This is a genomic window from Dysgonomonas sp. PF1-14 (genome assembly GCF_029892965.1).
Lineage (GTDB): Bacteria > Bacteroidota > Bacteroidia > Bacteroidales > Dysgonomonadaceae > Dysgonomonas.
The window spans coordinates 1-115343 of the sequence record NZ_JARXWN010000007.1; the positions used below are offsets into that span (position 1 = coordinate 1).

Sequence of the window (115343 nt, forward strand, 5' to 3'; positions counted from 1 at the left end):
GGCAGATAGAATGCGGAGGTTGTCAGCACCCTTGGTTAATAAGTCTGTTGTGGTCATTTTGGTTATCTTGTTATATGATTTTAATTTTTATACAAAAGTAGGAAATAAGCTGGTATATTAAAACTTATATTAAATAAATATTGTCTATGTATAAGAAATACAAAGGTTTATGTTATTGTATATTTACAATAAGTGATGGGGCCTGTCGATAGCTGATATTGAATAAAATATTAATAATCAGACTTTACCCGATTCATGCTATGAGCGATATTATTCATCCTTGCTATCGAGATTTACAGCAAGTCCACCCATCGAAGTTTCTTTGTAGAGACTAGGTAAGTCGTGACCTGTTTGCTGCATGGTACGTACTACCTTATCAAAGTTGATAAGATGCTTCCCGTCAGACAACATGGCGAATGAACAGGAGTCCAGTGCTCGTGCGGCAGCAAAGGCATTACGTTCAATACAAGGTACTTGTACTAGTCCGCATACCGGATCGCAGGTTAAGCCTAGATGGTGTTCCAGTCCCATTTCGGCAGCATATTCTATTTGCTGGGGCGATCCTCCGAATAATTGGCAAGCAGCTCCGGCAGCCATTGCACAGGCAACGCCCACTTCTCCCTGACAACCGACTTCGGCACCCGATACAGAGGCGTTTTTCTTTACTATATTGCCTATCAGCCCGGCTGTGGCCAATGCTCTTACTATCTTTTGGTCGCTGAAATCGTGATTCATTTTCAGATGATAAAGTACGGATGGCAGTACCCCGCTCGATCCGCAGGTAGGAGCTGTCACAATGATATTCCCACTGGCGTTTTCCTCTGATACGGCAAGGGCATAAGAGTATATGAGGGCACGGCTGCGCATCGAACCTTTATAGCCTTTAGCCTTGATACTGTACATGGATGATTTGCGTTGCAGTCCCAATCCTCCGGGTAGCAGTCCTTCGGCATCCATGCCTCTGTGTATGGCAGCTTCCATTGTTTTCCATACGGATGCAAGGTAGTCGTATATCTCTTTTCCTTCCATGTCTTCTACATATTCCCAGAATGTTTTACCTGTTTTCAGGCACCATTCCAGTATCTGTTTCATGGTATTCATATCATATACGGTTTCCTTATCTATTTTCTGTGTACCGTCCGACAGGTCTCCGCCGCCTATACTGTAAACAGTCCATTCCTTCACAAGATGTCCGTTTACCAATGCTTCGTATTGCATTCCGTTAGTATGGAAGGGAAGCACGATTTCAGGCTTCCATACGATTTCGGTCGGAGTAGGAGCTAGGGTATTTATGATAGCGATATCTGTCATGTGTCCTTTGCCTGTTGCGGCAAGGCTTCCGAACAGTGTTACCCTGAAGGCTGTCGATTCAGGATTTTCGTCTTTAAACTTCTGCGCTGCTTTCTGAGGCGCCATAGTATGGCTGCTAGAAGGGCCATGCCCGATTTTGTACAAATTGCGAATAGATTCCATTATACTTTGCGTTTTTTTACGAATATAACATTCTTTTATCAATAGGGTTTAGTATTAGATATGAATACAAAATTAGTAATATTAAATATTGTTAAACATGTTGAATTGTTAATTAAGAATTTTTGGACTTTATATTCTTTTTTGTGGCAATAAAGAAGTGTAAATAATTTAGAATTTTACTTTGTTCTAGATGCAAAGCGGGATGTTTTGATAGATAAGCAGTTGATAATCTGACTAAATGTTTTTCATGTATTGTGTAAACAGCTTCAAACGCTTACAGGAAAAGGGAAAATAAATATTTGAGTGCTATAAAAATAAATATATTGTACTCACTAAAATATATGTTGTACAACAGGTTTTTTTTAGTTGAGAGCTAAAAAGAGATAGTTATTTTTACGTTGTTTTTTGTGGAAACAATCTTCACTTGACCTAATAAGACCATGAATTGGATATGTTAACCCCATATCCCGGAGGAAGTCAGGGGGTAATTGAGTGCATGAAATTTAATTACTCCCTGAGTCCTTGAACAGAACTGAAGAAAGTGCAGATAAGATAAAGAATTGAATAATACATAAAATAAAGAACAATCTAACTAAGTAAAAATTTATTATGAGTAGTACAACGAAAAAAAGTTTACCGATCGTACCCATTGTGACAATGATTCTTTTGTTTGGGATGATCTCATTTGTGACGAATCTTGCCGCACCGATTGGAGTAATTTGGAAAAATCAGCCCGCATTAGGAGGTTCTAACTTCTTGGGAATGCTAGGTAATATGATGAATTTCCTTGCATATCTCTTTATGGGAATACCAGCCGGTAAACTGTTAACCAATATAGGTTATAAGAAAACAGCTTTGGTGGCTATCGCAGTCGGATTCTTAGGTGTTTTTATACAGTTCTTGTCAGGAATTGTAGGTGTCGGAGCCGAATTATTTAGCTTGCCACTTAATTTCTATGTTTATCTGTTGGGTGCATTCGTTGCAGGTTTTTCTGTATGTATGCTAAATACAGTTGTTAACCCGATGCTTAACCTTTTAGGTGGCGGTGGTAACAAAGGAAATCAGCTAATTCAAACCGGAGGTACATTTAACTCTTTGGCCGGAACTTTGACTCCAATGTTTGTTGGTGCTTTGATCGGTCAGGTAACAGCAGGTACTGCTATTACGGATGTAAATCCTGTATTATTCATTGCAATGGGAGTATTTGCTTTTGCATTTATAGCATTACTTTTTGTGAAGATTGAAGACCCGGATGCAGACAAAACACAGGGAGCTGTTGTATTTGAGCATTCTCCTTGGGCTTTCCGTCATTTTGTATTAGGTGCCATTGGTATTTTTGTATATGTAGGTATTGAAATAGGGATACCGGGAACACTTAACTTCTTCTTGTCTGATGTGACAGATAAAGGTGCAGGCCTTGATGCTGCGAGTGCAGCTTCTATTGGAGGTTTCGTAGCCGGAACTTATTGGTTCCTCATGCTTATCGGTCGTTTTATCGGTGCTTCTATCGGTGCTAAGGTTTCCAGTAAAGCTATGCTAACAGGTGCATCAGGTCTGGGTATCGTATTGGTTTTAGCTGCAATGTTTTTACCTAAGACCGTAATGACAGCCATGCCTGTATTTACAGGTTCGTCTTTTGCTATGACTCAGGTTCCTTTAAGCGCTTTATTGTTAGTGTTGTGTGGTTTCTGTACATCTATTATGTGGGGTGGTATTTTCAACCTTGCAGTAGAAGGTCTTGGTAAATATACAGCAAGAGCATCCGGCATCTTTATGATGATGGTAGTAGGTGGTGGAGTTCTTCCGCTTATCCAAAATAAGGTAGCAGATATGTCAACATATATGACAAGTTACTGGGTAGTAATTTTGGGTCTTGCATTCCTGCTATATTATGCACTGATCGGAAGTAAGAATGTAAATAAAGATATTCCTGTAAAATAAGCGGATATCTGATCTGAAAATAAAAAAAGGACTCGGGCCATATTCGGTTTGAGTCCTTTTTCTATCTATAGTTTTAACACATTTGAGAATGTTACTTTATTAAACTATCTTTTCCCTAAATTGTTCATACCTTTGTGTTTTATTTATCCGTATTTTCATGCAAAAAGATATAGACTTACGCATTACGCCCGAACAGGCGTCTGATATAGAAAAAGTTAAGCGTATTTTTTCCACCCAGTCGGGCATCCCCTTTAACGAAATCAATTCGGTACGTATTCTTCGTCGTTCCATAGATGCTCGCCAACGCAATATATATGTGAATCTGCGTGTACGCGGATATGTAGGAGAGGAGGAAAACGATCCTGCGTTTATCAGTACATACTATCCGAATGTAAAAGATTGTCCGCAGGCAATAGTAGTGGGAGCAGGTCCTGCCGGACTTTTCGCCGCCTTGAGATTAATTGAATTGGGTGTTCGCCCCATAGTAGTAGAAAGGGGTAAGAATGTGCGTGACCGGAAACGGGATACCGCCCTTATGAATCGTGAACATGTAGTAAATCCCGAATCGAATTACTGTTTCGGAGAGGGGGGGGCAGGAGCTTATTCTGATGGAAAACTATATACACGTAGCAAGAAACGCGGAAATGTGGATAAGATACTTAATGTCTTTTGCCAGCATGGAGCAGATACATCTATACTTGTCGATGCGCATCCACATATAGGAACAGACAGACTACCCGGTATTATAGAAAAAATGCGTGTACAGATCATCCTTTCGGGAGGAGAAGTTCATTTTGAAACGCGGATGGATAAGTTGATAATAGAACGGGATGAAGTAGTGGGGATTGAAACCAATACAGGCAAAACCTTTTTGGGTGCGGTGATTCTGGCAACAGGGCATTCGGCACGCGATGTGTATTATATGCTTCACGAGCAGCAGATAAAGATAGAAGCCAAAGGCCTGGCAGTGGGTTTTCGCGTAGAGCATCCATCACACCTGATAGACCAGATACAATATCATTGCGAAGAAGGACGTGGCAAATATCTCCCTGCTGCTGAATACAGCTATGTGGTACAGGCCGGAGGACGTGGTGTTTATTCGTTTTGTATGTGTCCGGGTGGTACAATAGTGCCATCGGCAAGCGGGCCAAAGCAGGTGGTTGTAAATGGTATGTCGCCATCGAATCGTGGCTCACGCTGGTCGAATTCGGGGGTTGTAGTTGAGATTCATCCCGAAGACTTTCCCGAATATGCTAAATACGGAGATCTGGCTTTGCTTAAATTTGTAGAAGATATAGAAGAACAAGCATGGATACAAGGCGGAAAAACTCAGGTAGCACCTGCACAGCGTCTCTACGACTTTGTGAACGGAAAGAAGAGTAACTCACTGCCCGATACATCATATACTCCCGGTGTAGTTTCGTCCCCGATGCACGAATGGATGCCTAAGTTTGTAGCTGTCCGTTTACAGGAGGCATTCCGAAAGGTGGGGCAGAGCTATAAAGGGTATCTGACCAACGATGCTATACTGCTCGCAGTAGAGAGCCGCACATCTTCACCTGTACGGATTGTGCGCGACAGAGAAACCATGCAGCATGCCGAAATAAAAGGACTTTATCCTTGTGGTGAAGGAGCGGGTTATGCCGGAGGTATTGTTTCTGCGGCGATGGATGGGGAGCGATGTGCTGAAGCTCTGGCATCAAAAATGAAAGGAGAGTAGATATTACCCTCCTCTGATTTATTATAAATAATACGAATCAGTAGTTGAGATTAATTGTTCTATTATTTTCTACTGCGCGCAATCACAGATTGCTTGCATTCCTTTTGCCCAAAGCCGCAAAAGGAATCAAAAAGTCTTTAGCGCCCCGCTTCATAGGACGACCCGTTAGAGGGCTTAAAGGCTAAACAAAAAAACTCGCTCATGGTTTTTACATAATACGAACCAGCAGCTAAGCTCAAACACGTTTTTGTTTTACGCCTTTCTCACCCTACGGGTACCCCGTCCATAAAGCTAATGGCGCGTGCTGACGCTCGATTGAGTGACGATTATTCTGCCTTGTCGGCGCGTGCGACTCTGTGCATTAGCTCCGCAAGCGGGCACCTGTCCGGTGCAGTCGGCGTAAAAAGGGATGGGGCGATAGCCCGTTTGTCCCTTTTAGCCGTCAAGCCGTTGACAGGTCGCAGAGGAGCGAAGCACTAGACTTTTGTTTACTTTTGGGCGATGCAAAAGTAAAAACAAGCACAGGAGTGCGCGTTAGTCATGAGCTAAATCTATTAACTCCAGACTAAGATTGAGGTTATACAAATTGAAGGTTTATTTGATATAACATCAAATACTGATTCGCATAAATATCTTTTGCTTATCCGTTCATCAACGGGCCGAATATCCAGCTTGCGATAGTCAGGTATATGATCAGTCCGGTGACATCGACAATAGTGGCTACAAACGGAGCCGACGATGTTGCAGGGTCTGCACCCAATCTGCGGAGTATAAACGGCAGCATGGAACCAATGAGCGATCCCCACAAGACAATGCCTACAAGAGCCAGCGATACGGTAGAACCTACCATGGTCCAGTGTTCACCATAGAGGCTGGGAAATATAAGATGCCATATATAAATACGGAAAAATCCGATTACACCCAGAATAATGCCCAAACTCAGTCCCGAAATTACCTCGCGGCGGAAAACGCGCCACCAGTCTTTGAGTTTCACCTCACCTGTAGCCATAGCCTGTATAACGAGGGTAGAAGCTTGTGAGCCACTGTTACCTCCACTGGAAATCATCAGTGGAAGGAATAAGGCCAAAACAATTACTTGTGCCAACTGCTCTTCGTAATGCTGCATGACGGAAGCAGTCAGCAACTCTCCCACAAACAGTACTATCAGCCATCCCGCACGTTTCCATATCAGTTTGTAAACAGGCAGATCGAGGTATGGCTCGTCCAGAGCGGCCGTACCCCCCATCCGTTGCATGTCTTCGGCATATTCTTCATCTGCCGCCCACAATATATCGTCGATGGTAACAATACCAAGTAACAACCCAGCCGAATCGATTACAGGAAGGGCTACTCTGTTGTTCATCTTAAATGTCTTTATACCTTCTTCGAGTGGGTCTTGCGCGTTCAGATAGATAAGCCGTCCGTCTATCAGTTCCGATATTTTTTTCTGTGGATCGTTAATTAATAGTTCCCTTATCCTGAGGTCGTCTATCAATGCTCCTTTTTCGTCGAGAATGTAAATGACGTCTATCGTTTCCGAATTTTTACCGTTGTGGCGGATATACTTTAATGCTTCCTCTACCGTATAATCTTTCGATATGGCCAGAAAGTCGGGTGTCATCATGCGCCCGATACTGTCTTCGGGGTACGAAAGCAGCATGAAGACTTCTTTGCGGTCTTCGGGAGTCAGCAGTGAAATGAGGCGGTGTTGTAATTCCTGATCCCGCAGTTCGCCCAAGAAGGACGTCCGGTCGTCGGGAGGCAGTCCGTTGACTATTTCCGCAATCTTGTTTCCTGTAAGTTTTTTTGCTATACGCTCTTGTGTGGGCGCATCCAGAATCCTGAATACATTTATTGCCCTCTTGATACTCATCGTGTCGATAAACAGTGGGGCGTAATCAGGTAGTTCGTCTATCAGATCTTCTACATCGGAGATGTTCTGATCGTCAAGGAACATACGGAGCATACTGATGTCTCCGGTCTCAAGCAGAAGCTTTGTTTCTGCTGTCAGTAGTTCGATATTCTCCTTCATCCATACGAATATTAATAAAGTGCAACAATACAAAAATAGCTTACATCTAAGCGTTTTTGGGATGAACTGGCATTCCGGTCGTAACGGAGAAAGTGATATTATCGTCAACGTCAATCGCTCCGTTTGCGAAATGCGGGGGCAAAGATACACAAAAATGAAGAATGAAGAATGAAAAACTTGAATATGAGTGAACTTTTTTATTGAAACTGTGTTATATTTGCAACATTGTTTCATTTACAGTATTGTTGCAAAATGGATGCAGAACAAATATTAAAACATCATAACCTGAAAAATACGGGTTGCCGTAAGTTTATAATCAGCGAGTTATTGAATAATGAGTCGGCTCTGTCCGAGCATGAGATTAAACAAGCCTTGCCCGATTTGTTCGATAGGGTTACTTTCTATCGTTCACTGAAAACGCTGGAGGAAAAAAGTATTATACATCGCATTATATTACACGATTCGACGGTGAAGTATGCTATCAACCGCGAAGCGTTGCTTCAGGACGATCATGCTCATTTTCATTGTTTGAAGTGTGATAGTGTAACTTGCCTTGAAACGGCTATGCCTGCTCCATCGGGGTTACCTGCCGGATTTACGGTCGATTCGGTCGATGTATTGCTAGAAGGTACATGCCCCGAATGTAAGCAGAAATAAATGAATTATTTTTCGGAAACTTTATCAGTATGATGAGCGGAAAGCGTTTGTGTACTTGGTTAGCAGTTGTTCGAATCAAAGAAAAGTAATGAAATGAAAAAGTGATGAAAAACGTTATATTGACTCCGCTTGCTCTGTCAAACGTTGTTTCGTTACCTTTTTAGTTAAAAATCGTCTCACGCAAAGACGCAAAGACGCAAAAAAAGAGAATACTAGTCTGTAGAGGCGAATGATAATTGGCTACTGTCGAACGTTGTTTCGTTACATTTTAGTTAAAATTAGAGTTGCCTCCTGCTTTAGCTGGAGGATAAAATCAGGACAATAAATGAAAGGCTTTAGCCGAATACTTTGACTAAAGTCGTTTTCCTTACGACTCCTACCCACGCCTTAAAAGGCGTGGCAACTAATATAACCAGATATCCTGTACTACAGGGTGAAAGTAACAAAGAGTAGAAACAACGCGAAAGCATTACTTTCATTACTTTTTAGTTAAAATAAATATTGAAAATTAAAATATATAAATTAAGATGTTTAAGAATAGATTGTTAGGTATTGTAATTGTTTTATTATTATTCTCCGTTGCAAAGCTATCAGCCCAGTCATCTTGCAGTTTGTCGGGTACGGTAAAAGATGCCGAGAATGGGAAAGCGATAGCAGGAGCATCCGTCTCAGTTCAAAATACAACAGTCGGAGAAATAACCGACAGTCTTGGCTTTTTTAGTTTTTGCCATCTTGAAGAAAAGGAGTATGTATTGTACATAGATTTTATAGGTTATAAAAAAGACAGTGTTAAGGTTGATCTGTCTAAAGATATAACACATGTCGATATTCGCTTAATACCTGCCGATATAGCTCTTAATGAGGTGTTTGTGGATGTTAATACCTCAAGCGTTGCAAGAACTGTAATATATCGGGGGCCGCTTCTGGATAAGCCTGTTACTTCTTTTGCTCAGACACTGAATATTGTGCCCGGAGCTACGGCTATGAGTATAGGGGCAGGAACGGCAAAGCCTGTTGTCAGAGGGCTTGGGTTCAATCGTGTAGCCGTTATCAATCGTGGTATAATACAACAAAACCAGCAATGGGGAGCCGATCATGGCATGGAAATCGGTCAGTTCGATGTATATGAAGCTACAATTCATAAAGGCCCCGATGCTTTATTATCAGGCTCATCGGCTACTACAGCTATAGAAATAGAGCCATATGGCTTCAAAGATAAAAGTAAGTATTTTGGTGGAGAAGCCGTATTGATGGGTGCGTCCAATAACGATATGCTCGGCGGTGCATTGATTGCCGAATGGCAGAAGGGAAATTGGTATGCAAGGGGTTCATATAGCTATAGGGATTATGCAGATTACAGAGTTCCTGCCGATTATTTTATTTATGAAGAAGAAAAGATGCCATTGCCGGATAAACGTGTGCCGAACACAGCAGGACGCGAACAAAGTGTATCCGGTACTTTAGGCTTTAGAAAAAATAATATTACGACATACCTGAATATCAGCAATAACTATCAGAAAAACGGATTGTTTGAGTTATCACATGATCATGACGATCACGACCATGAAGGAGAAGACGCAGATCATGACCATGATAGCGAGACTGATACATCTCATCGTAATATAGGATTGCCGTATTCTACATCGAATCATTTTGTAATAACCAATAATACAGAATGGAAAAAGGATAAAAATACAAAATTGGAGGCAAGTACGGCATTTCAGAGCAATCACCGTCGCGAGTTTGAGCATTTCCACGAGCATTACGAAGGGCAGGCTGTACCGGCTACAGATGACGATCTGGCAGTAGATTTCAGGTTAAGGACATATTCAACCAATATACGCCTTTCTTTAGGTATGCAGAATAAATGGAAAAATAATTTTAGTACCAATGTTGAATATCAACAGAACAGGATTGGCGGATTCGAATACTTTCTGCCACGTTACAATCAGGTATCGGGTGGTATTGCCTATACTTCCGGCTACGAAATTTCCGATAAATGGCTTCTGCTTGGAGGCGTCAGATACGATGCGGGGCATATGGATATAACAGGTTTCTATGATGAGGCACTGGCTTCTCATCTCAAGGAAGAAGGTTATGGAGCTCAATTGATACAGGATTATGCGCAGAGGGCCTATAATGTAAACCGTAATTTTGGTGGTGTTTCGGGGAGTGTTGGAGTCAGGTATAGGCCGATAAATGATTTAACAGTAAAGTTGAATCTGGGTAAAAGCTACCGGATGCCATCTGCAAATGAGTTGGGTGCTAATGGCTTGCATCATGCTGCATTCAGATATGAAATAGGAAATCCAGATCTTGCCTCCGAACATGGCTATACAATGAATCTGGATATCGATCTGAGTAGGGATATAACAGGTTTGGATGGGCGCTATCATCCATTGCAGGTATCTCTTTATCCCTTTGTATATTATTATTCCAATTATATTTTTCTGCAAGCAGTGGATAACTCATCTGTTCAGCTTTACGAACAACAGCCTTATAAATATTCGCAAGCGAAAGCAATATACGGAGGAGGTGAATACCAGGTAAAATGGCGTATGATAGAAAAACTGGAGCTATCGACAAATGGCAGCCTTGTTTTGAACAAGAATCTCGACGATCACGAACCTTTACCATTTACGCCTCCGTTTACAATGACCAACGGGGTAATGTTTCTGAATAATAATATAAGCCGGAAAAAAATAAGTTATTACCAAATTAGTGCTACACACCGTTTGTTCGCCGATCAGAACAGGGTAGGGGCAGGAGAGGAAAAGACAACAGGTGCGAACCTGTTCGACCTGAGTGCCGGAATAGTGTATAAAATAAATTCCAAATTATCTATAGATGTGAATATGCAGGTATTGAATATATTCGATAAGCGTTACCTGAATCATATGAGCTTGTATCGCCGGATCAATATACCGGAGCAAGGGCGTAATTTTCAGCTGTTTTTGAGAATACCGTTTAGTACATAATCAGTAATTCGTCTTTTTATCGTATTTTCGTGTCTGTAATTTATAAGTTGGAATATGAGAAAATTCTGTTTTGCAATAATATTGTTTATTTTATTACCCCTCATTTATTTTTCATCATGTGAAAAAGGCGATGATTGGTCTGAAGAACGTCCTGTAATATCGGATATCAGGTTTAATGAGAGCGATACGCTTATGTACGGGCCTTCTGCTGCAGAAAAGACAGTCATATTAATAAATGACAGCTCGGTGATGAACCGTACGATGGATACTGCGATAGTAAGCCGATGGCTATATATAACAGCTCATTTTTCAGGCAGTAACGATTTATCTTCTTTCAAAGTGGGCGGAATACTTACCTACAAGACCAAAGCAGGACTGGAGATAAAAGATACGATAATGCGTTTGGGACAAAGTATTTTTAATAAAAAAGATACATTGGTTTACAAGAACAAACTAATACAGATTCCCGATTCGCTGGATAGGACAATAGACGGAGTATCGCATAGAGGAGGACTTCAGGAAGGAGAATACAAATTATCGATTTTATGCATGGATAAAGCAGGGAAAAAGAGCGACTCTATTCTTCATTCGGTAACTATTTTACGAAGAGCTACTATATTAGCAGCTCGTCAGAAGCCTGTAGAAGAAATCCCACAGGAGTGATGGGGGAGATGTTTTTGTTTCAATTTATAGTTGTAGTATTAGTCTAGATTAACGATAATTTATACTTTTGCAGCGACATTTTTTATAAAATTAATTTATCAAAATGAAACAAAAACATTTGAACCAACAACAAGCCTATCGTTTCAAACGATTTGTACGAAAGGCTTACAGTGCATTCAACAGTATGCACAGGCTGGTAAACATCGGAGTTGTTTCGGGTTGCGCGATCGCTTTTTTACCGACAGGTACGGTCTCAGCCCAGAAAACAGCCGATAGTGAACAACAGCAGAAAGTGATGGAGAAAGAGCTCGATGAAGTGATGGTCACAGCATCGCGGGTGGAGGCTCCTATCAATCAGGTAGCGAAGCTCGTTACAGTGATCACCCGTCAGGAGATAGAGCAGGCGCCCGTCCGAAGTATTCAGGATCTGTTAGTCTACGCCGCTAACATAGACGTAATACAAAGAGGCGGACACGGCGTTCAAGCCGATATCTCCATACGAGGAGGAACATTCGACCAAAATGTGATCTTACTCAACGGAGTCAACCTATCTAATGCTCAAACAGGACACTACAGCTTCGACCTACCAGTCAACCTTTCCGATATCGAACGTATTGAAATCATTCATGGCTCTTCTGCCCTTATATACGGAGTCGGTGCATTTTCGGGAGGAATCAACATTATAACAAAGAAGGATGCGGACTATAAAGCCTATGCCAGTGTAGAAGTCGGTATGCACAAGCTTCGGGGCATGGAAGTACGTGGCGCAGCCCAAAAGGGACAGGCAACACATAGCCTTTCGGTAGGCTATAACGCTTCTGATGGCTATATCGCCAATAGTGATTATGATATCTATAATGTGCTATGGCAAACCCGATTGAAGATGCAGGGCACATCTAAGCTCGATTTGCAGCTCGGGTATAATGACAAGCAATACGGAGCTAATACCTTCTATTCAGCTAAGTTCCCCAATCAGTACGAGCGTACGAGTACATATATGGGATCGCTGAAAGGAGAGTTCGGCTCAACATTAAAGGTTATCCCGATTGTCTATTGGGACAGGCATCACGACCAGTTCGACTTGATAAAGGATACCGACAAAGGCCGCAACTATCATCGTAATGATACGTATGGCGCCAACCTTATCTTCATGTACACATCTAAGCTCGGGGTTACCAGTCTTGGTGGTGAGTTGCGAAAAGAAGACATGATGAGTACGGTGCTAGGTAAGCCAATGGCTAAGCCTCACCGTAAATATAAAGTATATGACGACCGCACAAATACCAGTGTATCGCTGGAGCATACACTCAACCTTGAGCGAGTCGTACTATCGGCAGGAGTGCTGATGAACCACAATACATTGCTCGATGGGGAATATAACTTCTATCCGTCGGTCAGTCTGAGTTACCGCCCTATGGATGGGCTTAATATCTCTACTTCATGGGGTAAATCGACCCGCCTGCCCACTTTCACCGATCTGTATTATACGACAGATACGCATGACGGCAACAGTGGCCTGAAACCGGAGAAGTCCGAATCGCTGGAACTTGGTGTTAAGTATAAGAACGCTTTTGTGAATGCTTACATCACTGGCTTCCTGCTATGGGGCAGAGATATGATAGACTGGGTGCGGGTGAACGACAAATGGGCTTCGTGGAACCTTACCGAAGTCAATACGCAAGGGGTAGAAGCAGGAGTGAAGTTCCGCTTGGGAAGTGTACTCCCGGCATTTGGTGAGCAATCATCATTATCCCTTGATTATGCCCGTATGCATCAGTCAAATGATACCAAAGACCTTGTGTCTCTATATAGCCTTAACTATCTGCGTGATAAGTTCACTGTGGCATTCAATCACCAGATATACAAAGGCCTTTCTGCCGGTTGGTACTTCCGCTATCAGAAGCGGATGGGAGTGTACGAACGGTTCGAGAATCTGGAGAGTGCGGGGTACAGCCATTATCCGGCTTTCTCTACGCTCGACCTGAAACTGAATTACCAGTATCGGGACTTATCGTTCAATCTGAATCTGAATAACCTCTACGATACCCATTACTTCGATAAGGGTAATATACCTCAGTCGGGTTTCTGGCTGATGGGTGGTATCAGTTATACTTTCAGGTAGACATATATAGAGGAAAGAATAAGGCAGGAGTTATGCCTGCCTTATTATCACCTTAGCCTTTTATGATACCTTAATTCATATCCGGTGAATAGTTCCGGATGGAATATTGCAGCAAAGTCTTTCAGTATGTAATCGGGATGAATAGCCATATCTTCGAAGTAAGCCGAATAGCTGGTATTACATCCGTATATGCTCTTTTGCTTGAATGCTTTGAAGTATGAGTATTGCTTGAACTCTTTCTCCAGACTAGCATAGGTCAGATCTTCCGGCGAATTGTACTTAATGATCCATACATCGGCCTCTCCGGCCTTATCGAGTACAGCCTCGAACGACAGGGGCAGGAATGTAGTGGAATTGTCATCAGCCCAAATGTAAGCAGCGCCTGCATCGGCAAGCATATTTGCCATATAGCTTTTTCCGCCCGGCATATTCCAGTTGTTCTGGTATTTGGTATCGGTAAATGCCGAAGGCTTAGTAGCAGCGTTTTGTACAGCCTGTTTTATCTCATTGTAATTCTTAACCGTAACGTCGAACAGTGAGTCAGCTTGCTGCTCTTTTCCTATAAACAGGGAATAGAAGCGAATCCACTCGGCACGTCCCAGCGGATCGGGCTCAGTATAATCGGGGATTTCTATTACCGGTATCTTTGTCTTATCTATGTTGCCATAGCTCATACCCGATATGGGTGATGCAAGTATGGCTTCGGGAGCCAGCATTATCAGTTTTTCGATGTCCGGTTTCGATGCGTCTCCCAAATCTGTGATAGAGCCATTTTGTATGCCTTTGACTATATCCTCGAGCTTTACGTACTGAGGTTCGAAAACACCCTTTATGATGGAAGCATTATCCAGTTCTTTCAGTGTGGCACATTGTAGTGTGTTGTAAGCTGCTACGCCTTTTACAGGAACTTTTACCACTGTTCCGGCAGGAAGATCGGCAGGGATATCTTTTTCCCTGTCAACAAGAATATACTTTTGCAACAGCTTCGTCGTATCCCAGGGATTGATAACGGCAACTTCGGTGTAACCGGTATATTTCTTCACCTTGAATCCTTTTGCATAATGCACTTGATACTCTTCTCCGGAAAGTACCCCCTCTCCGGCAGGTTTGCTATTGCCGCAGCCTGCCAGAAAGAGAGTAAGAAAGATTGAAAACAGTGTTAAATATAATTGTTTCATTATTTGGTATTTACTTTATTCCCTTCAAGAAATAAGCTCCCATCGGATAGTAGCCTCCTGTACCGAATTTTGAAATGAGCTTACCTTCGGAGGAGAAGATATACATTTCACCCATACTGTTGTTGCGGTTTATACCTATATATATGTTTCGGGTTACAGGGTCTACAGTGAGGCTGTTTACATCTGCTACTTCTGTGCCGTCAGTAATGAACGACTTGTCTTCTATTTTACCGGTATTGATGTCATAATAAGAGAAGTTAATGATGCTATTTATATAATCCAGTAGTATCAATAATATTCTATCTCCGTCTACAGCCATCAGGGTAGCTGCATTGGTAGCTATTTGCGTAACCTTATCGTTTGAGTCTATTTTGTTGAAGCTGGATGTAGTTGTTGCTGCATTAAAATCACCCCAACAGATAACATATACATTACCCTGAGCATCGCGGGTGATAACTGCCGGATTGTCATCAACAACAATGTCTTTCTTTTGTGCTGTAAAATTATTTAGGTTTAGTACAGAGACAATGTTGCTTCCCACACGGGAATTGGTTACATAGAGCTTATTGCCTACTATTGTCATCTCTTCTGTGAATGTTCCTACTTTCACCTTATCCATAGCCATAGATGTAGTGTCTATCCGTAATACGTATCCGGCTTCGGTACTAACATATACCTTACCATTGTTGGTAACTATCGATCGGGGACGCAATGGCTGCTTTGATTCATTCTCCGGAGATATAATGCCGTCTTTTACTAATTTAGCTCTACGGTTGGTGACATATATCTTGTTTGAATTGGTTACCGTTATATACATCTTGGAACCATATACTTTCATATCTTGTACAGCATCGCCCAGAGACAGTCCGTCATTCATCTTAGAGAAGATGTCAGTCGTTACCTTCTTATTATCTATATCATAATATGCCAGATTCCCATCCACAGTTTTCATCATCCCCGAATTCAAAATATATGCTCCGGTAAGGTTTACTTCGGGTTCAACCCACGGTTCATCATCATCGTCCGAACACGATATAAACGGAGCAGCTATAATGCTTAATAACAAGACTTTTAATAAATACTTTTTCATTTCTATATTATTTTTAAATGTTTATTTTAACTAAAATGTAACAACCAACGGTCACAGGAGCGAAGCGTATGTAAAAGTAATGCTTCCGCGTTGTTTCTACTCTTTGTTACTTTTCCTTGTAGTACAGGATATCTGGTTATATCAGTTGCCACGCCTTTTAAGGCGTGGGTAGGAGTCGTAAGGAAAACGACTTTAGTCAAAGTATTCGGCTAAAGCCTTTCATTTATTGTCCTGATTTTATCCTCCAGCTAAAGCAGGAGGCAACTCTAATTTTAACTAAAATGTAACGAATGTAACGAATTTCGCTTCTTTTTACTTTCATTACCTTTTTTGTTGTAAACCGTTTGCCAATCAGCATTAGCCGATATCTCTATAGATAATTATTTCCCGATCTCATCACAAATCAAAACTTCATACCTACCGAAGCCTTGAACGAACGTCCGGGCATCGGATAGTTGGCTATCACATCATATCTTTTGTTCCATATATTCAGTATATTTCCCTGTACATATATGGTATTGTTCTTTATCTCAAATTCACGAAACAGCGAAATATTGTGATCCGTATATCCGTCCACCTTATTTATCTTGTCGTTGAGCGGTAGCCTGTATCGCTTCGTTGCTGCTATTACCGAATATGAGAAGTTCACATAAGGATTGTTGAACGAAAGCGTAGCTGCACCCGAATGTTCTGGGGTATAAGGAATCTGGTCTTTATAGTTGTCGGCATCCTTATCCGTCACATCTTGCGCCTGCATAAAGCTATAGGTAACAGACAGGTTTATATCCATTCGCGAAGCAACGGCAAAATTGAGTGCAGCCCGCAAATCTATTCCTTTTATATCTACATTGCCCAGATTCATCGTAGTGGCGATAAATGTTTTCGGGATAATCACGATCTTATCATCCACCTTATTGTAATAGCCATCTGCCGAAAGGCTGATAAAATTTAACGGACTATCCTTTATTTCACCTACCCATGTCAGTCCCAGATTGAACTGTTGGGATGATTCGGGTTTCAGTATTTTTTCTACTGACGAATAATACAGTTCGGTGAAAGTAGGTACACGATAAGTATGCTTGTACGAAGCTCTCACGCGCAGATTAGTAGCTTCGAACGGACGGTATGACAATGCTACAGCCGGACTAAGTTTTTTGTATGTATTATTTTCTTTATTGTTCTTTACCTCTTCTGAAATATAGGTGCCCAACAGGCTCGAAGTAACGGTCAGATACCTGTTTTTGTATTGAAAAGCTAAAGCCGACAACGAATTATACCGTTGAGGGTAGGGTAGGTTATCACCTGTTTGCTGATATCCGCTGAATTTGTTTTTCAGTTTGTTGTAGAATAAGTCCTCTGAAAAAGAAAATGAGATATTCGGGTTCAATGAATATAGCAGTGCATTCGACAGATAAGCTTCCTGCTCGCGGTACGTATTTCTTGTCTGCATACTGGCCTGATCGTCCTCGTATCGGGTGTAAGTATAATCGTATTTTGCCTGCGATTTCAGGCTGAATTTGCTGTTGAATGATTTATTATATGTCACCTGTGTAAAGAAATTTCTGTCCCACAGGCGTTCGGCAGCATAGTCGTTACCTTTTACCACAGCACCCGGTAATCCGCGCTCCGAGTCGAAATAATATACTTTGGCTTTCAGTTGTCCCGCTTTACCGAAGTCACTGTATAGGTTCACTTCCGTACGGAATATGTCTACATCGCTGTTATTTCGCTTGCGGTCAGTCAGTATTTTATCATCTTCCTGTTTGAATGGATAATTACCATCGGCACGTTGCCAGCTACCGTTTGCCGATAGTGAAAATGTATTGCTTAGTTTATGAGCATAGTCCAGCATTGGATTAAATAGTCCGAATGATCCGCCTGTAATACGTGCGTGTCCTTTATAATTGTAATTTGTAAAGTCGGGCATTGCTGTTTCCAGATTCAGCGTTCCCGCCGAAGCAAAGGCTTTTGCCGTTTGGAATATAACATCTGATTGTCCGATGTTGAGCGACACCATCGAAATATTGTCGAGGGCATACCGCCCTATATCCACCTGTCCTGATTGTGTATTGCTTACCATTATTCCATCATAACTGATCGCTGTATGCTCGGCACCCATACCGCGTATGGCAACTGTTTTCAGTCCGCCTATTCCCCCGTAGTCTTTAAGGACTATTCCGTTGAATCGACGTACAGCATCAGACACCGATTGTATCCCCTCTTGCAGCAATTCCTCATTCGTGATTACCTGCAATGGCGAAGTCGATAATGATACTGATGGCTTGGCGTTGGCAGATATTTCCACATCCGACAGCTTTTGCGTATGTATGCTATCGTTGATCTGTGCCTGTAACGACAGGCAACCTGTAAAAAGTAAAGCGGGAAGTAATTTAGTTCTTATCACCATATCAAAGCAATTGTTTCAGTGGACATTGCTTGCGGTAAGAACAAAGAAAAGAAGTGATTCCTTTACAGAGTTTCTTAAGCCTTATTCCTCGAAAGCTGTCCGAATATATACTTTGCAGGTCTTCTGACTTACTCCATCTTTGAGCATCCTTCCCAATATTCAGTTAACAGCGAGCAGTTAACAGTTAACAAAAATGATAACTATAACTGACGACTGATTACTGTCAATCAGTGGAACTGGTTTTGCTCAAGGACTTTTTTCAGTATTTATGTTAACTGATGACTGTTAACTGTTCACTGAAAAGAGCTTACAGCAGCGGGTCTGTTCAGGACTTACACCTGATTCCCTTTTCATCCGTTCTGACTTAACGTCTTGGAACAAAGCACTGCAAAGATAGGAATAATAGTTGTGATTTTTAAGGCAAACGTATCAAAATTATTGGATTGTATTTGGATGCTTATAGGGGCGGAATATCTTCCGCCCGCAGACTTTTTCTGTTTCGGGCGGAAGATATTCCGCCCCTACAAACGGTTAAAGCAATTATGTTTATTTTCATGCGTTTGTCCTAAATTCATAATTCATAATTTATAATTCATAACTATTATTCCTATCTTTGCGTCTTATTGTTAAAGAAATACATTATATAATTGCATTATGCCACATATTTCGCAACGGGGTGTAGAGATGCCAAACTCTCCCATCAGAAAACTGGCTCCTTTGTCCGACTCAGCAAAAGCTAGGGGACTGAAAGTGTATCACCTTAATATCGGTCAGCCCGATCTGCCGACACCCGATGAAGCGCTTGATGCGATACGCAATATCGACCGCAAAATACTGGAATATAGTCCCAGCGACGGTTATCGTTCATACAGAGAGAAACTAGTCGGTTACTATGCGAAATACAATATAAATGTATCGGCCGATGATATTATCATTACCACAGGCGGATCGGAAGCCGTTCTGTTCGCTTTTCTTGCATGCCTCAATCCGGGCGATGAAATAATTGTGCCTGAGCCGGCTTATGCTAACTATATGGCGTTTGCGGTATCAGCAGGAGCCGTTATACGCCCTGTTTCGTCTACTATAGAGGAGGGGTTTGCACTGCCTCCGGTGGAGAAGTTTGAAGAACTGATCAATGAACGGACAAAAGGAATTATGATCTGTAATCCGAATAATCCGACAGGTTATTTGTATTCCCGCGCTGAAATGAACCAGATAAAACATCTGGTACAGAAATATGACTTATACCTTTTCTCTGACGAAGTATATCGTGAATTTATCTATACCAACTCGCCTTATATTTCGGCTTGCCATCTGGTAGGCATCGAAGAAAATGTAGTGCTTATCGATTCGGTTTCCAAACGATACAGTGAGTGTGGTATTCGTATCGGTGCACTGATAACAAAGAATAAAGAGCTTCGCAAAACACTGATGAAATTCTGTCAGGCACGCCTTAGTCCGCCGCTTATAGGACAGATTGCAGCAGAAGCATCACTGGATGCCAGTCCCGACTATCTGCGCGATACGTATGATGAATACGTCGAACGGCGTAAATTCCTTATCGACAGGCTCAATCGTATTCCCGGTGTATATTCACCTATCCCGATGGGAGCGTTTTATACGGTAGCACGACTTCCGGTAGACGATGCAGATGAATTTTGTGCTTGGTGCCTTTCCGATTTCGAGTACGAAGGACAGACGGTGTTTATGGCGCCTGCATCCGGTTTTTATACCACTCCCGGTTTAGGCAGGAATGAGGTGCGTATAGCCTATGTGCTCAATAAGGAAGATTTGGCTAATGCGTTGACAGTTTTGGAAAAGGCATTGGAAACATATAATTCACTAAAATAAGTGAATAAAGATATTAATATAGGGCAGAATGAATGGATTGAGTGGATTGATCCTGATCTTACAATAAAACCATTCAATATTGATATATTACTTGAGCCAACATGGGAATTTTGGAAATCAATGGAAACTGAATGTGTTGCTGAATGCTGTGGAATTGATGCTTTTTATTTTGATCTCCGGAATATACAAAAAGCATTGCTATGCGTTGACAAACTGGAATTAAAGAAACAAATAGAATGTTTGAAAGAAGAAATATCAAGAAGTCATCATTCTGTACTAATCTCTTATAAATTTAATAATCTGTTTGAAAAATCTGTTTTTATTCAATTACTTGATCATATACTGCAAAATATAAAATGAAACAAAAACTTGTATTTGCCACCAATAACGCTCACAAACTCGAAGAAGTAAGAGAAGTTGTCGGCGATAAATTCAATATACTCAGCTTGCAGGACATCGGTTGCCATGAAGATATAGCCGAAACAGGCGAAACCCTTGAAGAGAACGCCCTTATTAAAGTGAGATATGTAAAAGAAAAATACGGCTATGACTGCTTTGGTGACGATACAGGTCTCGAAGTAGAAGCTCTGAATGGCGCACCCGGCGTTTATTCGGCACGCTATGCCGGAGACGGACACGATGCTAAAGCCAATATGAAGAAATTGCTCCATGAACTAAATGGTGTCGAAAATCGCAGGGCTTGTTTCCGTTCGGTAATAGCTCTTATCTCAGATGGAAAGGAATATTTATTCGAAGGACGTATAGACGGAGACATCCTCACCGAAGAACATGGTACAGCAGGTTTCGGTTACGATCCTGTATTTCGTCCCATTGGCTATAAGTACACATTCGCTGAGCTGGGTATGGATGTAAAGAATGAGATCAGTCATCGTGCTTTGGCAGTAAAAAAGCTATGTGAGTTTTTAGATAAGATATAACTCCGAATTAAGGCTATTTCCGTTTCACTACGAATTATTTTTGTACATTTACGAGGTGAAAAAATCGAATAATAAAGTACAAAATAAGTAATATGAAAAAGATTCTGATTGTAATAGTCTTGCTCACAGCAATATTGCTGCCGAGAGAGGTTCAGGCATGGGGAACCACAGGGCACAGGGTGATAGCCCAGATAGCAGAGAAAAATATAAAATCGTCGACAAAGAGAAAAATAGATAAGCTTCTGGATAATTACCCGATGGCATATTGGGCTAATTGGGCTGACTTTATCAAATCTGATACTACGGGTCGGTGGAAGCATACACATATCTGGCATTTTGTGAATGCTCCCGGAGGATTGGACAGGCAAGGTTATATCGACTTTATCAAAAATACACCACAGCAGAATGTGTATAGCGAAATTCCTAAATTGGAAGCTATTATACAGAATAAAAATTCATCCGACGATGAGAAGCGCATAGCACTTTACTTCCTTGTTCATTTGGTAGGTGATGCACATCAGCCGATGCACATGGGACGCGAAGAAGATCTGGGTGGTAATAAAATTTCTGTTACATGGTTTCGCAATCCTACCAATATACATAGTGTGTGGGATTCCCGAATTGTAGATAACGAAAACTACAGTTATACAGAATATGCAAATATCCTCAACTCGATAAGCAAAGATAAGAAACGAGCCTTACAGGCCGGTACACTCGAAGACTGGATGTATGATACTTACATATTGGCAAACGATGTATATGCCAATATATCCAACGGTGCGGAGTTGTCTTACGCATACAGTTACCGATACAAATATGTAATGGAAGAGCAGTTACAGAAAGGAGGGCTGCGTTTGGCCGTTATTCTCGACCGCATATTTAAATAAAACCCAATAAAAAAATAGCAATAGCGTCTTTTTACAGGCGCTATTTTTAGTTTGTACAAATAGTATTAATTGATAAAGTTTCCCTTTTGATTGATACCATAAAACAATCTAAATTTTAATGATTTAAAATAGTTTGTTCATTGATTATTTTGTAATTTCGCAGCGCGAAAGCAAAGAGCCTTAAGAGAACAATAAAGAACAATATAAATCATACATTTTAAAAGAAAAACAATGGCTTTAAAATTTATGACTGCTGAAGAGGCAGCATCACTCATTAACAACAACGACAATGTCGGATTTAGCGGATTCACACACGCGGGATGTCCTAAGGTAGTTCCCGGATTTATTGCTAAACGTGCGGAAGAAGAACATGCAAAGGGAAACCCTTTCAAAATTAATGTTTTCACAGGTGCATCTACCGGTGACAAGTTGGATGGAGTTTTAACGCGGGCAAATGCTATTAATTTTCGCGCACCATACCAGACAAACAAAAGTATGCGTGAAGCTATCAACAATGGAGAAGTAAAATTTGCAGATCTACATCTATCGACACTGGCTCAGGATATACGCTACGGTTTCTATGGCCAGATGGATTATGCTATCATCGAAGCCTGCGATGTTACCGAAGATGGTGAAATCGTTCCTACATGCGGTGTTGGTATATCACCTACAGTAAGCCGTTTAGCTAAAAAAGTGATAGTAGAGCTGAATACATGGAACCCGAAAGAAATGCGCGGTATGCACGATATACCTGAGCCTCTTGATCCGCCAAAACGCGGAGATATCCCTGTTTATGCGGTTCGCGACAGAGTGGGTAAGAATTTCATTAAAATAGACCCTGAAAAAATAATTGTAGTAAAAACTCACGAAGAAAACGAAGGTAGCGGTTTCGCTCCTGTGGATGAGGTTACTGCTAAGATCGGTGCTAATGTAGCCGAATTCTTCATTAAAGAAATGGCGGAAGGCCGTATGCCTAAAACATTCCTCCCTATCCAGTCGGGAGTAGGTAATATTGCCAATGCTGTATTAGCAGCAATGGGCGATAGTAAAGAAATTCCTGATTTTGAGGTCTACACTGAGGTTATTCAGGATGCCGTTATCGGTCTGATGGAGTCGGGGCGCGTTAAGTTTGCAAGCGGATGTTCTTTGACTGTAAGTAATCCTTGTATCGAACATATATACAAAAATCTGGACTTCTTCAAGGAAAGAATAGTGCTTCGTCCGTCCGAATATTCAAATAACCCTGAAGTTGTTCGCCGTCTCGGTATTATCGCTATCAATACTGCTATTGAAGCTGATATTTACGGTAATATCAATTCAACTCATGTGATGGGAACAAAAATGATGAATGGTATTGGTGGATCGGGTGATTTCACGCGCAGTGCATATCTGTCGATATTTGTAACCCCTTCTGTAGCGAAAGACGGAAAGATAAGCTGTATAGTACCGTTAGTATCTCACGAAGATCACAGCGAACACTCTGTGAAAATTATCATATCAGAATACGGAGTGGCAGACCTTCGCGGAAAATGTCCGGAAGATCGTGCTCAGGAGATTATCAACAAATGTGCTCACCCTGATTATCGCCCGTTGTTGCAGGAATATATCAAAAATGCACCTAAAGGGCACACCCGTTTCGATATGTATAACGCTTTTGGTTTTCACGAAGCATTTGCTGAAACAGGTGATATGAAAAATGTGAAATGGAGAAAGCCGAATAAGGCATAATCATAAGATTTCTGAGAATAAATAAGATCAGCCTTTCGGTTTTCCAATCGAAAGGCTTTTCTTTGTAAATCGGATTAAGAGTTAAATCGGTTTAGTTATAACTCATAATTTATAACTTATAATTCATAATTGATTAAATGACTGTTCTCTACGAAGACAACCATATCATCATTGTCAACAAGACTGTATCGGAAATCGTGCAGGGAGACAAGACGGGCGATAAACCCCTTTCGGAAATCGTAAAAGAGTATCTGAAAGAGAAATATAACAAGCCGGGAAATGTGTTTATCGGTGTCACCCATCGTCTCGATCGTCCTACAAGCGGGATTGTGATCTTTGCCAAAACGAGTAAAGCTCTGCCCCGCCTTAACGATATGTTCAAGAATAAAGAGGTAAGCAAGACCTACTGGGCAATAGTGAAAAACGCGCCAAAACAAACCGAAGGCACATTAAAGCACTATCTGGTGAGGAACGAGAAGCAGAACAAGTCTTATGCTTACGATACGGAGAAACCGAATTCCAAACTAGCAATACTGCATTATAAGACTATAGCCCGTTCGGATAATTACAATCTGCTCGAAATAGATTTGGAGACCGGACGACATCATCAGATACGTTGCCAACTGGCAAAAATAGGTTGCCCGATAAAAGGCGACCTTAAATATGGAGCAGAGCGTTCCAATCCCGATGGGGGAATCAGCCTGCATGCGCGTAAAGTGTCGTTCATTCATCCTGTATCGAAAGAACGGGTAGAAGTAACTGCGCCTGTACCGGAAGATAATTTGTGGAAAGCATTTCAATCGACAGAAGAGCCTCACGCAAAGACGCAAAGACGCAAAGACAAAGAATAATCTTTTTTAGTCTACTTTATATTAACATTTTTGTATCATTATTTCTTTAGATTTATAAAAAAACATTTCTTTGCGTCTTTGCGTGAACTATAATAAATGTGTTATGACAGAAAATGAGATTTCAAAATACATTGTGGATGCAGCTTATTGTATACATTCAGAATTAGGACCTGGATTATTGGAGTCCGTTTATGAAGAAATCATGTATTATGAATTAACAATACAAGATATGAAAGTAGAAAGACAAAAAGAATTGCCCGTAGTATGGGATGGATTAAAAATGGATTTAGGTTTCCGTACCGATCTGATCGTTGAAGATAAAGTTATTGTAGAATTGAAATCCATTGAGAAAGTTTCTCCCGTACATTATAAGCAGTTACAAACATATTTGAAAATTACAGAAATGAAATTAGGTTTACTCATAAATTTTAATGAAAACCTGATTAAAGATGGAATAAAGAGAATTGTAAATAATTTATAATAAAGAATTCACATAGGTCAAATTATAGGTATTTATTCTTTGCGCCTTTGCGTCTTTGCGAGAAAAAATAAATGAAAAATGAAATGGCAATAATTAATCTTATATCATCTGCTTTAAACATTAAAGCATCACAAATAGAGAAAACAATAGAGCTGCTCGATTCGGGTGCAACTATCCCCTTTATCAGTCGTTACCGTAAAGAAGTGACAGGTGGATTAGATGAAGTGCAGATCGGCGCTATCAAAGAACAGAATGACAAACTTAACGAACTGGTAAAACGCAGGGAAACCATTCTGAAATCGATAGAAGAACAGGAGAAACTGACTCCCGAACTAAAGACACGTATCGAAAACTGCTGGAACAGTTCCGAACTCGAAGATATCTATCTGCCTTACAAACCGAAACGGCAGACTCGTGCCGAGATAGCCCGTAAGAAAGGATTGGAGCCACTGGCAAAATTCATTATGGCACAGCATCCGGGTGATGTAGACGGCAAGGCAGAAGCCTATGTCAAAGGGGACGTAAAAGATATAAAAGATGCCATTTCCGGAGCGTGCGACATTATTGCCGAATGGGTCAATGAAGACGAATATGCCCGTAATTCTATCCGTAATATATTTCAGAGAGAGGCTGTCATTACAGCTAAAGTAGTGAAAGGAAAAGAAGAAGAGGGCGATAAATACCGCGATTACTTTGACTTTTCCGAAAAACTGAGTAAATCTTCGTCACATCGTATTCTGGCTATACGCAGGGGCGAATCGGAAGGAATACTCAGGGTAAATATCGCACCCGATGAAGACATGGCTTTGGAACGACTCGACAAACGTTTCCTTAAAGGAGACAATGACAACATAGCTACTAACTATGTAGCGGATGCCATAGAAGATTCATACAAACGACTGTTAAAACCATCTATCGAAACGGAGTTCGCCGCTTTATCGAAAGAAAAAGCCGATGAAGAAGCCATACGTGTGTTTATCGAGAATTTACGCCAATTGTTGCTTGCTGCACCACTAGGGCAAAAGCGGGTATTGGGAATCGATCCCGGCTACCGTACAGGCTGTAAACTTGTATGCCTCGATGCTGAAGGGAACCTGTTACATAACGAGACTATCTATCCGCATCCACCACAAAATGAGACATCAAAAGCCGGAAACAAAGTTGTAAAACTTGTATCTACTTACAATATAGATGCCATAGCAATAGGTAATGGTACGGCAAGCCGCGAAACAGAACGGTTCATTACTAATCTGCGCTACGAGAAAGAAGTAAAAGTATTTGTAGTGAGCGAAAACGGAGCATCTATTTACTCAGCATCAAAAATTGCACGCGAAGAGTTTCCCGATTATGATGTGACGGTAAGAGGGGCAGTCTCTATCGGTCGCCGTCTGATGGATCCGTTGGCCGAGTTGGTAAAGATAGATCCTAAATCCATCGGGGTAGGGCAGTACCAGCACGATGTAGACCAGAATAAGTTGAAAAATTCGCTTGACCTGACAGTCGAAAGTTGTGTAAACCTTGTAGGAGTGAATGTAAATACAGCCAGTAAACACTTGTTGACTTATGTTTCGGGCTTAGGGCCTGTGTTAGCACAGAATATAGTAAATTACCGAGCCGAGCATGGTGCTTTCAAGTCGCGTAAGGAGCTGATGAAAGTGGCTCGTATGGGCGAAAAGGCATTCGAGCAAAGTGCAGGATTCCTTCGTATAGCCGATGCAGACAATCCGCTTGATAACTCGGCTGTACACCCAGAGAGTTATCATGTAGTAGAAAAGATGGCGAAAGACCTTAAATGTACGGTAAAAGACCTGATAACCAATAAAGAGTTGAAAAAGTCGCTCGATCTGCAAAAATATGTGACCGATACTGTCGGACTGCCCACATTGAACGATATTATGGAAGAGCTGGACAAACCGGGGCGCGACCCGCGTAAAGGTATCAAGATGTTTGAGTTCGATCCGAATATCCGTACCATCGAAGACTTGCGCGAAGGTATGATTCTACCCGGTATAGTAACCAATATAACCAACTTCGGTTGCTTTGTTGATGTCGGCATCAAAGAGAACGGACTGGTGCATATATCTGAACTTGCAGACCGTTTTGTCTCCGATCCTACCGAAGTAGTTTCGCTTCATCAGCATGTAGAGGTAAAAGTATTATCTGTCGATCTGGCACGCAAGAGGGTACAGTTGTCGATGAAAAAATAAGGAAAGCCGCTCTTTGGAGCGGCTTCCTCGTTAGTGTGTGTGATTGGAGATCTGATAGCAGATTAGTGTTTTCTACAGTTTATTTACTCAGTTTGAATACAATCGGTAATGTGAAGTAAACTTTTACAGGTTCTCCGTTGTTTCTGCCCGGTATCCATTTCGGCATATTCTTTATCACACGCATTGCTTCCCTGTCGCAGTTTACACTCACGCCTTTCAGCAATTGCAGGTCGCCTATCTCGCCGGTCTTGCTTACAACGAAGCGTATAGTAACTTTTCCTTCTATACCTATTTCCTGATCGGATATCGGATATTTCAGGTTGTCTTTTATATATCTGTACATTTCGGCTTCCCCACCCGGAAATTGAGGCATTTGTTCGGCAAATATGATCGGAGGGTCTTCAGTTTTGCCTGCACCACCTGTACCGTTGCCTTCTACTACTTCGCGTTCAAATATCTTGCGTTCAGCAGCAGGATCTGTAGAGCCTTCTTTAACTGTGAATGCACCTATTACAGCTTCTTTGTTTTCGAGTAATTCGGTCATGCTCGCCATCTCGTTTTCATTTGTAACCTCATTCTTATCTACTATTGTAGGAACAACGAATTTTTCCATTTTTCGGTACACTACCGGAGGCTCCGGTATTTCGGGTTGCTCTATTACCTGTTCTTCCCTGTTGTCGATCACGTCCATTACGCTATATATCTCGTTTCGGTCGATATCGTAACCTCCTGTATTTGCTGCTACTGTACTGATAATAGCCGGAAGGCTGGCAACGAATGCAACAATTATAAGTACGATACCAAATGCCCAAAGATGTCTTTTCCACGACGACTGACGCAATTCAAATGCACCATATGATTTATTTTTACCTTCGAAAATAATATCACACCATTCTGAGGAATTTAAGTTTACTGAGTTTTTCATGACTGTTAGTTTTTAATTGTTATTAATATTCGACTTCGTCAGTTATTTTCTTGCAGCAGCATAATCAAAATAAATTTTGCTTCTGCTTGCCTGCTTAACGAAAATATTCCCCTTTTTACCCTATAGATGTCAGAATGATAGAAATTCCACAAACAGGTGACATTTTATTTTTATGGATTTAAAGTAATGAATACTGTTTATTGTAGTATTTGTGTTGTAGGGGCGAAACAACGTTCGGCGGTAGCCAATTATCATTTGCCCGATGCTAGTATATATCATTTATATACCACAAATACTTCACTGGAATAAGCTTTTTATAATTTAAAATAAATGTGGTTCACTATTCCGGGCGTAAGATATTACGCCCCTACGCAGTTTGCCGAATATTTTTGTCTGTAACCTTTAGGCAGAACGATTATAGTCTAAAAGTGTAAAATAAAATAGCAGCAGGAATATTCCTGCTGCTATTTCATAGGCTATTTTTTAGATTGATGTTTTCTTGGAAGTGTGGAAATGATGCTTTTAATTGGACAACCTGCGATGTTCGTTATGCAATGCCCGTAGCTTAATAGACATTATTTCCAGTTCATCCAACAACCTGTTCATTTCTTCCACCGGAGTGTCTTTAGGAGAATCTTCAAAGCGTTTTCTCGCTAAATAAATGTCGTTGATTAGTTCTTCGTGCTGGCTCATGGCTATTTTTCTTTTATGTAAATAATAATTAAAACAGACAAAATGTGCTGTTTTGCTCAGCAAAGATAGCAATAATTGCTATGTCTACTTTACAATTTAATGATTTTTTGAATATGTTTTTCAGCATGTTTTATATTAAATAGTTTATTTATAGCTATTTAATGTGTGCTTTTGCCCTTAAATTAATCGAAAAAAAGTAGTAAGTAAAAAAAACGATACTTAAAGTGACTAATTAAATTGAATGATTTAAGTAGCGAGACTTAATGACTCGCATGATTAACAGCTATAAAGAATACACGTCAATATGACAGTTAAAATACATAATCAACCCCATCCTTATAGTATATAAATATTTATGAATATTTACAGATCAATAAAATTGTTAATGCATTACTATCTGCAAAGCAATTGCTATCAATGGCATATATATTGCTTTTTATCAACTGTAAAACAATCTGAATCATCAATTGACAAACCCGCTACGATAACAACTCTCTGGTGCGGCTAGTACCAGCCTACGGGTTAATATATCAAAAGCTAGCCATATTTAATTAAACACTATTCTGAAAAGGTTGCACGCGATGTGCAGCCTTTTTGTATTACAGGGCTACCTGCAAACAAAACAGATTTCTACACAGCAGATGTGAATTCCGTATATGTGAATAAAATCAAAAATAAATAGATATTTAGCATCTGCGAAACAACTAAATAGCAAAAACTTACTTTTAATTTACAATTTATTATAAATTTAGTTCTCAATTCATTTAAATGTATAGCCAAGATTCAGTAAATTTGGAGGTAGATTTTATCTACATCCGAAGTGTGTTTGGATAAGTTGTTTCAATTCATAGCTTTTGAGATATTTATTATCAAAAAACATGTTATGAGTTGATTTTTTATGAGGATTTGGAAAGAAATAAATTTAATAAATAATAAAAAAAATCGGAAATGCTACAAGAATTTACGCTAAGCGAAGGAAAAGCAATAATTAACTTCACACTAAAATTTTGCGATACCCGTCAGAAAATATTGGATAGTTACGGCTTCCGTCGTGTAATTGAAGTCTTCGTTCAGAAACTGAAGAAAAATGAGATTATCATTTATGAATATTATATCAAGGAATTCAAAACCGATGAAGAGTTTGAAAAAACACTGATAGAAGCATTCAAGCTACTCACTGTATTGAATCCGGACGAAGTACAGAATGTTCACAACAAATACTCGATATTCTTCAACGACAAAGACCTCTTTATCGAACTTATAGAATTATTATATAGCTTCTGGCGCAGGCTGGAACGTTATGCCATTGTACACAACAGTTCTATCGGAAATGGTTTGCAGAACGTACGTTTTATGCAAGCCAATGAGTTGTTTAACGAATTGGTGTTGTCGATCTACCGTCGTGTAGAAGAAACTGTGATAGGTTACCAGCACAGAGTATATCGCCAACTTACCGCCGGAGCCAATGCTGCTCTTACCCTTAGCGATATCAACTGGAATTGTCCGGTAGAGTACAACGGGCTTACTACGATTCCGTTCATTACCGCTGTTATGTTCAAACCGCCGTTTATTTCATACACAAAAAGAAATACACGCGATGGCATATTTCAGGAGCATACTACAAATCCGATAGAAAATATTGTACTGAGCGAAGACGACTGGTTCCTGTTCCCTGCTAAGGTAGGCAATATGCTCACATTCGTATATTTCCACAAAGACTTTATGGTACATGGCTTCGCCCTTTCCAATCTGTTCGAATTAGCGAAAGAAAGCGAGTATATCGGCAAAAAACCCGATATCATCTATATATTCGGATATCCTGACGGACATGAAGAAAAACGCACATTCTACTACAAGGACAAGGTAAACAACATCCTTATCGGATATGCAAACCATTGTGACGATATAGACTACTTCGGCTACATGAAGAAAATGTTGCTTACACTTCACAATGTTAAGCAAATGGAGTACGACCGCCTGCCTATACACGGTGCAATGGTAAACATATTGCTGAAGAACGGAAAAGAAGCCAATATCATCATCATGGGTGACAGTGGAGCCGGTAAGTCTGAGAGTCTCGAAGCCTTCCGTACGCTGAATGAAAAATATATCCGTCATATGCGTATCATCTTCGACGATATGGGGTACCTCAAAAAAGAAGAAGACGGCTCAATAAAAGGCTATGGAACAGAAATCGGTGCATTTGTCCGCATCGACGACCTCGACCCTATGTATGCCTTCCAGCAGCTCGAAAGAGGAATTTATACCAACCCTGATAAGATTAATGCACGTATAACCATTCCTGCGGCTACTTACGACGTTATCATGAAAGGCTATAAAGTAGATTATTTCCTTTATGCAAATAACTATACGGAAACAGACCAGAAGATCAAATTCTTCGACAATCTGGACGAAGCCATCACTGTATTTGAAGCCGGAGCCCGCAAAGCAAAAGGTACTACTACCGAAAAAGGCCTTGTTACATCTTATTTCGCAAATCCGTTCGGGCCTGTACAGGAACCGGAAGTAGCCGGAAGACTGATCAGAGAGTATTTCACTGATATGGAAAAGAACGGAGTAAAGATTGGCGAAGTACACACTTCGCTGGCTATAGACGGACAAAGCAAAGACGGCCCGCGTCTGGCAGCAGAAGAGCTGTTCACGCTTATCAATGAGTGACAAACTTTTTTACAGATGAACATTTAGTTGTTTTTTAACGTTCAACATAAAACACTAAATACATTTCATAAATAATAACGGAGAATGCAACCTGCCGATCGGAAGACGTGCGGGTTGCATCTATCCTGTAAAAAGAACTATCTATATATGAATAATTTGCAACAATCTTTGATGCACAACAATATCAAGCTGCTTGGCGACCTGTTGGGTAAAACCATAAGTGAAGCTAAAGGGCAGGATATGGTCGACCTCATAGAAACAATCCGCAGGCTTTCTAAAGCCTCGCACACAGGAGATATAGAGGCTCACAAACAACTTGTAGAAAAGATGAAGAACCTGAAAGACGAAGAGTTTTTGCCGGTGGCAAGGTCTTTCAATCAGTTTCTGAATCTGACAAATACGGCAGAACAGTACAACAGTGTTTCTCCTCATGCGCAAGGCGCAGAAAACCCTGTAAATTTTCCCGAAATATACAGCAAGCTGAAAGCTGCAAACCTCAGTGATAAAGTCATCATTAAAGAGATAGAAAAAATATCTATCGATCTGGTACTCACTGCACACCCTACCGAGATCAACAGACGATCGCTGATCAACAATCTGAATCAGGTAGACCATTGTCTGGGCCTATTAGATCACGATGATTTGGCCGAATATCAGAAAGTACAGATACTGCAAAGACTGAAACAGCTCATTGCTCAATACTGGTACACCGATGAAATCCGTCAGAACCGTCCTACTCCGAACGAAGAGGCAAAATGGGGCTACGATGCTATTGAGAACAGCCTGTGGCTGGCAGTTCCGGCTTATTTACGCGAACTGGATGAACAGATACGCAACACCATACCATACAGGCTGCCGATAGATGCACGTCCTATACACTTTTCGTCGTGGATGGGTGGCGATAGGGATGGCAACCCGAATGTGACATCGAAAGTAACGCACAATGTATTACTCGACAGTCGCAAAAGGGCTGTAAAACTGTTCCTTGCTGACATTGAAATACTTGTAAAGGAATTGTCGATGGCTGCATGTACCAGCGAATTCAGAAATTATATAAACGACTTCGACATACAAGAGCCTTATCGCGAATTGATGAAAAGGCTACGCGAAAAGCTCCGTAAGACACAAGTCTATCTGGATGCCCGCATAGATGGAAAAAATCCGGAACTGACCGAAGATATACTTACGCACAACGACCAGCTTTGGGAACCACTACACGAGGCTTACAAGTCGCTTGTAGCCTGCAATATGGGCATAATAGCAGACGATAAACTGCTCGATACCATGCGTAGGGTGCGTTGCTTCGGGCTCAATCTGGTGCAAATAGATATCCGTCAGGAAAGTACTATTCATACCGAAGCTATATCTGAAATCACACGCTATCTGGGGTTAGGAGACTATGAGGCCTGGTCGGAAGACGAGAAACAAGCGTTCCTTATCAAAGAATTGAATTCGAAGCGTCCGCTCGTTCCTCACAACTGGGAGCCAAGCCCTCAGACTAAAGAGGTACTGGATACATGCAGGGTAATAGCAGAAACACAAGAAGGTGCTATTCCTACCTATGTGATCTCGATGACACGTACACCGTCGGATATTCTGGCTGTATATCTGCTGCTGAAAGAGGCTGAATGTCCTTATACACTACCTGTAACGCCTTTGTTTGAAACACTGAACGACCTTAATAATTCCAATGGTATTATGCAGGAACTGTTCAATATAAGCTGGTACAAAGGTATTATAAAGAATAAACAAATGATAATGATAGGGTATTCCGACTCTGCAAAAGACGCCGGTTCCCTAGCTGCCGGATGGGCTCAGTACACTGCGCAGGAAGCTCTGATCAAGACCTGTCAGGATGCAGGAATTGCCCTTACACTGTTTCATGGTCGTGGCGGAACTGTAGGACGCGGCGGCGGCCCTGCTAAAGTAGCTTTGTTCTCACAACCTCCGGGCTCACTCAAGAGTGGGCTGCGTGTTACCGAACAAGGGGAAATGATACGCTTCAAACTCGGATTACCCGATCTGGCTATCAAAACATTATCGCTGTACACCGATGCCATACTGGAAGCAAACCTGCTGCCTCCTCCTGCACCAAAACAGGAATGGAGAGACCTCATGGATAAGTTGTCCGACGTTTCGTGTAATATCTATCAGGGAATTGTACGTCACGATCCTGATTTCATACCATATTTTTATCAGGCAACGCCGGAGGCTGAACTTGCCCGTCTGCCATTAGGCTCACGCCCGGCAAAACGCCGTCCGAATGGAGGTGTGGAGAGTCTACGCGCTATTCCTTGGATTTTCGGGTGGACTCAGAATCGTCTGATGCTCCCTGCATGGCTGGGTGCGGGACAGGCGCTACAAGAGGCTATCAACAATGATAAGATGGACGTACTGAAAGAGATGTACCAGAACTGGCCATTCTTCGGCACACGCATCAGTATGCTCGAAATGGTATTTGCCAAAGCCGATTCGCGCATGGCTCAATATTATGACGACCGTCTGGTAGATGATAAGCTGCTTCCTTTGGGCAAAAAGCTAAGAGATCAGTTGGGAAATGATATTAAAACGATATTGCAGATTTCGCAAGACGAATATCTGATGGAAGGGTTACCCGATGTGGCTGAAAATATTGCCATGCGTAATATTTATACCAATCCGTTGAACCTGTTGCAGGTAGAATTGCTGCACAGGACAAGACAGGAGGGGGAACACTCGTCGGAACTGGAACTGGCACTGATGATCACTATATCCGGCATTGCCGCAGGAATGCGTAATACAGGGTGATAAGGGAATTATAAGTTATAAATTATGAATGAAGAATTAAGAATATGAGGCTTGTAACTCATTCCTCTCTGTTCTTAATTTTTCATTATTCATTCTTAATTTTAATTTTATGCAATATAAAGTAACAGCACCTCAAACCATAAAATCTATTATACAGCTCCCTGCTTCTAAGAGCATCAGCAACAGGGCTCTTATACTGAATGCTCTCAGCTTTACATCTTTCGATATAGAAAATCTTTCCGATTGCGACGATACCAATGTCATGGTAGATGCCTTCGAGTCGGGTAACAGTATGATAGATGTAAAGGCAGCCGGTACTTCGATGCGTTTTCTGACGGCATTCCTGTCCATTACACCCGGCGAATGGATCATTACCGGAACCGAACGCATGAAGGAACGCCCCATACATATACTGGTAGATGCACTGATATCGCTCGGCGCACGTATCGAATATCTGGGAAAAGTAGGCTATCCGCCATTGAGGATAAAAGGTACTTCGATTACAGGAGGCGATATCTACTTATCGGGTGATGTCAGTTCGCAGTTCATATCGGCATTGCTGATGATAGCTCCTACCATGAGCAAAGGACTTACAATCCACCTCGAAGGTAATGTGATTTCTATACCATACATCAAACTTACTCTGGGCATGATGGCTCAGTATGGAGTAAAAACACACTGGGATGGCAATGTTATAAAGATACATCCTGAAGAGTATAAACCGACACACTATAAGGTAGAATCGGACTGGTCGGCAGCTTCATACTGGTACGAAATGGCTGCATTGGCTGATGAAGCGCATATAGAACTGAAAGGATTGTTTAAAAACAGTATGCAAGGTGATTCAAAAACAGCAGAACTGTTTGTCGATCTGGGGGTGTCTACAGAATATACTCAGGACGGTGTGATTATCACCAAAACAAACAACAGGACTAAAAAGCTGTTCCATAACTTTGTGAATGAGCCCGATCTGGCGCAGACATTTGTTGTTACCTGCTGCCTGATGAATATACCTTTCCTGTTTACAGGACTGCAAACGCTGAAAATAAAAGAAACTGACAGAATAGAAGCGCTAAAGGCTGAAATGAAAAAACTGGGTTACGTGATCAGAGATAGCGAAAACAGCATACTGGAATGGGATGGTGAAAGATGTGAACCGGAAGCCAATCCTGTCATAAAAACCTACGAAGATCATCGTATGGCTATGGCCTTTGCTCCGGCTGCCATAAAACTGAAAGATATAAACATAGCTCACCCGAAAGTAGTGACTAAGTCTTACCCGCGCTATTGGGACGACCTGAAATCTGTAGGATTCAATATAGAAGAGAAATAATTATCTTCTGAAAGATCATAAAGGGCGAATATTATTGGTTATACTGATAATATTCGCTTTTTTATAAAAATATGATAGCATTACTTCACGCTGTCAATCCAGACGATACCCGAACTGGCGAAGTATATTATCGCGGCTGCGCCAGTCTTTTTCTACTTTAACGAATATCTGGAGGAATATCTTTTTATTGAAAAAGCGTTCAATGTCTTTACGAGCCATTGTGCCCAGTTTTTTCAGGGCAGCCCCCTGATGTCCGATAATAATTCCTTTCTGTGTATCGCGTTCGACTATGATAAGCGCTCTGATATTTATAATTTTTTCTTCTTCCTTAAATTCTTCGACCACAACCTCTACTGCATAAGGTACTTCTTTCTGATAATAGAGAAGTATTTTTTCGCGGATAATTTCGGTTACGAAAAAACGGGCAGGACGGTCAGTCAAAGCATCTTTTTCAAAATAAGGAGGTGATTCGGGTATAAGGTCGATTATACGCCGCTTTACTACATCTACATTAAACTTGTTCAATGCCGAAATAGGATATATCTCTGCTTTAGGCAGCAGTTCTTTCCATTGTGCTACAAGGGTTTCCAAATCCTGCTGGTTCGTCTGGTCTATCTTGTTGATAAGCAGCAATACAGGAACATCCACACGTTGCACCTTACTCAGAAATTCTTCATTCTTGGCAGTCTTCTCTACCACATCCGTCATATAAAGCAATACATCGGCATCGCTCAGCGCCGATTCGGAGAAATTCAACATCGACTCCTGCAATTTATAATTAGGACGCAATACACCCGGTGTATCCGAATACACGATCTGATAATCTTCGGTATTTACAATACCCAATATACGGTGGCGGGTAGTCTGAGCCTTCGATGTGATGATCGATACTTTTTCGCCCACCAATAAGTTCATCAGTGTTGATTTTCCGACGTTCGGATTGCCTACAATATTTACAAATCCTGATTTATGCATTGAATGATGTTTTTGCTTTAGATGTTTATACGACAAAAGTACAAAAGATTATCAAATATAGAGTTCAAATAAAAGCATAAAGCAAAATCTGATTTATCGATAGAGTAGAAAACAGCGGTTTCACAGAAAGAACCGGATCAGAATGAACACAAAAGCTATATCAATAAAGAATAAATAGTCATATATAAGAGTAGATAAAAAAACATAAGAGGCGAAGTCACTTTTAAGTCAAGTTTGTCAGGTTTTAGTTAAAATGTAGCAGGTATAAAAATATACAATTGTGTTACCTTTGTTACCTTTTGCATTTATTGTTAACTACTAACTGTTGACCGTTTACTGCAAATGTGTTACTTTTGCCTCGCTTTCGTTTCGGCAATTGTTGATTGTCACCTTTTCCGAACGGATTAATTTAATCATTGGCACCGAAATATGATAACAGCAAAGGACATACAAAAGGAGCTGGAAACATATTCCACACCCGAAAAGAAAGAATACCTGCCTTATTTCTTCAAGACGGGAAAAGGGCAATATGGCGAAGGCGACAAATTTCTGGGAGTGGTAGTACCTGATACCCGAAAGGTTGCAAAAAAGCACAAAAGCATTTCGTTCGACGAATTAACCAAATTACTGGATAATGAGTACCATGAATGCCGCCTATGTGCTTTGCTGATATTAGTCGAACGGTTCAAGAAAGCAAAAGAGGATGAACGGAAAGATATATATGACTTTTATCTCTCGAAAACAGACCGTATCAATAATTGGGATCTGGTCGACCTCAGTGCGAAAGACATTGTCGGCGAATACCTTGTAGATAAAGAGCGTTCTGATCTTTACCGACTGGCCGAAAGTTCTCTGCTGTGGGATCAGCGTATAGCAGTCATTGCAACGTTTGCCTTTATACGGAGAAACGATCATAAAGACATACTGGCATTGTCAGAAAAGTTGCTGAATCACAAGCACGACCTGATGCACAAAGCTATTGGCTGGATGCTCAGGGAAACCGGGAAAAAGGACATGGAAGCCCTGACCGGATTTCTCGACAAATATCACAAAGTGATGCCTCGCACCATGCTGCGTTATTCGATAGAGAAACTGAGTGCCGATGAGCGGGCACATTATATGAAGAAATGATAAATTACTACTCACATACATTAGGTAACGGGCTTCGTATTGTACACAAACCCATGCAGGGAAATGTGTCTTATTGCGGATTCATTGTCAATGCCGGTACAAGGGATGAGGCAGCAGGCGAATTTGGAATGGCTCATTTTATTGAGCACATGCTCTTTAAAGGTACACAGAAACGCCGTTCGCATCACATTATCAACAGGATGGAGAATGTGGGTGGAGAACTGAATGCCTATACTAACAAGGAAGAGACTGTAATTTATTCTGTATTCCTCGAACAACATTTCGAGCGAGCTTTCGAGCTTTTATCCGATCTGGTATTTCATTCTTCTTTTCCTCAGACTGAGATAGAGAAAGAGATAGAAGTGATAATAGATGAAATACACTCGTACGAAGACAGTCCATCGGAACTGATATTCGATGAGTTTGAAAATCTTGTATTTCACAATTCGCAGATAGGACACAATATATTGGGTGAACCGGATATGCTGTCTGCTTTCGATACACAGAAGGCAAAAGAGTTTGTAAAGCGGTATTATATACCATCCAATATGGTCTTTTTTTCTATGGGCAATACAGACTTTAAGAAGATAGTGTATTATGCCGAAAAATATCTCCAGACAATACAATCGGGAAGAACAATACAAGAACGAAAAGCTCCGGAAATAATAACTCCGGTGAGCAGGACGGATAACAGGAATACCACGCAGTCGCATGCAGTGATAGGCTGCCGCTCTTACTCTCTGCACCAACCTGACCGGAACATACTGCATCTGCTGAATAATATATTGGGAGGGCCGGGTATGAATAGCAGGCTGAATGTGTCTTTGCGCGAAAAGAGAGGCTATGTGTATAATGTCGATTCTTCTTTTACGTTATATACAGACTCAGGTATATTTACCATTTACTTCGGCTGCGATAAAAAGAATGCCGACAAGTGTATAGAACTGGTACATAAAGAACTAAGGAGACTGAAGAACGAAAAGCTTACTACTACCCAACTGTCGATGGCAAAGAAACAGCTTATCGGACAGATCGGCGTAATGAATGATCATCATGAAAATGTTGCTTTATCGCTAGGTAAAAGCTTTCTACACTATAACCATTTCAATACGCTTGAGGAAACTTTCGGCAGAATAGAGTCCGTTACATCGGAACAGATAATGGATGTAGCGAACGAAATTTTCGAGGAAAACCGTATGTTTAGCTTAAAATATCATTAATTATTATAACTTTGCACTACTATACCAGCTTTATGAATACATTATTAAAAATACTTATTTCCACTTGCGTCCTGATCGTTATTTCATCCGGATCTGAACTAAAAGCCCAGAAGAGAAGAATTACGTCCGACTTTGTATTCGGTCTCAACTTTGCCGAAATGGATATAGAAGGCGCCAATATGTATAAGAAGCCCAAAATAGGTTTTCTTATAGGAACTAACGTTAACTTTAAGTTAATCAGTAACTTTCAGGTGCAAACAGGTTTCTTTGTAGCAAAGAAAGGGCTAAGGCAGGATATTGAGGTTTACGAAGAGGATAAGGCTGCCGGCCAGACAACTACAGAATATACAATGCGCAATACAGTTGCAAATTATATACAAGTTCCTTTAGGTATCGGATACGAGGTCTACCTCACACGTAGTTTTGCCCTCAATATAAATGCAGGGGGATATGCAGCATACGGATTTAAAGGTGATCACAAGATTGAAGAATATACAGTAATCACACTGAATGGTACACCCTATACTAGTGCCATCGTTGAAACAGAAATAGATACATTCTCCAAAAGGATGTGGAAACGTCTCGACTATGGGGCTTATGCCAGAGTGGGAGCTATCTACGATATATTTACTATCAACCTCACCTATGAGTACGGCTTACATAATGTTTCGAACGAAGGAAGTATTATGAAGAATCGTAATCTGGCAGTAGCTCTGGGATTTCGTTTCTAAGGAAGATATTTGATAATATCCAGAAAGAGAGTCAGATAGGCTCTCTTTTTTAGATTACAAACTTTTCGGCAAGCTATTTGTTCTATATTGGTAATGATTACTATAAACACCTAGATTATGGAAGACTTGATAAAAAAACTTCAGGATGAAGCCGGACTTACACAAGATCAGGCTATAAAGAGCGTATCTGTAGTGAAAGACTATATGGATAAGGAAGGCTTGGATATAGACTGGGAAAAGTTCTTCAAAGGAAAATCAGAGGACTTTCTTGATAAGGCAAGAGGATTGTTCAGCAATGTATCGAAGCAGACACAGAGCTATACAGACAAACTGGTAGACAAGGTTGATGATTTTGCCGACAAAGCCAGAAAAGGGGCACATGACCTGAGCCAGAAAGCCGCAGATTTTTTTGACGAAAGATAATAGAAATAAGGAAGGTTTATTTATCTTCCTTATTTTGTACTTTCTGCTGTGTATCCAATGCCTGTAGTATGATATCATCGTAGCCGTATATATCATCGGCATAGTACAACAGATCATCATTCGGATACATATAGGCTGTATAGTAGTCTATAGATAGTGATATCTTATTGTCTTCTGCCAAATTTATTATATCAGCTATCTTTTTCAGGGAATTTTCCTTCATCATCTTCTTACCCTTCTCTGTTACAGGGTTCTGATTTGCCGTATACAGCAGTTGGTCTTTATACAGATCAGAGCTTGGAGATACACAGAAGAAAGCCAGATCGAAAGGTTTTTGTACTCTCACACACCCATGACTCACAGCCCTGTTCTTACGGTTAAAGGCTGATTTGCTCGGAGTATCGTGCAGATAAACCGAATGTGAGTTCTTGAACATGAACTTTATCAGTCCCAACGAATTTCCATACCCCGGATCCTGACGGATGGTATATGAGAAGCTGCTAGGGTTCACAGTGCTCCAGTTGATAGTAGAAGCATCCACTTCTTTTCCACCCTTATACAATCGCATATTGCGGCGTCGCATATAAGTCGAATCTTTTTTCTGTAATACCGCTACTTCATTTTGTGCTATACTTTTAGGTATATTCCATACCGGATTCAGATTCAGATAACTTATATTGCTTTGCAAAAGCGGTGTCTTATTCGTTTTCGTACCCACACATACACGCATCATCAAAGGCTGGCTATCAGCCTGTGTAGCAACAAGCATAGCCGGAGCTACATTTACTTCTATATGTTTCTTGTGCCTGGCTTTTGGCTGCTGCCAGCGATAGCGTTCCATATTTGCCCGTATCTTATTTCTATAATAGCTTACAGGTCTGTTCAGAGCATCTATCGTTGTTTTCCCTACTTCTTTTTCTTCCGGATATGAGTTTCTCTTTCGGAAAGTATTTATAGCAGCCAGCAGCTTGTCGTTCAAACGACTATGTAGGGTATCGGCAGATAATGAATCGGGAGCATATTCCCCCGTATATATAAGCCTTTCGGCTATCTCGGATATATGTTTATTACGGTCTCCCAGCTTATATGTAGCATTGCCAGCCGTTATCTTCTTGTATGCAGATGTATCTGCCTTCGCAAACAGACGGTATTCCTTTTGCAGATTCAGATAAACACTATCGGTCGGTTGCGAGCTTATAATTGCAGCCAGAGCATCTTCTTTTATACTGTTGTACATATCTTTATAAAAGGCTGAATCTGGTTTAGAAATTACAATATCATAGTCTTTTGCATATAGGCTTCTGGGATTGAGAAAACCATATTTCATTCCTGTGATGTATTGCAAAGCAGCCTTTGTTGATGCTTCTTCGATAAAGCATATCTTTGAATATAGCGTATCCGGGTTCTGATACAGACCCGAATCTACTGAATCGGTAACAGACTTTATATGTGCATACGAAAACATGTGGGAAGGTAAGCCATGTGCTCCGACATCTTCCAGTATCTCAAAAAACTCATACAGACTCTTGGTATCCAGTGTGTCATGCACCCATACAGGTTTGTATTCTTCGCTGGCATAGAATGGCTGCAACAGGGAATCGTTTATAGTCTGAGACTTTAGCAAGTCATTCAGCACCTCTGGATTGAAATCGGGATAGTTTTGTGCAAATTTAGATGAGGCTACTTCTTTTTTATCCGAGTCGCCGACTGTTGAAGGCCCTTTCTTGCAAGAAGCTAATGCGAAGGTAGTTATAGCAATAGCACATAAGAGTCTTAATAGGTATTTCATTGTGAATGGAGCGTAAAGAGTGTTTGCTTTTTCAACAGTTAATTTCGTCACAAAAATAGTAAATATTTAATAAAAACCAGCTAGATGAAAGTATTGTTAGAGGTATCTGTATGTTAAAAATAAACGAAAGCCATCATTACAGAGGATACCCTGCTATGATGGCTCTTATCTATATTATTGATATTCCTCAGTCTATTTAAGCTTCCATTCGGCTCCGTCTTTCCCGTCTTTTATTTCAAATCCGGCCTTTGCCAGTTCGTTACGGATCTGATCGGAGGTTGCCCAGTCTTTATTTTCTTTGGCCTTTTGGCGGATATCCAGCAATAGGTCAATGGCTTTGCCAAATGCTTCGGTATTGGTATTGCTACCTCCTGCAGAATTGTTGCAAATACCCAATATACCAAACAGAAATGTATCGAATATGTCTTTCAATTCTTTCTTATCGTCTTCTGTCAGTGTTATATTTCCGGCACAGGCTGAGTTAATAGCTGTAGCAGCTTCACTCAGGTGTGCAATGACCATAGCCGAATTGAGGTCATCATTCAGTGCGTCATAGCATTTCTGTCGAAGTCCGATCAATGCAACACACGATATGTCTGACAATGGAGCCTTTTCTATTCTGCCGTATGCTTCCAACAAACGGCACAACCCTTTCTCGGATGCCTGTAAAGCTTCATTGCTAAAGTCAACAGTACTGCGATAGTGTGCTTGTAGGATAAAGAAACGGATCGTCATAGGCGAATATGCCTGTGACAGCATACTATGCGAACCGGTAAAGAATTCGTCGAGTGTAATAAAATTACCTAACGACTTACCCATCTTTTGTCCGGCAACAGTGATCATATTGTTGTGCATCCAGTATTTTACCACCTGATGCTTTTCCATAGCCGTATTTTGTGCAATTTCGCATTCATGGTGAGGAAACATCAGGTCGAGCCCTCCGCCATGTATATCGAATTCTTTTCCCAGATATTTAATGCTCATAGTAGAACATTCGATGTGCCAGCCGGGAAAACCATCGCTCCATGGAGACGGCCAACGCATAATATGTTCTGGTGAGGCTTTTTTCCACAGGGCAAAATCTACCTTGCTTCGCTTTTCTTCCTGTCCGTCCAGATCGCGGGTAGTATTCAGCATCTCTTCTATATTGCGGTGCGAAAGTATGCCATAATCATAGTCTTTGTTATACTTTTCCACATCGAAATATACGGAACCATTGCTTTCGTAAGCATAGCCGCTGTTCAGTATCTCCTTGATGGCTTCAATCTGTTCTATAATATGCCCAGAGGCGTGCGGTTCGATAGACGGTGGCAATACATTCAGCGCATCCATAGCCTTGTGGTAGCGGTTCATATAGTATTGCACCACTTCCATCGGTTCCAGTTCTTCCAAACGGGCTTTCTTCGCTATTTTATCTTCCCCTGTATCGGCATCATTTTCCAGATGGCCTACATCTGTTATATTACGTACATAGCGTACCTTATAGCCTATATGTGTAAGATATCTGAACAACAGGTCAAATGTTATTGCCGGACGTGCATGTCCGAGATGCCCGTCACCATATACGGTAGGCCCACACACATACATACCCACATGAGGTGTGTGCAAGGGTTCGAAGACTTCCTTCTGACGTGTCAGGGTATTATAAATTGATAGCTTTTGTTCCATGATCCGCTTATATTTTTTAGAAGTACAAAAGTAGTAAAATTGTTTGGCAAAATAAACAGTTGAAGAAGAGCAAGTGTCTGTACTATTCTTCTACGACCAATAAAAAAGAACATTTATTAGATGAGGTACAAAAAGGACATATACAAATCCGGCATAAAGAGCCGGAAAAATTGCGATCACTATTCCCCATACTGCATATTTCTCATTATTTACAGTCGCCCTCCTCATACAGATTACAGCCAAAACAATAAATGCAGGCATACAAAAAAAGCTCACACCAAATAAAATCCGGATTATGTAATAATAGTTCACATAATCTGCATTAGTAGCAGAATAAATCACGCCAAATACAAGTATAGAGAGCAGGAATGCTGCTATACTAAATAGCGGAGCCAGCACCATATAAGGAAGTATTTTAGATAACCGTTTCAGCATGATTCACAATATATCAGTTCACCTCAAATTGTTCCGGTATATTATCCATAATACCAAATAATTCCTCTATCGACTCTGCACGAAGCATGGCCACACGCGTTTTCTTAAAATCGGGAATCCCCTTAAATAAAGAACTGGCTGCCAGATGTCTGCGGCTATGGATAATACCGCCACGCTCACCGGAATGAGCCACATTCTTATTAATCATATCTTTCAACACCTCCAGATACCAACGAAATTCTTTTTTGGGTAGTTTCTCTCCCGTTTTCAGATAATGCTTCACTTCTTCAAATATCCAGGGACTACCTATGCTTCCCCGACCTATCATCACAGCATCCACACCTGTTTCATCAAACCGTTTTTTACACATTTCGGGAGTAGTTACATCTCCGTTGCCGACAATAGGAATGTGCATTCTGGGATTATTTTTTACAGCTCCTATAAGCGACCAGTCGGCTTCACCTGTGTACATCTGGGCGCGTGTGCGTCCGTGCAACGTCAAAGCCTGTATACCTGCATCCTGCAACTGCTCTGCCAGTTCCACTATTATTTTAGACTCGTTATCCCAGCCTAAGCGGGTTTTTACTGTTACGGGAATGTTTACAGCTTTTACTACGGCAGCTGTAATCTCCACCATCAGGTCTGGTGTTTTCATCATACCCGAACCTGCACCTTTACCTGCTACTTTCTTTACCGGACAACCAAAGTTTATATCCAATATATCGGGATTGGCTTCTTCACATATCTGTGCGGCTTCGACCATCGCTTCTACTTCCCTGCCATATATCTGAATGGCTACAGGGCGTTCCTCTTCACTTATTGTCAGCTTGGCCTGCGTCTTATTCACATGGCGGATAAGGGCGTCACTTGACACAAATTCGGTATATACCATATCCACACCAAAACGTTTACATTCGAGACGGAATCCCATATCTGTCACATCTTCCATCGGTGCAAGGAAGACAGGGTTTTCAGAAAAATTTATATTGCCTATTTTCAATTTAGTTACAAGTTACAAGTTATAAGTTACAAAGTGAAATACGTTGAACTTACAACTCTGTTAATAAATAAAATCAAGGGACAAAGATAAGGAAATCGGGATTGATAAATAAAAAGTAATTTTGAAATTTTGATACCTGATATCTTGAAGCCATTACTTCGTTGCTCTCAGCATTTCCCTTTTTCCGGGAGGGCCGGGTAATCGTTCTACTTTATAGCCTGCCTGTTGCATCATGCGGCGCACCGATCCTTTTGCACAGTAGGTGACGAGTACACCTTGCGGTGCAGTAATAGCATACATACGGTCGAAAATATCCTGCGTCCACATATCAGGTTGTTTATCCGGTGCAAAGGCATCGAAATATATAATGTCTACAGACTCTTCGATAAGGTTATAATCGAAGGAGGTAAGATCACCCGTCAGTTTTTTCAGACGGAAATAAGGAGTTATTTTCACTACCTTATCCCATTCGGCTTTATGCAGGCCTTGAAACAATAGCTGACCAGATGTCGGATATTGTTCTGCATAATTTAGCTTTGTTATGATTTCTAAGGGCAATGGATAAGCTTCTATAGCTGTATAATGGATTGTCTTTTCTTTGGTGTATTCATCGGTTAACGTCAAAAAAGCATTCAGCCCTGTACCAAAACCGACTTCGAATATACGGATTGTCTCTTTTTGTACTTGGTGTAATCCGATATTTATAAAGATATGTGTAGATTCCTGTATCGCCCCGTTTACAGAATGGTAATGTTCATCAAGTTCGGGAACGAAAAGAGTGTGAGACCCGTCTGCGGTTAATATAATCTCGGGACTCACACTCATTCAAGCACTGTGTTTAATTATCACTTTTTTCTATCAAAGCGACAGCATATGCGGCAAAACCTTCCTCACGGCCTACAAAACCCATTTTTTCGGATGTTGTAGCTTTGATAGATATATCGTCTATCGAAATGCCGAGTATCTCAGCCATTGTTTTTTGCATCTGAGGAATATGTGGATTCAGCTTCGGGCGTTCGGCACAGATGGTAGCATCTATATTACCTACACTATACCCTTTTTCCGAGATAACCTCCAATGTTTTCTTCAGCAATATCTTACTGTCGATGTCTTTGTACTCACCAGCTGTATCGGGAAAATGAAATCCTATATCGCGCATGTTTGCCGCTCCGAGTATAGCATCGCAAACGGCATGTATAAGTACATCGGCATCGGAGTGTCCATAAAGGCCCTGGGTATGATCTATTTTTATACCACCCAGCCACAACTCGCGGTCGTTTGCCAGTCGGTGTACGTCATACCCAAAGCCTACACGTATTTTCATTATATCTTTTTCTGTTTATTATTTCCACAAATTCTTCATTGCATCTATATCGAATGCCAATGAGAAACGAAGTGTCTGGTCTAACGGATTTTGCTGAGCTGTTGCGAGCATATAAGCTACATCCAGCTGGAATGCTGTCAACTTGAAACCTGCACCGAATGAAACATACTGACGGTTACCTTTCATTTTGTTTTCGTGGAAGTAACCTGTACGCAAACGGAAACGGTTACGTTTGCTATCGGCATAGTCATATTCAGCACCTACCGACCACATGATTTCTTTCAACTCTTCTGAGAATCCGCCGGGAGCATCACCAAATGATTTGAAGATACCTTTTATCGGGCTCATATTGAAATATTCGTTATCAAGACGGTTCCTAAATTCATCTGCTGTTTCTCCTTCATTCATGATCGGACGTGTTGGTACTAATAATTTATTCAAGTCTACACTTAGAGAGAGAGTCCCCGACTGGCTAAGCGGATACATAATAGATCCCCCTAAGCGCAGGTTGGTAGGCAGGAAGTCTTTACGGTCACCACCTGTTGTAGATATTTTGGTACCTATATTTGAGATATTGAAACCAAGGCTTATAAGACTCTCAGTATCTTGTCCTATATAGAATTCGTTATAACCGGAGATATCTGCAGCAAATGCACTTCCGGAAGAGATACCATCATCGGCTCCCGAATAATCGGAACGGATATAGCGTATAGCTACCGAACCGGAGAATGTCTCTGTCAACTTACGGGAATAGCCCAAATCGACAGCCATTTCGTGAGGAGCTACATTATTCTGAAACACACCATGTGCATCTGTTATCGCTACATCACCGATAGAAAAATAACGGATAGATGCACTCAATGCCTGATTGTTTTCTTTACCCAGTTTGTAGTAACCGACACCATATACCAGAGCTACATCGTTTACGATTTTTCTCAACCATGGCGTATATGACAAACCGAATCCTGATTTGCTCGGAGAGAAAGCATATTTTGCAGGGTTCCAATGCTGAGAATATACATCTGGAGCTGTAGCAACACCTGCATCACCCATACCTCCCCCTCTTGCATCGGGCGCAATGGCTAGTGACGGCATTGCTGTAGGTATCGGATTCAATTCCGTAGTTTGTGCCGAAGCACTCAATACAGCCAAAGCAAAAATATTTATAAGCAAGGCTTTTTTCAACACATTTTTCATCTATTTTTCTAGTTTGTTTTAGTAATTAATCCTTTTGGTTAAGGTATTTTATATAGTTCGATTCTTTAAGTATAATAAGATAACTCAGTATTATAATATTTATTGTTTTTATTTCAGAATTTAACATTTAAAATTCAACAAATATTCAAGCTTAATAATTCTTCGTCTTCCAATGTACCCGACAACTGGTTGCCTATTGCTACTTTTCCTACTCCGGCAGGGGTTCCTGTGAATATGAGATCACCTGTTTTCAGTGTAAAAAAACGGCTGGCATAGGCTATGATTTTATCCACCGGATGTATCATTTCGGATGTATTACCCGACTGGACTATATTATTATCGATTTTCAACTGAAAATTGAGGTCGTTTATCCCCTTTCCGAATTTGTCTTTGTCTACGAATGTACCAATGGCGGCAGAGTTGTCGAAAGCTTTAGATATTTCCCAAGGCAGGCTTTTAGCTTTAAGCCCTGCCTGTATGTCTCGGGCAGTAAAGTCTATACCCAGAGTGATCTCTTTATAATACCGGTGCGCAAAGCGTTCAGCTATATTTTTTCCCATTTTATCGATACGCACAACCAGTTCTGTCTCGTAATGTATATCGGAAGAAAAATCGGGAATATAAAACTCATGCTTGTCAGCATTGAGTAAAGCTGTGTCGGGTTTCATAAAAAGTACGGGATCATCATCTTTACTGGATAATGCCCTGTTCATCTCTTTATTATGTGATTGGTAATTAAGCCCTACGCAAATAATTTTCATCTATTGAAATAATAAAAATCATAATACGCAGCAAAGATACATATAAAATGAAGAATGATAAGCGAAAAATAAAAAATATAGGCTTTTATTGCTTTTTCTTGATGCCTCCGAACAGTTGTCTGAATCTCATTGTCAAAACGCCGAATACACCTTCGGCAAAAATACCTGAGTTCATTTTTGACGTTCCCAACATTCTGTTGACAAAAACAATGGATACTTCTTTTATATCGAAGCCCAGACAGTAGGCTGTATATTTCATTTCTACCTGAAATGCATATCCTTTGAAGCGGATATTGTCCAGATCGATTGTCTCCAACACTTGACGCTTGTAACAGACAAATCCGGCTGTAGCATCTTTTACCTTCATACCGGTGATAATGCGTACATACTTGGATGCAAAATACGACATCAGCACCCTGCCCATAGGCCAGTTGACAACATTAACCCCGCTATAGTAACGCGAACCGACTGCCAGATCGGCGCCGTCGCTAACACAGGCAGCATATAGCTTTATCAGATCATTCGGATTGTGCGAAAAGTCGGCATCCATTTCAAATACATATTCGTAATCGCGATCGAGTACCCATTTGAATCCGGCAATATAAGCTGTACCTAAACCCAGTTTACCAGAACGTTCTATCAAATATAACTGATCGGGAAATTCTGTTTGCAGATTTTTTACAATTGCAGCAGTGCCATCAGGAGAACCATCATCAATGACCAAAATATGAAATGATTTAGGCAGATTGAATACAGTCCTGATTATAGCCTCAATATTTTCCTTCTCGTTGTAAGTAGGAATTATGACTACTGAATCTGACATAGATAATGCGTTAGTTTTAATTAAGCCACAAATGTAATATTTAAAGTAGTGATAACTACAAAATATTGTCTAAAAATATTAAAAACAGAACGCTAAGCATGTCCTATAATTGCACTTTCTCATATTTATTAAAAATATTTCACACTCGTTTATGGAATTTTTATGATTAAACTATCTATAAGGTAAAAAAGGGGAACTTTTAATAACAATTTAAAACTTACAGTTATGAAAAACTCAGTAAACTTGAATTCCTCAGAATGGTGTGATATTATTTTCGAAGGTAAAAATAAATCATATGGTGCATTTGAATTACGTCAGTCGGCATCGAAAAGATACATTTGGGCTTTTGGTATTGTATTGGTAGCTGTTGCATTCGTTGCCTGTCTTCCAATGATTATAAGTTCTGTAAAAGCTGCAAACATATATACCGGAGGTATGGATGAAACTCGTACTGTCATACTAGTAGACCCCAAAATGCCGGAACCTATTGCCGATGTAGCTAAGCCTGAAATACCGGAACCTCCTAAATTTGTGGAAATGAAAAAATTCGTTCCGCCAACTATAGCAAACGATGAAGAGGTGGAGGAAGTTATGACCGGCATGGAAGATCTTGTAAAAGACAAATCTGTAGTTATTGGTGCATTTGAGGTGGAAAACGGATCTAAAGATGCTGATGCAATACGTAAAGAATTTGCTGCTGACGTGGTAGGAGACGGTACCGGAACAGGAAAAGCCGAGCCGGAAAAAGTATTTGTAAGTGCACAATTCATGCCTCAGTTTCCGGGTGGAGAAGCTGAAATGTATAGATTTATCAGCGAAAACCTGAAATATCCGGTAGTAGATCAGGAGATGGGAACACAGGGCAGGGTGACAGTACGCTTTGTTGTAACCAAAACAGGAGAAATATCTGATATACAATTATTGAAAGGTATCAGCATATCTTGCGATAAGGAAGCAATGAGAGTGATCAAAAGCATGCCGAGATGGATTCCGGGTAAAAATAACGGGGAACCGGTTCAGGTATATTTCACACTACCAATCGTATTCAAGTTGAAACAATAGAACGGACAAGTTTCACTAAACTACACAGAAAAAGCCGCATTAATGCGGCTTTTTCTGTGTTATAAGCAGTCGTGACCTGTCCAAGATAATGTAGGAGTTATTGTATGCGTCTTTGCAAAAAAAGGAATGCAAGCAATATGTGATTGCACACAACTGGGAATAGAACGTTTATTCAACACAATCTCAAATGCTGATTAGTCTAATACGTAAAAAGGCCATCCTGTCAGGATAGCCTTTTGCCTATAACGTATTGGCAATGCTCAGTCTTCGTTGTCGAAGTCCCAGTCGTCAAAGAAAGAATAATCTTCCCGGAACTCTTCCAGTTCGCGGCGGTCTTTTTTGGTAGGGCGTCCGGTGCCGCGAGCGCGGTCTACAAAGCCACTCATTTTAGATAATTCTAGTATTTCCAGTTGAGATGGTGGTGTCACATCCTTCATAAAATCAGGCACAAGTTTTGCACCCATCCTGTTTTCTGTAAGGTTCAGCACTTCGAACGAATATGTGATAGGTGCACGTCGTACCTCTATTATGTCACCCACCTTTATCATGCGTGCAGGTTTTATTGTTACCCCTTTTATAGATATCCGACCTTTTTTACACGCTTCTATTGCTATTGAACGGGTTTTGAACAGACGAACAGCCCATAGCCATTTGTCTATACGTACCTCATTTTTTGGTTCTTTAGCCATAATTTTATTTATTGTTATACTGGTTCATTGTATTTTGAATACCTGCAAGACAAAAGCTTTTAATAATGTCTCCACAGGTTTCCAGTTTGGCAGGAAGGGCTTTTTCTTCTTCATCCGAAAAGCTATCCAGCACATAATCAACTTGTCTTCCTCTGGGGAAATCGCTGCCGATTCCAAAACGGAGACGGGCATACTCTTGTCCGATCAGGGATTGTATATGCTTCAGCCCATTGTGTCCCGCATCACTGCCTTTGCCTTTCAGTCGCAATGTGCCGAATGGGAGAGCCAAATCGTCGACAATGACGAGCATGTTTTCTGTTGGAATCTTTTCCTGATTGAGCCAGTAGCGGACTGCATTTCCACTCAGATTCATATATGTAGATGGTTTCAACAGAATCAGTGTGCGGCCTTTTACCTTAAGCTCGGCAACAAATCCGTAGCGCCTGTCTGTAAAAACAATATTGGACGCTTCTGCTAAAGCGTCCAATACTCTGAATCCTATGTTGTGGCGGGTATATTCGTATTCTCTTCCGATATTGCCCAAACCGACAATCAAATATTTCATTTGTTATTCTATGTGGTTATGCGCTATTAACCGTTTTTCGCAGCAAGACCTCTTGCGGCACGGGTCAATTGAACGCGGCATACAACACCGTTTTTCGCATTAAGCAGTTCCAAACCTTCGAAGCTAAGATCTCCCACCTGGATAGATTTTCCAAGAGCAAGGTTTGTAACATCTACATGTACTTTTTCAGGAATTTTGTCGTAAGGAGCTTTTACTTTCAGTTTGCGAAGGTCGAGAGATAATTTACCTCCGGCTTTCACACCTTCTGCAAGCCCGTCAAGAACAACCGGTACATCGATTGTTATCGGTTTGTTTTCGAATACATGAAGGAAGTCCAGGTGCAGTATGGCATCTGTAACAGGGTGAACCTGAATATCTTTTAATATTGCTTTATAGTTGTCTTTTCCTATAGTAAGGTCTACCAGGAAAATTTCAGGAGTATAGATAAGTTTTCTTACATCGCTGTTTGTTACAGAGAAATGGATAGCCTTCTCTGCTTTTTCACCACCGTAGATTACAGCAGGGATTTTGTCTTCTTTGCGGAAAGCTTTTGTAGCTTTTTTGCCTACTACTTCTCTTGCTTCGCCTTTCAGTTCGAATGTTTTCATTTTTTCTTTTTTAAATTGTGTTACTCAAATTAAGGATTGCTTCCTCATTCCCATCACACGTACGGGCTTATAAAAGCGGTGCAAAGATAGGTTATTTAAATGAAAAATGAAAAAATAAGAATGAAAAAGTGCGTCTTTAGTAAACGGTTGAAAATAAAATGGTTGCTCTGCCCAGAGCAACCATTTATATATAATAAGGTATATCTTATTTCTTTTTTCCCTGATTAGCAACGGCTTCCATCAGTTTTTTGATTTCTTCAGGATCACCCAAGAAATAATCTTTTACGAGATTCAGATCATCATCGAATTCGAAAACATAAGGTACTGCTGTAGGCAGGTTCAGGCTTACGATATCTTCATCGGATATTCCTTTCAGGTATTTGATGATACCGCGTAAACTGTTACCGTGAGCTGCAACGACAATTTCATCATGGCACATCAGCGATGGATAGATTACTTCCTGCCAGTAAGGTAATATACGCTCAACAGTCTCTTTCAATGCTTCTGTTTGAGGTATATATGCTTTAGGCACATCGGCATAACGCGGGTCTTGCGAAGCTGAACGCGGGTCTTTTGAATCTAGTGGAGCAGGTGGTACGTCATAGCTGCGTCTCCACACAAGCACTTGCTCGTCGCCGTATTTTTCAGCCGTTTCGGCTTTGTTTAGTCCTTGAAGCATACCATAATGCTTTTCGTTCAGACGCCATGTTTTTTCAACAGGGATCCAGTCCAAGTCCATTTGATCTAATATGTTGTTCAGCGTTTTTACAGCTCTTTTCAGGTAAGACGTGTAAGCAAGGGTAAATTTGAATCCTTCTTTTTTAAGAAGTTGTCCTGCTTTAATAGCTTCTTGTAATCCTTGTTCCGACAAGTCTACGTTTGTCCATCCTGTAAAGCGGTTTTCTTTGTTCCAAACGCTTTCTCCGTGGCGAATTAATACGACCTTTTTCATCTTTGTTTTACTGTTTTAATTTGTGACATTTCTTGTGTGACAAAGATATTCAAAATAGTGGTAAATTACAAGTTACAGGTTATAAGATTTCGGATCGTTGAATCTCTGAATATTTAGAGCATGTCTAATTTCTGAAATTTATCTGACGAATATCCATTCCTTATCATTCGATAGCTGTTCCGAAAAAGCATAGCCTTCCGTATCGAAACCTTTCAGGTATTCTGCATCAGTGATCTGATTCTGTATAATGAAGCGTGCCATCATTCCTCTTGCTTTTTTTGCATATACTACTATCTGCTTGTAGCCCTTGTCGGTATGTTGCTTAAATATGGGAGTGATTATCCGGTGGTCTTTTGGCAGCAGTTTTTTATTTACAGCTTTGGCATATTCTTTTGACGCCAGATTGATAAGGATATTATCGTCTGCTTTCATTTCCTTAGCCAGATATTTACTGATAGTGTCAGTCCAGAAAGCATAAAGGTCTTTCCCCTTATTGTTGACAATAGGTATCTGCATTTCGAGGCGATAGGGTTTTATATGGTCTAAAGGGCGTAATATGCCATAAAGTCCCGATATATGCACCAGATGCTTTTGTGCAAAATCCATATCTTTCTTTGAGAAGGTTTCGGCATCCAGTCCTTTATAGGCTATGCCGTTATAAGCAAAAGCAGCCTGTTTCTGAGGAGTTTTGCTCAACGGGAAGGCATGTATATATTGATATACGTCGTGTGCCATTTGCGGATTGATATTCATCAGAGTAGCTATCTCCCCAGCAGTTATGCCTTCCATCGATTTATATAGCTCTTTTGCCTCTTTGGCGTAGAGTGGGGTAGTGGCCTCTTTTATAGGTGCCGGTGTTTCAAAGTCCTGCAATTTGGCAGGAGACATAATTATGATCATTTGTTAGTATTTTTTATTATAATTATCGGTTTCTCCTTTATTATAGTCTCTATGTGTATTATTAACAGATTCACCAGTGTCATTGTTTTCTTCTTTATCCCAATTATCCTCATCTTCATCTTCATCCTCATCTTCCCAATCAGCCGACCACGATGTCTCTGATGTTCGTTTCCATTTGGGTGGTCCCTTCTCTACTATCGATTTTATATATCCCCAGCATCCAAGAGTGAGCATCAGAATAAAGAATCCCAGTAATATTTCTACCCAAAACGGTTGTTTTTTATGAAATAACGCATAAATAAGTAACGCGTCAAAGGCAATCATGATAAACGGAATGAAGAATATTGTCCCGAATTTCTGGCATATCTTCCAGAATCCGGACATATCATATCCAAATGCAAAACGGATAATACCTACGAAAGAAAATAATAGAACAACACACATTATCAGCATTCCCACCGTACCGATGATAACCATTGCCCCCGGTTGAAAGACTTTATCATTCTTTACGTCATAGTATACTTCTATCTTTTCTCCTATCTGAGGAACTCCTGTTGATGAATTTCCGGAACTCTTTGTTATTTCTACTCCTTCGTTTGTCGTAAAACTAAAAATAAGAGTATAATAAGTTCGCATATCCCCTTCACTATCTTCCTTTTCTGTGCTGGTGTAGTTTGTAATTGTTGCTATATATTTATCTCCGTTGATAAATGTATTCAAGTTTTCCCCCACATATGTAAATAATATGAGAGTGATTGCTATAGCAAAACCACTGATGCAGAAAATTACAAGAGATACATAACCAAAACCGATACACCCCGACTTTCTTTCCAGTCTTTTATTTATTCTGGTAGTCATCCATATACTGAATGCGATGAGAGTGAGAATGGTGTATGACATATGAGGTAAAGCTTTGTATATTTGCTAATAGTATAACGACAAAGATAAGGAAAGTGTGATTATTTCCGGTTATGCTATACATAATATAATGAAGGCTGACTAAAAAAGAATTAGTCAGCCTTTGTTACAAAGTGTTGTTTATATAGCTTTGTATTAAGTGTTTATCTTGTCAATACAGTAGGTACCCTTTGTTGTACAACAATAGAGCCGAGTTGGCGATAGGCGATAGAACCCATACCGAATCCGACATAGCTGGTAGATGTATTGATATTGTTGACACCTGTAGTAAGTATAGTATGATTGAAGCCTATAGATGCTCCTGTGAATTTTGTACCTCTATAAACGCCCTGACGGCTGATGGTCATAAGCCCACGCTGGTTGGCTACATTTCCTATACCCAACTGTCCGACGTTATTTTGTCCGGTAACATATACATCTTTGGTAGTAACAATTACTATAGAACCGGTTCCGTAGATAAATCTTTGTGAAGCTATAGAGATTATCTCCTCATCGTCTTCGAGTATCAAAGTTAATTCGGTAGGCACCAGTAGATTGCCGCTTGGGTTGGCTACTCCGTTGCCATTACCCCAGCGATATACTTTTCTTGCTTCTTTGTCTAATGCTATCCCTGTATGGTGCCCCATCGCTATTTGAGAAATTTTGGCGCCCGACGGAAAATTGATTTTCGTAGGTGTTGCCGTTACTCCTGTTGCTGCACCTACTCCCAGGCTGCCTGTAGTGGAAGTACCCCATACGAACACTTCTCCATCTTTGTTCAGTGCGGCAGCATTGCTGTGAGATGCCGAAATATCAACAATATCGGATAGAGTCGGTATCCAGGTAAATGTCTGATGTATTGCATTTGTCCCTGTGCGGTTTGCCGCCCCTGCGCTATATACTTTACCACTTTCGGTAAGAATGTATGACGCTACTTCACCGGCTTCTACTTTTATGGCTTTACCATAAGGGTCGTCTACCAGGCCGGGTCCAAAACCTGGTACGCGCGAAGGTACGTTGGTTGTTGCGGTAGCGATGCCAAGTCCTGTGCGGTAACCTGCATTGCTGCCCCATATCCATACTTCGCCATCCATTGCAGCTGCAATGCCATGTTGATAACCGGCCGAAACATCGACCACTGGCCGGGCAAACATCAGAGTAAATACTCCGGTACGGCCGGCAGTGCGTCCCAGTCCTGTTCTACAGTCAGCATTGGTTCCTGCTACCCATATGGCATTGTCGTCTTGCCCGATAGCTAGGGTATAGTTGTATCCGTTAGAAGTTTCTTTAATCTTAAAGTCGGTACCCAGACTTAGTTTTTCACTGATAATGCTTCTTAGTCCTTCGTTGTTCAACACACAATCAGACCAAGCTGTATCTCTTCTGAATTTTATACATCCGGCTGCTATATCGTATGCTATAGTTCCTGCAATAGGGTCTCCCCCTTGTGGGTTGATAACATCGGTGATAGTATCTACTCTAGGCAGAACCACTCCATAGGAAGATGAGTCAGCAGGATTGGTCATCGGTCTTACATCGAGTATGCCGAGCGGTTTTTTTGTGCCGATACCCATACCTATCTGGGCATAACCGGATACCGCAAAGCCGACAAGGATAAGCAGAAATGTAAGCTTTATTATATTACTATATTTCATCTTTGTCATTATTTTTTTACTGTTGTGAATATTCGTTGATAGCCCCTGATTCCGTTACCTAAAGGATAATAATAATTATAGCCGGCTCCGTACGCAAGATTATCCATAGCGTCATTCGTATTCGTTGTTGTCACAATAGTATGATAGTAGCCCATAGAAGCTTCAGTATAGGTAGTACCCGAAAAAACTGTATTATCCTGTATTTGAGTATAACCGGTGTAGCTGGATACCATGTTGCCTCCGGTTTCGGGATTCGCTATTCCTAGTCTACTATAGAACGCATTGTAACCGGCAGAATAGATGCTGCGGTCTGTTACTATCATTGTGCCGGGCGAAGCCGCAATTCTGACAGAAGCAACACTGAGAATGGTTTCGTCTTCCTCCAGATTGAGAGTAGGGTTCGTAATCAGTTTAGGGAGTGATGTATAGACAGTACTTCCTGCAGGTCTTCCTATTCCATTGTAATAGCCCCATCCATATACTTCGTTTTTGTCGGTCAAAGCTATGCAGCTCATCCCCATAGCGATGTCTGTGATTACATGGCTCGAAAGACCTGTAAGTAGCGTTGGTTGTGTTGTATATCCCCCTGTCAGACCCAAACCCGTTGCTCCATAGCCATTATAGCCCCATACGTACACATTCCCATCGGTAGTAAGTGCTGCTGTGGCAAGATAACCCGAAACTACTTTTTTTATTTTCACATCTGACGGAATAGTCGCCATCTTGGTAGGTGTCAGTATATATCCGGCAGTAACACCATTTCCATTCAGTCCATAGGCGTTATTCCCGCAAGAATATATTTCTCCGTTTTCAGTCACAAACCATGAATTTTCACGTCCGGCCACTACCTGTACTATTTTTACATCGTCAGGAAACAATACCTTGGTAGGGCTCATCGTATAACCTGTGCGTATGCCTTGGCCGTTTCGTCCGTTGTAATTGTACCCCCACGTCCATACAGAACCATCGGCAAGCAACGCTGCACCGTGCAGATAACCGGCAGATACATCTACCGCCGGACCATCGAGAATCATTCCCCACCGGGCTATACCAGTATTTCCTTTTCCGGTTCTGTAATAACTTCCGAGCCCTGTAGAGTACACAGCTTCATCTTCAGCCCCTATGGCAATAGTAAAGTTATATCCTGCCGAGGCTTTTTTCAGTTTGAAATTAACCCCTCCATAGAGATTATATTCTATTTCTTCTTCGGTCAGCGACTTGTCGACAAGGCATCCAGACCAACTATTTACTTCTTCCGTTTGTTTTACACGGATACATTTCATTCCCATATCGAAAACGACCGTCCCCGCAGGAACATCTTCTTCCGGTACCTCATAGTTGGTTACGGTTGTTTCTCCTTCTTCTGTTACTGTTTCTGTTACTATTTTAAATTTTCCCGTAGGCGTAGTCACAGAAGGGTAAAAGGCTCCATTTATACTATCGGGGTCTACATTCCCTATTAAGGGAAGTACCAGACCTTTATCATTTTTTGTGTCTTTGCGGTTGATGTCGAGTGCACCCTGTGGCTTAGGATTCCACATACCCACCTGCGAAAAGACCGGAAATGATAACAGAAGAGCCAGTAATAAATATATATATTTTTTCATTTCTTTTACTTTTAGCATAATTTTATTTTTTCAGCAACACAGGGAAAGCGATAATACCTATACCCGAATCCATTGCTCCTAGTTGGTTGTAGTTGATATATCCCATTCCATAGCCATATCCGCCACTATTGTCTTCGGGGTCTACAGTCTGCCTGAGTAATGAATGTCTGTATCCGATAGAAGCCGCATCGAACAGAGTGCCCGAATAAATGGCTTTATCGTATAAGGGCTGAAATCCGGAGAAAGCCTCATAGATAGGGCTGGTAGCAGCACCATTGCTTCCCGGAGAAAATTTCACTACAGTACTTGCTTTGAAGTAGCCAAGCCCCATTCGTTGAGCTTGTGTCGTATTGCCGGCTGCATATATATTTTTATTGGTTATCACAATGGATGAACCTATTATATTACTTGTCCCATCGAAACGTGAGGCAGCAATGGAGATGATATATTCATCGTCTTCCAAACCTTTTCCGCCATTTAGTTGAATTGTCACATCCTGAGGCGTTGCCATTGGCGATGCCGGTGTGGTGAGGATTCCATAAGCCGGAGTAGCACCCCATGCAAATAGTTTTTTTCCACTCGAAGTAACAGCAAGCCCATGATTACATCCCATAGCAATCATTTCTACCGTTTCGCTCGACAGTATTTGTTGAGGTGTTATATAAGAAGCCGTTAAAACACCTGTACCTAAGCGTCCATACTGTGTATTTCCCCACACATACATCTTGCCGTCTTCAGTTAGTGCTGCTGCACTATATTGCGACAGAGAAATGTCTTTAACACCTGCTAGCGATGCTATTACAGTAGGGGTAGTGATATTTCCGGTAATTGTTCCATTTCCATTCAGAGCCTGTGTGTTGCCACCAAAGGAATATACCTTCCCATCGTCTCCCAGTACTAACGAGTTTACCCATCCGGCTTCTACCCGCACAGCTTTTACTTTACCCGCTGCCCATGTACGTACTTTTTGGGGGAATACTCTGTTCTGGGTTACTCCCAGTCCGGTTCTATATACACCGCCATTTCCCCACGACCACAATTCTCCGGATTCGGTAGCTAATAGACCGTGTAAGTAGCCGGCAGATATGTCCTTAGTAGGTGCGGCAAATATAAGGGTAAATGTGGTTGCATTAGTGGCACTTCCTGTACCCAAGCGGCCATAAGAGCCCAACCCCGTAGCGTATACGGCATTGTCGTCTTGTCCAATGACCAGTGAAAATTCATATCCTGCCGATACTTTTTTGGTGCGTATATTCAGCCCTCCGAAGATATCGAAATCGAAGTAGTTAGAAATGGAGGAATTATCTACCAGTGCATTTTCCCAGTAGTCTGTTCCCCTTAGCCTGATACCTTGCTGGGATTTGTCGAAAACAATAGTTCCCGGTACCACATCACCTCCTTGTGGATTGATGATGCGGATGTCGCCTCCCATTATTGTATCTATCACGGGGAGGTTAAAACCCAGATTCCTATTCACCGAATCGTTCAGGAAATGTACTCCCTGCAAATGTAAAGCCCCTTTGGGCTTTTTCACAGTATAGTCTTCTAAACCGCTGTTTGCCGGAACATTCGTGCCTATCCCTACTTGTGCAAAGGATAAAGACGAAATGAACAGCAACAACAGTAGGTTGAAAATTTTATTCATATAATATGTTTTACAGTTGTTTCTACTCTCTTTATCTTTATTCTACAAATTCTATATATCTGAAAAGTTTGTGTTGTTTGGTCAGAAAGTTGTTTATAGAACCTGAAAAAATAATAAAGTGAGAGCCTTCAAATATTGAATCGTATTACTGGGTAATTCCAGTCCATTTAGTCCCGTCGCTTTGTATCAAAAGAGTACCTCCCAATGCAAAAGAACCATATCCGCCAAAGGCTATTGGAAGACATGCCAATGCACCTGCTTCCATATTCTGTCCCAATCCTACGTTTACAGGCAGTGAGAATTTCAGTCCTTTACCTTCCGAATTCATATTCTGGATAATATAGATGCGTCCTTCGCAAGTAGTAGGGTCGGGGAGTGTGATAGTGAGGTCTTCAGTTCCGTCTGCCAGAATCTTATAGTCTCCTGTTGTAAGGGTATAGTCTTCTGTTATGGTTTTGATCGGCAACTTGAAGGCGCTTCCTTTGAGTCCTACCCATTCTATACCGTCCCAATATTGGATTTCACGTACAAGTTCATCCTCATTGAAGATTGTCAGACCTTTAGCTTTACCCATTTTTTCGGCCTGGAAAATGTCTGTTGCTGTTATCGAATCACGTTCGTGTGTGGTCAGGTGAGGCATGCGAAGCCCTCCTTTTACCTCTTTGGTAGTAGTAACTTCCAAGATGGAGAATTGCTGAGGAGCATCTCCCGAACCAACGGTTACCTGTGCTTGTGTAGTCAGCGAAAAACCTAGTATTGCAACTATAGATAACATTACTTTCAATGCTATCAGGTTGTGCTGTTTTTGTTTAATGTTTGTCTGTTCCATGTAGCTTAAATTAAAATTTGATTATTAATTGGTTATCTTTATCTTCATTTACTGTATTTGGTGTACTATATAAAAACTTCAATACCCCAAATATTCTATTCAGTTGCTTTCCCAAGTTGCTGATAGACAGAAGAGATGAAGACAAATAAATTATGATAATAAGTAAAACCTCCTGATGAGGTATTGAAGTTTTTGTATAGTATGAATCTGGCGGATATTTAGAGAAATTATCCGTATAGTTAAAAATGGAAATTTTTTTGCTGAAAAAAGTATTTCCAAATTTGCTTATGTCTTTATAAAGTGATATTATTCTGCACGTGTACGTGCCGTATAGTCGGTGTATGTTGAGATAAATACACGAAGTATTGGCACTTCCCGGTTTGGGAAATGCTAAACTTGGAAAAAGAGATGTTTGTCTTTGTGATTGGGTGTTATTTACTCTCTCTCTCTCTCTCTCTCTCTCTCTCTCAAAATAGAGCTAACCTCCAAATTTTCAGAAGAAAAAAAGGAAATATTAGTTGTAAAAAATAAGGATTTTAATAGCATTATATCCATAATGTATATTACGCAACTTCGCTAGTTTATGTCCATTTGTCTAAAAGTTTAACAAAGGTAATAATATTTATGAAGTTTCAAACCAATAATAATAGTTTTTTTATCCGGAGGATGATTCTAAATGTTAACTACATGTGTCAATAAGTCTTTATATTTGCGTATGTAAATTATATAATATTGATTATAAGGTATGTAGTTGTGTGTGTAAAATATAATTCATGATAGTGTCATTTTAACACATATATAATGGAATGCCATATTGCAATAGTTAATATCATGGAATAAAGAAGATATATATTGGGACTTTTTATGATGAGTCTTGGGTTTTTAATTAATGAAATTGTCTATCACGTCTGAAAGCAAAAAGAAAGGATGTATCCTAAGATACACCCTTTAGTTTTATACTTAGGCTTTATTTATTCAGCGTTCAGCGTGAAGCGTTGGAAGCCTGTTACAGCCAGTTCTTTATCGTGAGCATCAAGATACTGGGCAACTGTTTGCTTAGGATTCTTGATAAACTCTTGTTGAAGAAGTGTAAATTCTTTGTAGAACTTAGTTAAAGCTCCTTCTGCTATTTTTTCGATCAGGTTTTCAGGTTTACCTGCTTCGCGTGCTTTTTCTCTTGCAATATTAAGCTCTCTTTCTCTGATTTCTTCCGATACATGCTCGGCAAGAAGGGCAACAGGATTCATAGCTGCGATCTGCATAGCTACGTCTCTTGCTACTTGCTCATCTACATTTGCTTTGTTGAAACCAACGATTGCAGCCAGTTTGTTTCCCGGATGTACATAAGCTACTACTGTAGGGGCAGTAACTGTTTTGTATATGTTGAGTTCCATTTTTTCACCTGTAACGCCCATACGGTCTGTTACCAGATCGGCTACTGTGCGGTCACCAGCCTGTAGCGTTTTTAATGTATCCAGATCGGCAGGCTTGTTAGCCAGTGCTGTATCTAGTATAGATTTTGTCATGCCTACGAAGTCTGCATTCATAGCCACAAAGTCAGTTTCGCAGTTTACAGCAACGATTGCAGCAAAATCGCCATTAGTTGCAGCTAATACACAGCCTTCGGTTGCATCGCGGTCTTCGCGTTTTGCAGCAAAAGCTTGTCCTTTTTTACGAATTATTTCGATTGCCTTGTCAAAATCACCTTCTGCTTCTGTCAAAGCATTTTTACAGTCCATCATACCTGCTCCTGTCATTTTGCGCAGGTGTTGGATATCAGCCATAGATATTGCCATAGTCTCTTTCTCCTTTTTATTTAGTTATAAGTGTACTAGTCTACAAGTGTACTAGTTTTATTTTTTTATATTTTAAAGAAAACTAGTAAACTAGAAATCTTTAAGACTCTAAAACTCAAAAAAGACTAAGAAATAGTCTCCGAGTATTCTCCGAGGCTAATTCTTAGTCTGTTATTTTGTGACTTATTCTTCGTCCTCTTTTGCAAACTTGCTTGCTACAGCAGCATTGATTGCATCCTGATCTTCTTTTGTTACAGCCTTTTTAGCACCGGTTTTAGCTTTGCGCTCTCTTTTAGGAGCTCCTTCTTCGTCCTGTGCTTCGGCAGCAGCAGTGTCAGCTTTTTCTATCTTTCTTTCTTCCAAGCCTTCTTTGATTCCTTCACAGAGGCTAGCCAGAATAAGTTCGATTGATTTTCCTGCATCGTCATTAGCAGGGATTACAAAATCAATATCTTCCGGATTGGAATTTGTATCTACCATAGCAAATACAGATATTCCAAGACGGCTAGCTTCTCTTACTGCAATATGTTCTTTCATTACATCGACAACAAAAAGTGCTGATGGCAGACGTGTCAGGTCTTGTATAGAACCCAGTGTCTTTTCCAGTTTAGCACGTTGACGGGTAACCTGAAGTCTTTCTCTTTTCGATAAAGTTTCGAATGTACCGTCTTTCATCATTTTATCGATAGTCGACATCTTCTTCACAGCCTTACGGATTGTAGGGAAGTTTGTCAACATACCGCCCGGCCAGCGTTCTACCACGTATGGCATATTTACAGCTGTAGCCAGGTCTGCAACTACTTGTTTTGCTTGTTTCTTTGTAGCAACAAACAGTATTTTTTTGCCCGATTTGGCTATTTGCTTCAAAGCAGCAGCAGCTTCTTCGGTCTTAGCTATAGTCTTATAAAGGTCAATGATGTGGATACCATTGCGCTCCATAAATATATAAGGAGCCATTGCCGGATTCCATTTTCTTTTCAAGTGTCCGAAGTGTACACCGGCTTCTAATAATTGGTCGAATTCTAATTTTGCCATTTTTAGTTTTTTGTTTCGTTTACTTTCTTTTTCTGTTAGCGAATTGTCGGGTAGCTCATTTGTGAAGTCCCGGCAATTTAGATACTAAACGTAATTTCAGAGTGATGAGGCCGACTCATCATATATTAACCAACCTGTAACTTTTAAGCGGCAACAGCCGTGAAAGTGTAATTGGGTAAAATAATATCCAAATTAACGTTTTGAGAATTGAAATCTTTTTCTTGCTTTTGGTTGCCCCGGTTTTTTACGTTCTACAACGCGAGGGTCACGAGTCATAAATCCTTCAGCTCTTAGAGCAGCTTTATCTTCTGGATTGATCTTTACCAGAGCGCGTGCGATACCCAGACGAGCAGCTTCTGCCTGTCCTTTGTATCCACCTCCGTTAAGGTTGATCTTTATGTCATATTTTTCAGCAACTTCCAATTTGTTTAGCGGTTGCTTTACGACATATTGAAGAATAGTTGAAGGGAAGTAATTGTCGAGTTCACGTTTGTTGATCACAATCTTTCCGGTTCCTTCGCTTACGAATACGCGAGCTATAGCAGCTTTACGTCTTCCTAGTGCATTTACTACTTCCATTAATTATTATTTAAGAGAGTTAATATCTATTGTTTTTGGTTGTTGAGCCTCATGTTTGTGCTCAGTACCTGCATATACATGAAGGTTTTTCAAAAGAGCAGCGCCCAGACGGTTCTTAGGCAACATACCTTTTACTACCTTTAGTACCAAGCGGTCGGCTCCTTTTTCCATCAATACGGCAGGAGTTGCTTCTCTCTGGCCTCCGGGATAGCCTGTATATCTCAGATATACGCGGTCGTTCCATTTGTTTCCTGTAAGTACAACTTTATCAGCGTTGATGATGATAACGTTGTCGCCACAGTCTACATGCGGAGTAAAACTTGGTTTGTACTTCCCTCTCAGAAGTTTTGCCACTTTGGATGCCATGCGTCCAAGTGTTTGCCCTGTTGCGTCAATCACAACCCATTCTTTTTGTACAGTTGCTTTGTTCGCAGAAATGGTCTTATAGCTTAAAGTATCCACTTACTTAAAAATTAATTTGGTTAATTACTTTTTTCGACTCACACAACTTTTATCCGCTTACCGAGCTAAGATATGATAAGCGATAATTGTTTGTTTGTCAACTTTTTACGTTTTATTTCGTAATAATCGGCTCGCAAAATTACAAATAATCAGTGAATTAGCAAAAAATAATAGTGGATTTTTGATAGGTAAACAGTCGATAGCTTGTTTCGGCTATATTATTCTGTCTGTAATCAGCCGTTTTGTAGAATATTTTTAGAGCCTGTTTAAATTTTACCAAAACATTTTGTTATCGTTCTTTTTTCGTTCATTTTCAGTCTCTTTTTGTCCGATTTTCCCCTTTCTTCAGCTTGAATAGCCCGCTATTCGCGCTTCAGATAAGAAAAAATCATTCCAAAAATAGTGCTGAAAACCTAAACGAATAAAATTTAAACAGGCTCTTAATCGTATGATTCTAATTTTTTTATCTGTGTATAAAACATTACTTTTTCCTGTTCTTTATTCCTATCAGAAAAGCAAAGTTGATATTATGTTTATTTATACCATTGAAGTTTTTGTTTGTCAGGGCTATATTGTAACCATATGTGACTTTCATTCGATCTAAGCCTATGCCTATTTCGGGTCTTATGCGAAGAGATGAATTATGAAAATCAGTGTAATATATAAGGCTGCCTCCGAAAGCTAATCCGCCCCCAAACCAAAATCCTACTTTAGGGCCTATAATGATGTCTTTATCTATCTTTATTTCACTAGAAGCATAGTAAGTGAAGCCAACCGGAGTATGCCCGACCTGATTAAGCTCATTTGCGGCAAGGCCGATTTCGAGAAAATGATATTTCCATACATTATAGCCGCCGATTATAGAGATTGCTTTTCGGTGTGTTGTCAGTCCGGTCTGCGGATCGGGAATGGAATCGCTGTTTTGAGCTTGTGTATAAACAAAAGAGGAAAGCAAAATAGAAAGTAAATAAAGTGAATGAGTTTGTGCTTTCATTATTATCTGATAATTTTAAGTTAGTGTAAAGATAGAGAAATTTTGATAATACATAGAGATGGTTCAGCTTCATCCCTGTCTTATTTGTAATTGCAGGTCATATAATCATTGGTCTGCTGTCGTATATGTATAGAGAGGTAAAGTAGTTATTTCTTATCTTTTCTATTTTACCGCTTAATATATCCACTTCGGTGACTTTGCGGAGGAGATTGCTATATTCTATTCGTAAAGTTTTCAGATCGTTTTCAAAATCATATCCTCCTGTTATTTCAATTTTCAGGTTGCCATCGAGCCATATCGTTCTATCTTTTGTGACGATAGCTGGTTTTCCATATTCTGCTGTAAAAGATTTGATAGCATAGGATATATCAAAATGAAAGGGATCATTCATGTAATAGCCCAGTTCCCCACCTGCATAAGCATAAAATACGAGGCTGATAAGGCTATCGTTCAGGAAATAGGGAGTAGCAGCAAATTTACATTTATCGAGGTCTTTCATTTTAAAAGTATAGGTGTCTTTCTCCTTTATACCCAGTGCTTTCCATACTTCTGCTTCTTTCATGTCGAATATTACTTCTCCTATTATATTTTTATGTCGTTTGTTTGTTGCCAGAGATTCTTGCTCCAATTTGGAGAGAAAATCATCTGGAGCTCGTTGTTGCTGTTTTTCCAGATAACTTTTTGTATATATATTGTCATCCGGATAATAATCTCTGGTTTCTCCATCAGGAATGATGCTTTCGCTGACCAACTGATTAGGGGGTACATTTATAAAGTCTTTACTCCTTCGCAGATCGCGATATTCTATTACATATAAGTCGGGTCCCGGTGTTTTGATTTCCATGAAGCATATTTTCAGATTACCTTTTAGCCAAATATACTTCTTTATATACTCTTCGCTTTCTTCGTAACATCTTTTTCCATATAGGGATGTATATGTGTTAATTATATCTTTTTTGCGTATGTCAACATATTCCGGCATCTTGTGGATGGTGAAAGCGATATACGACAGGCTGTCGTTGTAAAAGGCAGTGTGCATATTAGCATAGCAATTTCGCAGACCGTCTATATCTGGACTCACATTGTCTTTGGGTGTTTTCCATCCTATTGTTTTGTGAGTTTCCAGTTTATTCATGCCGAAGCATAGGCCATTGACAATACTGTCGCTCACGCTACTCTTAGCCAACGATTCCTTTTCGAGTTGGTAAAGGCTTTTGCCATTGCATCCTGACAATGTTAGAATAATAATTATAAAAATGGAATATAATAGAAGTGTTTGTGTTTTCATTACTGCCTGCCAAATTTTAGTCGGCATAAAAATAGAGTAATTTATTGATATAGACAATTGTGAATAATGCGAATCAGTGGTTGAAATTATATGTTCGTTTATTAGTTACTAGTTACTTCGCCTTTAGGGCAGTTACAAGTAAATCCTTTATTTATCGTCTCCAGATCGTGCGTTAGCCCGCGCCGTTAGCTTTATGGACGGGGTACCCGTAGGGTGAGAAAGGCGTAAAACAAAAACGTGTTTGAGCTTAGTTGTCGGTTCGTATTATACAAAAGCCATGAGCGAGTTTTTTTGTTTAGCCTTTGAGCCCTCTAACGGGTCGTCCTATGAAGCGGGGCGCAAAAGACTTTTTGATTCCTTTTGGGGCTTAGGCCAAAAGGAATGCAAGCAATCTGTGATTGCGCGCAGAGAATAATAGAACATTTACTCAATACAATCTCAAATGCTGATTGGCATGAATAACAAATATTATCTGCACCCTTCCTTCGCTCTGAATCCATCTTTTATCAGCGATCCTCTGGCCTCGATGCATTCCAGTGGTAAAAATTTGGCATAGTGGCTGCGGATACTTGCCGGAGGAGGCATATCGTATGGCAGGTCGTGGCTAACCCAAATCATTATTTCATTGTTGACAGGGTAAAAGTCGACATCTTCGTAGATATCTATACCTCGTTCCATTTGTTGATCTTTTACGGAAAAAGGCTTTGTGATAATATGTAATGCCAATGATGTTCCTGTATTTTCGATTTCCGGATAGAATGGATAATAGCGCGAACCTGTCCATAATAGCGCCCCTGTAATAAATAAGCAGATGAGAATGTTTCCGGTTTTCGGCAGGTATATTTTTTTGTCTTTTATCAATAATATTGCGCCTGTGAAGATAACAGCACACAGAACTCCCGAAACAAATCGTATATCGGGGCCGCCTGTAGCCCACACAATGATGGTAACAACGAATATGGCATAAAACAGATAGATGTGCTGCCCCGTTTTATTTCCTTTTCGGCAGATATATGCTGCGATTACAAAAGAAGTCAAAGTAAGCAGATAGATGATATCGGTCAGTATGTTTATTACCAACGGGTCTCTGATGCTTTCACCTGGGTAGCAGAGAGCTATGCGGAAGAAGTAGTAACCGATATCGAAAATGTAACCCTTTTCTCTGATGGCTATCTCCTGTGGTACTTTCCAGTCAAAGTTAAACAGGTCTATCTGATACAGTGGGAAAATAAGGTAACCCGATACAATAACATTTCTGATGAGCCAAGGTACGATAATGAAAAGCCCGACAATACAGCCAAAGGAAATGATCCCGTATTTCTTCTCCTTTATCAGCCTATAGATCAGATAAAGACTAATGATCCCAATGGGAAAGAATGAAAGTTTACACGTAAGCAGAAAAACCGGTAATGCAATGCCCATCAGATAGCCTGATTTCAGCTTTTCGGGAGATAATATAAGGCGAGCCAATATGTAGAATGCAATAAAGTTGGGTAGTATGTCTGTCGATGTATTACCCAGAAAATGAACAGATATCCAGCATAAAAGAATATAAGCGACAAGGATAACAACACGCTTAACTTCGTATCGCGATATGAATAATTTATACAATATCCAATAGCCGATAGCAGCAACAAGCACTCCCTGTAATGGATATACTGCTTCTCCCAATACAAAACGGAACGTAAAAATAGCACTCAGCAGAAAGTAATTGGAATTGAAGCCGAACCGGTCGTCGATATTTGCTATACCGGGAACAACAGGATATTCTTCATTCCAACGTATGTTTTGGTAGTGGTAAAACGCTGAGTCGTAGACTTCTTGTTGCCATGTGAAAAAGAAGAGCGAAGCCAGTATGAAAAGTGAAAGGAATATGGTCTGCGATAGAGTAAGCGGCTTAATCCCGTCCATAATATTCTCACATATCCTAATAACTTTCCGGTAGTTTATGCCCCAATATAAGATAGAAGTTATCAATGCAAAAAACAGAAAGGCTTGATTGGAGGGTAACCACAGCGACCATACAGACAAAGGTATAATCAGGCTACACAGACCTAATAAGAGCTTGTCTAATACATTGTATTGTTCGTTTTGTTTGCATACCTTATTATACAATGAGAGTAGTATATCCCCGAATGTGAAGAGAATATAGACTATGATACCCCACGATATAATGTTTACAAGCACTTTTGAAATTATGAATTATGAATTAAAAATTATGAATTCGAATAATCGGCAAAGCCAATTATTCCGATATAAGCATTTATAACTCATAATTCATAATTTATAATTCTGTTTATACTGCTACTTCGCCTTTGATATGTGGATGAGGATCATACCCTTCGAGGCTGAAATCTTCATACTTGAAATCAAAGATGCTTTTTACATCCGGATTCAATACCATCTGTGGTAAAGGACGGAAATCGCGCGTTAATTGTAATTTTACCTGATCGAGGTGATTGGTATATATATGTGCATCGCCCAAAGTATGTACAAAATCTCCTTCCTGCAAGCCAGTGACCTGAGCCATCATTTTCAGCAACAGGGCGTACGATGCTATATTGAAGGGTACACCTAAGAATATATCGGCACTGCGCTGATAGAGTTGAAGGCTGAGTTTTCCGTCAGCTACATAGAACTGAAAGAACGCATGGCAGGGTGGGAGGTTCATATTCGGCAAGTCGGCCACATTCCACGCACTGACAATGATGCGCCGCGAATCGGGATTGTTTTTTATCGTGTCCACCACATTGCTTATCTGGTCGATAAAACCGCCATTGTAATCTGGCCACGACCGCCACTGATATCCGTATATATGCCCCAGATCGCCATTTTCGTCAGCCCATTCGTTCCAGATGCGTACTCCGTTATCCTGCAAATACTTTGCATTGGTATCTCCTGCCAAAAACCAGAGAAGTTCGTATATAATAGATTTCAGATGCAGTTTTTTGGTAGTCAGAACAGGGAATCCGTCAGCCAGATTGTATCGGCTCTGATGTCCGAATACGCTGATTGTACCTGTTCCCGTCCTGTCTTCCTTGAATGTTCCTTCTTCCAAGACACGTTTCAGCAGGTCGTGATATTGTTTCATGTTGTTATTCTTCTGTTTTGGAAACCAAAGTTACAAAAAAAAAGAAAGCCATACTTTTTTTAGCATGGCTTTCATTATAATTATCGTTCGGGCAATTTTATTCAGCTCCTTCAGCTTCTTCGTTTACAGGTGCAATCAGTTTATATCCTTTACCATGTATGTTGATGATCTCGATGCTTGGATCTGGTTTCAGCAACTTACGCAGTTTAGTGATGTAAACGTCCATACTACGGGCATTGAAGTAGTTGTCGTCTACCCATATTTGTTTCAGGGCATGATTTCTTTCCAGAATATCATTTGCATGGGCGCACAGCAATGCCAGAAGTTCAGCTTCCTTAGTGGTCAATTTTGTACTATCCCCGTTGATAGTCAGAATTTGTTTCTGAGTATCAAAGTGCATATTGCCAAACTGGTAAACCTGTTGCTCTTTGCTTCTTTTGCCTTTCACGCGGCGGAAGATAGCTTCGATACGAAGTACCAGTTCTTCCATGCTGAATGGTTTAGTGATATAGTCATCCGCTCCGGCTTTGAACCCTTCAAGGATATCATCTTTCATATTCTTGGCTGTCAGAAATATAATAGGTATTTCTGTATTGATAGCCCTGATTTCTTTAACTAACGTGATACCGTCTTTTTTAGGCATCATAACATCTAATATACACAGGTCGTACTTTTCTTTTACAAAACCTTTGTAGCCGACTTCACCGTCGATGTAGAGGTCTGTGTCGTACCCTTTGGCCTGAAGATATTCTCTTAGTAACATACCAAGATTTTCGTCATCCTCACATAAAAATAATTTCAATCTTTCTTCCATAACTTGCTTATTTTAACTTATTTACAGTTTTTATTATTTGTCGTTGTTTTTCATCAGAGGCAGGCAAATTATAAATTTGGTGCCTTTTCCCATTTCACTTTCAGCTTTTATCGTTCCCTTATGGTCTTCCACTATCTTCCTGACATATGCCAGCCCTAATCCGAAGCCTTTTACGTCGTGCCTGTTTCCGGTAGATACGCGATAGAACCGCTCAAAAATCTTCTTAACAAACTCTTTTTTGATACCTATACCATTGTCTTCGACAGATATATAGAGTTTATTATTATTGTTCCATGTCCGTATCATCAGTTCTAACGGCACATCTTCACGTCTGTATTTTACCGCATTGTCCAACAAATTGAACAGTACATTGGTAAAATGCATTTTATCAGCATCTATAGTGGAATCCGTAGCTTCCAGGTCTATATCAAGGTTTCCTCCGAATTTTTCAACTTTCAGCTGGAATGTGTTCGCCACGTTCACCACTATGTCATTTGCATCCAGTTCCTTCATTTTCAGAGTAGCTTTCTGTTTTTCGAACAGTGACATCTGCAATACTTTTTCAACCTGGAAACTCAGTCGTTCCGTTTCATCGTTGATCACGCCCGAAATGTGTTTGAAGACTTCCGGTGATTTGGTTATCGACCCATCTTTCAGCATTTGTGCTGCCAACGAAATGGTCGATACCGGAGTCTTTAGTTCGTGAGTCATATTGTTCATAAAATCACTTTTCATTTCCGATAAACGCTTTTGCCGGAATGTAATGTAAATGGTAATAATAAATGTAACCAACAGTATGAGCGAAAAACCTATAGCCGGATATAAAAAGGAGATTTCCCTGAATATATACCTCGATTTGTCGGGGAAATAAACCTTCAGATAAGCCAACTTGTCCTGCGGGTCGTTAGCAAACAAAACCTTAGTGTAAGGTTTGGCACTCTGTGGCGAAAACAGGGGTTGCTGATAGATCGGCTTATTGTTTTTGTCTACTACTTCGTACTGAAAAGGCAACTCTATACCATTTACTTTTATCTCGTTTCTTATACTCGTTCCCAGTTCTTTGAGATTTACCCTTTCTTCGATAGGTACACTGCTGGCAGTATTTACTATCTGGTTCAATACATCGTTGAGCAGGTCTCCCTCAAATATAAGCCGTTGTTTCTGCTCGTCCTGCATATCGAATATTGTTTTCGATATGGCATTTGTGCCATCTTTGCTTGGCGGGCTGAAAACCTGATTTTTAGGCTTGGTCTGCACAGTGGTCGAAGCGTTATATTCGATACTCATCACTTCCGAACCGTCTGGTGCAACCATTTTCATTCTTTGCTGGTGAGTTACGGTCTCTTCCTGTAACTGTTGGTTTCTTAATGTCAGCGATCTGTTATAAGCAGCAGTCTGCTTTTTCTGATATTCGGTAAAGCGTTCATTAAGATACCTCTTTGTCTGTTCTTTCTGCAAATCGGTAGAGACTTTATCCAGACTCCGGTTGATGGTTTCATCAAACTGGTCTTCTCTCCAGCCTATCGATTCGCGAAGATATCCTATCTGTAAGTATAACAGGCCAAAGAAAGCAAAAGCCATAATTGCGGCTAATATCCATATTGTCGATTTTTTCATCTTCGTTCAGCCTCTCTCGCCTGATTAAAATATGTTATAAATATTGAATATAATGAATTACCCATCTTTATTTTATTATTTAACAAATATAGCAAAGATATTGTTTAACATTTGAAAAAATAAACTTAAAGTAAATTTTTTTTCTATCCAAACTTATGGATGTGTTTTATTGAATCAATGTGAATTTTAGGCTAATTCCAAAGTTGCTGTCTGTAGTAGGATAGGCCGAAGAGGATATCAGCGGCTTGTTCAGGATGCGGTCGTAGTATGCCCTCAGGGTCAGAGCTCTGCTCATTGTATAGTCGGCAGAGAACTTCAATGTTACAATAGTTGTGCCACTTGTAGCCTGAGTGAAACTTTCCTCTATTTTACGCAGTAAGGCCTCATTTGTCTTATACGATAGGTCGAGTTTGATATTGAGGTCGTTATTGAACTGTTTCGCGGTTTTAGGATTCAGCCCTATAATACGGTTGAATTCATTGATGCGGTATCCCAGCCCGAATACGAATTCTTTCTGTATCGATTCTATTATCTGATACGAAGTCATATTCAGTGTGAGAGTACGTGCATTGTTGTAACGCGAATTGATGGACATATTATTATTGAGTACTCCGTCTACGCCGAACAGCGGGTTGAATACTTCCGATATTCCTACCGAAGATATATTGTATGGCGACGAAGGCACCGGATTGCCGTTGAGGACGTCTCTGATAAAACCTAAGTCGTCACCTGTCTCGAGCCAGCCCGAATATGAGTCATAATTACTTACCTGATAGAAACAGGAATAGGCGTGAGTAAGCCGAAGTGATTTCACTTTCGATTTTATAAATGGAATATTGGCTAATCCATCGTATGAAAGTGTCCAGTTTGGAAGTATTGACAACAGGGAAGGGAAGGCTGTAAGTGATATCTTGTTTGCATTTTTACCTGTATATGCAGATATGAAAGCCGGAATAAGCACATCTGCCGAATTGAGGTTTACCTCACCATTTGACGGATTATATACCTGTCCGCCCATACCGTTTTCGGTCATAAATCCACCATTTGGGTATCGCATTCCTGTATATTGGGCTTCCAGCCTGTTTTTTATAGCGTGCCTGTTGTTCAGGAACTTTTCGAAAGCTTCGGAATAATAATTATTCTTAGAATTGCTTCCACGCAGTGCCGAAGATAAAGCGATGGTAGTCATAGAGAAGCTTCCGCCACGTGTCTTCGGAGCACCATCGTACATATATTGTACTTCCGTACGCTTGTTTTGCTCATAGTTGGCATTCAGTTCTATTTTGAAATCCTTGAACGGCTCTACTTGGGCTCTCATCTCAAATTTCTCAGCATTACTATATACGGCAGGCGTTATACTTAGTTCGTTTTTTACGAGCCAGTCCCTGTCAAGTGACTTTTGTATAAAGTCTTCTCCGCCATCGAGACCAAACGCAAATCCAAGTCCCGGAGTCATACCGAATTCAGAGCCTTTTTGTCCGAAAATATCTCCGATGCCCGGTCTGAATCCCGATATATGGGTTTCATCACGTTTCGAATAGTTGAAACTGATAGTTCGCACCGACATAAGTGCCCTCGCCGAATATTCTGCTATATCCTGTAGTACACCAGATGATGATCCGGCTTCTTTGTAACGTCCTTCTATACTTATCTGTACATTGCCTGAATCCTTATTGTTGACTATGATGTTGTTGTTATCTTTTTTCTTAAACTTAAGGGCGTAGGTTTTGCCATTTTTTCTTGCTGTGACCTCGATATTTTTGGTGTCGAGTCCATGACTGACAGTGATAGCAGAGTCTTTCAGCAGGGTAACGGTTGTATTAAATCTCCTTCTTTGAGGTTGCCTTTGAGACTCGGCTCTCTCTCTCTGATTGGGTGATTGAGTTCTTCTTCTGCCATCGAAACGCTCATTTACCTTTCTCAGAAATCCCGATTTGTTATACAGGCTGGTAAGATTTAATCTGTTAGTCAATTCCAGCGTCATGTTGTTGCTGATAGTATTACCTATCTCTATAGAATCTTCTGCTGCCAGAGTTGCTCCACGATCCCACTGATAGTTGCTGGCATAGCTGGCATTTGATGTTATCCAGTCCAGTGCCGGTATATTGCGGAATGGTAACTGATAGGTCAGGCGTACGCTTTGCCTGTACGATAGTGGATCACCGAGACTTTTCAGACTTCTTACTATAGCGTCTTTCCATTCATCGTAGTCATCTCTGTTCTGTTTCTTGTTTACTTGCAGATAAGGCTCTTCTATTTCAGCTCTTGTTCCCGATTGGAAGGCAAATTTCAGGTTCTTGGTAAAATCCCAGTTCAGACTGAAATCTCTGTCCCAAAGGAAGGACTGGCTCCACGACAGGAATTGATTGTTTTCGTTCGATCCGCCCAGTGTATAGCTGTCGATATCGCGCGTCATCGTTTCGGTGTAGTAACGCGTTATATTGGAGTTGAAGGCAACACTGCTCGGCAGATAGTTAAATCCGAGTGATTTGGCAAAACGGGCAGCACCCGATTTACTTTTCATTTTTTTGAACGGTTCCCACGATTTAGCCATAGGTGCGTAGATATAACTGAGTGTCGCTTTGTAGCTCTTTGTCAGGTCATATACCGTTGTCGGATTTTTTGTTTCACTCTGGCTGTATGAGTAGCTAAGATTGAAGTTAGCCGGATCGTATGGCATCGGTTCCTTACTTTGTATATTCACCTTAATGTTATTCAGGCTGACGCTTTTAGTTGTAGTCACATCCTGCGCCAGGCTCTTTATCGAATCTTTCTCTGCTTTGGTTTCTACAACGTTGAGCGATTCTTTCAATGTTATATCCTGATCGAACGGATCGTATTTTGGCGTATTTGTTTGTTTCGAGTATGAGTAATATAGCGGTAGGCTGACCTGCGCTTTTTCGGGGAAGAATTTCCCTAACTCTATGTTGGCAGCTATACTGTAAGATGTGTAGTCGTCCATCCTTCTCTCCATCAGGCTTTGGTCTAAAGCACCAAATCCGACCGTTTCTTTTCTTCCCGATACATTGACGGAACCCAGATCGGAAAGAGTCACATTGAGGTTACCTTGTGCAGCCCATCCGCCTTCTTCGTCGAAGTCCGTCAACCGGAGTTCATTGATCCATACTTCACCCGATTTGGCTGTACGTGTATTGTTACGCACACCTATCATAATGACGTTTACTTCCGATAGGGAAGGGTTTCCGATAACAGTTACCTTATTGTTTGGTTTATCCGGGTCGTATTCATAGTAAGGAGTTGTATATGACACTGTGGAACCGGCTTTCCGCTTTTCCTTATTACGGTTAAGTTTTACATTGGTAAAAAGTTTGAGAGGAAAATCGAACATATTGTCGGTTGGCCATACTATGTTACGGTCGGTAGAACTATTGGTGCTGTATGTTCCTTCCGGCGTTATAGTTAGTGGGATTTCGTATTCGTAGTAGTTGTTCTTATAGTCTGAGCCCAGCCGCATGAATACAGTAAGATCACCTTTCGATAGTTTTTCTTCATTCAATACCTCTTCGGCATGTGTATAGAGCTGTATGCGCTTGTATCTTCTCATGTCGTAGCCGGTATTTTTGTATATGGCTCTTGCATCTCCTGCATCCAGATTCAAAACACGCATCGAAAGCGACTGTTCATTGTCTTTTATCATTTGTACCTGCTCGGGGTCTACCTGACGGCTCAGGCCGGGAGGAAGAACATAGTTGACCGGTGTACGTTCCGAGTTTTCCTCTATGTTCACTGTTGTCAGGTCGAGAGTTCCCTTACCCGAAGCTTCATTGTTCTTATTCAGCGTCTGTTCATAGAGGCGCCAGTCGCCACGAACCAGTTCCAATGTACCGAAGCGGAGGAATGTAGTTTCTTTGAAATCGTGAAGGAACATACGCATGAAACGGATACTCTTGAAATCCTGTATATTACCTACTCTGTCGTACACATCCTTGTTACGGATAGGAATTTTGAACTGATACCATGTTACCTCGCCTTTCTGGCCATTGCGCAGGTTCAGTGTTACTTTGCGGCTGTCTACGATATAGTTGTCGCCACCTACCACCATTTTGTCAGGTCTGAGTTCTACCTTGTACTGGAAATAGGCTTCGGTTTCGTTCAGTGTATTGTCCTGATCTATATCTTCTACATCGGGTACGGTTTTTGCCGCAGTGGAGTAGCTTTCGTTGGTCTGGTCTGTTGCCGGCGAATTACCTTCTGTATTATTGTAGTATTTGTAGCGGTCGAGTATACTTCTTTCCTCTTGATCGAAGTCACTACCTCTATAAAAATGGTATGTGTCTCCGGCGGGGTCATTAAATGGTGAAAACGGGTCGTTTTCCAGTCGCCTTCTGGCTTCCTGATCGGTAACCTTACTACTGTATGCTGCCAGATAGTCAGCATAGGTAGTAAAAGTAAATTCTTCGGCGGTGCTTAGTCCGTTCAGCCCTACGTCCTGTTTTGCACGGGCTTCGGTTCCTGCATTGTTGTCGAAGGCATATACAGTAGACTGGCGTTTAGGTACTTTTCCCCATACTGTAGTTTCTACAGCATCCGGATCATCGTTTACAGGTAACCCGTTCTCAAAGAATTTTTTTCCATCCTTGAGTACATCTTCCGATATTTCACCTAAATTGATATAAAGATTTCCGCCTGTTCGTATTGTATTATCGTCCTCATTGCTTACAAACGGATCCATCAGCCAGAATTCGAGATATTCTACATTAGATGCTTCGAAGTCGCGTACGTCCATTTTGCGGGTAATACCTCCCCAGCGTTTCTCCGGGTTCATCAGTGTACCATCGCTGTTGATATACGTAGCATCCAGATTGTACGGGCCCCTTTCGTTAGGGTAGAAAGACAGGTTGAGTGTGGAGATAACAGCTGATTCGTTGTAGGCTACATCTTTGTTCGGATATATTTCGCGCAGATTTACTTCACGTACAAAATGGTTGGACAACTGCGGGCTGTTTTTGATATGCTGCGGTGTCAGTGACGAACCTTTGCGTGTGAACAACGGATCGATGGAGAACCATGCAAGCATAGCCCTGTTTTTTCCATAATCTATGTTGTCGCTCAGTCCGGCTTCGGGGAACAATCCTCCGTCTTTTCTGTATGGCGTAGCAGCCAGATTCCACGAATAAGGGCTTTTGATATCTATTTTTGTCTGCGACGATTCGAAGTCGTCCAGATAAGAATAGCCTCCTGTTTCTTTATTTTGGTAATGGCCCGGTATCATGTGGGCAAATTCGGCGTTGAATGTGATCTGTGACGGTTGCGTAGCATCTACGAACGGTAATTTATCCACAAGGTTTGTAAGCCACATCGATTCGGTACGGAAAGATGTATTGAGTCCCCACAAAGTATTCTTTACCGACTCGTTGCCTATCTCGGTCTTCGTGGTCAGCGGTTTTTCATAATAGTGCATGATAGTACCGCCGATATTGAAATTCTTGGTTATATCGTAACTCAGATTAAGACCGAGTAATGTTTTCCGCTGCATGCTGATAGAGTGCCCTTCACTCGATACCTGTATGGGTACGTTAGAGTCGAGTAGATTCTGGTCTATAATGGTTACAATACCCGATATGTAATCTACAATATAATCTGTACCTTCGGTAAGTACCCTGCCACCGGCTGTAAGCTGAACGGAGCCTTGCGGTATGTTTGTCGCATTCAGGTTGATCTCAGCATTGTTGGTTCCCGATCCGCGATACGATCCGGATATCTTAAACTTGTTCTTTTCTGCAATTTGCTGGGCGATGGTCAGTGTAGAATCGTACAGTTCCTGATAAACGTACTTCTTGGCAATAGCCGGATTGCCGATTCTTGTAGCCAGATGCGAACCGAACGGTTCTACCACAGGGAAAATAATACGCCCGTTTTGGGAATTGACGGTGTAGCCTTCCACAAAGTCGAATATCCCGTCTCCCTGAACCGACTTATCCGCATTTTCTACTACGTTGTTACGCGAATCGAGCCTGTCGAGATTCATTACCTTCAGTAACATCTGATTCTTAATATTTCCTTCGGGCAGATAGCTTATATATGTACCTACAGTGTCGGACTGATATGATATATTCAGGCGGAAACGGTCTTGTTGTATAGAGTTGTCACTGATACGATAGATGTTTTTCATCATCAGGTTCCATGTATAAGAACGGGGCGATAATGATATAGGCTTCAACAGTTTTACAAATAATGCTCCCGATTTGCTATTACTTACATCATATTTATCTACAATGTCTGTAGAAAACTCACCCACTTTGTACGGAACGTTGTTTATACTATATTCGTATGCAACGGCCAGTACTTCGTCGGCCTGTAATGCCGAAGTAAGAGATATATAGCCCAATTGGGGGTTGTATGTATATTCCGATGAGGTCAGCAGGCGGGCGCTCTCTATTTTTTCATAATCGAGCCCGGTCTCCAGATAATCGTCAAACAAGGCCGTTATCTGTGAAATATCGCGTGATCCGGGATATCTTATCGGGTCTGTGGTTACTGTTCTGTAAAGGTTGTTGGCATTGTTGTTAGGCAGGTTTGACGAACCGCTCGGAGACCACAGCGGGTTTTTAATAGTGCTGTATTCTGCTATGTCCGAAAAGGCAACGATGTTTCTCGACTGGGTGTAATCTCCGCGCTTGTTGGTAACCCATACTTCCAATTTGGTAATATTTACAGGCGATTGGATGTAAGGGTATTTGCTCATAGCCTTATCATAGTTGTCCCTGAAATAATGGCTCAGGAAAAAGTGCCTGTTGGCATCGTATTGGTCTGCTTTCAGTTCAAATTCGTTTGTTTGTATTCCTCCCTGCGAACTGGTAGTCTGTGCCTGCGATTCCTGTTGCGATATCACAGTGTTGATGCGTAGCTTCCCGAATTGTAGTTCGGTGTTGATCCCAAACAGAGCCGATCCGCCATTGATGAGCGAATTGGTAGTAGACATACTCACATTTCCGGCTTCTATTCGTTTTATTATTTCGTCCTCTTTGCCTTCATAGCCCAGTTTTATCTTTTTAGAATCGAAATCGAAGAGTGCTTTGGTGTCGTAATTCATTCCGAAATTGATCTTATCACCTACTGTGGCAGTTACATTCAACTGTATGTCTTCGTCAAATTCGAAAGCTGTCCTGCTCCGGTTACGTTCCGATAGGGTAGGGTTCTTTGAACTGAAATGCTTAACGCCGATTTTGGCTTCTACATATCCCTGTGTCTTTACCTGCACACCTCCCGGACCGAATAATTTTTCGGCCGGCCCGATGTCCAGCTTTATGTCTTTCAGTGAAAATTCTTCTTTCTCGTCTTTCTTATCGAATGTTTCGGCATTCTTCGCCTTAAAATAGTTCGACATGGATTGTTTCAATGTGTAATCCATGTATTCTTCGGGTGTAAGGGAAAACGGAGTTGCTATTTCTTCATCTCCCATCTTAGTGCGGAAGATATAGAGATTTGTTTTAGGATCGTATTCTATCGAGTTTTTTATATTCGACGGGTCTTTCAGGTCTGCCGGAGGATTGTCTTTCAGATCCTTGTAATTGGTTATCTGGGTTTTCTTTACCGGATAACGTGGTGCTGTATCGTTAGGTTGAGTGTAAAATTCATTTTCGCTTTCGATAAAGAATATGGAATCTGTTTTGCCGGATATACCGGAAAACAAGCTTACTGAACTTATCAAAAGTACAAGGGCGAATATGTATTTTATGAACCTTCTCAATCTGATGTTCTCGTTAGAGCATTTTTAATGCTGCCTTGATGATTTGTTCGACTACGGAGTCGGGTTTATCTTTCAATATCTTTGAAACGGCTTTCTGCGATGCCTGCTGAGGGAAACCTAGCATTACAAGAGCGGCTACAGCTTCTTCTCCGGCCTGACTAGAGAAAGTGGTCAGCTCAGCGTGTTCTATTCCTGTAGTCTTTATCTTGTCCTTGAGGTCGATAATCACACGCTGTGCAGTTTTCATGCCTATGCCTTTTACTGTTTTCAGCATATCGGCATTGCCCGAAGCAATTACATTGGCAAGCTCCTGTGTATTCAGCGACGACAGCATCATGCGTGCTGTGCCTGCACCTATGCCGGAAACACTGATGAGCAGCAAGAACATTTCGCGTTCCTGCTTGTCGACAAAGCCGAACAGTACATGTGCGTCTTCCCTTATAGCTTCGTATATATAAAGCTTTGCGTCTTTTTTGCCTGAAAGGCTTGTGTATGTATTGAGGGATATATTTATAAAATATCCGATGCCATATGTTTCCAGACTAACTGATGTTGGAGTCAACTCGGTGATTTCTCCTTTTATATAATCGATCATAACCGCGTTCTAATTATCTTAGTTAATAAATAACGAAAAATCATTAAAAAAAGTATATTCGAGAGTGTAAACTTTTGTAAGGCCTGTTTATTGTATAATCATTATTTAATCGGCAAAGATAAAACTTTTAGATTAGTTTTATAACTTTGTTTGTTTCTATTGTAGTATTGACAAAACAAAATTTATGCAATTAAAGAAAGTTAATAATGATGAGAATGGTCTGTTTACAGCCCGTACATCGGTCAGAAAGTATGACAAATCGGTAAAAATAAGCAGAAAAGAGATAGCCGATATCTTGCAGGATGCAATGACAGCTCCATCTTCATTAAACCTGCAGCCATGGCGTTTCTGGGTATTCGATACTCCTGAAGGAAAGGAATTGATAAAACCTTTTATGATGTTTAACATGCAACAGTGGGAAACTTCATCTGCCATAATAGCTATCTACGGAGACATGGAGAATTTTTCTTATGCTGACGATATATATGGAGCAGCGGTGGAGCATAAGCTCGTGCCCGAAGAATATAAAGTGAAGATGTTGGAGATGATCCATTCATACGGTGCACAATACACAGAAGAGCGTCTGCGTAATTCGATCCTTCTCGATTGTGGATTTGTGGGTATGCAGATGATGTTGGCGGCTAAAGGCTACGGCTATGACACCAATCCTATCGGTGGGTTTATGCGAAAGGAACTGACCGAAGCGCTGGGGTTGGATGCCAAACGTTATATTCCTGTGTTACTCTTATCGATAGGGAAAGCGGACGAAAAAGGAAAAGATTCGATACGCTTTTCTGCTGATGAAGTTACGCAATGGAGATAATGTAAAGTAAATGATAAAAGTTTATCAATAGTATATGTTTAGTCAATGGTTGACAAAATTGGTACAACAAAAAAGTAGTGATTATAAAAAAGTAGCAAAAGACGTTACATTCGTTACATTTTAGTTAAAATTTTGTGTGCCGGTATATTCATATAATCAATTAACTACTATATAATAAGTTGTTTAACCCTATATATAAATATCTATGATTATGAAGAGAATAATTATTTCATGTTTAATATTAATAATGATAATGACAACAATAGAAGCTCAAAACCCGTTTTTCTCGGCTTATAAAACCCCTTATGAAACTCCGCCATTCAATGAGATAAAGAATGAGCATTACGAACCGGCCATAGATAAAGCGATTGCAGAGCATCAGGCCGAGATCAACAGTATTGTACTGGTCCGTTCAGTGCCTACTTTCGAGAATACAATAGTGCGCTTTGAAGAGTCAGGGAAACTTCTGTCGCGTGTCGCTTCTGTATTCTTTAACCTGTTGAGTGCCGAGAGCGATGACGAAATGCTGGAAATAGCACAACGTATTCAGCCAAAACTTTCGGCTCACTCAAATGAGATTAACCTGAACGAGGGCTTGTTTCAGAAAGTTAAGGCAGTGTATGATAAACGGAACGAATCGAATCTGAATCCGGAACAAATCCGCCTTGTGGAAAAAATATACATCGGGTTTGAAAACAGTGGTGCTACCCTTACGGGGAATGACAGGGATAAATACAAAGAATTATCGACAAGACTAAGCCAGCTGACTCTGACCTTTGGACAGAATGCCTTGAAAGAAAATAATAAATATGAAATGCTGCTTACAGACGAGGCTGATCTGGCAGGGTTGCCTCAAATGGTAAAAGATGCTGCCGCAGCAAAGGCTAAGGCGAAAGACAAAGAAGGTTGGATGTTTGATCTGTCAGCGCCTAGCTATATTGCTTTTATGAAATATTCGTCGCGTCGCGATCTGCGCGAGAAGCTATATCTGGCCTATACTACACAATGTGTGGCCGGAGGTGAGTTTGATAATCAGAATAATGTAAGAGAGATAGCGAAGACCCGTATGGAGATAGCAAATTTGCTCGGCTATCCGGATTATGCAACCTATGTGCTGCGCAATAAGATGGCTAAAGATAAAGAGCATGTATATGGCTTGCTTAACGATCTGTTCGATGCTTATGGCAGTGCCGCCCGTCAGGATGTACAGATGGTGCAGCAGTTTGCTCTAGATATGGAAGGCAAGAGTATAGATATTAAGCCTTGGGACTGGTCATATTATTCAGAGAAACTGAAAGATGCCAAATATAGCGTCAGTGATGAATTGGTGCGTCCTTATTTTGAACTGGAGAATGTAAAGAAAGGCGTTTTCGGTTTGGCTACAGACTTGTATGGCATTACATTTAAGAAAAATACAGAAATTCCGGTTTACCATTCCGAAGTGGAGGCTTTTGATGTGTTAGATGAGAATGGAAAATATCTGGCAGTATTATACACCGATTTTCACCCGCGCGAAGGTAAAAGACAGGGAGCATGGATGACCGAGTTTAAAGGTCAATATGTAGAAAAAGGTGTAGACTCGCGTCCGTTTGTTGCCATTGTGATGAATTTTACCCGCCCAACAGAAACAGAACCGGCATTGCTTACATTTGATGAAGTAGAGACATTCCTTCACGAATTTGGTCATGCCCTTCATGGCATACTTACCAAATGTACGTATGAAACGCTGTCGGGTACAAATGTACTACACGATTTTGTGGAGTTGCCTTCCCAGATAATGGAGAACTGGTTGACTGAGAAAGAATATCTGGATAAATTTGCAGTGCATTACAAGACAGGTGAGAAAATACCTGCCGAGCTTGTTCAAAAACTGGTTGATGCCGCTAATTACAATGCCGGTTACCTGTGCTATCGCCAGCTTTCGTTCGGTTATCTGGATATGGCGTGGCACACACTCAATTCAGCTTATGACGGAGATGTGATTGCATTCGAGCGAAATGCGATGAGTAAAACGGCACTGCTTCCGGTAATTGATGGTACGGCTATGTCTACATCATTCGGTCATATATTTTCGGGTGGTTATGCTGCCGGATATTATGGGTACAAGTGGGCAGAAGTATTGGATGCCGATGCATACGCATTATTTAAAGAAACAGGTATCTTCAATAAGGAAACAGCTAAGTCGTTCCGCAAAAATATTCTGGAAAGAGGGAATACAGAGGAACCAATGAGCCTGTATGTAAAATTCAGAGGACAGGAACCTACGGTAGATGCTCTGCTGAAACGAAATGGCATAAAGAGATAATACAGGTTATTCTGATATTGTTATAATGGGGCTACTCTAACAGGAGTGGCCTTGTTTTGTCATAAAAAAAGCAAACAGTGCCTGAATATGTCAAAAGTGCGAATAAACGTAGGCTTTATTACATTTTTCATCTTAATATTTTTGTTATAACAGGTCATTTAATCCTATCTTTGTAGCAGGAAGTCTTGAAGTAGTATATTAATAAGTTAAGCCTATGAAAAACTTAATTACTTACCTGTTTAGTAATAATAAGAAGGCGTATTCAGAAATAGCAACCCAAAATGGTTGTGGAGTACTCCGGGTCTGTGCTTTGGCTCATGGTAAAAAAGCCAAAAGAGACCATGATTATACTGTATTGCAGGCATTGGTCAATAGAGGTATCGTATCGGGGTATAGGATGATGGTATGAATACTTACTCAATCGGAGTAGATAATAATACCTATTGATTATTTTGCTTTTAACTCATTTTTTATGACAGAAGCTATTACTTTTGCACTACAGTAATAGTATAAAACAATGAAGTATAGTTTTGCAAACGATTACAGCGAAGGTTGTCATCCTCGTATTCTGGAGGCGTTAGCCCATACAAATCTTATTCAGCAGGCCGGATATGGCGATGATAGCCATACCTGTAATGCAAGTGATACTATCCGCCGGTTGGCAGGTAATACAGATATTGATGTCCATATGGTGGCAGGAGGCACGATGGCCAATCTTGTTGTGCTGGCCTCAGTTCTCCGTCCTTTCGAGTCGGTTGTGGCTGCAACTACAGGACATATCTATACCAACGAGGCAGGGGCGATAGAGGCTACCGGACATAAAGTAGAAGCAGCTCCTACTGTCGATGGTAAGCTACGTCCGGCTGATATTGTTCCTTTCCTGAATAAGGCACGGGGACATCATTTGGTGCGTACACGGGCCGTATATATATCCAATTCTACAGAGTTAGGTACTGTATATACCAAGCAGGAACTGATAGACCTGTATGAGTTCAGCAAAGCAAACAATCTGATTCTGTTTATGGATGGAGCCCGATTGCCAATGGCGTTAACCGCACCTTCCAACGATCTGACTCTGGCTGATATAGCGCGATATACAGATGTATTTTATATCGGGGGAACAAAGTGCGGAGCTATGTTGGGTGAAGCGATTGTGATTTCTAATCCAGACCTGAAGCAAGACTTCAAATACCACCTTAAGCAACGCGGAGCGCTCTCCGCCAAAGGGCGCACTATCGGAATACAGTTTGAACAACTGTTGCAGGATAACCTTATATTTGAATTGGCCGATCATGCGAATAAAATGGCTTCCCGGTTAGCCTGTGCCTTTAAGCAACTCGGGTGCCCGTTGTTGATAGATTCGGATACTAACCAACTGTTTCCGGTCTTGTCCAATGCTATGATTACTCTCTTGCAGAAAGATTATGGCTTTCTTATATGGAGCGTTGTGGACGAGGATCGTTCTGCTGTCCGGCTGATTACATCGTGGGCAACTCCTGAGCGGGTAGTGGACGAATTTATCAAAGATCTTCGCCGGGTATATAGTGTGAAATAAAAATAGGTGGATTTTCTCATATATACAATTATTGATAGTTGTTAAATTAATATATAGACAATCTTTATGGGTTATGTTGTTAATTTTATTTTTAATTAATTGTTTGTTATTCAGTTGTTTGTGTTTTATTGCAAACGTTTTCGGAAATTGTGTTTAACGATATCCAGTTGTTATTGCAATTAATTCGACAATTGTTAATATCTTTGTGCTGTTAATATTTACGACGTGAGTTGTAAGAAAAAGATAAAAAGTATGATGACAAAAGCAACTAAAAGAGTACTGGAATCAAATTTGGTGCAATTACAAGGTAACATGTTGAATTTTGCACTAAAGCTTACTGCTAACATGGATGAGGCGCAAGACCTGACTCAGGAGACAACTCTGAAAGCATTAAACAATATAGAGAAATATTATGATAATGTAAACTTCAAAGGATGGGTATTCACTATTATGCACAATCTATTTGTAAATAATTATCGACGTGCAGTACGCAATCAGACAATCGTAGACCAAACAGATAATCTTTATCATCTGAATTTACCTCAGGATTCAGGATTCGATACTCCCGAAGGCTCCATTGCTTACGCCGAAATAAACAAGGTATTGGATAGTTTTGCTGACGAATATCGCGTTCCTTTCTCAATGCACGTTTCCGGATATAAGTACGAAGAAATAGCAGAAAAACTAAAACTTCCATTAGGTACAGTAAAGAGCCGTATCTTTTTTGCCCGTAAAAGATTACAGGAAATACTGAAAGATTACAGATAATTTCTTTATTCTTGTTTGTCAAACAATATATAATCCTTCCGTTTTTGCGGAAGGATTTTTCTTTTTTAATTTTTTCTCTATTTTTCATTCTTCATTTTTATATATAGATAAATATTCTTTATTTTAATGCAAAAATTTACTGAGTATATGGAGAATATTTTATCGGATATTCGTCAGGCATTGATCGATAGTGCCGATGATAAAACAAAAGCAACCTCGCAAAATTATTTCAGAGAGGAGATAAAATTCTATGGTGTCAGAGTTCCGCAGGTGAATAAGATCAGTAAAGAAGTATTTGCTGTAATAAAGACTGGAAGTAAGAAAGATATCTTTACTTTGTGTACTACCCTGTGGAAGTCCGGATATCTGGAAGAATCTTTTATTGCCTGCAATCTGTCATACTATATCAACAAGTTATATGAACCTGCTGATTTTAAGATTTTCGATGACTGGGTAAATCATTATGTAAGCAACTGGGCGTCATGCGATACCCTTTGCAATCATACTGTTGGCACATTTATAGAAATGTATCCCGATTATATACCGGAACTGAAACGCTGGGCTTTATCAGAAAACCGTTGGGTAAAACGTTCAGCTGCGGTAACATTGATCATTCCTGCACGCAAAGGCATGTTTCTGTCCGATATATTCGACATTGCCGATACTTTGCTGACGGATAAGGACGATCTGGTGCAGAAAGGATATGGATGGATGCTGAAAGCTGCCAGTGAACGCTATCGCGATGAAGTATTTGAATACGTAATGTCTAAGAAATCCATGATGTCGCGAACATCCCTTCGCTATGCTATAGAGAAGATGCCTCCCGACATGCGGAGTAAAGCAATGGCAAAACCCTGATAAAAAGAAGAAGCCCGCAACATCACATCGCAGACTTCCTTAACCTTAACACAAACTTTACAAAACTACACTCCGTTATAACGGATATTGAGCATAAAATGTTTGATAGAAATAGTTAATTATTTATATAAATATCATAATATATATATATGAATATCCTTGATGGATATCCTTGATGGATATCCTTGCTGTTTATTGCGCTTTATTTCAGTGTTTTATGTTATTCACCTCTGCGTATGCGTATCTGTATTGCATTGTCGATAGGTTTATCATTCACAATAATAAAATAGCCGCCGCCACCTGCTCCGCTCAGTTTCCACCCCATAGCTTTATCCTTATACTTGTCTATGATATCGAAGACATCTTTGTTGACCATATGCGGATACATCGTTATTTGCGCTTCAAAACTGTTGCGTACCGCAGTGCCGAAAAGTTTCAGGTCTTTCTGTTTCAACGCTTCCCAGCATGCAATAGCCGCATCACTGAGTTTTTTTGCATTATCCGGAGTTATATTTGTATCCGACAATACATCGTAATCGCAATGGCGGGGATACAACGGTACAAGCCACAAATGTTTTTCAATCCAGTTTAGCAGGTCGTCATCCAATACATTCTCAATTTCCGTAGGCCAGAAATCTCCGTTATAATGCAGCCTGTTGAGTCCCGGCATCACTATACCCAGCGAATCTTGCGAACCGCTTACATATTTCGTTCCCGGAGGATTTTCGTAACAAAAAAGTGTTTTAGCCAGCTTTTCCTTATTCCCTGCCGGAATATCTATCTGCCAGAGCTCTATTGCTTTCTTACGCGAACTGGTAGACATCCCGCTCCGATCGTTAAATTCATAATCGGGCTCTACCGAAATAGTGAGCACAGGCCCCGCGTACAAGGTACTCACAGAGGGTTGGTCGAGCCATCCTCCTGCCAGATCGATCCGGTAAGGGATTCTGCATTCTTCGCGTAGGGCTGTCGTCGACCTCGATGGGAGATTTTCGTGAGGTATGCGTTTGCTTACAACATATTGTATGCCGAGTTCCCTGCAAAGTTCTTCTTTGAGTGCGCTATGTCCATCACTATTTACAAAAAAGATGTCAGGCTTTAAGGTTTTCAGTTCCTCCAGAAAATCAATAAGTCCACTTCCTGTATTCACCCATGCATCCTTTACCGATTTCAGAGCCTTTATCATATAAAGGCGTTCCTGCTCATTGTTGAAAGTCTTGCGGGCTTTCAGTTCATTTACCGTTTTATCCGAACCGATGCCTACGTACAAGTCGCCGTATGTTGCTGCCTCTTCGAAAAAGGCTACATGTCCGCTATGAAGCATATCGTAACACCCGCTGACGAAAACTTTTTTCATATATTTTTTTTAGTGTAGTATATTATTCAATATGTAAATATAAATCTTTTTTTGAGCTTAATACAAATTTATTGTATGATCCGGTCATATGTAAGTAACTGGTTTAATTTGATTGGCACTCTTATTTTGTATAAAAACAATACTGATACCTGAATTAGTGATAGGAGTAATTTTAACTAAAAGCTTACAAAGTTGTACAAGTTTACGAGTCTTTAGTCTACTAGCCTGCTAGTTTGAAATTTTCTTTTTTCTCTCGTAGGGGCAGACCTGTGTGGCTGCCCATTTATCCGATATTCGGGCGAACACATGGGGTTCGCCCCTGCAGCATTCCTTTTTCAGTGTTTTGCAACTCTCTCCCTTCTGAGAGGGTTGGTGTGAGATAATTTTAACTAAAACCCGACATCTCTGACACATTTCCCCACCACTTTAAAGAGCTATTTTTCAATCCGGCCAATCCATAATTTCGAACTTGATAACAACCGTTAATAAAAATAATGTGTATTTTTGATAATTCATTATATAGATAAAGGGAAATTAATATAATACGTCTTATTATGAAAAAATTATTACTTCTGGTTTCTATTCTTACTATAACCTTAAATCTGGTTGCACAAGAAGAACTTGTATATCAAAAACCGCCGAAAGAAATACTCGATCTTGCCGACTTCGAACGGGCACCAACATTGTTGATGGACAGTAAACGAACTAAGATGATATTCCAGTACAGGAATACGTATAAAACACTGGCTGACCTTTCCGAGAAAGAAATGCGTCTGGCCGGACTGCGTATCAATTCTGTTACAAACATATCGAGTACTATTACTTATGTGAATAATCTTAAGTATAAACTGATAAACGAACCGGACGCTAAACAGGTGGAAGGCTTACCTGCCGATGCGAAAATATCGAATGTGTCGTGGTCGCCCGACGAAACCAAGATAGCCTTTACCAATACGACGGCAACAGGCGTCGAACTATGGTATATGGAATTTGCTACAGGAAAGGCTGTGCGATTGACCGATGCCAATCTGAATGCTAATTTGGGTAATCCTTATACATGGTTCAGAGACAATGGCTCTTTTCTTGTAAGAGTTTTACCGGCTGATAAGCCTGCTCTGGTAGATGCAAAAGCTGCTATTCCTACAGGCCCAACAGTTTCGGTAAGTGAAAAAGGTGCTAAAGCCCAAAATCGTACTTATCAGGATTTATTGCAGAATGCTACCGATGAGGCCAATTTTGAAGCTTTGGTGACATCAGAATTGTATAAAGTAGATTTGTCCGGAAACAAGACATTGTGGAAGGGGAAAGATATGTATTCGGGAGAGACATTTTCACCTGATGGTACTTATATACTCATAAACACTATACATCGGCCATATTCTTATATTGTACCTATCAACCGGTTTCCGGTAATGACTAATATATATGATACCGAAGGAAAACTGGTCAGCAAGTTTAACGATAGTCCCTTGAGGGAGGTGCTTCCGAAAGGCTTTATGGCTACCAGCACAGGCAAGCGTGGTATATCGTGGCGGGCAGATAAACCGTCTACATTGTATTGGGTAGAAGCATTGGATGGCGGAGACCCTGAAACAAAAGTTGATTACCGCGATGAGCTGTTTGAACTCTCAGCACCTTTTACCGCACAACCAGTAAGTCTGGCAAAAACAATCAATCGCTATGGCGGTATTGTGTGGGGTAACGAAACCATAGCTATCTTGTATGATAACTGGTGGAATACACGAAATGTGAAGACCTATCTGTTCAATCCGTCAGACCCTAAGCAGCAGCCGGCAATATTATCTGACCGCAATTATCAGGATGTATATAGTGATCCGGGCTCATTCGATACCAAAAGGAACGAATACGGACGGTATGTGCTCAATCTGGACGGAAACAAGGCTTATCTGATAGGAGAGGGCTATACCGAAAAAGGGCAATTCCCGTTTGTGGACGAACTCGACCTGAAGACGAAGCTTTCGAAACGTCTTTACCAGTCTAACTATACCGATAAGAAGCTTGATATAATATCTATCATAGATGCTAAGCGTGGCGAGTATCTGGTACGTATGCAGTCTGCAACCGAATATCCGAACTATTATATACTGAACACAATGAAACGGATAGCTCCTGTGGCGATTACCCATTTCGATAATCCGTTCAAGAGCATAGCCAATGTATATAAGGAAGTTATTAAATATAAACGTCCCGACGGTGTAGAGCTAACAGGTACATTATATTTGCCTGCCGGATACGACATGCAGAAGAAAGAGAAGCTGCCATTGGTAATGTGGGCTTATCCTACCGAATACAAGGACAAGAGCAGTGCCGGACAAAATACAACAAATCCGAATGAATTTGTATATCCGTATTATGGCTCGCCTATCTATTGGGTGATGCGCGGGTATGCTATTCTCGACGATGCTGCTTTCCCTATTGTGGGGGAGGGAGATGCCGAACCTAACGATACATTTATATCGCAGTTGGTAGCTAATGCAAAAGCAGCCATCGATGCTGTCGATTCTATGGGGTATGTCGATCGTACACGCGTAGCAGTAGGAGGTCACTCATACGGAGCATTCATGACAGCTAACCTGTTGACACACTCAGACCTGTTTGCTGCCGGAATAGCACGTAGTGGAGCTTATAACAGAACGCTTACACCTTTCGGTTTTCAGGCTGAGGAACGTAATTATTGGGAAGCTCCCGATGTGTATAATGCGATGTCGCCGTTTATGCACGTCGACAAAATGAAGACCCCGATGCTGCTGGTGCATGGTGGAGACGACAACAATTCGGGCACACACACTATGCAGAGTGAACGTTATTTCAATGCGTTGAAAGGTTTTGGAGCGCCGGTTCGTCTGGTTATCCTGCCTAAAGAGAGTCATGGATATGCTGCTAAAGAGTCAGTGCTTCACCTGCTATGGGAACAAGATCAGTGGCTCGAAAAATATGTAAAGAACAAAAAATAAATAACTGAACTATAAAGAGGAGAGCCTGAAAGAAAAATCTTTCAGGCTCTCCTCTTTATAGCTAAAAATCAGAACTTCCACTGATTTGATGTCTTGGCAGAATTAGTAGTGCCTACGCCTGCTCCCTTGTAGTATTTCAGAGCCTCAGGCAGGTCTTTTTGTATTTGTTGAATACGTGTATTATCTGAAGGGTGAGTGCTCATAAACTCCGGAGTGCTGCCTCCCTGTTGCGACATGCGTTGCCAGAATGCAGCCGCCTGGCTTGGGTCGTATCCGGCCATTGCCATAAAGATAAGACCTAGCTTATCAGCTTCCAATTCTTGTTTACGAGAATAAGGTAATAATATACCGTACTGCGCTCCCAGACCTAAAGCTGCTGCTGCAATTTGTTGCGTAGCGGCAGATGTTCCGCCCAAAGCTGCCCCTATTGCACTTGTTCCATATTGTGTAGCCATTTGGTTACTCATGCGTTCGTTAGCGTGTTTAGCTACGGCATGGGCTACCTCGTGTCCCATTACAACGGCCAAACCTGTTTCGTTTTGCGTGTATGGCAGGATTCCTTCATACACTACGATTTTACCGCCCGGCATACAGAAAGCATTTACATCAGTGCTCTTTACCAGATTAAATTCCCATGCGTATGAAGCTACTTCATTAGCATAACCATTGTTGGTAAGATAATTTTCCACAGCACTGGCTATAGCTCTTCCTACTCTTTGCACCATTGCCGTATTTGTTTTATCGGTAGATATCGGTGCCGATTTTATAAACTCATCATACTGTTGCAAGCTCAGGGTTAGCACCTCCTGATTAGATACCAGAGACAATTGTTTACGTCCTGTTACGGGTACGCTGCTGCATCCCGCAAAAAGCATTAGTGTTGCCACTAATAAAAGTGATAGATAAATTTTTTTCATAGCTCAATTATGTTAAAGTTGGATTAGTTTGTGATGTTCAGCCAATTCTAATTATTGTTTGTTCTGTTCTTTTAGTAAGTCTCTGATTTCGGTCAGTAGCGTTTCTTCTTTGCTCGGAGCAGCAGGTTCGGCCGGAGCTTCTTCTTTCTTCTTTTGCAGGGCGTTTATTCCCTTGATGGCAAAGAATATTGCAGTAGCTATAATCAGAAAGTCGAGTATGGTCTGAATAAATGTACCATAGTTGATTGTAACCGCAGCGGCATCACCCACAGCGTGTTTTAATGTTACTTTCAGTTCCGAGAAATTCATTCCGCCCAGCATTACTCCGATAGGAGGCATGATAATATCGCTTACCAGTGATGATACTATTTTGCCGAAAGCCCCGCCTACAATAACACCGACTGCCATATCGACAACGTTGCCGCGCATCATGAAATCTTTTAATTCTTTTAAAACCGCCATTTTTATCTGTATTTTTCTGTTTATATATTATTAAGAACGCAAATTAATACATTTTGTTTAATATAACACGAAAGGCCGGCAGATTATTTTCATCTGAGATATCGTATCTGTCGATACACAGATTATCCGGTAGTTTATTAAAATATGGTGTCAGCACTTTTTCTGTGGTCAGGGAGTCTGATGAGTTTTTCTTCAGTATAATTCCATTCAGGCTGATTGTATCATTATCGGCTTTGTAATCCATTATAAGCAGATTCTTTTCATTACCAACAGCGATGGAAACAGGGGCAGAAGCCAGTTTTTTTTCTATAATTTCTGTATTTTCCCTATCTGTGAAAAAAGAATTATCGGCTGTAGTACCAACCAGGTCTTCTATCAATTTATAATTCCCGCTTGCCGCAAACAGACCTTTATGGAATGTGCATGCCAGAAAGCGGTTGTCACTCAGGGTATAGATCAATATTTTGGCATCCCTGTATATTTTCGATTTGGGAGCAAAAGGCTGTGCGATATGTCCCTCGATATGCTTTATTATATTTCCGGCTTCTCCTCTTTTGGCTTTCGATATTAAGAGCCTCTCACCATTATTGCGTTTACAGATTACGAGAGGATAAGATATTTCCCTGTCAGGGATGCGTGTGAGCTCCACGAGTGTAGAATCGTAGGTGTATAATTCGCTCAGATTGTATTCTTTATTGATATTTATAACTTCAGAAAACTGTGGCGATATATAGTCATATATATTAGTTGTGTACGATTCCTTGTTATATTCCAGCCTTTTGTACATAAACCATCCACCGATAAGAATTGTGATTATCAGAACAAATAAAATAACTATCTTTATCGCTCGTTTGGTCATTGTTTCAGGATGATGCCGGATGTGATTTGTTATATGGGTTATTTAAATTATATGTTCTATTTTACTGCGTGCAATTAAAATTGCTTGCATTCCTTTTGCCCAAAGCCGCAAAAGGAATCAAAAAGTCTTTTGCGCCACGCTTTATAGGTCGACCCGTTACAGGGCTTAAAGGCTAAACGAAAAAACTCGCTCATTGATTCGTATAACCCGAATTGACAGTCAAGCTCAAACATGTTTTCGTTTCACGCCTTTTTCACCCTACGGGTGCCCCGCTCATAAAGCTAATGGCGCTGGCTGACGCCAGACTAGGCCTAGTCATCGCATTGCGGGAAAACGACTAATGAAATAGAACATTTACATTAAACATATTTCAATTACTTATTGACAAGAATATAATAATTATATAAAGCCAATACCACAAAGATATATGAAAGCTTTGATATTCAGAGAATTTAAATCTGTTTTTTGTTCTGCTACCGGTGCTTTTTTTGCTTTTGCATTCTTACTGGTTATGGGGGCTATGTTGTGGTTTTTTCAAGGGAGTTATAATTTTATCGATGGCGGCTATGCTGATATGGGACGTTTTTTCACATTGGCACCCATTACATTATCTATGCTGGTTCCTGCTCTTACCATGCGTCTGTTCTCGGAAGAAAAACGGACGAAGACTTTCGATGTGCTGCTGACTCGTCCGGTAAGTATGTTTGCAGTCTATTTCAGTAAGATGCTGGCTACTCTAGCTTTTGTAACCATAACATTACTACCCACACTTATTTATGTCTATTCGTTGTATCAGTTGGCCAATCCGGTGGGTAGTATCGACCTCGAAAGTGTTTTTACCTCTTATATCTCTTTGTTGTTAGTAACTTTGGTATTCGTTTCCATCGGACTGTTCGGCTCATCGGTTACACGTAATCAGATTATTGCACTTATTCTGTCTGTAGCGCTTTGTCTGTTTACATATTTCGGTTTTGAACTGCTTTTCGGTACAACAAATACTTCACTGTCGTCATTCGGACTGCTCTATCATTACAAACAAATGGGGCGAGGGGTGATACAGGTTAGCGATCTGGTTACTATTGTTAACTATCTCCTTGTATTTGGGATGCTGACATTCTTTTTTCTTGATAGAAACTGGAAAAAAGTATTACTTATTTTTGTCTCTATATTAGTAATTATCAACATTGCAGGACTTATTATTCCCGATTACAGATTCGATTTTACAGCCGACAAACGTTATACACTGAGCGACTATTCTATCGAGTTGCTCGAACAAGTGAAAGAAGAGCCAGAATTAAAAGTAGAAGTCTACCTTGCCGGTGATCTAAACTATGGTTTTCAGCGTTTGCGTAATGCGACAGACAATCTGTTGACAGACTTTAATCGCTATGCGGACAATAAATTGTCGGTCAGCTTTATTTCTCCTTATATATTGGGTAAATCACCCGAACATGTATCTCAGATAATGGCTAGTGCCGGAATGGAAGGCATTGTTCTTAACGAGATGGATAGAGAGGGTAAGGCCAGTAGCAAGGTTATTTATCCGTATGCCAGCATCGATAATGGAAAAGATACGATAATAGTTTCCCTATTGAAGAATGTAATGGGAAATACAGCTGAAGAAAATCTGAATGCTTCTATCGAAAATCTCGAATTCGGATTTATAGACGCTATTCGTCTGCTAAGACAGCAGGAACCGAAAAACGTAGCTTTCATCGAAGGACATGACGAAATTTCACGAGCCTATGTGTACGATGCTGAAGAATTATTGTCGAAATACTATTCAGTTAATCGTGGGCAGATAGGTAACGAGCAGGGAATACTGGACGGATTCGATGCCGTAATTATAGCTGGTCCATTGAAGCGATATAGTGAATCTGAGAAGTATGTAATCGATCAATATATAATGAATGGCGGGAAAGTGCTGTGGCTTGTCGATGGCGCTTATTACTCGCATCAGGAACTGGAACAAAAAGGATATTCAGCAAGTATGAAAAATGATGTGAATCTCGACGATATGCTTTTCAGCTACGGGGTGCGCATAAATGCCGATCTGATACAGGACAGGCAATGTGTTTCTACTTATGTGATGGCCGGAAATGACGCTGTCGATAAGGCAGTGCTTATACCGAGCTTCTATCAGCCGTTGCTTATCCCGTCGCCCGATCATCCGGTGACAAAGAATATACGCGATATAAAGGGTGGTTTTGCCAGTTCCATTGATGTTGTAAATAATTCTCCTGACATAAAGAAAGCTGTATTGCTTACCTCCTCAGCCAATGCACATTTAGCACATGTGCCCGAACCTATAAATTTCGATGTGGAGCGGATACAGAACATGCCCGGTTATTTTGATCAGCCGTTCGTGCCTGTAGCAGTGAGTATGGAAGGACAATTTAGTTCCGTATTCGCTAACCGCATGATGCCTGATAGTGTCATGTCTAATGGAAAAGAGACTACTCTCAGCAGTGAAAACACGAAAATGATAGTGGTATCTTCGTCTGATATCATATCTAACGGCATACAGGGGCAAGGTGCCGATTCTCAGCTTATACCGATGGGCTACGACAGAGTATCGCAGACGCAGTTCGGAAATCGTGATTTTATAGTCAATGCCGTAAACTGGCTCACAGGCGACGACCGATTGATGGTTTTACGTACTAAGCAACAACAGATGTATATATTGAATAAAGCAGCAGCATACGAAAGTAGAGACAGGTATGCCATACTGAATATTGCCTTTCCGTTGATCTTCATGCTATTGGTGATGGGGGGAGCATATTTTTTCAGAGAGCGGAAATATAAAAAGTAATTATTACATTTAGCCACATTATATTTTTCTTAGTAACTGTTAGGATTTTTATTGTTCAGGTTTTTAAATCTATTTTTGAGATAGTTCTTTCTTTCACGAAGTGATGATAGTGGGCTATCAGAACTGAGGGAAAGGGAGAAATAGCCAAAGAGAGACTAAAAATGAACAAAGAAAATGACAATCATCAAGTGAAAAATTAATTCGTGAAAAATCCTAACAATTACTTATACCTGAAAAATTTAACAAATATGGCTACACGTAAAGAATTAGCGGAGAAACACTCATTTCTGAAAGAATCAATATTTCATCTGAAAGTGTATGGACTGACCGTACAACACGTTATCCGGAACCGGAATTCGGGAATAAAACGGTTCGAAGATGCGGGCAATCTGTTGTCATATCCCATTGTGTCGACATCTAAAAGCGAACTTTGGAATAAAGATGATAATGCCGAGAACTGGATTATGACAGCAGGAAAAATTCAGAATCTGCGTCTTGCAGCCAGCCGGATAAACGGGGTGGAAATTCCCGCCGGAGAATTATTCAGTTTTTGGAAATATGTAGGGAAACCATCGAAAAAAAACGGATATATTATAGGTCGCGAAATACGTGAAGGCTGCATCGTCCCTTCTATAGGAGGAGGCTTGTGTCAGTTGTCTAATGCCTTGTATGATGCTGCGGTCAAGGCCGGTTTTCAGATCGTAGAGAGACACAAACATTCGCAGGTGGTAAAAGGATCATTGGCCGAACAGGACAGGGATGCAACGATAAAATGGAATTATCTGGATTTGCGCTTTTGCTCCGATGAGGCATTCCGTATCGAAATAGAAATGGATGTCGATTATTTATATGTCCGCATCAGGAGTAAACAAAAAGACAATCCGTTACTTAATGTACAGTATGTACCTGAAATACCGCCATCACCCTTGAATGACTGTTATTCTTGTTGGAATACCGATTGTTATATCTGTAATACAAAAGATAAAATATCGAATACAGGTGTCACCTCCTATATTCTCGATGACAGATGGCCTGAGTATGAACGATATGTGAATGATAATGTAAAGGATCGGGATTATGTATTGGCACCTTTGTCCGATTCTGCATTGAAACTGTTGGGGAAGGAGTCGCAAAAGTGGAAAATAGAGAAAGGACGTAAAATTTATTATCAGAAGGAAGCCTTAAAGCGTTTGTATAGTTTTCATAAAAACAAGGGTGGTAATTTATTCTCGTGGCAGTTGGGTGCAGATGAGCCGTTAGTCAGATCTATTATTCGTAAAATACCTGTAGAGACTACCCATCTTGTAGTTGCCCACAATATGCTTCCGTTTTTGTATAAGTATTTTGCACTTGGCGGACGCACGTATGATGTGCTTATGACACGCTCTTCCATTCGAAAGTTGCAGGCTCATCTGGATGTTGCTTATAATAGATACAAAGATAGTCCTACATTGTGCGATTTCAGGGCGCCCGAAAGAATTATGCTGCTTGAAGATAAGGCATTGGCAGGCGTGTCGAAAATAATTACAGCTCATAAGAAAGTCGCAGGTGAATTTGATGGTGCGGTAAAGCTTGATTGGGTTCTTCATCCGATTCAGGCAAAAACCGGAGGAAAAAAGATACTTTTCCCGGCTTCTCTGCTAGCGCGGAAAGGTGCTTATGAAATACGCAGACTGGCCGAAGAATTAAATATAAAATTTGTTGTACATGGCAGAGCAGTGGAATATCCGGATTTTCTCAGTTGTGAACATACGCAAGGGGATGTATTCGATAATGTCGGATTGGTCATCTTACCGGCTTATGTAGAAAACCGTCCTCAATTAATATTAAAAGCTATTTCGCAGGGTATTCCTGTCATCATTTCAGATGCTTGTGGCATAAGCCCGCAGGAAAATGTCATAGTTGTCCCGACCGGAGATTATGATATACTAAAAGAGCGGGTGAAAGAAATGTGTCGCTTATTGGATATTTAGAGCTAAAGAATAAATCGTAACAGTACATGAAGAATATATGTTTGACTTCTACGCTACGAGACTAAAAAATGCAAGTAGATAGTTTGTTCTGTAATGTCTCGCTTATTTATGATTGGTCTTTGGACCAGGAATTTTTACCAATGGAGATGTCAAGCATGATAGGAGAAGAAAGTATGCTAAGAGACATATTGCTGATTCCAAGAAAAGACTGAGAATGGCATTTGTCTCATTTTTAACACAATAATGATTATTTTTATTCAGATATAATTCTAATTCTGAAAAATATCTAATTTCGCACCTTTACAACCTATTTCTTGTTATATTTGTATCATAGCTATTAACATAAAGATGGATCAGATAAAACAGACGATTGAAACTCTTCGCGAAGAGCTGAATAAGCATAATTACGACTATTATGTACTCTCTACTCCGACAATTTCAGATTTTGAATTTGATAAAAAACTAAGGGAATTATCCGATCTCGAAACCCGTTATCCGGAGTATTTCGATGCTAACTCACCAACCCAGCGTGTAGGCAGCGATATCAATAAATCATTTAGGCAGGTGCAGCACAAGTACCCGATGTTGTCGTTAGGTAATACCTATACGAAAGAAGAGGTGACCGATTTTTACAACCGGGTGCAAAAAGGGCTGAACGATGAGTTTGAAATTGTTTGTGAACTCAAATACGATGGTACATCCATATCCCTTACATACGTAAATGGAGAGTTTACGCAGGCCGTAACGCGTGGCGATGGTGTGCAGGGCGATGATGTAACAGCTAATGTACGCACAATACGCAGCATTCCTTTAAAATTGAGGGGAAATGACTATCCTGCCGAATTCGAGATACGCGGTGAGATACTGATGCCCTGGGCGGTATTTGATGCGCTAAACAAGGAACGTGAAGAACAGGAAGAAGCCCTCTTTGCCAATCCGCGCAATGCCGGATCGGGTACATTGAAGCAACAAGACCCTAAGATCGTAGCAGCACGTAAGCTAGATTCTTATCTGTATTATATGTTGGGAGAAAATCTTCCGACCGACGGGCATTACGAGAACCTGATGAAAGCCAAAGAATGGGGCTTTAAAATATCCGATGCCACAAAGAAATGTAAGACACTGGACGAAATCTTCGATTACATCGCCTATTGGGATGTAGAACGTAAAAATCTGCCGGTGGCTACTGATGGTATCGTGCTGAAAGTAAATTCACTTACACAGCAACGAAATCTCGGATATACGTCAAAATTCCCGCGTTGGGCGATAGCCTTTAAGTTTCAGGCCGAAAAAGCTGTGACAACGCTTGAATCCGTATCTTATCAGGTGGGGCGTACAGGTGCAATAACTCCTGTGGCAAACCTGAAACCCGTTAAATTGTCGGGTACTACGGTAAAACGTGCCTCATTATATAACGAAGATAATATTAACTTACTCGATTTGCATATCAATGATCAGGTATATGTAGAAAAGGGTGGGGAGATTATACCGAAAATAACAGGTGTGGATACCTCAAAGCGTGGTATTTTCGATGAAAAGGTAGTATTTGCTAAGACCTGCCCCGAATGCGGTACACCTCTGGTGAAAGATGAAGGTGAGGCTATCTATTACTGTCCGAATGATTCATTATGCCCCCCACAGATAAAAGGGCGTATAGAGCATTTCTGTACCCGCAAGGCTATGAATATAGCCAGTGGATCGGAGACGGTAGAGCATTTATTTAATGCCGGTCTGGTAAAAAATATTGCCGATCTGTACACTCTTCGCTGGCAAGATGTTTCCCGTCTGGAGCGTTGGGCTGAGAAAAGTGCGAAAAATCTGGTAGAAAGTATAGACGCATCGAAAAAAGTGCCCTATCAGCGAGTACTTTTTGCACTCGGTATTCGTTATGTAGGAGAGACCGTTGCTAAGAAGCTGGCGATGGCATTTACCAGTATCGACAAACTGATGACTGCTACTGTAGAGGAACTGGTTCAGGTAGACGAAATAGGTGACCGTATAGCTCAGAGTATTGTCAAGTATTTTAGCGATAGCAATAATGTCGAAGTAGTAAATAAACTGAAAAACTTTGGTTTACAGTTCGAGCTGAGTGAAGATATCATTTCACAGCGTACCGATAAGTTGAGTGGTCTGACTATCGTTATCAGTGGCACATTTGAGAAACATTCACGCGACGAGTATAAAGCAATGATAGAGCAGAACGGAGGAAAGAACAGTGGTTCTATCTCAGCCAAAACCAGTTATGTACTGGCCGGAGACAATATGGGGCCTGCCAAACTGGAAAAAGCCGAAAGTCTGGGTGTGAAGATTATCAATGAAGACGATTTTTTGGAGATGGTAGAATAAACACCTCCCCAACCCCTCCAAAAGGAGGGACTCAGCCTCCCCTTTTTGATGAGGTGGGAGGGCGTGACAGACTTATAACTAAGAATAAACCTTTTTATAAACCTAAAACATTAAAAGAAACCATGGAATTAAACCTTATTAAAGAAAAATTCAAAGCACTTTACGGAACAGAAGGTACACTGTACACATCTCCCGGACGTATCAACCTTATTGGTGAGCATACCGACTACAATGGAGGATTCGTATTGCCCGGAGCTATAGACAAAGGTATGTATTGTGAAATAAAACCGAATGGTACAGATAAAGTAAGAGCATTTGCTCTTGACCTTGAAGAATCGGCTGAATTCGGACTAGGTGAAAACGACCTTCCTTCAAAACAGTGGGCAAAATATATCTATGGCGTTTGCCGCGAAATGATAAAGAAAGGGAAAACTGTGCCCGGATTTGATACTGTATTTTCGGGTGATGTGCCGTTAGGAGCAGGTATGTCTTCGTCGGCAGCATTGGAAAGCTGCTTTGGTTTTGCCATCAACGACCAATTTAATTTAGGATTCGATCGTTTCGAACTGGCATTGATAGGGCAGGCTACTGAACATAACTATGTAGGTGTGATGTGTGGTATTATGGATCAGTTCGCTTCATGTTTCGGTAAAGAAGGCTCATTGATCCGTTTGGATTGCCGTTCACTGGAATATGAATATATACCATTCCATCCGGCAGGATATCGCCTAGTGTTGGTAAATACCTGTGTGTCACACAATCTGGCAGAAGGTGCTTACAACAAACGTCGTCAGTCATGCGAAAGAGTTGCCGCTACCATCAAAAAATATCATCCGGAAGTAGAATTGCTTCGTGATGCCAATCTTGCCATGCTTCGCGAAGTGGCTAATGAGGTAAGTGCCGAAGACTATATCCGTGCCGAGTTTGTTATCGAAGAAATCAAACGAATGGATGAGGCCTGTGACGCATTGAAGGCCGACGACTACGAAACTGTAGGTAAGAAAATGTATGAAACGCATATTGGTCTGAGCCGCAAATACGAAGTAAGCTGCGAGGAGCTGGACTTCCTTAACGATATTGCCCGTGAATGTGGCGTTGCCGGTTCGCGCGTAATGGGTGGAGGCTTTGGTGGTTGTACAATCAATCTTGTGAAGAACGAATTGTACGACGGCTTCATTAAACGTGCAACAGAAAGCTACGAACAGAAATTCAAGATCAAACCTAAAGTGTATGATGTTGTAATCAAAGACGGAGCACGTAAATTATAATTGATAATAAAGATTCTTTATTACAATATTTCCGGATGTAGGGGCGTATAATTTACGTCCCTATATTTTTATTTGTTAAGATATAACTATCTTTGACAACCTGAGCATTACACACAACCAATATAAACTATAAAGAATGAAAGCAATCCTCCTTTTCATTGCATTTCTCTTCGCATTTCTCCAATCTCATGCAAATGATTTTATACGACTGGAAATAAAAGTACCCGATGTTGTTAAAGTTGGAGACAAGATTAATTACAGAACTACGGACAATAAAAGCTTTGATGCTGCAGTTCGTCAAATAATAAAATTTCTGCCGGAAGCAAGACAACCGGAGACTAAAGACTATGAATATATACGTCCCGAAAATATCCAATATATTCTGGATGCTATGAATTGGAAGAGTAATTAATTAACCTCAGGTGATAATTTGGTTCTTTTACACCCCATATATCAGTAGAACTTTCTATTTTTGTATTACTCGAAATAGAAAATAGATCAAAGATAAGATGATAAATATATTCGGTCTTAAAATAAAAAGAAGTATAAGTTCTGCTCTTAAACGTAATACACGTAACCGTATTTTCCATAATCTGGAAAATATGGAGCGGATATTAATTTTCTTTACTTATGGCGATTGGCCGGAGATAAGCCAGATTGTCCACGACTTGGAGAATAAGAAGAAGACCGTTTTTTTGTGGACGATGGAGCCTAAAAAACTGGACACTAAAGATATTATATTCCCTGCTAATGTACGGATAATTACTCAGAAGGAGATGTCAATAATACATGGGCTGCCTCCTGCAATAGCAGAAGAGTTCAGGAGATTGTCGTATGATACGTTGATAGATCTCACTACCCATGACGATAAGTCGTTACTGTACCTGTTGGCGGGAACTACAGCCGAATTTTGCATCGGTATCAGGGAGCAGGAATATAAAATGTATGACTTTACCCTTCTTAAAGAAGATGACATGAATCTGTTAGAAACATACGAACAGATAAAATTTTACCTGAACAATGTGCGTTGAGCAGCAAATTAATTCTTAATTTTGCACAAACTTGGAACAGGTGCTTTTTCCCTTAAGAAAAAGACTAGCTAGAACGATTTTTATGCCTAGAATAAATCTCAGAGGAATGGGAGTTGCATTGATAACTCCATTTAAGGAAGACGAAAGTGTCGATTACGATGCTCTCCTCAGACTCGTTGACTATCAGTTGCAGAATGGAACTGATTATCTTGTCGTGCTGGGAACTACAGCCGAAACCCCTACACTGACCGAAGACGAGAAGAAGCAGATCGTAGACCTTGTAGTAAGCAGGGTAAACGGACAAATCCCGATCATTCTGGGCGAAGGCGGCAACAATACACGCGCTATCGTAGACAAGCTGAAAAAGAACGACTATGCAGGTGTAGACGGTATTTTATCCGTTGTACCTTACTATAATAAACCCTCTCAGGAAGGTATCTATCAACATTATAAGGCAATATCGGAAGCCTCGTCGCTACCCATTATCGCTTATAATGTACCCGGACGCACAGGTGTGAATATGGCTGCCGATACCATTCTGCGCATTGCAAACGATTTTCCGAATATCGTTGCCGTAAAGGAAGCTTCGGGCAATATGACACAGATGGATGAGATAATCAAGCGTAAGCCTGAGAATTTCGATGTGATATCGGGCGACGATGGTGTTACTTTTCCTCTTATCACTTTAGGAGCTGTAGGTGTTATATCTGTTATCGGTAATGCCTTTCCCCGCGAATTTAGCCGTATGACGCGTCTGGCACTCGAAGGTGATTACAGAAGTGCCCTTACTATACATCATAGCTTTAATGAACTGTTCAACCTGTTGTTTGTCGACGGCAATCCGGCAGGGGTGAAGTGTATGTTGAACATGATGGGTTATATAGAAAATAAATTGCGCCTGCCACTTGTGCCGACGCGCATTACTACATACGAACAGATTCGTAATGTCCTTATCGAGTTGAATATTAAGTGCTAATAGTCCTTATTCATCATCCTTAAATTCCAGTATATCGCCGGGTTGGCAATCCAGTTCCTTACAGATAGCCTCCAGCGTGCTGAAGCGTATTGCTTTCGCTTTCCCCGTTTTCAATATCGACAGATTGGCCGGAGTGATATCCACCTTTTCCGAAAGCTCGTTAAGCGATATCTTGCGTTTGGCCATCATTACATCCAGATTTACTATTATTGCCATAATCTTTTTCGATATTAGATAGTGAGGTCTTGCTCTTCTTTCAGATTCAGAGATACTTTAAGTATTTCAGCTAATAGAAGGGTTACAAAAGCGAGGATTAAAATCCCTATATCCTGCAATTCAAATGTAATCTTATAGTCGGTAAATTCGATCAATTGTTTTGCCGATAAATAATTTACTATCTGAAAGAGTGTTGATGTTACAAATATATAAACGAGAAAATATCCTAATAGTCTGATGTTGGAGATTACACCGTCATCTATTATCTTGTTTTTGGTCACAGAGCGTAAAATCTTATAAAATATGAAGGGCGAGGCTATCATGGCCATTCCTGCAAAGAACAAAAGAATGTATGAGAAATACTTGAATATGATAAGACCTACAGAAAGTTCTTTGTTTCCACCTTCCGATTCGACATGATAAGTTGTTGCCGATAATGAGAGATCGGAACTGCCTGTTTTACTTTTCATTTTTTCAGGATATGCATAGTAGCCGTCTTTGGGTTCTACTGTAATATATAGAACGTCTATAGATTTGCCTAAGTTATTTTGCCGTTCGGCATCGGAACTACCTTTGATAAAACCTTCAATACTTCCGGGCATAGAACCCAATATAATCAATATATAAATTATCGATAGAATGATGCAGTAGATTTTGATTCGTGTATTCATAATATATTGTTTAACAGGTTTGGAAAAGTGAAATAGCTAAAATGATGAAAGAAATGATAAGTAGAATCATAATATTTATTATTTGTATATAATTGATAAAAGTGTTGATGCAAAAGAATAAATATTATCTGATAAAAGCAAATTATTTATTGAAAAACAATAAATAATTGTTGTTTCCCTATTTGGTATTTATGTAAATACCAAATAATCAGTCGAATAGTTTGTTAGTGGTATCTATAATCATTTTAAGATAAAAAACAGGGAAATAAATTTGGATTGTATGTAAAACTATTTTACCTTTGCATTCGCATTTAAGAAATGGCTACGTAGCTCAACTGAATAGAGCATCTGACTACGGATCAGAAGGTTGCAGGTTTGAATCCTGCCGTGGTCACAAAAACAAGAAAGAAGCGTGTAAATCATTGATTTATGCGCTTCTTTCTTTTATATGCTTAAGTATAATATTTATAACAGAATGATTAGATTGATTGAAAATAAACTGAATAATATTATCTTTATCGATTCAAAAAAAGAAAATTATGTCAGAGCAAGATAAATATAAGCAGATATTTGAAGCCAATAATAGTTGGATTGAGAAAAATAAAGTTGATAATCCGGGACTGTTTAAATTATTAGCAGCAGATCAGAATCCCGACTTTCTTTATATCGGTTGTTCCGATAGCCGGGTTCATCCTAATCAGGTAATGGGCTTGAAGCCGGGAGAAGTTTTTATTCACCGTAATATAGCCAATATGGTTATATCTACCGATCTGAGTGCCCTCTCTGTTATAAATTATGGTGTAGAGTATCTTAAGGTAAAATATATTATAGTCTGTGGCCATTATGGATGTGGTGGGATACATGCAGCGATGGAAAAATCAGACTATGGCATACTTAATCCCTGGCTACGAAGTATACGGGATGTATATCACATGTACAGAAAGGAATTAAATGCTATTGAGGACACAGAGGCTAGGCATCGGAGGCTTGTTGAATTGAACACCTATGAACAATGTAGAAATATTATTAAAATGGGTGAGATTCAAAAATCGTATTATGAAACAGGATTCCCTAAAGTTGCAGGGTGGATATTTGATATCGAAGATGCGCGTCTTCACGATTTGAATTTCGATTTGGAATATGAACTTAATAAAATCAAGGATATTTACGATATCACAGGTAATGCTGAGTAGAGATATAATGAGTAGGTGAATGTAATAAGAGATATAAATCCGGACAGTAATGTGCGGATTTTTTTATCAAAAGGCTGGATTACTTTTGTTTAATCAACGTGAGTTCGATATAAAAATAGTATGTAATCAATTGTTTTCCAAAATATATGGTGCAAATTTCGTGCCCTTTGTGGTTTTTCTTTGTGTCCTTTGTGGTAAAAGAAATAAGATTTAACCACAAAGAGCACAAGGTTTTACACAAGGCTCACAAAGAAAACATATAACTAGCTGATATTTAGATACTATTATTTCGAACTCACGTTAATCAGGATCACGCTGTAGTGTGATCTCCACTATTTCGGGTGGAGCAAAGAAGCGGAACGGAACGCCTCCCATCCCGATACCGGAAGTTACGTACAGGCTGATACCTCCTTTTTCTTTCCAGCCGTATCTGTACTTTTGTCCGGTGTTGATATACTCTCCTTTGCGTCTGCCGTTGGTACTCGGCAAAACCGGAGCCCACAGCCCGAGAAAGGTGATTTGTCCGGCATGTGTATGCCCCGAGAACATAAGGTCTATGCGATCGGTATCTATTTTTTCTAAATAGTCGGGGTTGTGCGATAATAGAATGCAGAAATCTTTCTTCTGTACATCGTTTATAGTACTGTCAGTCAGTTGCAGGTCTTCCCAAAAGTCGCCTACACCACCTATTTTGATACTGTCATTACCTTCCTTTATCCAGTATGAGCGATTGTCGCAAATATGAAAACCACAATCGGTAAGTCCCTGTTGTATAAGCTTGGCATCTTCCCAGTGATCGTGGTTACCGAGCACCGAGAATACACCGTATGTACTTTCTAGTTTGCCTATCTCTTCAAAGAAAGGTTTGGAGTATGCTTCGTCTTTTTCTGTATTGTCACCTCCCAGAAAGATAAAGTCCGGCGATAAGCTGTTAACCTTTTTGACCAATTCGGCTACATCGTCGGGGGTAAAATACCGGTTGGTATGAATGTCAGAAATAAATACAATCTTTTTGCCGTCGAACGCTTCGGGTATGTCTCTGTCCGAATAAGTAAGGTTCCTTACCTTGATATGGCGAGCCTCCATATAGCCGTATAAAAGGCACAATCCGGGACTCAGCAGGAACAGGATAACAGCAACAATGATATATTTTTTCCGTTTAGCCATTACGGTATTCGTTGTCGTAATCTTCTATCGAACGGCGTATGATTTCGTGAGCCGTTTTGACATCATATATATCGGTGAGAATACAACGTGGCGATCTGTCGCCCGGCAGGTCTTTGTATGTTGTGAAATAATGTTTCAGGCGGTCTATAACCATTGGCGGCACTTCGCTGATATCTTTAAACTCTCCGTATACGGCATCGTTTTCCAGTACGGCTATCAGTTTATCATCGGCCTTGTTGTGATCGAGTAGCCTGAATCCGCCTATCGGTCTTGCTTTTACTATGATGTCGCCATGTGTAATATCCTTTTCTGTCAACACACAGATATCCACAGGGTCATTGTCTCCCTCTATGTCGGTACGGTGCAGGGCAATATTTGTAACTTCGGCTACGCGGTCGGCACTGTAGGTCTGCGGTATGAAACCGTACAATGCGGGGATAATGTTGGAATATTTCTGGGGGCGGTCTATACTCAGATAGCCCGTTTCTTTGTCTACCTCATACTTTACGGTATCGGTAGGTACTATTTCGATGAAGCAGGTTACTATCTCCGGCACATTGTCTCCGGCTGATATCCCGTGCCATGGGTGAGCCTTGAATGGATGTTCGTTTATCATTTTTATCTAAATCTTATTTTTGTGTGTATGCCTTTTGCATTAGTGAAAAGGAAGTACAAATTTACATCATTAAATCGAATCTTTTTATCTTTACTCGCTATAATTGATATTTTTAACCTGATTGAGAATTAGTTTTATGATGAAAATATTTGGCAAATATATTCTTTGTCAGTCTTGTATGAAGTAAGCTGTCCGATAGATGTAGTGAGATTGTCTTTTGCTCTTTCTGGTAAACAGCAAGGTAAATAATTCGGATTTTTGGAGTTTGTAATACCACTTTTAGGGTGATATTTGATTACGGATTAGCTCTTGATTTGTAATATTTCTTATGTTAAAAGATATTCCCACAAAAAAGCAGCTAAAAGCTAGATATCGTGAACTTTTCATTATCTTTGCGTTGCGAAAAAAACGATAATATGGATAACGAAAAACAACGCCTGCTGGATGAACGTTATATGCGTATGGCTACCATTTGGGCCGAAAATTCGTATTGTGTGCGCAGAAAAGTAGGAGCACTTATCGTCAAAGATAAAATGATTATATCTGACGGGTATAATGGCACTCCTGCCGGATTTGAAAATATCTGTGAAGACGAGAACAATGAGACTAAACCATACGTTCTACATGCCGAAGCCAATGCGATAACCAAAGTAGCCCGTTCGCACAACAGCAGTATGGGCGCTACCATGTATGTGACTACATCCCCCTGTATAGAGTGTGCCAAACTGATTATACAGGCAGGGATCAAGCGCGTTGTCTACAGTCAGAAATACAGACGTTCCGATGGTGCTTCATTGCTAGAGCGTGCAGGAATAGAAATAGTATATATCGAAATAAAAACGGAAGAATCGGGAGAAATAGATGGAAATTGATAACGGATATTATAATAAATCGGACGATGTAAATACAAATTTACAAAATACACCCGATAGAAAACCAGATAAAAAACCAGGTAAAAGTAAGGCAATCTATGTATGGTTGCCACTGTGTATTGCCCTGAGTATAGCAGCCGGAATATTTATAGGAAACAGATTCTCCGGACTTAACCCTGTAGGGGGAGGATGGCTTGGAGGTGCATCCAGAGGAAATGACAAGATCGGTACAATCTTCGATTATATCAACAAGGCGTATGTAGATACTGTGAATGTAAACGATCTGGTAGAAGAAGCCATACCTACGATTATAGCCGGACTCGATCCGCATTCTACATATATTTCGGCTGAAAATATGGCATTGACCGGAGACGAGCTCGAGGGGCATTTCAGCGGAGTAGGAGTAGAGTTTATGATTCAGAGCGATACGGTGGTTATCGTCAATGTGATTTCGGGAGGGCCTTCCGAAGCAGTTGGTATCATACCCGGCGACCGCATTGTATATGTCGACGACAGCCTTTTTGTAGGAAAATCGATAAGTGAAGAAAAAGTTTTCCGCAACCTCAGAGGAAAGAAAGATACGAAAGTAAAGCTCTCCATGAAACGGGGAACGAGCGAAGACCTTATTACATTTGAAGTTACCCGTGCCGATGTGCCTGTAAAAACAGTGCCGGTTGCTTATATGATAGATGATAAAATTGGATATATCAGGGTAACTAAATTTGGCAGCACAACGTATGATGAGTTTATCTCAGGTATTGCCAAGCTCAAAAGTCAGGGCTGCGAATCTTTTATTATCGACCTGCAACAAAATACGGGCGGATATATGGGAGCAGCTATAAGGATGGTGAACGAATTCCTTACCAATCGCAATATGATCGTATATACCGAAGGGCGCACTTATCCCCGAGAGAACGTATTTGCCGATGGTACCGGAACCTGTAAGGACAACCCTCTGGTCGTACTTGTGGATGAAGGCAGCGCTTCGGCCAGTGAAATATTTGCAGGAGCCATGCAGGACAACGACAGAGGACTGATAGTCGGTCGCCGTTCGTTCGGTAAAGGATTGGTGCAGAATAGATTCGTGTTTAAAGATGGTTCCGCCTTACAGCTTACTATTGCCCGCTACCATACCCCTTCGGGAAGATGTATTCAGAAAGCCTATACTAAAGGCAATCGTACCGATTATGATATGGACTTGCTGAACAGATACAACAGAGGAGAATTTTACAGTAAGGATAGCATAAAAACCGAGAACCTACCTGTATTTAAAACATTGGCAGGCCGTCCGGTATATGGCGACGATGGTATCATGTCAGACGTATTTGTGCCGCGCGACACCACAGGTATCAATTCTTATTATCTGAGAGTGTCTAACAGCGGTATGGTACGTGAGTATGCCTTCAATTATACAGAAAAAAACAGGGATACGCTTAAGAAATATAAAACATGGCAGGAAGCCGAAAAATACCTGTCTACCCAGCCACTTGTTGATAATCTGGCAGAATATGCTTACAGCAAAGGTATGCGCCGTCGGCCTTATATGATCGAAGAATCGAGAAAACTGCTGCAAACCCAGCTCGAAGCATATATTATAAGAAATACCTACGGAGAAGAAGGCTCGTATGCTATATTCCAGCGCGACGATAACATGGTGCTGGAAGCCGTTAAGCTCATAAAGGCCAATAAAGCAACCCCGCAGGCCATCAGAGAAGAAAAATATAAATAATATAATATGACGCTGTCCGTTGATAAGGATAGCGTCATAATTGTTTTTAGTGTCATGAAGAACATACAACAAGCTAAAGATAAATTGCGGAAAGAAATCCGTTCACAGAAAAAAGAATATTCGGAAGATGAATTGTATAGCAAGTCGGAAGAAGTTCTTTCAGTGGTCGAAATAACAGGTGTGTTTCAGGATGCTAAGACAATCTTTTTTTACAATGCACTCAGCGACGAAGTACAAACCATCGATTTTATCCGTAAGTGGGGGCAGAAGAAAGATTTTTATCTGCCTGTAATGAACGGCGATGATCTCCTTTTCAGAAAGTGTACACCCGATAGTGGTTTCAATCAATCGGCACTGGGTATAATGGAACCCGAAGGAGAGAATTTTACCGATTACCGGAAAGTAGACCTGATCATCATTCCCGGAATGGCTTTCGATCGCAAAATGAACCGTTTGGGTAGAGGGCGGGGCTTTTATGATCGCTTCTTACCTGCTATATCTGCGCCTAAAATGGGTATATGCTTTGATTTTCAGTTGTTCGATCAGATACCGTCCGATGGTAATGATGTAAAGATGGACTATATTGTATCCGAAAATGACCTGATTTGGTAACGTTCGGCGTTAAGGATTGATAACTTATCTTTTAATCATATAAACAGGTGTTCGTATCACTTGTTTTCCCCAATTAAAAAATTATATCTTTGTGCAATAATATTGAATTACGAAAGATTTTAGGATTTGAAATATGTCTGTAGTCATAAAAGAAATAGATGTGAATGACAAAAAGCTGAAAAAGGCTTTTGTCAAATTCCCGATAAACGATCTGTATAAAGATAGTCCGTATTATGTACCTTCATTGGTGTTGGACGAACTTGATACATTGAACACGAAAAAGAATCCTGCATTCGATTTTTGCGAGATGCAGTTGTTCCTTGCATACAGAAATGACAAGATTGTAGGGCGCATAGCTGCTATAATCAATCATAATGCCAATAAAGTGTGGGATAAGAAAGAGGCACGTTTCAGTTTTGTCGATTTCATCGACGATGATGAGGTTGTGGATGCTCTCTTCGATGCTGCACAGAAGTGGGCTACAGGCAAAGGTATGAATTCCATTATAGGGCCGATGGGCTTTACCGATCTCGATCCCGAAGGGTTACTTATCAAAGGATTCGACAAGGTATCTACAATGGCTGCAAAATATAGTTACCCATACTACGAAACGCAGATAGAACGGCTTGGTTACGAAAAAGATGCCGACTGGAACGAATATCGTATTCCGGTGCCCGATTCGGTACCGGAGCGTCATCAGCGTATAGCCAATATGGTATCGCAGCGTTATGGTCTTAAAGTGCTGAAATTTAAAAATCTGAAACAAATATCACCATATGTCGAACGCTTGTTCAAGTTGTTGAACGAGGCCTATAAACCACTATATGGTTTTGCACCGCTGACACAGAAGCAGATCGACCATTATGTGAAAATGTATGTTCCGCTTTTACGTTGGGACATTGTATCGATTATCATAAAAGAAGAAACGGACGAAGTCGTAGGTTTCGGTATAGGTATGCCTAGCTTGTCGCGCGGATTGATCAAATCGCGTGGAAAATTATTTCCGTTCGGCTGGTTTCATCTGATAAAAGATCTGAAAAGCAAGAAGAATCCGGTAATAGACCTTCTGTTGATCGGTATTTCTCCCGAATATCAGGGTAAAGGAGTGAACGCAATTATATTTAACGATTTTATCCCTTCCGCATATAAGTGTGGTTTCCAATGGGCAGAATCCAATCCTGAACTGGAAATGAACAACAAAGTAGCCTCATTATGGGACGGTTTCAGTGCCGAGAACCATAAGATGCGCAGAGCGTATAAGAAGGAGTTATAATTATAAATTAAGAATTAAGAATTATGAGTTTTTATTCGTCGATTGCTTTGCAATTCATAATTCTTAATTTATAATTCCTATCCATTCCGGCTTTTACTTCCAGATTTTTTTTTATATTTTTACAACGCAAATTCAATATATAGAGATTTTTAAAAGATTTATGGAAGAAGAAGAGATCAAACTACCCGAAATAAACTATTCCGACGATGATATAAAAACCCTTGACTGGCAGGAGCATATCCGCCGCCGTCCGGGTATGTATATTGGTAAGCTGGGCGATGGCTCATCTGCCGATGATGGAGTCTATGTGCTGCTGAAAGAAGTACTGGACAACTCCATCGATGAATATATGATGGGTTTCGGGAAGGTGATAGATGTTACTATTGCCGAAGGGAAAGTCACTGTACGTGACCATGGGCGAGGAGTGCCGTTGGGTAAAGTGAAGGATGTCTCTTCCAAAATGAATACCGGAGCTAAATACGACTCCAAAGCATTTAAAAAATCCGTAGGGTTGAATGGGGTAGGGATCAAGGCTGTAAACGCCCTGTCTTCATACTTTATGATACAGAGTTTCCGCGACGGGCAAACTGTGGCTGTGGAGTTCAGTAAGGCTATCGAGGTCAAAGAAGATAAAATACAGAAGACGAACGAAGAAAATGGTACGCTGATAGAATTTATTCCCGATGAGACTATCTTCTTAAACTATTCGTTTCGTGACGAATATGTAGAAAGCCTGCTCAAAAACTATGTTTTTCTCAATACAGGGCTGACTATCGTATACAATGGGAAGAAATTCTTTTCTAAGAACGGTTTGGTAGACCTGTTGAACGAGAACATGACTTCCGAAGCACTTTATCCGATCGTTCATCTCAAAGATACGGATATTGAGGTTGTAATTACGCATACCGACCAGTACGGAGAAGAATATTACTCGTTTGTCAACGGACAACATACCACACAAGGCGGGACACACCAATCCGCATTTCGCGAATCGTTGTCACGTGTCATAAAAGAGTTTTATAATAAGAACTTCGACTATGCCGATATCCGTAGTGGTATCGTTGCAGCTATCAGCATTAAGGTAGAAGAGCCTGTTTTCGAGTCGCAGACAAAGACAAAGCTCGGATCGAAAGATATGGGACCCGAAGGACCATCTGTACAGAAGTTTATCGGTGACTTTCTGAAAAAGGAGCTCGATAACTACCTGCACAAGCACACTGAAACTTCCGAAGCTTTGTTGAAAAAGATTCTCGAATCGGAGAAAGAGCGTAAGGCCATTGCCGGCGTTACCAAACTTGCCCGCGAACGTGCAAAAAAAGCAAATCTTCATAACAAGAAACTTCGTGACTGTCGTATTCACTACAATGATAACAAAGGCGATAATCTCGATGAAACCAGTATATTCATCACAGAGGGAGACTCGGCGAGTGGTTCCATTACCAAGAGCCGTAATCCTAACTTGCAAGCTGTATTCAGCCTTCGTGGAAAACCGTTGAATAGTTTCGGCCTGACGAAAAAGATTGTATACGAGAATGAAGAATTTAACTTGTTGCAGGCTGCTCTCAACATAGAAGACGGTATAGACGGACTGCGCTACAATAAGATAATAATAGCTACTGATGCTGATACCGATGGTATGCACATACGCTTGTTGATATTGACTTTCTTCCTGCAGTTCTTCCCCGACCTAATAAAGAAAAATCATGTATATATATTGCAGACACCACTTTTTCGTGTCCGTAATAAGAAAGAAACATTCTACTGCTACACAGAAGAAGAAAGGATTGCAGCAATAGAAAAGTTGAAGCCTAATCCTGAGATCACCCGATTCAAAGGGTTAGGAGAGATCTCTCCTGACGAATTTGTACACTTCATTGGTAAAGATATACGTCTCGATCGTGTGACGATGAAGAAGGAAGACCTTGTGGGTAATATGCTTAATTTCTATATGGGTAAAAATACACCCGAACGTCAGGAATTTATTATCGATAATCTGGTAGTAGAAGAGGATGAGGTGTGAATTTTAAATTATGAGTTATGAATTATAAGTTATAAGTTGAAAGTAAATGCCTCGTGACTTGTAACTGCCTATAGGGCACAGAATTGAATTGAAAATCGACAGAGTCAAAATCGCCGAAGCGAAGGCGAGGCAAACTTGTAACTAATCTAAATCATAATGAACAACGCTCACGCAATTATACTCATATCGTCACCCGACCTTCCCGGATTGGTTGCAGCTGTCACTGATTTCATTAATGTGAATGGCGGTAATATCATCAATCTCGAACAACATGTAGATAAACAGCAGAATAGCTTCTTTATGCGTATAGAATGGGATCTGACTAACTTCATTATCCCCAGAGAGAAGATAAGCGATTATTTTGAGACGATGTATGCTAACAAATACGATATGACATTCCGTCTTTACTTTAACGACTATACGCCACGTATGGCCGTTTTTGTTTCTAAAATGTCACATTGCCTGTTCGATATACTTGCCCGTTATACAGCAGGTGAATGGAATGTAGAAATACCACTGATCATAAGCAATCACGAAGATTTGCGATGGGTGGCAGACCGTTTCGGGATAGCCTATCATGTATTGAAAATAGATAAGGATAACAAAGACGAAATAGAGGCAAAGCAACTGGCATTGTTAAAGGAGAACAAGATAGACTTTATCGTTTTGGCGCGCTACATGCAAATATTGACAGACAGGTTTATAGAATCGTACCCCAATAAGATTATTAATATTCATCACTCATTTCTGCCTGCATTCGTCGGTGCAAAACCTTATCATGCAGCATACGAACGAGGGGTGAAAATAATAGGTGCAACGAGCCACTATGTGACTACCGAACTCGATGCCGGCCCTATCATAGAGCAGGATATTACGCGTATAACACATCGCGATAGTGTAGAAAATCTGGTGTGCAAGGGACAGGATTTGGAAAAGATAGTACTGTCGCATGCAATAGACTATCATCTCAATCGTAGAGTATTGGTGTATAAGAATAAAACTATCTTATTTTCATAAAATACAGATATTCCTGGTTTATATGTTGTTTAATATGTCTGAAAAGGGTAATTTTATACGATGTTTTCTTACTTTTGTAAAGCTAAGAAGAACTTACTCTTTATAGCATTGGATTAAAGTTTCAAAAGAAAAAATTATAATATTAATCTTAAATGTAATTTTATGTTTAAAAATCATCCAAAA

The 115343-nt window shown here is 40.6% G+C and carries 92 protein-coding genes, 1 tRNA gene and 1 riboswitch (1 of these 94 running past the window's edge); of the genes, 46 read left to right on the plus strand and 47 right to left on the minus strand.

All coding sequences use genetic code 11. From position 1 onward, the window contains the following. Positions 1-270: 270 nt before the first annotated feature. A complete protein-coding gene (locus tag M2448_RS09775; RefSeq protein ID WP_280646161.1) occupies positions 271-1473 on the minus strand; it encodes an L-serine ammonia-lyase in 1203 nt (400 codons plus the stop codon). 609 nt (positions 1474-2082) lie between these two features. Here M2448_RS09775 and M2448_RS09780 point away from each other — a divergent pair. From M2448_RS09780 to M2448_RS09790, 3 genes are all read left to right on the plus strand, one after another. Then, positions 2083-3414 carry an MFS transporter gene (locus M2448_RS09780; protein WP_280646160.1) on the plus strand — a complete coding sequence of 444 codons (1332 nt, stop codon included), beginning with the start codon at positions 2083-2085 and terminating at the stop codon, positions 3412-3414. 157 nt (positions 3415-3571) lie between these two features. After that, positions 3572-5134 carry an FAD-dependent protein gene (locus tag M2448_RS09785; protein ID WP_280646159.1) on the plus strand — a complete coding sequence of 521 codons (1563 nt, stop codon included), beginning with the start codon at positions 3572-3574 and terminating at the stop codon, positions 5132-5134. A gap of 294 nt (positions 5135-5428) precedes the next feature. Beyond that, on the plus strand, positions 5429-5614 hold the full coding sequence (locus tag M2448_RS09790) for a hypothetical protein (protein WP_280646158.1): 186 nt from the start codon (positions 5429-5431) through the stop codon (positions 5612-5614). 160 nt (positions 5615-5774) lie between these two features. Here M2448_RS09790 and mgtE read toward each other — a convergent pair whose 3' ends face one another. After that, complete coding sequence (gene mgtE / locus M2448_RS09795) at positions 5775-7166, minus strand: magnesium transporter (RefSeq protein WP_280646157.1); 1392 nt, start codon at positions 7164-7166, stop codon at positions 5775-5777. A 252-nt stretch (positions 7167-7418) separates the two neighbouring features. On the opposite strand from mgtE, the gene M2448_RS09800 reads away from it, so the two are divergent. The 4 genes from M2448_RS09800 to M2448_RS09815 all read left to right on the plus strand — a co-directional run bounded on the left by M2448_RS09800 (position 7419) and on the right by M2448_RS09815 (position 13586). Beyond that, on the plus strand, positions 7419-7823 hold the full coding sequence (locus M2448_RS09800; protein ID WP_280646156.1) for a transcriptional repressor: 405 nt from the start codon (positions 7419-7421) through the stop codon (positions 7821-7823). Positions 7824-8350: 527 nt separating this feature from the next. Next, a complete protein-coding gene (locus M2448_RS09805; RefSeq protein ID WP_280646155.1) occupies positions 8351-10801 on the plus strand; it encodes a TonB-dependent receptor in 2451 nt (816 codons plus the stop codon). Between the two features lie 54 nt (positions 10802-10855). Next, positions 10856-11464 (plus strand): hypothetical protein, encoded by a 609-nt coding sequence (locus tag M2448_RS09810; RefSeq protein WP_280646154.1) that lies wholly within the window; start codon positions 10856-10858, stop codon positions 11462-11464. A 103-nt stretch (positions 11465-11567) separates the two neighbouring features. Next, positions 11568-13586 carry a TonB-dependent receptor gene (locus M2448_RS09815; RefSeq protein ID WP_280646153.1) on the plus strand — a complete coding sequence of 673 codons (2019 nt, stop codon included), beginning with the start codon at positions 11568-11570 and terminating at the stop codon, positions 13584-13586. A gap of 47 nt (positions 13587-13633) precedes the next feature. Here the strand turns inward: M2448_RS09815 and M2448_RS09820 are convergent, their stop codons facing one another. The 3 genes from M2448_RS09820 to M2448_RS09830 form a co-directional block, all read right to left on the minus strand. After that, positions 13634-14764 carry an ABC transporter substrate-binding protein gene (locus M2448_RS09820; protein WP_280646152.1) on the minus strand — a complete coding sequence of 377 codons (1131 nt, stop codon included), beginning with the start codon at positions 14762-14764 and terminating at the stop codon, positions 13634-13636. A 10-nt stretch (positions 14765-14774) separates the two neighbouring features. After that, positions 14775-15854 carry a DUF5074 domain-containing protein gene (locus M2448_RS09825; protein WP_280646151.1) on the minus strand — a complete coding sequence of 360 codons (1080 nt, stop codon included), beginning with the start codon at positions 15852-15854 and terminating at the stop codon, positions 14775-14777. Between the two features lie 403 nt (positions 15855-16257). After that, complete coding sequence (locus tag M2448_RS09830; RefSeq protein WP_280646150.1) at positions 16258-18261, minus strand: TonB-dependent receptor; 2004 nt, start codon at positions 18259-18261, stop codon at positions 16258-16260. A gap of 95 nt (positions 18262-18356) precedes the next feature. Continuing rightward, positions 18357-18659, minus strand: a riboswitch (cobalamin riboswitch). 256 nt (positions 18660-18915) lie between these two features. On the opposite strand from M2448_RS09830, the gene M2448_RS09835 reads away from it, so the two are divergent. The 8 genes from M2448_RS09835 to M2448_RS09870 all read left to right on the plus strand — a co-directional run bounded on the left by M2448_RS09835 (position 18916) and on the right by M2448_RS09870 (position 27204). Continuing rightward, positions 18916-20112 (plus strand): pyridoxal phosphate-dependent aminotransferase, encoded by a 1197-nt coding sequence (locus M2448_RS09835; RefSeq protein WP_280646149.1) that lies wholly within the window; start codon positions 18916-18918, stop codon positions 20110-20112. Continuing rightward, positions 20113-20472 (plus strand): DUF6331 family protein, encoded by a 360-nt coding sequence (locus M2448_RS09840; RefSeq protein ID WP_280646148.1) that lies wholly within the window; start codon positions 20113-20115, stop codon positions 20470-20472. It abuts the gene before it with no gap. After that, positions 20469-21050 carry a non-canonical purine NTP diphosphatase gene (locus M2448_RS09845; protein WP_280646147.1) on the plus strand — a complete coding sequence of 194 codons (582 nt, stop codon included), beginning with the start codon at positions 20469-20471 and terminating at the stop codon, positions 21048-21050. The genes M2448_RS09840 and M2448_RS09845 overlap by 4 nt, the downstream gene beginning before the upstream one ends. A gap of 92 nt (positions 21051-21142) precedes the next feature. Beyond that, the gene (locus M2448_RS09850; protein WP_280646146.1) at positions 21143-21937 is read left to right on the plus strand and encodes a S1/P1 nuclease; all 795 of its coding nucleotides are present in this window, start codon (positions 21143-21145) and stop codon (positions 21935-21937) included. Positions 21938-22168: 231 nt separating this feature from the next. Continuing rightward, positions 22169-23665: an acetyl-CoA hydrolase/transferase family protein gene (locus M2448_RS09855; RefSeq protein WP_280646145.1), complete on the plus strand. Its 1497-nt coding sequence runs from the start codon at positions 22169-22171 to the stop codon at positions 23663-23665. Positions 23666-23802: 137 nt separating this feature from the next. After that, positions 23803-24516 carry an RNA pseudouridine synthase gene (locus M2448_RS09860; RefSeq protein ID WP_280646144.1) on the plus strand — a complete coding sequence of 238 codons (714 nt, stop codon included), beginning with the start codon at positions 23803-23805 and terminating at the stop codon, positions 24514-24516. A 103-nt stretch (positions 24517-24619) separates the two neighbouring features. Next, positions 24620-24997, plus strand: coding sequence for a GxxExxY protein (locus M2448_RS09865; RefSeq protein ID WP_280646143.1), 378 nt, complete (start codon positions 24620-24622; stop codon positions 24995-24997). Between the two features lie 83 nt (positions 24998-25080). Beyond that, positions 25081-27204 carry a Tex family protein gene (locus M2448_RS09870; RefSeq protein WP_280646142.1) on the plus strand — a complete coding sequence of 708 codons (2124 nt, stop codon included), beginning with the start codon at positions 25081-25083 and terminating at the stop codon, positions 27202-27204. A 79-nt stretch (positions 27205-27283) separates the two neighbouring features. On the opposite strand, the gene M2448_RS09875 is transcribed toward M2448_RS09870, so the two are convergent. Both M2448_RS09875 and M2448_RS09880 read right to left on the minus strand, forming a co-directional pair. Then, positions 27284-28129 (minus strand): energy transducer TonB, encoded by an 846-nt coding sequence (locus M2448_RS09875; RefSeq protein WP_280646141.1) that lies wholly within the window; start codon positions 28127-28129, stop codon positions 27284-27286. A 522-nt stretch (positions 28130-28651) separates the two neighbouring features. Then, on the minus strand, positions 28652-28822 hold the full coding sequence (locus M2448_RS09880; RefSeq protein ID WP_280646140.1) for a hypothetical protein: 171 nt from the start codon (positions 28820-28822) through the stop codon (positions 28652-28654). Positions 28823-29770: 948 nt separating this feature from the next. Here M2448_RS09880 and M2448_RS09885 point away from each other — a divergent pair. The 3 genes from M2448_RS09885 (at position 29771) to M2448_RS09895 (ending at position 35621) form a co-directional block, all read left to right on the plus strand. Next, a complete protein-coding gene (locus M2448_RS09885) occupies positions 29771-31501 on the plus strand; it encodes a phosphoenolpyruvate carboxykinase (RefSeq protein WP_280646139.1) in 1731 nt (576 codons plus the stop codon). 147 nt (positions 31502-31648) lie between these two features. Further along, positions 31649-34288: a phosphoenolpyruvate carboxylase gene (gene ppc / locus M2448_RS09890; protein ID WP_280646138.1), complete on the plus strand. Its 2640-nt coding sequence runs from the start codon at positions 31649-31651 to the stop codon at positions 34286-34288. A 109-nt stretch (positions 34289-34397) separates the two neighbouring features. Then, the gene (locus M2448_RS09895; protein WP_280646137.1) at positions 34398-35621 is read left to right on the plus strand and encodes a 3-phosphoshikimate 1-carboxyvinyltransferase; all 1224 of its coding nucleotides are present in this window, start codon (positions 34398-34400) and stop codon (positions 35619-35621) included. A gap of 93 nt (positions 35622-35714) precedes the next feature. Here M2448_RS09895 and era read toward each other — a convergent pair whose 3' ends face one another. Next, a complete protein-coding gene (gene era, locus M2448_RS09900; protein ID WP_280646136.1) occupies positions 35715-36596 on the minus strand; it encodes a GTPase Era in 882 nt (293 codons plus the stop codon). Positions 36597-37028: 432 nt separating this feature from the next. On the opposite strand from era, the gene M2448_RS09905 reads away from it, so the two are divergent. From M2448_RS09905 to M2448_RS09920, 4 genes are all read left to right on the plus strand, one after another. Further along, positions 37029-37727, plus strand: a complete 699-nt coding sequence (locus M2448_RS09905) for a DNA alkylation repair protein (protein WP_280646164.1) — start codon at positions 37029-37031, stop codon at positions 37725-37727. Beyond that, positions 37724-38947, plus strand: a complete 1224-nt coding sequence (locus M2448_RS09910) for a pitrilysin family protein (protein WP_280646135.1) — start codon at positions 37724-37726, stop codon at positions 38945-38947. Before M2448_RS09905 ends, M2448_RS09910 begins: the two co-directional genes overlap by 4 nt. Positions 38948-38979: 32 nt before the next feature. Next, positions 38980-39678 (plus strand): porin family protein, encoded by a 699-nt coding sequence (locus M2448_RS09915; protein WP_280646134.1) that lies wholly within the window; start codon positions 38980-38982, stop codon positions 39676-39678. Positions 39679-39795: 117 nt separating this feature from the next. Continuing rightward, positions 39796-40101, plus strand: coding sequence for a hypothetical protein (locus M2448_RS09920; protein WP_280646133.1), 306 nt, complete (start codon positions 39796-39798; stop codon positions 40099-40101). Between the two features lie 16 nt (positions 40102-40117). Here the strand turns inward: M2448_RS09920 and M2448_RS09925 are convergent, their stop codons facing one another. From M2448_RS09925 to M2448_RS09965, 9 genes are all read right to left on the minus strand, one after another. Continuing rightward, the gene (locus M2448_RS09925) at positions 40118-41890 is read right to left on the minus strand and encodes a L,D-transpeptidase family protein (RefSeq protein WP_280646132.1); all 1773 of its coding nucleotides are present in this window, start codon (positions 41888-41890) and stop codon (positions 40118-40120) included. Positions 41891-42082: 192 nt separating this feature from the next. Continuing rightward, positions 42083-43558, minus strand: coding sequence for a cysteine--tRNA ligase (gene cysS / locus M2448_RS09930; protein ID WP_280646131.1), 1476 nt, complete (start codon positions 43556-43558; stop codon positions 42083-42085). 90 nt (positions 43559-43648) lie between these two features. Further along, entirely contained in the window at positions 43649-43993 is a 345-nt protein-coding gene (locus M2448_RS09935) for a hypothetical protein (RefSeq protein WP_280646130.1), read from the minus strand. A 13-nt stretch (positions 43994-44006) separates the two neighbouring features. After that, complete coding sequence (gene dusB / locus M2448_RS09940; RefSeq protein WP_280646129.1) at positions 44007-44993, minus strand: tRNA dihydrouridine synthase DusB; 987 nt, start codon at positions 44991-44993, stop codon at positions 44007-44009. A 153-nt stretch (positions 44994-45146) separates the two neighbouring features. Next, a complete protein-coding gene (mnmD, locus tag M2448_RS09945; protein WP_280646128.1) occupies positions 45147-45818 on the minus strand; it encodes a tRNA (5-methylaminomethyl-2-thiouridine)(34)-methyltransferase MnmD in 672 nt (223 codons plus the stop codon). Positions 45819-45831: 13 nt separating this feature from the next. Then, positions 45832-46317, minus strand: a complete 486-nt coding sequence (gene ispF, locus M2448_RS09950) for a 2-C-methyl-D-erythritol 2,4-cyclodiphosphate synthase (protein ID WP_280646127.1) — start codon at positions 46315-46317, stop codon at positions 45832-45834. Between the two features lie 18 nt (positions 46318-46335). Beyond that, positions 46336-47514, minus strand: a complete 1179-nt coding sequence (porV, locus tag M2448_RS09955; protein WP_280646126.1) for a type IX secretion system outer membrane channel protein PorV — start codon at positions 47512-47514, stop codon at positions 46336-46338. A 134-nt stretch (positions 47515-47648) separates the two neighbouring features. Next, positions 47649-48275, minus strand: a complete 627-nt coding sequence (locus M2448_RS09960; RefSeq protein ID WP_280646125.1) for a fumarylacetoacetate hydrolase family protein — start codon at positions 48273-48275, stop codon at positions 47649-47651. Between the two features lie 85 nt (positions 48276-48360). Further along, positions 48361-49098, minus strand: coding sequence for a polyprenol monophosphomannose synthase (locus M2448_RS09965; protein WP_280646124.1), 738 nt, complete (start codon positions 49096-49098; stop codon positions 48361-48363). Positions 49099-49323: 225 nt separating this feature from the next. On the opposite strand from M2448_RS09965, the gene M2448_RS09970 reads away from it, so the two are divergent. After that, entirely contained in the window at positions 49324-50160 is an 837-nt protein-coding gene (locus M2448_RS09970) for an energy transducer TonB (protein ID WP_280646123.1), read from the plus strand. A gap of 260 nt (positions 50161-50420) precedes the next feature. On the opposite strand, the gene M2448_RS09975 is transcribed toward M2448_RS09970, so the two are convergent. From M2448_RS09975 to ruvA, 22 genes are all read right to left on the minus strand, one after another. Continuing rightward, positions 50421-50849 (minus strand): RNA-binding S4 domain-containing protein, encoded by a 429-nt coding sequence (locus M2448_RS09975; protein ID WP_280646122.1) that lies wholly within the window; start codon positions 50847-50849, stop codon positions 50421-50423. Between the two features lie 4 nt (positions 50850-50853). After that, entirely contained in the window at positions 50854-51414 is a 561-nt protein-coding gene (gene pth / locus M2448_RS09980) for an aminoacyl-tRNA hydrolase (RefSeq protein ID WP_280646121.1), read from the minus strand. 26 nt (positions 51415-51440) lie between these two features. Beyond that, positions 51441-52022: a 50S ribosomal protein L25/general stress protein Ctc gene (locus M2448_RS09985; RefSeq protein ID WP_280646120.1), complete on the minus strand. Its 582-nt coding sequence runs from the start codon at positions 52020-52022 to the stop codon at positions 51441-51443. Between the two features lie 205 nt (positions 52023-52227). Further along, the gene (gpmA, locus tag M2448_RS09990; RefSeq protein ID WP_280646119.1) at positions 52228-52974 is read right to left on the minus strand and encodes a 2,3-diphosphoglycerate-dependent phosphoglycerate mutase; all 747 of its coding nucleotides are present in this window, start codon (positions 52972-52974) and stop codon (positions 52228-52230) included. A gap of 138 nt (positions 52975-53112) precedes the next feature. Beyond that, entirely contained in the window at positions 53113-53874 is a 762-nt protein-coding gene (gene yaaA, locus M2448_RS09995; RefSeq protein WP_280646118.1) for a peroxide stress protein YaaA, read from the minus strand. Positions 53875-53877: 3 nt separating this feature from the next. Next, the gene (locus M2448_RS10000) at positions 53878-54774 is read right to left on the minus strand and encodes a DUF3592 domain-containing protein (RefSeq protein ID WP_280646117.1); all 897 of its coding nucleotides are present in this window, start codon (positions 54772-54774) and stop codon (positions 53878-53880) included. Between the two features lie 161 nt (positions 54775-54935). Next, positions 54936-56426, minus strand: a complete 1491-nt coding sequence (locus M2448_RS10005) for a hypothetical protein (protein WP_280646116.1) — start codon at positions 56424-56426, stop codon at positions 54936-54938. Positions 56427-56434: 8 nt separating this feature from the next. Continuing rightward, positions 56435-58033 (minus strand): hypothetical protein, encoded by a 1599-nt coding sequence (locus M2448_RS10010; protein WP_280646115.1) that lies wholly within the window; start codon positions 58031-58033, stop codon positions 56435-56437. Between the two features lie 22 nt (positions 58034-58055). Next, the gene (locus M2448_RS10015; RefSeq protein WP_280646114.1) at positions 58056-59678 is read right to left on the minus strand and encodes a hypothetical protein; all 1623 of its coding nucleotides are present in this window, start codon (positions 59676-59678) and stop codon (positions 58056-58058) included. A 145-nt stretch (positions 59679-59823) separates the two neighbouring features. Beyond that, positions 59824-60507, minus strand: a complete 684-nt coding sequence (locus tag M2448_RS10020; protein WP_280646113.1) for a hypothetical protein — start codon at positions 60505-60507, stop codon at positions 59824-59826. 971 nt (positions 60508-61478) lie between these two features. Further along, positions 61479-62303, minus strand: coding sequence for a translation elongation factor Ts (gene tsf / locus M2448_RS10025; RefSeq protein WP_280646112.1), 825 nt, complete (start codon positions 62301-62303; stop codon positions 61479-61481). 183 nt (positions 62304-62486) lie between these two features. Beyond that, positions 62487-63338, minus strand: a complete 852-nt coding sequence (rpsB, locus tag M2448_RS10030; RefSeq protein WP_280646111.1) for a 30S ribosomal protein S2 — start codon at positions 63336-63338, stop codon at positions 62487-62489. A 192-nt stretch (positions 63339-63530) separates the two neighbouring features. Next, on the minus strand, positions 63531-63917 hold the full coding sequence (gene rpsI, locus M2448_RS10035; RefSeq protein WP_280646110.1) for a 30S ribosomal protein S9: 387 nt from the start codon (positions 63915-63917) through the stop codon (positions 63531-63533). A gap of 6 nt (positions 63918-63923) precedes the next feature. Continuing rightward, entirely contained in the window at positions 63924-64379 is a 456-nt protein-coding gene (gene rplM / locus M2448_RS10040) for a 50S ribosomal protein L13 (protein ID WP_280646109.1), read from the minus strand. 481 nt (positions 64380-64860) lie between these two features. Then, a complete protein-coding gene (locus M2448_RS10045) occupies positions 64861-65373 on the minus strand; it encodes a hypothetical protein (RefSeq protein WP_280646108.1) in 513 nt (170 codons plus the stop codon). Positions 65374-65470: 97 nt separating this feature from the next. Continuing rightward, positions 65471-66661: a hypothetical protein gene (locus tag M2448_RS10050; RefSeq protein ID WP_280646107.1), complete on the minus strand. Its 1191-nt coding sequence runs from the start codon at positions 66659-66661 to the stop codon at positions 65471-65473. A gap of 468 nt (positions 66662-67129) precedes the next feature. After that, a complete protein-coding gene (locus M2448_RS10055) occupies positions 67130-68848 on the minus strand; it encodes a hypothetical protein (RefSeq protein WP_280646106.1) in 1719 nt (572 codons plus the stop codon). Positions 68849-68957: 109 nt separating this feature from the next. Further along, positions 68958-69752, minus strand: a complete 795-nt coding sequence (locus tag M2448_RS10060; protein ID WP_280646105.1) for a thymidylate synthase — start codon at positions 69750-69752, stop codon at positions 68958-68960. Positions 69753-69849: 97 nt separating this feature from the next. Beyond that, positions 69850-70566, minus strand: coding sequence for a response regulator transcription factor (locus M2448_RS10065; protein ID WP_280646104.1), 717 nt, complete (start codon positions 70564-70566; stop codon positions 69850-69852). Between the two features lie 33 nt (positions 70567-70599). Continuing rightward, positions 70600-72183, minus strand: a complete 1584-nt coding sequence (locus M2448_RS10070; protein WP_280646103.1) for a HAMP domain-containing sensor histidine kinase — start codon at positions 72181-72183, stop codon at positions 70600-70602. 166 nt (positions 72184-72349) lie between these two features. Next, entirely contained in the window at positions 72350-79894 is a 7545-nt protein-coding gene (sprA, locus tag M2448_RS10075) for a cell surface protein SprA (RefSeq protein ID WP_280646102.1), read from the minus strand. Positions 79895-79907: 13 nt separating this feature from the next. Further along, positions 79908-80489, minus strand: coding sequence for a Holliday junction branch migration protein RuvA (gene ruvA / locus M2448_RS10080; RefSeq protein ID WP_280646101.1), 582 nt, complete (start codon positions 80487-80489; stop codon positions 79908-79910). A 184-nt stretch (positions 80490-80673) separates the two neighbouring features. Here ruvA and M2448_RS10085 point away from each other — a divergent pair, with 184 nt between their 5' ends. The 6 genes from M2448_RS10085 to M2448_RS10110 all read left to right on the plus strand — a co-directional run bounded on the left by M2448_RS10085 (position 80674) and on the right by M2448_RS10110 (position 86798). Further along, a complete protein-coding gene (locus M2448_RS10085; protein WP_280646100.1) occupies positions 80674-81312 on the plus strand; it encodes a nitroreductase family protein in 639 nt (212 codons plus the stop codon). Positions 81313-81523: 211 nt separating this feature from the next. Beyond that, entirely contained in the window at positions 81524-83617 is a 2094-nt protein-coding gene (locus M2448_RS10090) for a M3 family metallopeptidase (RefSeq protein WP_280646099.1), read from the plus strand. Between the two features lie 214 nt (positions 83618-83831). Then, positions 83832-84026 (plus strand): hypothetical protein, encoded by a 195-nt coding sequence (locus tag M2448_RS10095; protein WP_280646098.1) that lies wholly within the window; start codon positions 83832-83834, stop codon positions 84024-84026. Positions 84027-84134: 108 nt separating this feature from the next. Continuing rightward, positions 84135-85172 (plus strand): beta-eliminating lyase-related protein, encoded by a 1038-nt coding sequence (locus tag M2448_RS10100; RefSeq protein WP_280646097.1) that lies wholly within the window; start codon positions 84135-84137, stop codon positions 85170-85172. A 255-nt stretch (positions 85173-85427) separates the two neighbouring features. After that, complete coding sequence (locus tag M2448_RS10105) at positions 85428-85940, plus strand: RNA polymerase sigma factor (protein WP_280646163.1); 513 nt, start codon at positions 85428-85430, stop codon at positions 85938-85940. A 147-nt stretch (positions 85941-86087) separates the two neighbouring features. Then, on the plus strand, positions 86088-86798 hold the full coding sequence (locus M2448_RS10110; RefSeq protein WP_280646096.1) for a DNA alkylation repair protein: 711 nt from the start codon (positions 86088-86090) through the stop codon (positions 86796-86798). Positions 86799-87018: 220 nt separating this feature from the next. Here the strand turns inward: M2448_RS10110 and M2448_RS10115 are convergent, their stop codons facing one another. Further along, positions 87019-88155, minus strand: a complete 1137-nt coding sequence (locus M2448_RS10115; protein ID WP_280646095.1) for an adenylyltransferase/cytidyltransferase family protein — start codon at positions 88153-88155, stop codon at positions 87019-87021. Between the two features lie 554 nt (positions 88156-88709). On the opposite strand from M2448_RS10115, the gene M2448_RS10120 reads away from it, so the two are divergent. Beyond that, positions 88710-91130, plus strand: coding sequence for a prolyl oligopeptidase family serine peptidase (locus M2448_RS10120; RefSeq protein WP_280646094.1), 2421 nt, complete (start codon positions 88710-88712; stop codon positions 91128-91130). A gap of 68 nt (positions 91131-91198) precedes the next feature. Here M2448_RS10120 and M2448_RS10125 read toward each other — a convergent pair whose 3' ends face one another. Genes M2448_RS10125 through M2448_RS10135 form a run of 3 tightly spaced genes read right to left on the minus strand, consistent with a single transcriptional unit; the run spans position 91199 to position 93368 of the window. Beyond that, positions 91199-92047 carry a M48 family metalloprotease gene (locus tag M2448_RS10125; RefSeq protein WP_280646093.1) on the minus strand — a complete coding sequence of 283 codons (849 nt, stop codon included), beginning with the start codon at positions 92045-92047 and terminating at the stop codon, positions 91199-91201. 51 nt (positions 92048-92098) lie between these two features. Then, positions 92099-92509, minus strand: coding sequence for a large-conductance mechanosensitive channel protein MscL (gene mscL, locus M2448_RS10130; protein ID WP_280646092.1), 411 nt, complete (start codon positions 92507-92509; stop codon positions 92099-92101). A gap of 43 nt (positions 92510-92552) precedes the next feature. Further along, on the minus strand, positions 92553-93368 hold the full coding sequence (locus tag M2448_RS10135) for a hypothetical protein (protein WP_280646091.1): 816 nt from the start codon (positions 93366-93368) through the stop codon (positions 92553-92555). A 427-nt stretch (positions 93369-93795) separates the two neighbouring features. Between M2448_RS10135 and gldG the strand changes: the two genes are divergently transcribed. The 7 genes from gldG (at position 93796) to dapA (ending at position 103774) form a co-directional block, all read left to right on the plus strand. Next, a complete protein-coding gene (gene gldG, locus M2448_RS10140) occupies positions 93796-96180 on the plus strand; it encodes a gliding motility-associated ABC transporter substrate-binding protein GldG (protein WP_280646090.1) in 2385 nt (794 codons plus the stop codon). Positions 96181-96428: 248 nt separating this feature from the next. Next, positions 96429-98153 (plus strand): VanW family protein, encoded by a 1725-nt coding sequence (locus M2448_RS10145; RefSeq protein ID WP_280646089.1) that lies wholly within the window; start codon positions 96429-96431, stop codon positions 98151-98153. A gap of 348 nt (positions 98154-98501) precedes the next feature. Beyond that, entirely contained in the window at positions 98502-100499 is a 1998-nt protein-coding gene (gene ligA / locus M2448_RS10150; RefSeq protein ID WP_280646088.1) for an NAD-dependent DNA ligase LigA, read from the plus strand. A 122-nt stretch (positions 100500-100621) separates the two neighbouring features. Continuing rightward, entirely contained in the window at positions 100622-101767 is a 1146-nt protein-coding gene (gene galK, locus M2448_RS10155) for a galactokinase (protein WP_280646087.1), read from the plus strand. 136 nt (positions 101768-101903) lie between these two features. Beyond that, the gene (locus M2448_RS10160) at positions 101904-102179 is read left to right on the plus strand and encodes a hypothetical protein (protein ID WP_280646086.1); all 276 of its coding nucleotides are present in this window, start codon (positions 101904-101906) and stop codon (positions 102177-102179) included. Positions 102180-102276: 97 nt separating this feature from the next. After that, the gene (locus tag M2448_RS10165) at positions 102277-102798 is read left to right on the plus strand and encodes a hypothetical protein (protein ID WP_280646085.1); all 522 of its coding nucleotides are present in this window, start codon (positions 102277-102279) and stop codon (positions 102796-102798) included. An 82-nt stretch (positions 102799-102880) separates the two neighbouring features. Then, entirely contained in the window at positions 102881-103774 is an 894-nt protein-coding gene (gene dapA / locus M2448_RS10170) for a 4-hydroxy-tetrahydrodipicolinate synthase (RefSeq protein ID WP_280646084.1), read from the plus strand. 6 nt (positions 103775-103780) lie between these two features. Here dapA and M2448_RS10175 read toward each other — a convergent pair whose 3' ends face one another. Together M2448_RS10175 and M2448_RS10180 are read right to left on the minus strand one after the other, a co-directional pair. Further along, positions 103781-103990, minus strand: a complete 210-nt coding sequence (locus M2448_RS10175) for a helix-turn-helix transcriptional regulator (RefSeq protein ID WP_280646083.1) — start codon at positions 103988-103990, stop codon at positions 103781-103783. Between the two features lie 14 nt (positions 103991-104004). Beyond that, positions 104005-104661: a DUF2975 domain-containing protein gene (locus M2448_RS10180; protein WP_280646082.1), complete on the minus strand. Its 657-nt coding sequence runs from the start codon at positions 104659-104661 to the stop codon at positions 104005-104007. 320 nt (positions 104662-104981) lie between these two features. Here M2448_RS10180 and M2448_RS10185 point away from each other — a divergent pair. Both M2448_RS10185 and M2448_RS10190 read left to right on the plus strand, forming a co-directional pair. Continuing rightward, positions 104982-105055: transfer RNA gene (locus M2448_RS10185), tRNA-Arg, on the plus strand. A gap of 145 nt (positions 105056-105200) precedes the next feature. After that, on the plus strand, positions 105201-105854 hold the full coding sequence (locus tag M2448_RS10190) for a carbonic anhydrase (protein WP_280646081.1): 654 nt from the start codon (positions 105201-105203) through the stop codon (positions 105852-105854). A 300-nt stretch (positions 105855-106154) separates the two neighbouring features. Here the strand turns inward: M2448_RS10190 and M2448_RS10195 are convergent, their stop codons facing one another. Beyond that, positions 106155-107021, minus strand: coding sequence for a metallophosphoesterase (locus tag M2448_RS10195; RefSeq protein WP_280646080.1), 867 nt, complete (start codon positions 107019-107021; stop codon positions 106155-106157). Further along, positions 107014-107634, minus strand: a complete 621-nt coding sequence (locus M2448_RS10200; RefSeq protein ID WP_280646162.1) for an inorganic pyrophosphatase — start codon at positions 107632-107634, stop codon at positions 107014-107016. Before M2448_RS10200 ends, M2448_RS10195 begins: the two co-directional genes overlap by 8 nt. 419 nt (positions 107635-108053) lie before the next feature. Here M2448_RS10200 and M2448_RS10205 point away from each other — a divergent pair, with 419 nt between their 5' ends. The 7 genes from M2448_RS10205 to M2448_RS10235 form a co-directional block, all read left to right on the plus strand. After that, the gene (locus M2448_RS10205; protein WP_280646079.1) at positions 108054-108509 is read left to right on the plus strand and encodes a dCMP deaminase family protein; all 456 of its coding nucleotides are present in this window, start codon (positions 108054-108056) and stop codon (positions 108507-108509) included. Further along, positions 108499-110238, plus strand: a complete 1740-nt coding sequence (locus tag M2448_RS10210; RefSeq protein WP_280646078.1) for a S41 family peptidase — start codon at positions 108499-108501, stop codon at positions 110236-110238. The genes M2448_RS10205 and M2448_RS10210 overlap by 11 nt, the downstream gene beginning before the upstream one ends. 54 nt (positions 110239-110292) lie before the next feature. Then, positions 110293-110850, plus strand: coding sequence for a 5-formyltetrahydrofolate cyclo-ligase (locus M2448_RS10215; RefSeq protein WP_280697120.1), 558 nt, complete (start codon positions 110293-110295; stop codon positions 110848-110850). A gap of 133 nt (positions 110851-110983) precedes the next feature. Beyond that, on the plus strand, positions 110984-112123 hold the full coding sequence (locus M2448_RS10220; RefSeq protein WP_280646076.1) for a hypothetical protein: 1140 nt from the start codon (positions 110984-110986) through the stop codon (positions 112121-112123). Positions 112124-112283: 160 nt separating this feature from the next. Then, positions 112284-114143: a DNA topoisomerase IV subunit B gene (locus tag M2448_RS10225; RefSeq protein WP_280646075.1), complete on the plus strand. Its 1860-nt coding sequence runs from the start codon at positions 112284-112286 to the stop codon at positions 114141-114143. 156 nt (positions 114144-114299) lie between these two features. Beyond that, entirely contained in the window at positions 114300-115160 is an 861-nt protein-coding gene (gene purU / locus M2448_RS10230; protein WP_280646074.1) for a formyltetrahydrofolate deformylase, read from the plus strand. A 162-nt stretch (positions 115161-115322) separates the two neighbouring features. Then, positions 115323-115343, plus strand: partial view of a peptide MFS transporter gene (locus tag M2448_RS10235; RefSeq protein WP_280646073.1) — the beginning only. 1515 nt of this gene lie beyond the right edge of the window; 21 of the gene's 1536 nt are visible here — the first part of the coding sequence; it begins with the start codon at positions 115323-115325; the stop codon falls past the right edge of the window.

Excerpts from the sequence above, each read along its gene's own strand:
- era (WP_280646136.1), bottom strand. The coding sequence starts at position 36,596 with ATGCATAAATCAGGATTTGTAAATATTGTAGGCAATCCGAACGTCGGA.
- ruvA (WP_280646101.1), bottom strand. The coding sequence starts at position 80,489 with ATGATCGATTATATAAAAGGAGAAATCACCGAGTTGACTCCAACATCA.
- M2448_RS09820 (WP_280646152.1), bottom strand. The coding sequence starts at position 14,764 with ATGAAACAATTATATTTAACACTGTTTTCAATCTTTCTTACTCTCTTT.
- M2448_RS09910 (WP_280646135.1), top strand. The coding sequence starts at position 37,724 with ATGATAAATTACTACTCACATACATTAGGTAACGGGCTTCGTATTGTA.
- M2448_RS09785 (WP_280646159.1), top strand. The coding sequence starts at position 3,572 with ATGCAAAAAGATATAGACTTACGCATTACGCCCGAACAGGCGTCTGAT.
- M2448_RS09915 (WP_280646134.1), top strand. The coding sequence starts at position 38,980 with ATGAATACATTATTAAAAATACTTATTTCCACTTGCGTCCTGATCGTT.
- M2448_RS10015 (WP_280646114.1), bottom strand. The coding sequence starts at position 59,678 with ATGAATAAAATTTTCAACCTACTGTTGTTGCTGTTCATTTCGTCTTTA.
- M2448_RS10090 (WP_280646099.1), top strand. The coding sequence starts at position 81,524 with ATGAAGAGAATAATTATTTCATGTTTAATATTAATAATGATAATGACA.
- M2448_RS10045 (WP_280646108.1), bottom strand. The coding sequence starts at position 65,373 with ATGAAAGCACAAACTCATTCACTTTATTTACTTTCTATTTTGCTTTCC.
- M2448_RS09870 (WP_280646142.1), top strand. The coding sequence starts at position 25,081 with ATGGCAATAATTAATCTTATATCATCTGCTTTAAACATTAAAGCATCA.
- mnmD (WP_280646128.1), bottom strand. The coding sequence starts at position 45,818 with ATGAGTGTGAGTCCCGAGATTATATTAACCGCAGACGGGTCTCACACT.
- M2448_RS10145 (WP_280646089.1), top strand. The coding sequence starts at position 96,429 with ATGGCTACACGTAAAGAATTAGCGGAGAAACACTCATTTCTGAAAGAA.
- M2448_RS09880 (WP_280646140.1), bottom strand. The coding sequence starts at position 28,822 with ATGAGCCAGCACGAAGAACTAATCAACGACATTTATTTAGCGAGAAAA.
- gldG (WP_280646090.1), top strand. The coding sequence starts at position 93,796 with ATGAAAGCTTTGATATTCAGAGAATTTAAATCTGTTTTTTGTTCTGCT.
- M2448_RS10215 (WP_280697120.1), top strand. The coding sequence starts at position 110,293 with ATGAAGAACATACAACAAGCTAAAGATAAATTGCGGAAAGAAATCCGT.
- M2448_RS10175 (WP_280646083.1), bottom strand. The coding sequence starts at position 103,990 with ATGGCAATAATAGTAAATCTGGATGTAATGATGGCCAAACGCAAGATA.
- M2448_RS10095 (WP_280646098.1), top strand. The coding sequence starts at position 83,832 with ATGAAAAACTTAATTACTTACCTGTTTAGTAATAATAAGAAGGCGTAT.
- M2448_RS09960 (WP_280646125.1), bottom strand. The coding sequence starts at position 48,275 with ATGAAAATTATTTGCGTAGGGCTTAATTACCAATCACATAATAAAGAG.
- M2448_RS09790 (WP_280646158.1), top strand. The coding sequence starts at position 5,429 with ATGGCGCGTGCTGACGCTCGATTGAGTGACGATTATTCTGCCTTGTCG.
- M2448_RS10000 (WP_280646117.1), bottom strand. The coding sequence starts at position 54,774 with ATGTCATACACCATTCTCACTCTCATCGCATTCAGTATATGGATGACT.
- M2448_RS10220 (WP_280646076.1), top strand. The coding sequence starts at position 110,984 with ATGTCTGTAGTCATAAAAGAAATAGATGTGAATGACAAAAAGCTGAAA.
- M2448_RS09925 (WP_280646132.1), bottom strand. The coding sequence starts at position 41,890 with ATGAAATACCTATTAAGACTCTTATGTGCTATTGCTATAACTACCTTC.
- M2448_RS10205 (WP_280646079.1), top strand. The coding sequence starts at position 108,054 with ATGGATAACGAAAAACAACGCCTGCTGGATGAACGTTATATGCGTATG.
- M2448_RS10005 (WP_280646116.1), bottom strand. The coding sequence starts at position 56,426 with ATGAAATATAGTAATATAATAAAGCTTACATTTCTGCTTATCCTTGTC.
- M2448_RS10060 (WP_280646105.1), bottom strand. The coding sequence starts at position 69,752 with ATGAAACAATATCACGACCTGCTGAAACGTGTCTTGGAAGAAGGAACA.
- purU (WP_280646074.1), top strand. The coding sequence starts at position 114,300 with ATGAACAACGCTCACGCAATTATACTCATATCGTCACCCGACCTTCCC.
- M2448_RS10135 (WP_280646091.1), bottom strand. The coding sequence starts at position 93,368 with ATGACCAAACGAGCGATAAAGATAGTTATTTTATTTGTTCTGATAATC.
- M2448_RS09850 (WP_280646146.1), top strand. The coding sequence starts at position 21,143 with ATGAAAAAGATTCTGATTGTAATAGTCTTGCTCACAGCAATATTGCTG.
- M2448_RS10065 (WP_280646104.1), bottom strand. The coding sequence starts at position 70,566 with ATGGAAGAAAGATTGAAATTATTTTTATGTGAGGATGACGAAAATCTT.
- ppc (WP_280646138.1), top strand. The coding sequence starts at position 31,649 with ATGAATAATTTGCAACAATCTTTGATGCACAACAATATCAAGCTGCTT.
- M2448_RS10050 (WP_280646107.1), bottom strand. The coding sequence starts at position 66,661 with ATGAAAACACAAACACTTCTATTATATTCCATTTTTATAATTATTATT.
- M2448_RS10070 (WP_280646103.1), bottom strand. The coding sequence starts at position 72,183 with ATGAAAAAATCGACAATATGGATATTAGCCGCAATTATGGCTTTTGCT.
- M2448_RS10160 (WP_280646086.1), top strand. The coding sequence starts at position 101,904 with ATGAAAGCAATCCTCCTTTTCATTGCATTTCTCTTCGCATTTCTCCAA.
- M2448_RS10020 (WP_280646113.1), bottom strand. The coding sequence starts at position 60,507 with ATGGAACAGACAAACATTAAACAAAAACAGCACAACCTGATAGCATTG.
- M2448_RS09805 (WP_280646155.1), top strand. The coding sequence starts at position 8,351 with ATGTTTAAGAATAGATTGTTAGGTATTGTAATTGTTTTATTATTATTC.
- dapA (WP_280646084.1), top strand. The coding sequence starts at position 102,881 with ATGCCTAGAATAAATCTCAGAGGAATGGGAGTTGCATTGATAACTCCA.
- M2448_RS09780 (WP_280646160.1), top strand. The coding sequence starts at position 2,083 with ATGAGTAGTACAACGAAAAAAAGTTTACCGATCGTACCCATTGTGACA.
- pth (WP_280646121.1), bottom strand. The coding sequence starts at position 51,414 with ATGAAATATTTGATTGTCGGTTTGGGCAATATCGGAAGAGAATACGAA.
- gpmA (WP_280646119.1), bottom strand. The coding sequence starts at position 52,974 with ATGAAAAAGGTCGTATTAATTCGCCACGGAGAAAGCGTTTGGAACAAA.
- M2448_RS10115 (WP_280646095.1), bottom strand. The coding sequence starts at position 88,155 with ATGAAAAAAGTTTTCGTCAGCGGGTGTTACGATATGCTTCATAGCGGA.
- M2448_RS09985 (WP_280646120.1), bottom strand. The coding sequence starts at position 52,022 with ATGAAAACATTCGAACTGAAAGGCGAAGCAAGAGAAGTAGTAGGCAAA.
- mgtE (WP_280646157.1), bottom strand. The coding sequence starts at position 7,166 with ATGAAGGAGAATATCGAACTACTGACAGCAGAAACAAAGCTTCTGCTT.
- M2448_RS09775 (WP_280646161.1), bottom strand. The coding sequence starts at position 1,473 with ATGGAATCTATTCGCAATTTGTACAAAATCGGGCATGGCCCTTCTAGC.
- M2448_RS10190 (WP_280646081.1), top strand. The coding sequence starts at position 105,201 with ATGTCAGAGCAAGATAAATATAAGCAGATATTTGAAGCCAATAATAGT.
- M2448_RS09800 (WP_280646156.1), top strand. The coding sequence starts at position 7,419 with ATGGATGCAGAACAAATATTAAAACATCATAACCTGAAAAATACGGGT.
- M2448_RS10100 (WP_280646097.1), top strand. The coding sequence starts at position 84,135 with ATGAAGTATAGTTTTGCAAACGATTACAGCGAAGGTTGTCATCCTCGT.
- M2448_RS09875 (WP_280646141.1), bottom strand. The coding sequence starts at position 28,129 with ATGAAAAACTCAGTAAACTTAAATTCCTCAGAATGGTGTGATATTATT.
- M2448_RS09835 (WP_280646149.1), top strand. The coding sequence starts at position 18,916 with ATGCCACATATTTCGCAACGGGGTGTAGAGATGCCAAACTCTCCCATC.
- M2448_RS09885 (WP_280646139.1), top strand. The coding sequence starts at position 29,771 with ATGCTACAAGAATTTACGCTAAGCGAAGGAAAAGCAATAATTAACTTC.
- M2448_RS09965 (WP_280646124.1), bottom strand. The coding sequence starts at position 49,098 with ATGTCAGATTCAGTAGTCATAATTCCTACTTACAACGAGAAGGAAAAT.
- ispF (WP_280646127.1), bottom strand. The coding sequence starts at position 46,317 with ATGAAAATACGTGTAGGCTTTGGGTATGACGTACACCGACTGGCAAAC.
- M2448_RS10010 (WP_280646115.1), bottom strand. The coding sequence starts at position 58,033 with ATGAAAAAATATATATATTTATTACTGGCTCTTCTGTTATCATTTCCG.
- M2448_RS09920 (WP_280646133.1), top strand. The coding sequence starts at position 39,796 with ATGGAAGACTTGATAAAAAAACTTCAGGATGAAGCCGGACTTACACAA.
- cysS (WP_280646131.1), bottom strand. The coding sequence starts at position 43,558 with ATGGAACAAAAGCTATCAATTTATAATACCCTGACACGTCAGAAGGAA.
- M2448_RS10210 (WP_280646078.1), top strand. The coding sequence starts at position 108,499 with ATGGAAATTGATAACGGATATTATAATAAATCGGACGATGTAAATACA.
- M2448_RS10110 (WP_280646096.1), top strand. The coding sequence starts at position 86,088 with ATGGAGAATATTTTATCGGATATTCGTCAGGCATTGATCGATAGTGCC.
- M2448_RS10120 (WP_280646094.1), top strand. The coding sequence starts at position 88,710 with ATGAAAAAATTATTACTTCTGGTTTCTATTCTTACTATAACCTTAAAT.
- galK (WP_280646087.1), top strand. The coding sequence starts at position 100,622 with ATGGAATTAAACCTTATTAAAGAAAAATTCAAAGCACTTTACGGAACA.
- tsf (WP_280646112.1), bottom strand. The coding sequence starts at position 62,303 with ATGGCAATATCTATGGCTGATATCCAACACCTGCGCAAAATGACAGGA.
- M2448_RS09845 (WP_280646147.1), top strand. The coding sequence starts at position 20,469 with ATGAAACAAAAACTTGTATTTGCCACCAATAACGCTCACAAACTCGAA.
- M2448_RS10085 (WP_280646100.1), top strand. The coding sequence starts at position 80,674 with ATGCAATTAAAGAAAGTTAATAATGATGAGAATGGTCTGTTTACAGCC.
- porV (WP_280646126.1), bottom strand. The coding sequence starts at position 47,514 with ATGAAAAATGTGTTGAAAAAAGCCTTGCTTATAAATATTTTTGCTTTG.
- M2448_RS10180 (WP_280646082.1), bottom strand. The coding sequence starts at position 104,661 with ATGAATACACGAATCAAAATCTACTGCATCATTCTATCGATAATTTAT.
- M2448_RS10125 (WP_280646093.1), bottom strand. The coding sequence starts at position 92,047 with ATGAAAAAAATTTATCTATCACTTTTATTAGTGGCAACACTAATGCTT.
- M2448_RS09935 (WP_280646130.1), bottom strand. The coding sequence starts at position 43,993 with ATGCTGAAACGGTTATCTAAAATACTTCCTTATATGGTGCTGGCTCCG.
- rpsB (WP_280646111.1), bottom strand. The coding sequence starts at position 63,338 with ATGGCAAAATTAGAATTCGACCAATTATTAGAAGCCGGTGTACACTTC.
- M2448_RS09860 (WP_280646144.1), top strand. The coding sequence starts at position 23,803 with ATGACTGTTCTCTACGAAGACAACCATATCATCATTGTCAACAAGACT.
- M2448_RS09855 (WP_280646145.1), top strand. The coding sequence starts at position 22,169 with ATGGCTTTAAAATTTATGACTGCTGAAGAGGCAGCATCACTCATTAAC.
- M2448_RS09865 (WP_280646143.1), top strand. The coding sequence starts at position 24,620 with ATGACAGAAAATGAGATTTCAAAATACATTGTGGATGCAGCTTATTGT.
- mscL (WP_280646092.1), bottom strand. The coding sequence starts at position 92,509 with ATGGCGGTTTTAAAAGAATTAAAAGATTTCATGATGCGCGGCAACGTT.
- M2448_RS09975 (WP_280646122.1), bottom strand. The coding sequence starts at position 50,849 with ATGGCTAAAGAACCAAAAAATGAGGTACGTATAGACAAATGGCTATGG.
- M2448_RS10105 (WP_280646163.1), top strand. The coding sequence starts at position 85,428 with ATGACAAAAGCAACTAAAAGAGTACTGGAATCAAATTTGGTGCAATTA.
- M2448_RS09825 (WP_280646151.1), bottom strand. The coding sequence starts at position 15,854 with ATGAAAAAGTATTTATTAAAAGTCTTGTTATTAAGCATTATAGCTGCT.
- M2448_RS09895 (WP_280646137.1), top strand. The coding sequence starts at position 34,398 with ATGCAATATAAAGTAACAGCACCTCAAACCATAAAATCTATTATACAG.
- ligA (WP_280646088.1), top strand. The coding sequence starts at position 98,502 with ATGGATCAGATAAAACAGACGATTGAAACTCTTCGCGAAGAGCTGAAT.
- M2448_RS10225 (WP_280646075.1), top strand. The coding sequence starts at position 112,284 with ATGGAAGAAGAAGAGATCAAACTACCCGAAATAAACTATTCCGACGAT.
- M2448_RS10165 (WP_280646085.1), top strand. The coding sequence starts at position 102,277 with ATGATAAATATATTCGGTCTTAAAATAAAAAGAAGTATAAGTTCTGCT.
- M2448_RS10195 (WP_280646080.1), bottom strand. The coding sequence starts at position 107,021 with ATGGCTAAACGGAAAAAATATATCATTGTTGCTGTTATCCTGTTCCTG.
- M2448_RS09815 (WP_280646153.1), top strand. The coding sequence starts at position 11,568 with ATGAAACAAAAACATTTGAACCAACAACAAGCCTATCGTTTCAAACGA.
- rpsI (WP_280646110.1), bottom strand. The coding sequence starts at position 63,917 with ATGGAAGTAGTAAATGCACTAGGAAGACGTAAAGCTGCTATAGCTCGC.
- M2448_RS09810 (WP_280646154.1), top strand. The coding sequence starts at position 10,856 with ATGAGAAAATTCTGTTTTGCAATAATATTGTTTATTTTATTACCCCTC.
- M2448_RS09830 (WP_280646150.1), bottom strand. The coding sequence starts at position 18,261 with ATGGTGATAAGAACTAAATTACTTCCCGCTTTACTTTTTACAGGTTGC.
- yaaA (WP_280646118.1), bottom strand. The coding sequence starts at position 53,874 with ATGATCATAATTATGTCTCCTGCCAAATTGCAGGACTTTGAAACACCG.
- M2448_RS09970 (WP_280646123.1), top strand. The coding sequence starts at position 49,324 with ATGAAAAACTCAGTAAACTTGAATTCCTCAGAATGGTGTGATATTATT.